Below are 115,343 nucleotides of genomic sequence, written 5' to 3' on the forward strand. Positions count from 1 at the left end.
AATGTGTATCCAACGTACAGGTGAAGAGTTCTCTGTTATCCACCACGAACTAGGCCATAATTTCTATCAACGCGCTTACAATCAGCAGCCTGTATATTACCAAGAAAGCGCCAACGATGGCTTCCACGAAGCTATCGGCGACACTATCGCGCTATCTGTAACACCTGGCTACTTAAAGCAAATTGGCTTGTTGGATAACGTACCGGATGAGTCAAAAGATATCGGGCTATTGATGAAGATGGCACTCGATAAAGTTGCATTCATTCCATTTGGTCTACTCGTCGACCAATGGCGCTGGAAAGTATTCTCTGGTGAGATTTCCCCAGCAGAGTACAACCAAGCGTGGTGGGAATTAAGAGAGAAGTATCAAGGTGTTAAAGCACCAGTTTCACGTACCGAAAGTGACTTTGATCCAGGTGCAAAATACCACGTACCAGGTAATGTACCTTACACTCGTTACTTCTTAGCGCATATTTTACAGTTCCAGTTCCACAAATCACTTTGTGAAATTGCTGGCAGCAAAGAAGCCATTCACCGCTGTTCTGTTTACAACTCGAAAGCGGCTGGTGAGCGTTTAAATGCGATGCTTGAAATGGGTAGCAGCAAACCTTGGCAACAAGCACTTAAAACGCTAACAGGTAAAGATGAAATGGATGCAACAGCAGTACTTGACTACTTTGCACCATTGCAAAAATACCTAGATGAGCAAAATAAAGGCCGTAATTGCGGCTGGTAATTGCTAGCAAATACAGACTAAGAAACGGGCACACTTAATCGTGCCCGTTTTTATTGGTTTAATTTTGTTACAGTTCAGTAACTTCCTTTTTTAGCGCCAATCATATACGCTCAAATCAAAGTCAGCCTACCGCTCTAGTAGTGAAAGTCTGTGTTGTCACTTGCAAGGATCCTTATGAATATAAAAAGAATTGGCTTAATAGCCATCTTTGAATTGCAACGCTTGTTTGCAACGAAGCGCGGATGGATAGCCATCGCCGCATTTGTTTTGGTTTGGTATGCCATTTTGCGCTACGCCATTGCAGAAGCGGTATCCATTGTCAGCGACCCCAACTTCAAAAATATGATCCAGAGTTTTTCCGGCGCCGTTGGTATGCATCGTATTGCCCAGTGGCCCGAAATGGAACTTGCATTGTACTTAGTTTGGTCAATCTTCTTGTTTCCTCTTTTTGTGATCTTTTCAAGTGCAGATCAAACCGTAGAAGATAGAACTCGCGGTACATTGAGATTTCTAACCCTGCGCACATCTCGGGCTGAAATTGTTGTTGGCCGCTTTGTTGGGCAGGTATTCAATACATTGTTGCTCATAGCCATTTCTGCTCTCGGCGCTTGGATATTGATGGTGGTGCGCGACCCAAGCTTATGGCTCATAGGGCTTACCCGAGCGACATTAATTGTTTTAGAGCTAACGCTTATTACTGCACCATTTATTGCCCTGATGTCTGTAGCTAATCACTTTGCTAACTCAAGCAAAATGAGCATGATTTACGCGATTTTGACCTACTTAACACTCGCCACTTTGGTCGCTTTTGCACTTGAGTACAGCCCTTACGCAGAATACCTTTTTTATCTATTTCCTGGGTTCCAAGGCTCAGAAACCATCGCACAGAATATCAACCTCACTCGCTTTGCCACACCGGTGCTGCATAGCTTCGTATTGATTGCAATTAGCTGTGAACTATTAAGAAGGCGTGCGCTATGAGTTGCATTATTGAAGTTAATAATTTAGTGAAAGAATATGGACGAAAGCGCGCACTAGACAATGTCTCTTTTATCCTAAACGCGGGTTCACCCATTGCGCTTGTCGGCCCAAATGGTGCGGGTAAAACCACTCTTTTTAGCACGCTTTGCGGGTATCTAAATGCCGATGCTGGCAGTGTTCAAATTTTAGGCCACAAGCCTGGCAGCGCTGCACTTTTTGGTCGCCTTGCCGCACTTCCACAGGATGCTCAGCTCGACCCAAGGTTTTCTGTCAGTAATCAGCTACGTTTATATGGACAGCTTCAAGGTTTAGATGCGAAAGCGGCCGAAAGTGAAACACACAGAGTGCTTGAGCTTGTCGACCTCAAAGACTGCTATCACGCCAAGCCTCATGAGTTATCTCATGGCATGCGAAAACGTATCTGTATTGCCCAAACGCTACTTTCACAACCTGAAATTGTACTGCTTGACGAAGCCACGGCTGGATTAGATCCCGTGAATGCTCGTGAGATCAGAAATCTCGTGAAAAGGCTTCAATCTGAAACGACCTTTATTTTGAGTTCACACGATTTAGTAGAACTCGATGATTTATGCGATCAGGTATTACATTTGCAGCATGGTAAATTAACCGCTGTTGACCGTATTCAAGAAGCAGAGCTTGCCACGCTGACTGTAAAACTTAAAGAGTCTGGCACCAGTAGTCATATAGCGCTTTTGAAAACCTTACAAGGTGTTGAAGAGGTGACAGTAAATGCCAGTGGCGCCCTGCTTATTGAGTATCGTAGCGGCCAACAGGTTGATATTGATGTGCTCCGACTTTGCCGTGAACAGGGTTGGCGTTACAAGTCGTTAGTTAACGGTAAAACACTAGAAGATGAACTGTTCGGCTAGCACACGGTTAGTTTAGTTAACCCGCCCTAGCATGTAGGTTGACACTTTTTGAGATTAAAGCGCTCGATGAATTTCATCGGGCGTTTTTTATTTTTGGGCCGAGTGTAGCCTTCGTTGATTATAGATATCGGTGGATTGTTTAGAGCCAAATCGCTCATCTCAAATCATCTCATGACAAATCGGCTCAAATCGCTGACACCCACCTCTAATTTGTGAAAGCGTTTGTATGGTTATAGATTACCCGTGGTGTCGACGGATGTGCGTAACTAAGCCCGCTTGATTAAACTCAAGTGATACAATATTAGTTTTACTATACTCAATAGTTTTATCTAAATGAACAGGTTTTACTTTACCTGATTCGGTCATTTTTACAAAGACGACATTAGCACCAACCATTATCTCATTTATTTCTATCGAACTATGGATGACTTTATCTTTTAGTTTATTAATCATATCCTCTCGGAGTTTAGATTTATCTTTATAAGTAAATTTAAATTTGACGTGTTCATCGATAAAGTCATCAGAAAGCAATGAGATATAGTTTTCTATCTCTTTAATTGTTGTATTAGGTTGTTGACGCGCGTTTTTTGCCGCTACAAATACTTTTGCTTTCTCAATTAGTTGCTCTGATGTGAAATTATCATTTGCACTACTAGAAAATGAAAAAAGAAAACAAAATAACACTAATATAAATTTATTCACGGTTTTTTCCTTCCTGCTATGCCTAGACATAATGAATCCTATACGATGCTAGCCTCCGCTTCTTCGTGAGTTAGCTTAAAGCCAGTACCATACTTGGCTTGTCCAATAACTAAACAGTATAGGCTAACATGAATGAACAAACATAACATACTTTTCATTAACCAAATCGCTGACACCCACCACTAATTTGCATCCTCTAAATATACCGCCTAAGCTCTAATTCTGCACTCAAAGGATTGAGGAAAACAAACTATGGCTACTGCCCGTAAAAAGCAAATCAGTTTAACCGACACCAAATATTATCACTGTATCTCCCGTTGTGTAAGGCGCGCGTTTCTGTGCGGTGAAGATAAATTTTCTGGAAAATCATACGAGCACCGCCGGGATTGGGTTGAAGAAAAGCTCTTGATGCTGGGCTCCGTGTTTTGTATTGATGTCTGTGCTTATGCCGTGATGAGTAATCACACCCACATTGTTTTATATGTTGATGATAAAAAGGCTAAGCGCCTGTCGGATAAAGCGATTGTGATGCGATGGCACAAGTTATTTAAAGGCAATTGGATAAGCCAAAAGTTTATTGAAGATGAGCCACTGAGTGAGTCGGAGCAATTGATACTAGATGAGCTGGTTGATAAGTACAGAGAAAGACTCGCTGATATTAGTTGGTTTATGCGGGTACTTAACGAAGACATCGCCCGCCGAGCAAATAAAGAAGATAATTGTACGGGCCGGTTTTGGGAAGGACGATTCAAATCCCAAGCACTATTGGATGAAGCTGCACTGGCTGCCTGCCTCGCTTACGTAGACCTAAACCCCATTAGTAACCAAATCGCTGACACCCACCACTAATTTGCATCCTCTAAATATACCGCCTAAGCTTTAATTCTGCACTCAAAGGATTGAGGAAAACAAACTATGGCAACTGCCCGTAAAAAGCAAATCAGTTTAACCGACACCAAATATTATCACTGTATCTCCCGCTGCGTAAGACGCGCGTTTCTGTGCGGTGAAGATAAATTTACGGGAAAATCATATGAACACCGCCGTGATTGGGTTGAAGAAAAGCTCTTGATGTTGGGGGATGTGTTTTGTATTGATGTCTGTGCTTATGCGGTGATGAGTAATCACACTCACATTGTTTTATATGTTGATGATAAAAAGGCTAAGCGTCTGTCGGATAAAGCAGTTGTGATACGGTGGTGCAAGTTGTTTAAAGGTAATTGGATAAGCCGTAAATTTACTGAAGGTGAGCCACTCAATGAGTCGGAGCAATTGATGCTAGATGAGCTGGTTGATAAGTACAGGGGAAGACTAGCGGATATTAGTTGGTTTATGCGAGTACTTAACGAAGACATCGCCCGCCGAGCAAATAAAGAAGATAATTGTACGGGCAGGTTTTGGGAAGGACGATTTAAATCCCAAGCATTGCTGGATGAAGCTGCACTGGCTGCCTGCCTCGCTTACGTAGACCTAAACCCAATTCGAGCCAAAATTGCCACAACGCCTGAAACCTCAGACTACACCAGCATCAAAAAACGCATCGACCATGCAAAACTGGGTAAACAACCAAAAAGCCTATTACGCTTTGCTGGCAGCCCACGAAAACACATGCCTAAAGGCCTGCCTTTTGAGCTCAAGTCTTATATCGAATTGGTTGAACTCACAGGCCAATATATTCGCGCCGACAAGCGAGGCTATATTTTTGAGTCACAACCCATACTCACTCGACTAAATATCGAACCGGAGAACTGGATAAAACTCACTACGCAATTTTCACGGGTATTCCACGGTGCAGTTGGTCGAGAGCGAACAATAACCGCTTACTGTGAAACACTGCAAAAACGACGACGGACAAACCTAACAAACTGCGAGCGCTTGCTGGCTTAGTAAAACGAACACTATCAATTCGAAAATCAATAACTGTTGTATTTACAGCGCTTTGCCATGCGCGATAACTCGGTTTTGATGTAGAGATACGCTTGGGCGCTAAAAATTGGTCTATAACTAAACGTTTTTGACCAAAATTATTGGAGTGTTTACATGCTTTTTTACTTCCCCAGCTTGAATATCAATAGTGATGGGTGTCGCTTATTTTGGCTTATTTTCGCCATTCTCATATTTCACAGTGCATATAGACATAATGACTCCCACACGGTGCTAGCCTCCGCATTTTCGTGGGTTAGCTTAAAGCCAGAGCCATAATTAGTTTGTCAAATAACTAAATAGCAGAGGCTAGCATGACTAAACATAACATACTTTTCATTGGCTTAGATACTCATAAAGAGTTCATTGAAGTTGCCTATATTGAAGACAGTCGAGGCGCACAACCCATTCATTTCGGTCGTATTTCTTCAGCTAAAGTCACTATTAAAAAGTTTATCAGGCAATTTGAATCTAAATACCCTAACACTACGCTCCATTTCGTTTATGAAGCTGGTCCCTGTGGTTACTGGATTTACCGCTTAATTACTTCTCTTGGACATTGCTGTTACGTAGTTGCCCCATCGCTTATTCCTAAAAAAACCTGGCGAGCGTATAAAAACTGACAAACGTGATGCACTTAAACTAGCTAAATTACTTAAGTCTGAAGACTTAACCCCTATTTATGTACCTGAGCCGGAAGATGAAGCTATTCGTGATTTATCTCATGCTCGAGAAGTTGCGATGAAAGATTTAAAAGATGCAAAGTACCAACTAAAAGCAATGTTTCTTCGCAACAACATTAATTATGCTGGCACAGCAAACTGGTCTCTCAAACACTTACGTTGGCTCACAGAGCTGGTATTGCCACATCCTGCACAACAAATCGTTTTACAAGAGTTTATTCAAACCATAAACGAGCGAACTGCACGATTGGAGCGACTCGACAATGAGCTCTCTCATCATGTTTATCAATGGCGTTACTACCCTGTAGTTAAAGCAATCCAAGCTATGCGCGGCGTTCGCTTACTCGTGGCCGCTGGTATTGTCTCTGAGCTTGGTGATTTAACCCGCTTCGACCATCCGCGAAAACTCATGAGTTATCTTGGGCTCGTTCCGAGTGAACACTCGAGTGGTGGTAAAAGGCATATTGGCGCAATTACTAAATGTGGCAATGGTCGTGCAAGGCGCTTATTAGTCGAAGGTGCTCACAGTTACCGTCATGCAGCCAACATATCGACTGAGTTACAAAAACGACAAGAAGGCTTACCAAAGCAACTTATTGATATTGCATGGAAAGCACAATTAAGGCTCTGTAAACGTTATAAAAAGCTTATAAATAAAGGCAAGCATTACAACCTCGTTGTCACCGCCATTGCCCGTGAAATGATTGCTTATATCTGGGCAATCGCAAAACAGGTTGTGCTCTCACCGGTAAATCCCAAATTAAGATTATCCAGAGTACCAGCTTAAAATGAACGAATTAGAGTTAATGTATTGGGTCAAGCATCGGGTGTGGCACAACCACCGACGGCGTTAGGATGGCAATGCAGCTAACGCAGCATTGAACCACGAACATAGACTGAAAACAGGTGCCACGTCGAGTTAAGTAAGGTCTGCTCTGCTCATGAAAATGAGTAACCAACGAATACCAGCAAGAAAACCGACGAAATTACTTGCTTCATCCTATGCATTAACTCTCTCTAATTCGAGTTAAGAAATTATGGCTTAAAGTTAGGCAAGGATCAGTGTGTTTAACTTGACAGTGGGAGTCCTACCAACGCCCTGTTAAGGTGTGAACAACGCAATACCGAAGCCGCCGCATATCACCTTAAACACTAAACGCAACGCATAGTAAAAATGCCACGCGTTGCGAATCACTCTTAAACAGTTTGTTATGCCGTTTGAGTTTCGTTGATCGCCTTTTGCAATGCACCAGAAAATTCTTTGATTTCATCAATGGCATGGGTGAAGTCTTGAGCACTTAGACTAATTGTACTGCCATCGATAGTTTTGCCATTCCTGTGAACAATATCGTGTCTTAACTTTGTTATTTTAACTACATTGCTAATATCTATATCTAGTTTACGATTTAAGACTTGCTCGTACATTTCCACGACGTTTGGGATGTTGTGATACAAAACATCACCAACATACTTTAATACTAAAGACCTTACATCTAGATCAGTATCAGCTAAATCTGTTAGTTTTACGCTTTTTAATATTTTAAATTTGCGAAGAGTATTTTTTAAGCACTGTTCATCTTGCGATACAAGCGACTTTAAGGTGTCGCCCAAAAACGTCTCAAGTAAAGTGACGGCATATGCATAAGACATTTTAACCACTATGTTTGTATGAAGTACAAAAGCTATATTTTGACGATTGTTGAAGTTACTATCCGCCATAACTTTCAATGCATCGAGCTCATTGATAAACGATTGATGTATATCGGATGAACCGTTTTCTTTTAGCCATTTCAGCTCTGCCTGCCACTCAGCTTCTTCCCGCAAATGTTCTTGGTAGTTAGAGTATTCCTCTGCTAATTCTTGGTATTCTTCCGAATCTTCACCAAGCGAATCATCACTCAATCTTTCCCTTATCCAATCGTCAATATATTTCTCTTGCATCTCGAACAAGTAATCTTTTATCGTGCTCATCTCAAATACCTTTGTAGCCACGTCTCTTCTGCGGCTTAACGCCGCATTAAGGTGTGAGCAACGCAACCACGAAACCTAAGCTTACCACCGTAAACACCAAACCCAACGATGGAAAAACAATGATGGGTGATGAGATGGACGCTCCCAAATCGGCGTCAATGCGCCAAACTGATAGTTGCAAACACAGTTATTAGGAGAGTCCATCATGAATAACGTTAGCACGCTTTCAATTGATCTAGCAAAAAATGTATTCCAACTTTTATCGTTTGATAAGCAAGGTAATAAATGTTTTTCCAGAAGGTTAGATAGAGCAAAGCTCTTGCAAACATTGACCCAATTACCTGCTTGTAATGTTGTTATGGAATCATGCTCAACGTCTCATTATTGGGGGCGCTGCTGCTTACAAGCTGGGCACCAAGTTCAGCTTATCCCTGCGCAACATGTTACCCCTTTTGTCCGTGGCAATAAAAACGATAAAAATGATTGTATGGCGATTTATGAAGCGAGCCTTCGACCTAACATTCGCTTTGTTCCTGTAAAAACAGAGCATCAACAAGCAATCCTAGCACTACATCGTTATCGGGAACGGCTCATACATAATCGAACTGCCTGCATCAACCAAACATGTGGTTTGTTACTTGAATTTGGCATCGTCATCAAGAAGAGCTTAAAGTCTTTTCGTGCAACCATTGCTGATCTGCTCAACCGTAATTTACATGGAGCTTTAAATCTACTCCTCAGAGACGTTTATGAAGAAATGCAAAAGTTAGACGCCAATATTAAAAATGTAGAGGCACAATTTAAGCAGTTTAATGAACAGAGCCAAGCTGCTCAAATTATCCAATCCATCCCCGGAATTGGGATTATCAACGCATCGGCATTGAGTGCCACAATAGATAAAGGGCAAGCATTTTCTAATAAAAAGGAGTTGGCTGTGTGGCTTGGGATCACACCACGTCAATATGCTTCGGGTGAAACCAAGAAGATGGGAGGGATCACCAAACGAGGTGATCGTTATCTAAGAAAACAACTCATTCATGGTGCCCGTACAGTGGTCAATCATGCGCACAAAAAGCAGGATGATTTAAACAAATGGATCAACGCATTGGTAGAACGTCGCGGTAAAAATAAAGCGGTGGTGGCCACGGCCCACCGATTGGCTCGCTTAATGTGGATATTGCTACAAAGAAATGAACCTTATAAAGCCCAATATACACAAAGTGAGGCGCAATCATGACTCAAATTATGGCTATTAAGGAGCCCGGTCGTGACAAGGGCCTCGAGCCCGAGTGGGTGTTTATGAGCCCTTGATAGCCATATTCTCATTGCTGTAAACATAACGATGAACAAAAGGTCAAACCTACCTAGTTAAACCCGTTATAGGCAAGGCATTCAATGCCGCGTGGGTGTATTCTACTTTTTGGGTGGCTAGGTTCGAAACTCATTAGGGGCGCTGAAAGTCAGTTAAGCCCGAATATATGTCAGAGCAGCACCTTATTTAGGGTGACTCAAAGTGACTGTTTATCAATACATACAAATAGTAAATGAGAGATAAATAAAAGAAGCAACAAGGCTGTTAAAACAACCTTGTTGGATGAGTATTACTTGACAGCAGCAGAGCGTCCATATATGTCATCAATGATTCACTTCATCAATGATTCACTTTGTTAGGGCTCTATTTTAAAGGTAGCTAAAACCTGTTTGAAACCACCATTAACTTTTCCAAGGTCTTCTTTAGCCACCTGATTAGTCAAATATGCAACTTTTTCATGCGAAGGAAAAGAGTAAGACTCTGACACATGAGGTACATCAATATTAACAACCGAGATATTAAATTCATATTTCAATCCATGAAACTCAGTTCCATTTATAGATGTCTTAACTTCTTTTATTTCATTATCACTATCTAGCTCCAATATACTGGGGATTTCTTTAATGAGAGCTTCAACATCCAGCTCAACGAACTCTTTAAGTTCGAATGACTGCTCTGTAGGATATACTTCAATTTTAATGATTGCGTCTCCAGGAGACTCAACAAAAACAAACCTAACATCTTCGCTCACAAAGTCTTCAGTGACCTCCCAATTTGCAGGGTAAGAAAATGAAAGCCCATCTTTTTCGTATTTTAATTGGTTGTTCATATCAGCAGGTTTTTCTGAACATGCTGATATAAAAAATAATAAAACTAGTATATTTAGATACTTCATAGTTGATTGAAACTTCTAGAGCCCTAACACTTTAGTATTTATGCGACACGCAGTTTGTGTTGCATAATCGCTTGTTGGACTGAGCTGCTACCTGCTCGGTGTGACAGAGTTGGTGTTGTTTATGCTATAGCTTACTTAGAAAAAATAGGCTTTTGGAGACTCTCACTTTCCTAGCTAGTGAATCAGTTTAGCTAGTGTTTGGTAAGCTTTCCCTGCATCGCTCAGCGCTTATTATGTCTTCATTACACCTAAATTTGGCTTAATAAGCAATTATATTTTTTACGCATTCAGAGGCCGCTAGCCTGAGCAATTAGATAGGTTAACTAATTGATTTTAATCAGCTATCGAGCTGCTAACTCGTTCGCTCTACTTTGGCCGTTGTTGCATCTAACTTGAATACGCCAATTAGCCGCAAGGTACCTGCCTTACAATGCTGACAAGGCCAATACGGTATCAGTGTCACGCTTTCTGTCTTTGGCCGCTTTGCTCTGTATGTGCATGACGCCTGCGACCTTATCAGCGCTAACTTTCGCTTGCGACATGCACTGGTTAAAAAACCATAATGCCGAATATGCATAAACCCCTTCGGTAGTAAATGCTGCAAATAACACCGTAAGAATTCTTAATCATAAAATGATGACACGCATAATTGTAGTTTTCTGCAATCATTAAAGCAGGACACTAACTATGAAAAAATCACGTTTTACCGAATCAGAGATCATTGAGGTGTTAATATAGGCTGTTTAACCTAATTTTATACTTGATACCAATCAACATATCTGTGCATCTATCCTGATATGCTATTACTAATTACTCACTGATGTGCAAATCACCCCGCTTCAAGGAAAAGGAATGAAAACCACCTACTCCATTAGTTATTTTTTACAAAAGAAAATGCTATGGCTACAAATTGTTGTGGCTTTGGTACTGGGTATTACCGTGGGTATTTTACTATCCCCCAAAGGGGTCGGGCTGGTTAGTGCTGAGCTATCACTACAAATAGCACAATGGGTTGCACTACCCGGCAATCTATTTTTAGCTTTGATCCAGATGGTTGTGATCCCTCTGGTACTTTCATCTATCATTCTTGGCATTGCAGGTAACAAGGACACCGCATTTTTGAAGCAAGTTGGACTTAGGATCTTCCCCTATTTCGTCATGACCACCTTTATTGCTGTTATCATTGGTTTGGTCGTTGCTTCCTACGTTGAGCCTGGGAAATACGTGGATAGTCAGCTGCTTGATAACCTCAATAGCCAACATACCACAACTGTTACAGCTACAGTTGAATTAAAAAGCATTCCTGAGCGCATGGTGGCAATTATTCCGTCAAATATTACTCAATCTACTCTAGATAAAGATATGTTTGCTATTGTGATGTATGCCATTTTTATTGGTATTGCTATCACCACACTTAGTCAAAAGCAAAAATCCCTGCTTCTTGAGCTCACCACAACAGCACAAACGCTATCTTTACAGATTGTTAATTGGGCTATGCTGCTGGCTCCGTTTGCGGTATTTGGATTACTTTGTGACATTACTATTCGAATTGGTGTTGATGCCCTGCTAGGTGTCTCAGCTTACGTTGCGACTGTGTTGCTAGGGTTATTACTGCTTATGTTTGTCTACCTGTTTTTAGCCAGCAGCGCTGGAAAGATCAGTCCTTGGCGCTTTTTATCGGCAATTAAAAGCGCACAATTATTAGCCTTTTCAACCTCTAGCTCAGCTGCAGTAATGCCCCTCTCAATGCGCACAGCTGAGCAGTCGCTATCCGTAAAAAAACCCATTGTCCAGTTTATTATTCCTCTAGGTGCCACTATCAACATGGACGGCACAGCGCTATATCAAGTGATTGCAGCACTATTTTTAACTCAAGTTTTTGGCATTACCCTCACCGATAGTCAAATCATGTTACTGATACTCACCACTGTTGGTGCATCCATTGGCTCCCCAAGTACCCCTGGTGTCGGTATTGTAATTTTGGCTTCAGTGTTAACTAGTTTTGGGATCCCCGCTGCAGGTATTGCGCTTATCTTAGGTGTAGATAGGATATTAGATATGTGTCGAACCGTACTTAATGTTACTGGAGACCTAACTGCATGTGTTGTAATGGAGCGTCTGATAAAACTCGATAAACCAGTTCAATGACAATATGAGAGCTTCGCTGTTGGCCTTGCCAGTAAACTTGATTGTAATTGTAGTAAGTAAATGAGCCAGATACTATTGATGAAGGTTTTATCGAATCTAGCAGCAATATGGCAAACTACGTACCACGTAACTCAATGTTTTGTTCGTCGATGTATTTCTGCGCTGATAGATGATAACCAGCTACCACCCACCAGCGCAGGAGTAAAAATTACGCGGAGTACTTTGATAGGTTCAGTTTAGACAATGCTTTGATGCTAAAACGCTCAACAGCATTGCCCAGTTGCAAACCAAACTTCTCAGCAACGCCTTTTTTAGTCTTATAAGCCACCTTATAAAGTTGGTGACTTTCATTTAGGGACATGAGTAAATCGTCACTGGTTGAGATTTCATCGACTAGTTTAAGCTCTAAGGCTTGTGTACCAAACCAATGTTCTCCAGTCGCTACTTTCTCAATATCAAGCTCGGTGCGATTATCAGAGACAAAGTGTTTGAACAGACCATGCGTTTCTTCAATCTCCTCCTTAAACTTTTCTCTTCCTTTATCCGTATTCTCACCAAACAGGGTGAGTGTACGCTTATACTCACCAGCGGTTACCATTTCAAAATCAACGTTATTCTTTTTTAATAAACGATTAAAGTTGGGGATCTGCGCAATTACGCCGATTGAACCAATAATTGCAAATGGTGCTGCAATAATCTTATCTGCGACACAGGCCATCATATATCCGCCACTTGCAGCAACCTTGTCCACACAGACCGTCAGTGGAATACCCGCTTGCTTGATGCGCGAAAGTTGCGATGCACCAAGTCCATAACCGTGTACGACACCACCGCCACTTTCAACTGAGACAATGACTTGATCCGTGGCCTTGTCAGCGATCATAAGAATGGCATTTATCTCTTCGCGTAGATCTGAGACTTCATGAGCATCCATACTGCCGTTGAATTCGATATAGAATACATTCTTGGTGTCTTCCTTGTTTTTACCTTTGCTTTTTTGCTCCTTAGACTGTGCTTTATTTCGTGCCTTTAACGCCTTTTTATCTAAGGTTTGTTCTAAAAACTGTTCTTTGGACTGCGCCAGACTGTCGCTTAAATCGGTAACTTCAATTTCGCCCTTTTTCGATTTTGGTTTTGAGCTTGCTCCCACCATCAAAATAATGACTACTGCGATACCAAAGATAATGGTTACTGTCTTGGCTAGAAATAACCCATATTCAAAAAAAAATGCCAAGTCGTTCTCCTCATTTAGCTCATAAAGGGGACCATTTTTTCAATATAAAATGGACATAAAAAAGGCCGCTAGCTGCGGCCTTTTATAGTCTCGAAAAATGTCTTAGTTTGCAACAACATCTGGGTTAGATACTTGTAAAACCAAGCCCTTTGACTTCAAGAAGCTTGCAACTTGTGTTTGCATTTCAATTGACGCCGCTGCGTGTCCTGCTGCTGTGCCACCGGCTTTTTCATCAAAGCCTGTCGTTAAGATTGAACTGTGATGGCCCTGAGAGAACTTCACCACATAACTTCCAGGTGTTCCGTCTTGACTCATTTGCGTTTCACTTGCTGGCATTAAGCCCATGAAACCAGCAAGTGGTAAGCTACCTGACAAGAAGCTACGCTCTGTTGTTGGAGGAATAACCAGGTCAGCTGCATTGCCACCAACACCACCCGTAACAACACTCATATATACTGGCGTTTGTAGCACTTTCACGGAAGCTGCATAGTTTAGTGGATCTGCACTATCTAATGCGGTTTGTGCTGCAAAACCGAATTGCGTCACCGTACCATCAATCAGTGCTAATGTCGCGGTGTCTCCAGCCGCTTCTAAATTCGCTCTAAACGTTCCATATGCACAAGAAATATATTTGCTTTGATCCGCAGCAAACGTACCACAGTCAGCAACTGCGCCTTCTTGCAGATAGGCATTAAACGCTTGCGATGCGAGATTACCTGCAGAACTCAACACGGAGCCTTGTACAAACGGACCAAATGATTTTGACTCAATCAAGAAGTTAGCAATGCCCGAACCACCACTTGCAAGTGCTGCTGACTCAACTTTAAAGAAGCCATCAATTGCTGGATTTAATGGCGCATTGGTTTGAGCGAGGAAGCTTGGGCCTACAACTGAACCAAGTGAGTGACCTAGGTAACTAACTTGCTGGGTATTGAAGTTAACTTGGCCACCAGATGCTTGATTAATAAAGTTTAAGCCTAAACGTAACCCCATTAAATCTGCAGCTGATTGCTTTAAGTTATCACGCGCAACTAACAACGATGTTAGATTCATGTAAGAAAGTACACTACCCGTCGACGCATTAAACTCGTCGTTGCCATCACCGTCAATATCAATGCCGCGCTCGCCGTGCATCGGGTGGTCGATTGCTACCGTCGCAAAGCCTGCTTGCGTAAGAGACAAGGTTAAGCCAAGCATATCTTCTTTCTTGCTGGTGATCCCATGTTGGAGAATAACCACTGGCCATCCGCTTTCTGGACGCGCCGCATCGTTAGCAGGAAATGTAATTTGCACAGGCACATTAGCAAGCCATTGCTGCTTAGGAATTGGGTTATATTGGGTAATAAAACGCTGTTTATCCACGCCAATACTTCTAAATTTCGGCACACCTTCAGGCACAGGGAAGCTCTCACAAAGCTTATCATCTCCTTCTGTTACTTGGGGTAATTGGCCACCTTGTGCAACATACCCACCCAGTGTAACTGGGCTGTCGCATAACGCTTGCCAGTAGGTATCTGCTAATGCTTCAATGCCACCTGTTTTTGGCTTCGCTAAATACTGAGGAAGTTGAATAACACCACGCATTAATTTAATTTGTTGGAAAGCAGGCAATAAAGCCGCTGGCACTTTACCTTCCAGTGCGTCAGCAACCGTCATCGGTGCCTGACCAGGAACTGCGATTACTGGTGGAGCGTTCTTTGCGAGTGATTGTGCAAGTAAAGCTTTAGTCGCAGCTAAACCAGCACCAGCTGATTGTGTAGTCATAGCTGCAGTGTAAATAATTTCGGTACCATCTACCCCAGCTTTGGTAACCGCTTCCTCATAACTTTGTATTACTGCTTGCAAGGATTTTTGCGCATCGGTCACCAGTGGTGCGTTTTGACGCAATAAGCTATACGTCGATGATGGGTCAACACTTTGTCCGCTGGAGTCCTTCAAAGTGCGGGTTAAAACAGTAATATAAGTCGTACTTGGTTTAAGCGGCTTGACAGGAACCACTACAATGCCATTTCCAGCTCCATTCGTCATCGCTACGAAATCGCCTTGGGGACCAAACTCCAATTCAGCAACAAATTTACATGCTATCCCTGACGGTAGCTGCGCACACTGTTCGTCAGTTTGTAATGGTCCACCCATTTCAACTTCAAAAATTCGTACGGCGCCGGGAGTCATGACGCTTTGCGCATCTAATGTCAACCCATTCGGTGTCGTCATGTCGATAACATAGGGCATTTGTGTTGACCAACCATCTAAGGCACCAACCACAATACTTGGGTTTGCATAGCTTGCACGTGTCACCAGAGGATTACCTTCACCATCCTTCATTCCTAACATTTCGTCAGGTAAGTTTAGAGTTCCGTCTTGAGTGCCGGATAAAAGGATATCGTTTGGAACTGAGATCACACCGCCTGATGGATCAAATTTAACAGAAATCGTTGGAGAAACGGGTGTAGTATCATTTTTTACATCTTCTAACGTTTCACCGCCTCCACAGCCAGCAAGAGCTGCTGATACTGCGAGTGAGAGTAGCATTTTTTTCATTTTATAGGCTCCGACATAATCTTATTATTATTGTGATAATTCTCGTTAAATCTATGTAATTGCATTTTTAATAAGACATTAGACCAGTTAAACTTAACTCAAACTTTGTTATTTCGCCAGCCATATTTACAATAAATTCGCTAACTTGCTACTGCATTGTGATAAAATGACCCAAACATCTTAATTGGAGTCCAGAATGCAGACTTATCAAGCTCCTGAAAACGCACTTGCGAATAAAACGATATTAGTAACAGGTGCTGGCGACGGCATCGGCCGTGTTGCGGCGATTAATTACGCCAAATATGGTGCAACGGTTATTTTATTGGGCAAAACCACCAGTAAACTAGAAGCCGTTTATGATGAAATTGTTAACGCCGGTTACCCACAGCCTGCAATTGTACCTTTAGATTTACGTGGTGCAACCAAACAACACTTCCGAGACTTGGCTGCCACTATCGAGCAGCAATTTGGTAAGCTTGACGGCTTGCTAAATAATGCGTCTATTTTAGGCTCTTTAGGTCCAATGGAACACTTTTGCGTTTCAACCTTCGAAAACATAATGAAGGTAAACGTAACAGCCCAAGCGGTGATCACTAAATCATTATTCCCAGTAATGAGAAAAGCACCTAACGCTTCTATCGTCTTTACTTCATCGGGTGTAGGACGTAAAGGTCGTGAGTTTTGGGGAGCGTATGCAATTTCTAAATTCGCAACCGAAGGTATGATGCAAACTTGGGCCGAAGAAGTGGGTAAAACCAATATTCGCATCAACTGCATTAATCCAGGTGCGACAAGAACAAGTATGCGTGCATCAGCATTCCCAGGTGAAGATAAAGATAAACTAAAAACACCTGAAGAATTAATGCCAACATACCTGTACTTGATGTCTGATGACTCAATCGGGGTTAATGGCCAATCTTTAGATGCCCAAACCTACTAACTAGTATTTTAAAGGCTGCAAATCCACAATTGCAGCCTTCTATATTACCTAAGTTTATCTCTCGGCAAGGTTTCAAACGCCAGCACTTGCTCTAATTTTTCATCCCACTTCGCTTTACTCGCGATAAATAGATGTGCAGTTGGCGTAAGACTCGGCGCATCATCTAAGCTACCAGCTGGTACCACTAAACCAACAGGCTGCTGGTTTGGTAATGCAGAGCCACAACGAGCACAAAAGGCTTTAACGTGCTTAGTATTCGGTAAAGTAAAGCGGGTTATTAACTTTTCGCCCGCAAGCCAAGTTAGCACTGCATTTTGAAAAAATAGATTCGCAGCATGTGCGGAACCAGTGTCTTTTTGACAATACTCACAATGACATAGATAAAAGCCCTGCGCGTTGCCCTCTACAAGATATTTAACCTGACCACACAGACAACTACCAGCAAACGTCTCTTTCATTTGAATTTCCTTATCAAATACAAAAACACCAGCTAGGCTGGTGTGGTGTTTTAGAAAAGCTTAAATTACTTTCTTCTCGGGGTTTTGACCCTTTGATTATGCTTTTTCACTGCTTTGCGGATCTTATTAATTTTCGCGCGCTTGTCTTTACGCTTTTCTGGCATGACCGACAACTTAGTTTGCTGCTCGGCTCTCATACTCACCGATTTGCGTAAGTAGTTAACATCTTCTAATTTTAATTCTTCCCATCCACCTTGTGGCAAACGCTTGTTAAGCTCTAATTTACCATAACGGATACGGATCAAGCGCGACACTTCAACACCTTGTGACTGCCAAAGACGCCTGACTTCACGATTACGCCCTTCCGTCAGTGTTACGTTGAACCACTTATTCAGACCTTCACCACCAAGTGGCTTAATCTTAAGGAATTTTGCGGGACCGTCTTCTAGCTCAACGCCTTTGGTTAATGTACGCAACGTTTGGTTTGTTACTTCACCAAATACCCGAGCAGAATATTCACGTTCGACTTCGTATTTTGGATGCATCAAGCGATTAGCTAGCTCACCATCATTGGTAAAAAGCAATAGGCCTGATGTATTGATATCTAATCGCCCAATTGCTATCCAACGGTCACCATCTAACTTAGGTAGCCTATCGAATACAGTGCGACGACCTTGAGGGTCGCGACGAGTACATAGCTCACCTTCAGGCTTATGGTACATAAGTACGCGACAGATGCGCTCTTCTTGCTGTTCTATTTTAACAATATGTCCATCTACACGGATCACCGAAGTCTCTTCCACTCGGTCTCCTAGCTTGGCAACTTTTCCATCTACACTTACGCGGTTAGACTCAATATACTTTTCCATTTCGCGTCTTGAGCCAACGCCAGCTCTTGCCAATACTTTTTGTAGTTTTTCACTCATTCAGATGGTTCTCTCACAGAAGGATCGTTTAATAACTGTTCTATTTTCTCATTATGTTGATCAGGTAACCGAGGTAATTCCCCAAGACCAGATAATGAGAAGTAATCTAAAAATTGTTTTGTCGTTGCATACAATGCTGGTTTGCCCGGTACCTCTTTATAACCCACCACTTTTATCCACTCGCGATCTATCAAGCTTTTGATAATATTAGAACTCACGGTGACCCCGCGCACTTGCTCTATTTCGCCTCGAGTGATTGGTTGTCGGTAAGCAATCAATGCCAAAGTCTCAAGTGTAGCACGTGAGTATTTTGGTGCTTTTTCCTGCCACAGTTTACTTAGCCAAGGGCTCAAGCTCGGGCAAGCTTGAAACCGGTATCCGGTACCAACTTCAACCAGCCTTACGCCGCGAGTTTGATAATGATTTACCAGTGTTTCCAGTGCCTGATCAATACGCGGTGATGACACACTGATATCTTCCAGCACGGTTTCTTTTAAGCGCTTTTTAGATAACGGCTTATCAGAAACGAAAATTGCTGCTTCAACCAATTCAACCAGTTGTTCATCGCTAACGCGTCTTTTCATATTTTATGCTTGAAGATAAAAATGCGGAGTATAGCAGAGGCTGCAGCCATCCCCTAGCCTTTTAAATGCAGGTAAATCGACGCTGCCGTTGCTGACTGAATATAGTCAACCAATTGCTCCTTAATGAGTTCGAGCATGGCAATAAAAGTAACCACCACACCACTGCGCCCTTCGTCCAAGGTAAAAAATCGCGCAAATTCTACCGGCTTATTCTGTTCTCGTAGCAATTGCAATATAAAGCTCATACGCTCTCGGGTTGAAAGTACTTCAGCGGATATATGATGGTGCTCAAAGGTCTTGGCTCGGGCCATCACTTCCGACAGCGCCAAAAGTAATTCCCTCAGTTCAATGTCTGGGAATTCTGGCTCAGAGTCGGTACTACTGTCTACCAATGCATGAGCGACAAAGATATCACGCTCAACACGAGGGATCTCATCTAAGTTTTCAGCGGCTTGCTTAAATTGCTCGTATTCCTGCAAGCGTCTCACCAGCTCAGCTCTGGGATCTTCCTCTTCCTCTAACTCTTCGTGTTTTGGTAGTAGCATTCTTGATTTTATTTGTGCCAGCAAAGCTGCCATCACCAAGTATTCACCCGCAAGTTCGAGCTGCATGTCCTTCATCATTTCAACGTACTGAACATACTGCTGAGTAATACTAAAAATCGGTAATTCTAGAATATCTAATTTATGTCTTTTAATAAGATAAAGCAGTAAGTCCAACGGGCCTTCAAAGGTCTCTAAGATAACTTCTAGGGCTTCGGGGGGAATATAAAGATCTTCCGGCTTTTCAATTACCGCTTCACCGTGTAAAAAAGCTAGCGGTAATTTCTGTTGGAGTGCTTCTGTCATCTCAACATGCGTTATTCAAAAGGCGACGTATCACCACAGCCACGACGCAAAATTTCAATGGTATCTTCAGACATATCAATAACGGTGGTTGCTTGCTCGATTAAATAGCCACCATGAATGATCAAGTCTACGTGCTTCTCAAGACGCATGCGGATATCATCGGGGTCAGACTCAGTAAACTGCTCTCCTGGCAAAATCAAAGAGCATGACATCAAAGGTTCACCTAGTGCTTCCAACAATGCGCAGGTAATTGGGTTATCAGTAACACGGATCCCGATGGTTTTTTTCTTCTCATTGAGCAAACGGCGAGGAACTTCTTTCGTCCCTTTAAAGATAAACGTGTACGGGCCGGGCGTATTATTTTTAATCATCCTAAACATTTGATTATCGACACGAGCATAGGTCGAAAGCTCCGACAAATCACGACATAAAAGAGTAAAGTTATGATGCTTTTCGATGCCGCGGATCCGCTCTATCCGCTCCTTAGCTTGCTTATTACCGAGGTTGCAACCAATGGCATAGCCGGAGTCGGTTGGAAACACCACCACGCCACCTTGCTCAATAATATCAGCCGCTTGGCGAATTAAACGCGTTTGCGGGTTATCTGGGTGAATATGAAAAAATTGACTCATAAGCTTATTCCTCTTTGCCTCCCCAATGACGCCAAACTCCTTGACAATCTTTAGGTAAATACAAGTTACGACCAAGGTCGACCCAAGGCATTGGGAAGTGGAAATCTGACCCTTGGCTTGCTAACAATTCAAACTCTTGACTTAGTCGCCCCAAAAATTGGCGCTCAGTAGGCGCTTGCTGTGGCTGTGCAACTTCCATTGCAGCTCCCCCAACCGCTTTAAATTCAGCAATTAACTTTCTTAGCCACTTATTCGACATTTTATACCGAGCAGGATGCGCCAACACACTTACACCACCCGCGGCATGAATAGCCGCAACCGCCGTGTGTATATCGCACCATTGACTTGGCACATACCCAGTCTTGCCACGTGCTAAAAATTTATTGAAAACGCTTTGTACACTTTTAGCCACACCTCGCTCAACCAGCACTTGAGCAAAATGCGCTCTGGTGATCTGCGCAGTTTGGGCAAGTGCAAGGGCATCTTCGTAGACATGCTCATAGCCCTTTTTGGCTAATCGCTCGCCGATCTCTTTTGCTCTGGCTTCTCGCTTTTGCTGCTGTTCGTGCAGCAACTTTGTTAATGCTTCATGCTCAGGATCAAAATTTAATCCAACGATATGGATCTCAAAGCTTTCCCACTTTGTGGAAATTTCAACGCCATTAATAAGTTCTAACGTGAGATTATTTTGGTTAATGTAGTCACGGGCAGGCTGGATCGCATCTATCGTGTCATGATCGGTAATTGCAAGAATATCAACGCCTTTTTCCGTTGCTCGCTCAAGCAATTCATCAACAGCTAAGCGGCCATCGGAAAAAGTAGTATGGCTGTGGAGGTCATATTTAATCAAAATGTATTAACTATCTCTATGAATTATCAACGTTTTGATTATATCACAAGTTAACTGATACGACCTTAGGTTATTTTCTGATATTTGTCCTTGACACTTGTAGCAAGAATAGGGTTTACTGTAGCTAATTTAGATTAAACAACGAAATATTCACAAATGAACAAACAAATTCAAAAAAACATTTGGTGGTGGCACTCGAACTAAGCGGGTGTGTTTCGTTATATCTACGATTTATCAACCCGCGCAATGTCGCGGGTTTTTTTATACTTTTTAGAGGCTTTTATGAACAACAATATCACAGTAAACACAATTTGGTGGTGGTGGATGCCCTAGCGGGACGGTATTGTTGTGTCTGAACAATAACCCCCGCAGAGCTCAGCTTTCGGGGGTTTTTTATTTTCTAAACAGAATATCTAGAAATTAAGAGGAATGAGGTTTGATTTTTAGTCATATAACGACCACACCAGGTGAGGTCACCAGTATAAGACAAAGGCGCGATTATATTGCCAGCCCACTGTCTTTATACGCAGGTTTAAACAAAACAAACTCGTTACTGCTCGAATCAGCAGAAATAGAGTCTAAAGACAATGTGAAAAGTATCGTGCTTGTGGATAGTGCGATTCGATTCGAATGTAACGGCGCCCAAGTCATTGCCAAAGCCTTGTCTAACAATGGTGCTCAGTTGCTACCGTACCTTGCGCAAAAGGTCACAAATTGTGACGTGATCCTCAATGATAATACTTTGACGCTCACGTACAACGCATTGGAAAGTAACATTGATGAGCATACAAAACTAAAAGCGGATAACGCCTTTAGTGCGCTCAGAACCTGTATCAATGAAATTAAACGTAACTCAGATACGCCGTTTTCCGTCTTTTTAGGTGGAGTATTCGCCTATGATATGGTGGCAAACTTTGAGCAACTTCCTGAAGTACCAGATGGAGACAACGACTGTCCTGACTATGTTTTCTATCTCGCTGAAACCTTAGTTGTGATCGATCATCAAGCACGAGCTACTGAGCTCATTGGTAATGTTTTCAATGGCCCTGAGGTTCACGCCAATTGTTTTGAAGTAGGCAAACAACTAGAAGAGCTAAACAGTCAATGTGACCAAATCACTGAATTTCAGTTTGAGCCACAAAGTGGCGGCGCAGACGTCAAAGTCAATGTGAGTGACGACGAATATTGTCAACACGTTGAAAAGTTGAAAACCAACATTATCAACGGTGACATTTTCCAAGTCGTTCCCTCTCGCACTTTTTCACTTCCTTGCCACAACTCACTCGCCGCCTATAAACAGCTTAAACTACAAAACCCTAGTCCTTACATGTTTTATATGAAGGATGAACGCTTTGTGTTATTTGGCGCATCTCCAGAGTCGGCACTCAAATATTGTGAGCAGAGTAACCAAGTTGAAGTCTATCCCATCGCGGGAACGAGACCACGAGGTAAGTTTGCTGATGGTAGTATCAATCCAGATTTAGATAGCCGTATTGAACTTGAGCTGCGCAACGATCAAAAAGAGCGTGCAGAGCACCTTATGCTTGTTGACCTCGCGCGTAACGATGTCGCACGGATCAGTATTGCAGGTACTCGACACGCAAAAGAATTATTGAAAGTGGACCGCTACTCACAAGTCATGCATTTAGTATCGCGCGTCGTAGGCCAATTAAAGCCGGATTTAGATGCCCTCCACGCCTATCAGGCTTGTATGAATATGGGCACTCTCGTCGGCGCACCAAAAGTTAAAGCCGCAGAACTTGTTCGCCATACAGAAAAGCAGCGTCGTGGTAGTTACGGCGGCGCGGTAGGTTATTTGATGGGCAATGGTGCGATGGACAGCTGCATCGTAATTCGCTCCGCGTTTGTAAAAGATAACGTTGCTTACGTGCAAGCGGGTGCAGGTGTCGTGTTTGATTCAAATCCACAAAGTGAAGCAAATGAAACCAAAGCTAAAGCCATGGCAGTGATTAAAGCAGTACAGTCCACGTATGAAGGAGCAAACCATGACTAAGGTATACTTTTTAGATAATTTTGATTCTTTCAGTTATAACCTTGTGGATGAGCTTAGCCTGCTAGGACTCGACTTGGTCGTTTATCGTAACAACATCTCTGCCGAAACCATTTTCAACAAAATGTGTGCAGAAGTTGATCCTGTGATCTTAGTTTTATCACCTGGACCTGGCGCGCCATCGGAAGCAGGCTGTTTGCTCGCGTTAATTGAGCTATGTAAAGGTAAATTCCCCATGCTTGGAATTTGCCTCGGTCAACAAGCCCTAACTCAGAGTTATGGTGGTGAAGTTGGTAAAGCAGGTGAGACGGTACATGGTAAATCTTCTATTATTGAAGCGGATGAGCATCCGGTATTTGCCGGACTTGGAACACAATTCCCCGTGGCGCGTTATCACTCTCTAATGGCAACAAGCGTACCACCAGCACTGCAAGTGATCGCGAGATATCAGGCCATTCCGATGGCTATCTATCACAGTGAACACAAAGTGATTGGCTATCAATTTCACCCAGAATCAATATTGACCCCCAATGGCGCTCAGCTATTACAACAAAGTATCGCGTACCTTAGCGCTTAGGAGATCACGATGGAAAAGTTACAACCTCTATTACAGCAACAAGATTTATCGTTTGACGCCGCCAAATCCTTGTTTAGCGATATTATGGCTGGACAACTGAGTGACATCGAACTTACCGCAGCGCTGCTTGCGCTAAAGTTTAAAGGTGAAACAGCGGCGGAAATAGCCGGAGCAGCTCAGGCTATGCGTGATCATGCCACCGCATTTGACAAGCAAGATCTACTCGCAGCAGACAGCTGTGGTACGGGTGGCGATGGCACAAATACCATCAACGTGAGTACCACCGCCGCCATTGTTGCCGCAGCATGTGGCATTAATATGGTCAAACACGGTAATCGCAGCGTAAGCAGTAAATCAGGTTCCGCGGATTTACTAAAAGCACTTGGGATCAACATTGATATGACTCCCGCACTTGCAGAAAAGTGCTTAGCAGAGACCGGCTTTACCTTTTTGTTTGCACCGCATTACCACGCAGGTGTAAAACATGCTATGCCAGTTCGCACACAACTAAAAACGCGCACGATATTTAATATTCTGGGGCCATTGGCAAACCCAGCCAAGCCAGAAGTACAATTACTCGGCGTTTACGACCCTGCCCTTGTTTTACCCATGGCAGAAACGCTAAACCACTTAGGTACGAAACGAGCGATGGTAGTTCACGGTAGTGGCACAGATGAAATTGCTCTACACGGCGAAACGCTAGTCGCAGAAGTAAAGCATGGTGAAGTGACGCAATACACCGTTACCCCAAACGATTTTGGACTAGAAAACTATTCACTTGAATCTATTGCTGGTGATACGCCAGAATATAACGCGAAAGCGAGCCTTGCGATTTTAAATGGTGAAGGCGAAGCTGCACACAATGCAGCTATCATTGCAAACGTTGCAGCTTTGCTGGTATTAACCGATAAGGCGTCAAATTTTAAAACCGCAAGCCAACAAGTACGCGAAGTGCTTGCAAGCAAGAAAGCCATGACAACCTTGGCTAACATTGTAGAGGTGAGTAATGGCTAATGTATTAGAAAAAATTGTTGCCGATAAAGTCGAAGAATTAAAAGCGCGTAAGGCGCAGCGTCCGTTAAGTGACTTTATCGACGAAGTAACCCCCACCACGCTTAACTTCACCGCTGCGTTGGCGCAAGCTGGGACACAATTTATTTTAGAGTGCAAAAAGGCGTCACCTTCAAAAGGCCTTATTCGCTCACATTTTGATTTGACTGAAATTACCAGTGTTTATCGTAAGTACGCGACATGTATTAGCGTGCTAACCGACGAAAAATACTTTCAAGGCAGTTATGAATACCTTGCCACGGTGAGAAAGCTGGTTGATCAGCCTCTGATCTGTAAAGACTTCTTTATTGATGAATACCAAGTTTACCTCGCCCGCTTACACGGTGGCGATGCCATTCTTTTGATGTTGTCTGTATTAAACGACGAAGAATATGTGGCACTAGCGAACGTGGCCAAATCACTTAATATGTCGATTTTAACGGAAGTAAGCACCGAAACAGAAGTGACACGAGCGCTTGCGTTAGATGCTGAGCTTATCGGTATTAACAATCGTGATCTCAGAGATTTATCAACGGATTTAGCAACTACAGAGAAACTAAGAAAGTTAATCCCCGAAGACAAAGTAGTGATTTCAGAGTCTGGTATTTACACACACCGTGATGTGAAACGCTTGTCACCAATTTGTGATGGCTTTTTGGTTGGTAGCTCATTGATGGCAGAGCAAGATTTAGAACTTGCTTGCAGACGCTTGATTTTGGGCGAAAACAAAGTGTGTGGTCTTACTCGAAGCCAAGATGCGCAAGCCGCTTATGAAGCGGGCGCGGTGTACGGTGGCCTTATCTTTTATCCAAAGTCTCCTCGCTATGTCGACATTGATTGTGCGAAGGCCGTCGCTGATAGTGCGCCGCTCAAGTACGTTGGTGTATTCGTTAACGCACCGCTTGAGCAAGTTACAGAGTATGCGCAAATTTTAAAGCTTAGTGCAGTGCAATTACATGGCAACGAAGATGAGCTGTACATCGATACGCTACGTAAACAACTACCTGTTACCTGTCAAATTTGGAAAGCACAGGGTGTGGACACAGCACTGCCAAGCCCCTTCGCTGGCGTAGACAAGCAATTGTACGATACCAAAACCGACACCGCATTTGGTGGCACGGGGCAAGTGTTTGATTGGCAGCTATTAAATCGTAGTTCAAGCAATTATATGTTGGCTGGCGGCCTAAACCCCGACAACATTCACGGTGCCGTCAATATAGGTGCCGATGGTTTTGACCTAAATTCAGGCGTTGAGCAATCGCCTGGTAAAAAATGCGCTCAAAAAATCGCTAACGCGTTTACACAAATTCGAAAATATTGAGGTGGACATGAGTAATTCAGCTTATTTTGGTGACTTCGGAGGCATGTTTGTGCCCGAGTTACTCGTACCTGCATTAAAGCAGTTAGAACAGGAATTTTATAAGTCACAAAAAGACCCAGAATTTCAACAGGAGTTTTATCAACTTTTGAATGAATTTGCAGGTCGCCCGACCCCGCTGACTAAGACACGCAACTTAGTTAAAAACCCTAAGGTCAAACTATACTTAAAGCGTGAAGATTTACTTCACGGTGGTGCACATAAGACCAACCAAGTGTTAGGTCAAGCGCTCTTAACTAAACGTATGGGTAAAAAAGAAGTCATTGCTGAAACCGGTGCTGGACAACATGGTGTTGCAACCGCCCTAGCCTGCTCCTTACTCGGCTTGAAGTGCCGGGTATACATGGGAGCTAAAGATGTTGAGCGTCAGCAACCAAACGTATTTAGAATGCGTTTGATGGGTGCCGAAGTTATCCCAGTTACTGCGGGCTCGGGCACATTAAAAGACGCGGTAAATGAAGCATTAAGAGACTGGTCTGCAAACTACAAAACGGCACATTATTTACTCGGAACGGCTGCAGGTCCTCACCCCTTCCCGACGATTGTCCGTGAGTTCCAAAAAATGATTGGCGAAGAGGCGAAACAGCAAGTACTAAAAGCGGAAGGTCGTTTGCCTGATGCGGTTATCGCTTGTGTGGGCGGCGGCTCAAATGCTATTGGTATGTTCGCAGACTTTATTGACGAAAAAGACGTGAAATTAATTGGTGTGGAACCGGCAGGTAAAGGCTTGGATACTGATGAGCACGGCGCGGCACTATGTAAAGGTACTAAGGGTATTTTACACGGCGCCTATACCTACATCATGCAGAACCAAGATGGCCAAATTGAAGAATCTTATTCTGTGTCAGCGGGCCTCGACTACCCAGCAGTTGGTCCTCAACACGCATTTTTACATGAAACAGGCAGAGCACAATACGTCGGTATTAGTGATACAGAAGCCTTAGCTGCTTTCCAAGCGCTAGCTAAACACGAAGGTATTATTCCAGCCTTAGAATCGAGCCATGCTCTGGCATACGCACTAAAATATGCAGAAGCGCAAACCGAAGAAACGGTGATTGTTGTTAACTTAAGTGGTCGCGGAGACAAAGACTTAGCTCACGTCCACCAGGTACTATCTGAGCGAGGTGAACTATGAGACGTTATGACGCGATGTTCGCGCACTTAAATGAAAAAAACCAAGGTGCATTTGTTCCTTTCGTGACGATTGGCGATCCCGATAAAACACTCAGTATTGAGATCATCAAAAGCCTGATTGACGGTGGTGCTGATGCATTGGAGCTAGGTATTCCATTTTCTGATCCCATCGCCGATGGCCCTGTTATCCAAGCAGCCAATATCCGTGCTCTAGAGCAAAATGTTAATACGCAAGACTGTCTTGAGATCATCGCTGAAATTCGTCGTTACAACAGTGATATTCCAATTGGTTTGTTGCTTTACTCAAACTTGATTTTTGCTCGTGGTATTGAGCGGTTTTATCAAGATGCCAAAACTGCGGGTGTGGATTCTATCTTAGTTGCTGATGTGCCACTGCACGAAGCCAAACCGTTTAGGCTCACTGCAATGGCAAATGACATCGCGCCTATTTTCATTGCCACACCGAATGCCTGCGATGATACGTTACGAGAATGCGCCACCCGTGGCCGTGGCTATACTTATTTACTTTCACGTGCAGGCGTGACTGGTACAGAAACGTCAGCACAAATGCCGGCAACAGAGATGATCACCAAACTTATCGAGTATCATGCTGCGCCGCCACTGCTAGGGTTTGGTATTTCTGAGCCGGAGCATGTAAAGCATGCAATTAAATCAGGTGCAGCAGGTGCAATTAGTGGCTCTGCGGTGGTGAAAATCATCGAAAAACACTTGGATGACCCTAGCACCATGTGCTTTGAGCTAAAAACCTTTGTTGAGCGAATGAAAGCTGCAACACAAAAGTAAACGCTAGCAAAAAAGGGAGTATAGTGTCGATATACTCCCTTTGGTTACATGAGATCCTTTAAAGCACCAGTTAAACCAACTACAACCCTCTCACTCTTTTAGCTTGAGCAGCCTTGGAATACTTCATTAGAACGCTCATTAAGTCTCGAGTTAGATACTCAGATAAGCCATTTTTCTTTGCGGTTTCAAGAGCCCGCTCCAATACAAGATGCTCACGCTGAAGGTCCTCAACTGGCAGGTGAAAAATGGCCTTCAAGTCACCGACTTCTGACACTTTACTAAATCGCTCTGCAATCAAGCGAATTAATTGCTCATCGATTTGATTAATGCCACTGCGAAGCTCTGCAAGTGCACTGGAATAATCACCATCATAACTATGCTTCATAGGAAGCTTAGTTCCACTTTCATATGAAATTGCCATGTTAATTTCCTTCTGAAGTCATATCGCTTACTTTGCCAACTAACTCTGGCGCGATTTCAGCCATGCAATACTCAGCTACTGCAGCAATGGTCCATGCAGGCGTGCAAGCGCCTGTACTGCCAGGGATCAATGAGCCATCAATGACATATAGTCCTTCAACCACATCACCGTTCGCGCTTTTAACTCTTCCATAATTATCACACGCTTTACCAATTACACAGCCCCCTAGCGGGTGTGGTGTCATACCATAGGCAACATCAAAATGTTCGTTTTCGGCTGAAGCGTTACTTGTTAATGTACGTTTAGTGTTAGTGCTGCAGCGCAGCGGTCCCTGGTACCCTTTGAACTGAGCAAGCTTGCGATCGAGTTGTGCTTTGTCACTACCCTCAATATTTACTTCTTTCCAAGCGGTAAGTGCATTAATAGCGGTATTGATCGAATCTCCCATTCCGCCTTCATATTTACCATTCATTTCTATCGTTTGAGGATAAGAGAGCTGATAAGAGCCGTCACTTTGCTTGACAAACTGACCAGGGGCAGTGTCTTGGCAAACTCCCATCATCAAAGTATTTTGAATAGAGACGCTTTCTTCATACCAAACGGGATACACAACCATCTTACTAAATGGAGACCCACTGTTATCATCTAGATATTGTTTTGGATCCTTACCAAAACGGAAATCACATTCAGCAGAGCCAGGACCACCATTGGCAGGGCGAACTGGCTCATTACAAAGCTGTGTCGCAAATAAGTCGCCATTTTGACCCCAGAATTTACCTACATAGGGGCTTAAACTAGGCAAGCCGGTAACGTTTAGATCGGTACAATTCGGTGAATTTGATGATTCGAGTAATAGCCTAGCGGTATGCATGGAACCCGCAGCCATAATGACATTGTCAGCCTCATATATTATTTGCTGACCGGCATTGACGTTAGTCTCATCAATTTTATTTACGATAACTCGATACACCGCCTTCTTATCTTTTGTCGGTGGTATTAAATTAATACTGATCACTTCGCTGAGACATTGAATATCAAGCTGTTCTGTTGCCTTTGCTTCTGCTAGGTAATTTCTATCTAAACTATTTTTTATGCCAAAGAGTGTTCTCTCTTCACCCTCTTCCACTTCTGAATAACTGTTCATGCCATACCACATTTCACCGATTGTCGCAGAAGGTAGCATGTTGCAAGATATCTCATTTGCTACCACTGACCAGTCAAGCGCTAAGGTACTAAACTTTTGCTCAATTGCCGTGATACCGTATTGTTCTGAAAATTTACATGGATCCGTTTTTAATGCTGACTGTAGTTTTTGCGCTTGGGATAAGAATACTCGTGTAGAAAGATAATCAGGTGATGCCGCTACTGATATCTGCGCTCGATTATGGTGTTCGGCAAGTTCAACAATCTCTTTTTTAGTAATAGAGTCACTGATCTCACAGCTTTTAACATTAAGGAACTGTAAAGTAGTATCCGTATTTTTACAATTATCCACCATGGTGGTCGGCTGCATGATCTTTTCGACTGTATTGTAGTGATCTACCAGCTGACAATAGTCTAACAGCCTAGTGTCGTGATGTTCAGGATCTCTAAAAGCCAAGTTAAAAGCATCTGCCGATGGCTTTTGGAAAATGGTGTTATATACCTGTGATGTCCCCCCAAGACCTGCGCCCACCCAAACCGTCATGTTTTCCGCTTCTATAGTCTCGACTAACCCCGGATATTTAGTGATCGGTCGCTTAGCAAATACACCATCATTAAAGTTTAACGGTTTGTCATTTAGACTCGGATCTCCAACAGGCGTTCCAAAAGGCTCCTCCATTGCCATCCAAGCAGAGCGCTCATCAGGCTGACGATAATTACAAAATGGTGGGGTTGGTGTTTGCACCGTCTTAGGTTGATCCTCGCGAGTTAAATTCCCCCACCAGTCTTTACCGCGCTCTAACAGCAGTACCGGTTTATCTTTCGTCGAAGTTTGTTTAAACTGCTCGCATAACCTCAATGCAGCAACACTTCCGCCAAAACCTGAACCGACAATGATGGTATTAAACTTGGTTTGTTTTTTTGCTAATTCTGAATTATTCATCATATTTTCCTTTTCATATCTAGGCGACATGGCCGCCAACTGAGTTTGAATGACAACAAAACTGCATGGTTTGTTTAATTGCTTGCCCTATAAATGGAATATCCTCTTGTTCACATACCACGGCGATGCGAACATATTGTTGAAGCGCCTCAACAGTCAAATCACTCACCGCCAAGTAATGTCCCGGCAAAACTTTTATAGCGAACTCTTGATACAAACGCTGACAGAATTTCTCGGCTGGACAACCAACATCAAGCCAAATATAAAACCCGCCCGCTGGCATCTGATAACAAGATAAATCACTAAACTGTTTTGAAAATTCGTCAAACTTACGACCGTAAACTTGTCGATTACTGAGGACATGTTGCTCGTCAGACCAAGCAGCTTGTGAACCTTTTAACTGAATAGACGAGAGTGAAACGCCATGATAATTTCGATACGATTGTAAGGACTTAATCAAGTGCGTATCGCCAGCAATAAAACCAGAACGTAACCCGGGTAATCCTGAGCGTTTAGACAGACTATGAATAGCAAGGCAATTTTCAAATTTGGAGTTGCCCATTTTTGCGCACGCTTCCAGTAACCCTGTCGGTGCAAATGGTTCACTATATATTTCGCTATAGCATTCATCTGCAACAAGTATGAATTGATACTCTTTTGCCAATTCAATTAATCGAGTCCACTGCAAAAGTGAAAGCACTTCTCCCGTCGGGTTGCTTGGCGAACAGACAAACATGAGATCTATTTCAGCCCAGCAGGCATAAACGTCTAACTCACTAGTAGTTAACTCGCTTAACTGTGTTTGCGAAATAGTCTGTACTTTTGCGCCAACATTCTCAGCACTCGCAAGATATATCGGATAGCCTGGATCTGGCATAGCCACTGTAATTGGTTGACCATGTTGTAGTTGATGGTTGAACAAAGCAATAGGAAGCATAAAGATCCCTTCTCTACTACCTGCCAATATCGTAATTTGGTCTTTGGCTGAAAAGCATTGGAGATCAAGTTTATATCGTCTACTCAGCCATCTAGCTATCGTCTCTTGTAGCTCGAATTGCAAAGCAGGTTTAGGGTACTGGGTCAGTGCTTCAAAACCATCGGGGATCTGTGATAAAACATCTTGCGCAAGGGGAACATTTGGCTCCCCAATGCTCAAATCAATGACATTCCCCTCTGTTTCAATGCCATTGAGTAGCATCCCAAGCCTTGCTTGCGGATATAAACGTTCGGAAAAATGCATCTGCGGTCTCCCTACATCACAATCGTTTTATGTGCACTAACAAGCTCAGCAATCTCGTGTTTCGCGTCCAAAATCAGAGGTTGTTGACTCAGTACGATGTCACACATTCTCTGTGCTACTCTTTCACACTCATGCTCAGTGAAGCCCAGTCTTGTGATTTCAGCAGTCCCCACCCGCATAAATCCGTCACAAAATATGCCATGCTCTTTGAGTTTGTCTCTGTGTTTTACGCCAGATGCTTTATCCAATAGAGGCAAGACTTGATGACAGTAGGTCGAATGGTTAAAGTTGGGGTTACATTCACCCCTCAATGTAAACCCTCTCTTTTTAAATATATCTGCGAAGGTGCGTGCATTCGCCACAACTTGAGCCGCATATTGTTGCCATGGCACCTCATCCAAAGTGAGTCCTAAGGCCGCAATCCTTGCTAGGTGAGGATTGCAGATCATAGTCGGTCCATTCAAGGGCGTGAAGTTAGAGACAATTTCTATCCGTCTATGTAACGGTTCAGAATTGGTGACAATCATTCCCCCTTGTGGACCTGGGAAAGTCTTATGTGTTGAGCCAAATAAAATATCAGCTCCTTCTTTAAGCGGATCTTGATATTGGCCACCTGCTATCAATCCTAAGCTGTGTGAGCCATCGTAAGCCACAATGCCACCATAGCTATGGACTATCTCACTAAGCTCTCGTACTGGCATCGGCACCATAAAAATGGATGCGCCCAACACAACGAGTTTAGGCTGTTCTTTTAGAAGTAATTCAATACATGCTGATTTATCAAGTTGCCACTGCGCATCATCAAATACCAAAGGTAATGAATGTCTGTGAAACACTTCATATTGGAAAGGGTATCCACCACCGGGAAAAAACGGTGGTACACGTGCCACCTTATCCCCAGGCTCCGTAAGTGCAAATATCACAGCCATGAGACTATTACTTCCTGAAGTTGGAGAAATATTTGCGTATTGTGCAGAAAAAACAGATTTGGTTTTTTCTATTGCGAGTTGCGTTATCTCTTGTGAGATATCCGTCCCAGCATAAAAAGGAGCCGCGTAACGTGATGCTAAATCATTTGACAATAATTTTGCGACCGGTTCAGACAAACGATTTTCACTTACAATCAAGTTGATAGCTTGGCGGCGGCATTGCTGATGAGCCTCAGCTAGTTCAATAATGGTATTCATCCTCATTCCCATTTTAGCCTATAGAATGAGTTACATGATAGTTACCATGTGCACCAAAAGTTAATTACAGGTAATTACAAGGTATTACACAAAGAGGCTTTTGTTGATAAGAATACAATTATTTAGTTTTGATACATTCGTCCCGAAGATAAAAATTGACGATTACACAAAATGATGAGAACAAGAGGTGGTTGTATATTTTTGCAGAAACTACACTGTTGCAGCGGTTCAACTCGCTGCAACAAGCTGGGATCGATTTACAATAATTTATCTTTAAGTGCTTTAGCAGGCTTAAACAATACCTTGTTTTGTCCCTCAATGGTGATGGTCTCACCTGTTTGAGGATTACGCCCTTGCTTTGGAGGATGATAACTTAACGCGAATGTCCCAAGTCCATTGATTTGCATCTGATCACCTTCTGACAAGCGCTTTTTAGTGGCCTGTAAAATGACATTTAACACCGCCTGTGAATCTTTCTTCGTTAATCCACTAATTTCCGCCATTTTTGTAACTAAATCGCTCTTATTCATGCAAATACCTCTGAACCATTGAATGAGCGCTGCAGGCTATGGGTTTCATCAAAGAAAGTCAATGTTGATGTTCTCTCCGTATCTTGGTAAAACCCTTACAACCAACTTTGTTAGGATAAAAAATGTCATTTTTAATTGAGTACTTACCGCTCATCTTATTTTTTGCGGTTTATAAGTTTGTCGATATTTTTTGGGCAACGGGAGTGCTAATCATCGCCTCTCTTATACAGGTCGCACACCAATATATCACTAAGCGCGAAGTCGCAAAACGTCATTGGATTTTTCTCGCGATTGCATTGATCCTTGGTGGGATGACGATTTTCTTCCATGATGAGCAGTTTATAAAATGGAAAGCCACTATTATTTATGCCATTTTAGGTGCGGCACTACTCATATCTAGGTACCTGTTTAATAAAAACTTAGTAAAAGATGCACTCGAAGGCGTGTTAAAGTCAGTTGCTGAGAAGGAAAAAAGCGAGATTGATATTGATTTACCAGCCAAAGACTGTGACCAATTAAATCTATTTTGGGCGGTATTACTTTTCTTCATCGCTGGCCTAAACCTTTACGTTGCGTACCACTTCTCTCTTGATTTTTGGGTGAACTTTAAAGTCTTTGGTCTAATTGGGATCACCTTCGTTGCACTGCTCTTTACCATGTTTAAAATTCAAAAATATTTACCTGAAGAGTAACCATTCAAGGTTCATCTGCAGCTGCTATAGTTAACGAGTGAGAGCTAACTATAGCGGCTAGTAGCCATCAAATATTTTGGGGAACCAACCTTGAACGCAAGCCAATACCGGTGGTGTGAACTCGTATTTGTATTCTTTATCCTGCCCATTATCGCTTATCAATTCCGTGATCACCTCAACAATTGGCTTTTTCCAGCACTGATCATTTTAATGGCAGTCTGTACCCATTTATTACTAACCGATCCCCATTTCAAACGCTTCAGGTTAACCAGCTTGGGAGAGTTTTCGTCAGTCAAAAAACGGTTATTTACTACCTTTTTCGCGGGCGCGATGTTTTCAGCTATGCTCTATGGTTTGGTTAGTCAAGGAAATTGGTTTTCCCTGCCGCTCAATTCGCCCAGCGACTGGTTATTATTATTAATTGCTTACCCTATTCTTTCCGTATTACCACAAGAGTTAATTTTTAGGAGCTACTTCTTTCATCGCTATAAAAGGATTTTACCGAATAAAAATAACCGAGTTTTGCTAAGTGCATTGGTGTTTGCACTCGCTCACTGCGTGTATGACAACTGGATAGCCGTAGCGTTATCTTTTGTTGGAGGACTACTATTTTCTTATACCTACGCGCACAGCCGCTCACTTGCGGTATGTGTGTTAGAGCATAGCCTATGGGGACTTTGGATGTTTACAATAGGAATTGGGCAGTACTTAGACTCCGGCGTAAAATTTTAGTGGCTTAGTAAAGAATAACATCGGCGTACAATACGCCGATGCCTTCATTTTCAGGATGAGCCCCCCTTAGCTAGAAGCCAAAGATACTAAATGCAAAATATTTGGTTGCAACCGTGTTGATGAAAATAGCTAACAAGATCACAGGGATGAACGTAGATAGAGAGAAGTTGATATATTTCTCGGTAAAGCTGCCTATATATCCCTCTGAGCCTTGCGCAAGCTCCTCATTCAAACCAGATTTTTTCCAGCGATAAGTAACGAATAGGCACAGCAACAGGCCGTTCAGCGGTAAAATCGTATCGTAAAACACGTCGTAGATTAGGTCAAAGAAGCTCTTCTGTGCATCGCCATAGTTTATGAAGCTTGTAAGCCAGTCCACCATTCCAAAAGACATAGTAGATAGCACAGTTAGAATACCTGTAGTTAGTGCCAAAATGATCAATGCTTTCTTACGTGAAATACGCTTTTCTTCCATCAAAGTCGCGGTAGGCACTTCGACAATAGAAACGAGCGACGTTATCGCAGCAAAGAAAACTAGTAAAAAGAATATTCCTGCAACGATTGAAGCACCAACATAGCCAATATCATCTTGTAACGCCAATAACAATTTAGGTAAGTAGTCAAAAATCATAGATACTGAAGAGTCAGATAACTTACTTGGATCTGTATTTGGGTTAAAACTAAAAATAGCTGGCAGTACCATCAGACCTGCGATGAATGCTACTAATGAGTCCGTGATTGCGACCATTTTAGAGCTGCCAACAATATCGTCTTTTTTAGAAATATAGGAAGCATAAGTAATCAATATACCCATACCCAAAGATAGCGAAAAGAAAGCCTGTGACAATGCGCCATTCAACACACTCGCACTCATCTTTTCGAAGTCAGGAACGATATAATAACGAACACCTGCCATCGCATTATCAAGGGTAAGTACATATACGACAAGACCAATCAACATGACGAATAACGCAGGCATGAGCAACTTAGCCGCTTTTTCAATGCCTTCTTTCACCCCCCCAACCAATATAAGATTAACGATGACACCCACTATCAACATATAGATAAATACATTGGTATCGTTGATAAAAGTACCAAAGTACTTCGGGGAGGCGAGTACATCTAAGTTACCTAAAGCTGTTTGCGCTAAAAAGCCAAAAATCCAAACGGTAATAACCATATAGAAGACGGCAATCATAAATGGCGTGAGTACCGCCAAGAACCCTGCTATCGACCACTTTTTATCATGATTAGATAACAGTTTATATGCGCCAAACGGGTCTTTTTGGGCTTTCCTACCCATCGCCATCTCGGCCATCATGACAGGTAAGCAGATAAACACCACAAATAGTGCATAGATTAGTAAAAAAGCCCCACCACCATTTTTTGCGGCAGAAACAGGAAAGCCGACGAGGTTACCGATACCAACAGCAGAGCCTGCTGCGGCAAGGATAAAACCTAATCGGGAGCTAAAATGCTCACGGTTTGCACTCATTGCAATCAACCTTATTATTATTTTCTACAAATATCGAAGGACTCTACCAGTCAAGTTGAGTGTTTTTCAAGTTTAAATGACTAATCACTGAAAAACACTGCGTACATTTACTTTTGCATTAAGGCCGTTTTATCATAGTATTGTTAAACGGCCCTGAAAAGCTGACAAAATACGTAAAGATAAATAATAATAACCTAGAAACTAATCCGGAACTAATACTTATGCTTTATATGATCTATTCAACCGACGCTGAAAATTCACTACAAAAACGCTTAGCTGCGCGCCCAGCGCACTTAGCCCGTTTGGAAGAGTTGAAACAACAGGGTCGGTTGTTTGCAGCAGGACCATTACCGGCGATTGACTCGGAAAATCCTGGTGAAGCGGGTTTTACCGGTTCTTTGGTTATTGCTGAATTTGAGAGCTTAGAAAGCGCTCAGCAATGGGCTAGCATAGATCCATACATCGACGCAGGCGTCTATACTGCAAGTATTGTCAAACCATACAAACGAGTTCTGCCATAAAAGTTTGCTAAACGTTAAGTTCAGCAAAGGTTAATTACAAAAGCACTAAATTTGTTTGAGATTTATGAAGTTTAGACACTTAGTATCTATGAAACTGTGGAGCTTAAAATGCGATTGCAACTCACTCTCTTAGCGTTAATTTTGGCGTTCGCTTCGAGTGTAGCAGACGCCAATAGCCGCAATGATAAGAATATAAAAACAATTACAAAAAAAGAAGCTGTTTCTCTAGCACTTGATAAGTACGCGGGGAAAACGCTTAAGATTTCTGAAGAAAATCAGTTTTTTGTGGTAAGAATTCTCCAACCAGACGGTCGAATTGTTGACTTAAAAGTGAACAAAAAGACAGGTGAAGTAAATAAGGACTAAGAATGCGTATTTTAGTTATCGAAGACGATATTCAGCTAGCAGAAAACCTGCGAAATGCATTAGAGAAAGAAAAATATAGCGTTGATTTGTGTCATGATGGTGAGTCTGGATTATTTCACCTAGAAGAATACCCGTTAGATATGGCGGTTGTCGATCTTGGCTTGCCAAAGCTTGATGGTATCGAAATCATTCGTCGCGCTCGTGCAAACGGTATAAAGATCCCTATTTTGATTTTAACCGCTCGTGACCGCTGGCAAGACAAGGTAGAAGGTCTTGATGCAGGAGCTGATGATTACCTTACTAAGCCGTTTCATGTTGAAGAGTTGATTGCGCGCTGTAATGCACTTATTAGACGTAGTGCGGGACAAGCAAACCCTGAGATTTGTATTGGTCCTATTAAAATCCATACTCGTTCGCAACAAGTTTGGGTTAACGACACCGAGCTATCACTAACAGCCTACGAATATAAAGTTTTAGAATACTTAATGGTTAATCCTCAAAAAGTCATTTCTAAATCTGAGCTCACCGAGCATATTTATGATCAGGACTTTGACTTAGACTCTAATGTCATTGAAGTGTTTGTTTTAAGGCTTCGTAAGAAGCTTGACCCTGATGGCACTCTGAACCCTGTTGAAACCCTTAGAGGACGTGGATATAGGTTCAAAAATCAGTGGTAAACAGCTCTCAAATTTCGCTTAAAATAAGACAAGGATTTATCCTTGTCTTTGTGCTTATAATTGCGCTTCCTGCGCTCTTTTTCTCTGTGGGCAGGGCTTACTATTCTTCGTTAGTCGATGCGACCGAAAAAACATTAGAAGCTCACCTCTACTCACTTATCTCAGAAGTCGAATTTGTTTCAAACGGCCTTGAAATGCCCCGAAGCATTTTAGCCCCTGAATTAAATAGACTTAACTCTGATACTTATGCGCTGGTTTACCAAGATAGTTCTTTAGTTTGGTACTCTGAATCTGCAGTGAACTTGTCAATTTCACCTGATTTTTCAGGAAACCAAGCAGGCGCATCCGAGTTTGAACGAGTTGAATATAATGGCGTACTATTCTGGCAACTCAGTCTTACCGTCATTCTCGGTAATGCGGAGCAATCTCAACAAGCTCGCTTTGTTCTTTTAAAGAAAAATGATGCGCTGATGGAGTTGATGTCTGGGTTTAGAAATACCCTAGTCAATTGGATGCTGGTCATGGGTGTAGTGATAGCCGGCTTGATGGCATTTGGCTTTGTCTGGAATGCCCGACCACTGCAACGATTGGATAAAGAAATCAAAGAGATAGAAGCAGGTGAGCGCGATAAGATCACAGGCCTTTACCCAGTCGAGCTATTGACGATTAAATCCGACTTAAACTTACTTTTGGAATCTCAAAAGCGCCAGAAAGAGAGGTACAGAGCCTCACTTAGCGACCTTGCACATGCGTTGAAAACCCCTCTCGCGGTGATTAAATCAAGTCCGCTTGCAAAAGATGCTGATGCACAGGAACAGTTAGACAGAATTAATGTGATGATCGAACATCAATTGAAACGTGCTGCTACTGGAGCGTCCGATACTTGGAAGAAACAAACATCTGTAAAACCTGTACTAGACTCTATATTAAATGCCATGACTAAGGTATATCACGATAAACACATTCAATTTTCGTCAGAATGTGCAGAGGAAGTTGCATTTTTAGGTGATAAAACAGATTTAATGGAAATTCTTGGCAATATTATAGATAACGCTTGTAAAGCCTGTAATTCCTTGGTCGATATAAATGTAAGTGCACCTAAAAAACGCCTACTTATAATCGAAGTAGAGGATGATGGTCCTGGCATTCCTGAACATCGCCGATCAGAGCTATTAACTCGAGGTACTAGATTAGACACTTATGAGGCTGGTCACGGTGTGGGAATGGCAATCGTTTCTGATTTAGTGAAGTCTTATCATGGCTTAATGCAGATTGGGACTTCCAAACACGGCGGTGCGAAATTTACGATAGAGTTTAACCATGAAAAAAATAATTAGCATCTTGTTGGTATTAGGACTACCTTTTTCTTCTTTTGCAGAGGAAGACTTCGAGCTAAAGGACTGTAAAAAACATGAATCAAGTCATCCAGAAAAAGCAAAGAAATTCTTGATGTGTCTTGATAGCAATATCAACCTACTTGAACGCCATCGTCAAACTTGGATCACTAAGCTCTTGCTCGACACCAAGAAGTATCAATCTGACACTGGCAATACCCAGATATTGCCAATTATGGAGCGTGCTCTTCGCAACCAGGAAGAATATATGGAGGACAGTTGTCGGTGGCGATATCTACTGGATATGCCAAACGCAACGCGTTCTGCTACTGCTTATAAAAATTGTAAAATTGCATTTCTAAAAGCACACATCATCGAACTTAAAAGCAGTAAAGTATTGAAAGAAGATTTAAATATCTAACGACATTGTTGATCAAAACAGTACTAGGCTACCTTAGCATCCTGAACTTCGGTTAATTGCAGCCAAAATCCTGTTAGTCAAAAATAGCAACATTCTCGGAAAAGGAGCTGTTTGTAGCTCCTTTTTTCTTTTCCAAGCCTCAGTGTTATTAAGATGTTTTATTAACTGGCTGTTCTGAACCGAGAAGGATTGCCAACCACTTGCCCTCTTCGCTCGTTTCAAGAGCGATTTTCACAACCATGGTAAGCGGCACGGAAAGCAGCATTCCTGCGGTTCCGAGTAACCATCCCCAAAAGATTAACGAGAGAAACACGACTAAAGTGGATAAACCTAATCCACGACCCATAAACCTCGGCTCAATAATATTACCCATCAAGGTATTAATACAAATATATCCAACAGCGACAATACCACTCACCAACGGTCCATGTGTCACTAAAGCCAGTAAAACAGGTGGTACCGCTGCGATGATTGAACCTATATTTGGGATATAGTTGAGTAAAAACGCAACAACCCCCCAAAGCACGAAGTAATCAACATCTAATGCCCATAAAAAAACTGCTGCTACAACACCAGTAGCTAATGAAACAAGTGTTTTAATCGCCAAATAACTATTAATAGAATCTAAAAACCTATCTATTTGCTGCATTTTCATTTCTGGGTCGTCTAGTGCGAGGTGTACTTTGTGACTCAAAGAAGGTGCCTCAAAAAGCATAAACACGACGATAAGCAAAATTAAAAAGCTGTTAGCCATCACACCGCCAAAGCCAGTCAACATATTGGTGGCTAAATCGATTAGCTTATTTGGGTCTAGCATGCTAATGAGTTGTTGTTTATCCAATAAGATATTATAGTCTGCCGCCGTGCTGACTAACCAAACGAACTTTTCTTGTAAATCTTCTTTATACGTAGGTAGTTGTTTGGAGAAATCATTGACAGACTGCCCGACAAGCCCACCGATACTCGCACCAATTAAGAGCACTAGTGCGATTACAATCAAAATAGCCAAACCTTTTGGTATCTTAAAGCGGGCCAAAAACTTGAGCATGGGATTACAGATAATCGCAATGAATGCAGCTAATATAAATGGAACGACAATCTCAGTTGCAAGCTTGATACCTCCTAACACTAAAAATAGCGAGGCCAAAACTACCAGCGTTTTATTAATTCCAGTCAGTGAAGACACAGTTCACTCCTTTTGCTTTTTTACCATTTTAAAACAAACCACCTATAATGAAAACGAGTGATCTAACTCCTTGCTAAAACGTAAGTTTATTTGATTACAATAAAGAGTATACAGAATGAATATATTCATAACAGGTGCAACGGGTTTAATTGGTAAAAAGCTGTGTCAGTTTTTAATACACAAACACAATCTCACGGCTCTAACTCGTTCCCCCTCCAAGTCCGCAACACTATTGCCCAACGGAGTTAACTGTGTCACAAATACCGATGATATTGACTTTAATAAGCTTGATGCGGTCATCAATCTTGCGGGTGAACCAATAGCCGATGGTCGATGGAGTAATAAAAAAAAGCAAGAAATTTACAATAGCCGGATAAAAATCACAGAGCAAATTGTCGCTGCGATAAACACAGCGACATCACCGCCAAAAGTGTTTATTTCAGGTAGTGCCATTGGTTTTTATGGACGTCAGCCAGATGATTTAGCTATCACTGAAGATTTTAAGGATTGTCACGATGAATTTTCGCATAGACTGTGTCGAGATTGGGAAAATACGGCTTTTAGAGCCGAATCTTCCCAAACTCGAGTCTGTATATTAAGAACTGGTATCGTACTTTCAAAGTCAGGAGGGGCTCTGGCAAAGATGTTACCACCCTTCCGACTTGGATTTGGCGGACCTATTGGTTCAGGAGATCAAGTGATGTCTTGGATCCATATCGATGATATGATTCAGTCCATACTCTATATTCTTAAACATGATGAAATCTATGGTGCTATTAACGCAACAGCACCTAACCCAGTCTCAAATAAGCAGCTTTCTCAAGCCTTGGCACGTTCTATCTCGCGCCCTTGTCTATTTACAGTGCCACCATTTGCCCTCAAATTGGCTTATGGTGAAATGTCTGAATTGCTGTTGTATGGACAACGCGTAGTACCAAAAAAGCTACTCGATACCGGTTATCGATTCCGCCACGACGATATTGAAGATGCCTTGAACGCACTTAACTTATAATGTAAGTGCAACCCCCTCTTCTGTCGTGATATAGAGCTTTTCTCGTGTTAAGACTTTATCCAGATAATGCTTGGTTTCATCGTAAGGTAAACCCTTTTCTAGCGCTGCTAGAACGTTATCTGGCGATAGTGAATTAATCACCTTTGCTGCTTTCGTGATTGACCTCGAGTCATCAGCGTTAAACACGCGAGCAACGTTGCCAGCTCCCGTATTATAAGCCGCAATCATGCAATATTTACGACTTAGTGGGTTCTGTATTTTACTCAAATAGCGTTTATCGAGGATATTAAGGTAAGCCGTACCCGCTTCAATATTATTATCCGTCACATATAAATAAGGGGCTGACATTGGTTCATCACGATTATAAAGCATGCGGTTTACATCAACACCGGCACTCGTTGGTACTATTTGCATCAAACCAAACGCAGGAATGTGTGATTTTGCCATAGGGTTAAAGTGGCTTTCGGTATGCATAACCGCAAAAATTAGGCTTGGCTCAATGTCAAAGCGCTTCGCTTGTGAGTTCACTTGGCTCGCATAACGTTCCGCTCGATGTTTAGAAAATTCAGCCTGTTTGGGTAATTTAATAGCGATTTCAGATACTACAGTAGGTTCTTTTTTTTCGGTATTACTTGCAGTTTCTAATAACTTTTTCAGGCGCTTTTGTTTTAGTAATTCAAGCTTCTTTTGTTGTTCTTGCTGTTTAGCCTCTGCTAATTTTGTGTCTTCGCCGTCAATGATGGCCTCATCCGTCTGGCGTTCTATGTAACGTTGCTGTTGCTCAAATTGACTATCTATTTGTTTTTTCGCAGCAATCAATGCTTTTGCACGAGCAGCGTTATCAATTTCGCGTTTCTTTGTTTCACTTTGGTCTATTGCAAGCGTATCAGGGTTAAATACATCAATTACTGCTCGGTCTTTCGCAATAAATTCCTTATAGAGAGCTAGAAGTTGAGCCTGAGATACTGGTTCATCTGCTGCATGCCGAACGCTGACCACCAGTTCGTTGGCTTCAAAGTCGACAACCATTCTGGATGATAAATCATCACTGTAGGTGACAAATGCAGCTTGATCAGAAACCGTTATATCTCCCCACTGTTGGATGACGTTATCACGAAAGGCATCGTACTCATCAAAATGCTCTTCGACATAATCAGCAAACTCACTTAATTGCTGGCGTTTATATTGCTCAAACTCGCTCAGTTCTTCGTCACTAGGCTCTGACGCTTGCCAACGTGACATTTTCGCAGACAGCTCTTCAAAAAGCTGGGCTTGACTTGCCATTGCTCCTGGGAGCGCACTTAACGCCATGACTATAAATGAGTATACTGATTTACGCATAAAGCATTCCTTTTAAAATTAAAGCGTGAAATTCACACTTTAATTAGTTAGCCTTGCTATTTCCTTCTCAAGATCCTTTTCCGCTTTGTAAGCTTTAAACTCTTGATATAAGAACTTTTCATCCTGAGGATTTATACTGCGCTTACTTTCTTTGATCAAATCTTTGAAAAGCTCTTTGGTCTGTTCAGGTGATAGCGTCGTCAACGCACAAAAATAATCTTCGCCAGAAATATCAATAACATCTGCTTTAACAATACGAGAACCATTTAATGTTTGTTTGGTCAATTGTTTGGACACAGAACTAAAAGTTGCACCTACGGTGGTATCCCCATTTACATCGCTACGATTCGAAAACGTCTTGTCGAGGCCTTCAACGCGAGTTTCAATTTGCTGGGCTAGCGCAAGACGTGCATTTGCAACCGCCATTTTTTGATCGATTGAAATGTTGCCCGAGTATTTCACACAATCAGCTGCCGCTATTCCGTCTTCGATTGTTGGATTGAGAACCCATTCTGGAATATTAACTCTTGGGCTCGAAGCCGCATCGTCTTTACTTGAACTACAAGCCGATAGCATCCCTATAACGGCCACTGATATGAGTAGTTGTTTTGCTTTCATGTTGGGTTCCTTAATTGCCCTATTTACGGAATAAAATCTATCAAAAAAGTAATTGATTAACAGTAATAAATTGTAAAAACGATTTTTAACAATTTAGTACTTTCAATTCAATTTTTTACTATTTAGCTTATTAGTATATGATTGAACATAAACAACACTGCCACTATAAGAACAAGTATGCAAGGAATGCGATTCCAACTTTATTCACATAAACCAATGTTAAAGCTCTTAATTTTTACAGGTTGCTTGATTCTAAGCGGCTGCAATCTTACGCCAAAAGCCAACAAGCAGGCCATAGAATATGCAGCACAAGGAGATTTTATTGCGGCTCAACAACGCATTGATTATGCCTATAAAAACTCATCTCGTGACGAGCTATTATATTACCTTGAATCGGGCATGTTAGCTCATTTACAACACCATTATGAATTAAGTAATCAACACCTCTCCCACGCAAAAGAAATCATAGAAGCTGCTTACACTGTAAGCATCAGCGACCAACTTTTTTCTGCTTTTACTGGCGCGAGTTACAAAAAATACACTGGCCGCACTTTTCATAAGCCCATGATCCACACGTTAATGGCACTTAATTATGTGTCGCTGGCAAACGCATCTGCTGTAAATCGTGTTGCTTTATATGACTCTGCACTTATAGAGATGCGACAGCTTGACCTATACCTTGCTCAATTACAGCAACGAACAGGTGGTTACATCGACCAACAAAAAACTGGAAATGAAATTGAACAAGTTTTTAAAGCCATTTTTAAGCAACCATTTATAAGCGGTGAACTCGAGTATAAAGACGATGCATTTGCACAGTATTTAAGCGGGATTTTATATGAGCAACAAGGCGAGTTAGATAGTGCTCGGATCCAATATGAGCGAGCAGCAAGCGCGTACCAAAATGGCTTCAGCAAACAGTATAAATTAGGTCAATATGCCAGCCAACAAGCTCAAAAAGATCTGCATAGAATGGTTGCTGATGAAGAAGAAAACTACTTTACATTAGTGCAAAGTCTCGGTGTATCGCCTCAACGTAAAGAATTTAATCTTTACCTAAGTACGGATGAAAAAGCAAAAGCTATTGTCATCACTCCGATCTACTGGGGTACACGAGAGGAACGTCAAGCGCAATTTGCTTGGTTTAATTTAATGTTTGCTGATACCAGTTTATTTGATCTCATCCAAAACTACGCAACTGGAGACTTTAGTGATGTGATATTAGGCTCGGTCACTAAACGCCTACCTCTCGGTGATAAATTATGGCAAAAAGCCGTTGAGGAAGGAGTCATTGATGCACTCAAGTATGGCAGTAGAATATCGGTTACCTATTTACAACCTCATAAGAACAATATCCAACATGTTGCGCTTTTCGCTAACGGACAAAAACTTACAGAATTACACCCCTTTTATTCGGTAAACTTACTCACACTGTATGACGCGCTAGGTAATGCCAATATGGAAATTTACACCGCTATTTCTCGAGAAGTGTTAAAAGCAGTCACAGCAAGTCAGGCTATAAAGCAAGTTGGCATCCAGCAGAACACGCTTTTGGCAGGGCTTGCTCAATTGACAACTTCTGTCACCAATGCCATTACAGCAGCGGCAGATACTAGACAATGGCAATCACTGCCGCGAGAGATTCGAATTGCGCGGGTGAAATTACCTAAAGATACCAGTCATCTTCAATTACAAACCCAATTGAGAACTGGTAGAGTGATCATGCAAGATATTCCGCTGGGTCGAAGTGCGCCTTTGATCAGCCACATTCGTACTTTCACCAGTGTAGCTGAACCGGAAAAACAACATTATTTATCATCTTTAACTAACATGGACTGAATACATGAAGCCTAAATTTGCAGTTAAATTAGTTGTCCCGATGCTCATCGTGTCTAGCGCAGCGATGACAGGTTGTTCCTCAACAACCAAAGTGAGTCGTGTGGACACCAATGAAGAAATAGCGCTTTCAGATAAATGGAATGCCAAAGACTCTCAGTTAGTTGCTGAAGCAATGATAAGCGATATGCTCGGTTTCCCTTGGGTACGTGAACACCGTGCCAAAGAAGGCACTCGACCCGCTATCATTATTCAATCTGTTCGTAACAAGTCGCATCAGCATATTGCAGTTGACACCTTTTTGAATGACCTCAAGCGCGCCATATTGCGAAGCGGGCAAGCTGACTTCGTCGCAAACCGCTATGTACGGGATGAAATTCGTGAGGAAAGACGAGACCAAGAGCTCAATTCAAGCCTAGAAACTCGTAATGAGATCGGTCAAGAACAAGGTGCTGATTATGCACTATCCGGCACAATTAACTCATTTGTTGATGAACAAGGTGGCAGTCGAGTCACTTTCTATCAAGTAGACCTTCGACTAATAGACATGACGACTAACCGAGAGGTGTGGAATGGACAGAAGAAAATTCAAAAACTTCAAGAGCGCAGCGGGTATGGTTTCTAAGCGCCTAGCGTTATCTTTGTGTATTCTACTTGGCTTATCTGCTTGTCAGTCTACAAAGCAGGCTATTGCAAAGGAAGATAGCTTACCCAATTGGACCATACAGCAGCCGAGTTCCGATTACCTTGTTTATGGCGTTGGTTCAGCGAGTCATATTGTAGATAGGACAGAAGCCAAGCTTGCTGCCCAAGAGGCAGCAAGATTGGCGATTGCCAAACAGTTAAATGTAGAAATAGAAGGAACGACACAAGTTGCTCAAAGCCAGGCTAATGGCGATTTTTCGTATCGAGTGGATGAGATTTTATATTCTCGAGTCCCAAGCATACAATTACAGGGGATCAATATTGAGCAGGAGTTTTACTCCTCAGAGCAAAAAACGGCCTATGCCCTTGCCTCGTTTAACAAGGTTGAGTCAAGAATGCACGCTGAGCTTGATATTAGACAGCTTGATGAAGAGATCAGTAACGCGACGATTTCGGCACTGACCAATTCAGAAAAATTAAAAGAAGCGATGGCAATTAAACGACTAATTGCCAAAAGGCGTAAAGCAAACGAATATCACAGGCAATTAGGCGGCGGCAGTATTGTCATACCAACTTCTGTGAGTGACAAAAACAAAATGCTGAATGATTTTATTCAGTCATTAACTTTTAGTATTTCATCAAAGCTTTGGGGGCAGGAGTCTATCCGCAACCAGTTAGCCGAAAGCTTGACTAAGCAAGGTCTTACTGTTGTGGGTGAAAAACAAAGTGCAGACTTTCAAATTGACTTTAGCGTAGATTTCGAAGACGTAAAGAAAAACAGCACTTATTATGTTTTTGCCAACTCGAACTTAACACTCATGGAAAACGATAAAGAAAAGGCGCATGTATCTGCACAAATAAAAGCAGCGTCTAGTTTTGAAAACATGGCTAAGTCCAATGCTGAAGCAAAGTCAGCGAAAATGCTAAGCAAAAAGCTGGCAATGTTAATTATTGATAGCAAAATCTAAAGAAAGGCCCTTTTAAAGGGCCTTTCTTCTCTTTCTAAAATGATTTCACCACTTTAACGCTGCCATCTGCGGCTCCTGAAGATACAAAGCCAATTAAATTAGGGTTACTCGCAACGAGTTTAAGTACCTCAGCATCATCCGCAGCTTCTTTTGGCGGTGTCCCTTTTCCAGTAAATACTAATTTTGACCAATAAGCTTTAAGCTGACTCGATGACTTGTTAAGCACCTTTTCATTAAACTCATCTGTTACCGCCGAGCCATCAGCCTGCGTTATCGGAAGTGCTTTAGAGCCATCGGAGAATGACTTTGATTTACCGATAAAAATTTGCTTAATTTCGTTTTCATCAAGTGTAGAAGTATTGGCTGGATTGACAATGACATCCACGGCGAGGCAACTAAACGAGCTGCAAAGTAGAGTAAGTAAAAATAATTTTTTCATGCTTCTCTCCTTAAAATACCATGTCGATGCCAATTGTAATGGCTTTACTATCACCCGCGACCGCTAGACCAACGGAGTTATCCTCCACCTCATCGTACTGAATCTTAAAAGCGGCGGAGGAATGGAAATCCCAACGTACTCCAAACGAAGTGGTTTCATGGCTTTCAGCATCCTCGCCCTCCCCTTCAAAATCTGCGTAGGATACGAATGGCGTGATATTGTCAAAGCGGTAACCCAATGTCAGCATCTTAGTGTCTAGATCGCCATCCAAATCCAACCGATTTAGCTCTGATAAAATAAAGAAATTTCCCCAGTCTGCATTTACTGCCAAACCGTAAAACTTACCATCTCGTTCATCACTCCCCTCCCATAAGACGGGCTCTCCTGAACGATATCTCTGGTTGGTATAACGCATGTGAGTTAAACGCACTTCAAGCCAATCATTACTGGTTTGAATTACACCACCTAAGATGTCTTTCCAGATTTCTCTAGTTGGCTCTTGAAAGAAAAACTCACTCAACAGCTTATTGTCATCATCGTCTTCTTTACCAGCGTATATATTCCCGCTTAATGACCAGTCGCCTACACTGCCGCTGTAGAGCATATTGATGCCATTGTAATTAAAGATTTGCCAGGTGTAATTGTCCGCGGGTGCACGCATCCAGATATAGGCGTAACCCACATCATAAAAGTCGGAATAGTAAAATAGCGGTAAGCGCTTTTTACCTGCTTGAAAAGTCCAATTCTCATTAATCTCATAGGACAAATAAGCCCATTCAAACTTTGCATCAAAATCATCTGCGCCGCGCGCAACAATCTGGCCAGTAACGCTTAAGCCTTCGGTTAGATCAGCACTAAATTGAAGACCCATCAGTGTTTCAGGTTCAAATGAGATATCCTCGTCGTAAACACTGACGATAGGATAATCGGCAAGAAATATTGGATCGTTTATTCCGAATTGTGGAACACCGCTTCCACTCAGCACCTTACCTGCATTGATACTTGCGAATCCGGAAAAGTTAACCTCTGCATGCCCTGAAAAACAGGCAAGGCAAAGGGTACAACCTAAAGCTAGTTTCATCTTCATTATGATTCATCCCAATTGCTTGTTCTACAAGTACTACATTGCAAGTATAGTTAAATTTAAAAAAATGCTAGCAAAAGCAGCAAATTGATAAAAATATTTGCAGAAAAAGGGATGAAATGGGAACAAAAAAGCAGCTTTCGCTGCTTTTTATAAACTAAGATTCGTCATTATTATAATAACGTTCAATTTGGTCCTTCAAGTTAGGCGGCACACCTTTAATCGTGAGCGTATCGCTCGTAGCGTCATAAATAACCCGCTCCCCCAAATGCTTACGCTCAAAGCCAACGCTTACTCCACCGCCAAGCCCGGAGAATTTCACCATACTCGTTACCGTCTTTTTATCGACAGGAAAACTTTCTTCTAGCTCGTAGCCCTGCTCTTTATAAAAATCTTCAAACTTTACGTCTGAAGACTTAGAAAGCGTCTCAGACAGTGTATTGACATCCGCGTCCTCGCCGCTTGAAACACAGTCGTTACAGTAATCAAAAATCTCCTTGCGAATGTCGTCCTTTTCAGACTTTTCATATTGCTGTGTAGACAAATAATCCTCAACCGCGTGTAACATAGTTTGCGATTGCTGTTTAGGGTCTATCCCCTCTTCACAACCAAGAAAATCTAAAAAGAAATCAGCAACTTTTCGACCCGCGCGCCCTTTAATGAAGGAAATATAACGGTTTTCTTCTGCGGCCGTATCCCATGCATCTAAATCGATTCTCGCAGCCAATTGCATACGTGAAATATCTAAGTGTTTTGCTGCGGATAAGTCTAAGTCTGAGGTAATTGTATAATGTTCTTTAATATTAATCAGTGCAATCATAATAAAATTGCTGGCAACATACTGATAATGACAAAACACTAAATACCCAGTTTCATGAAATGCATATTTATTAAGCTCTTCTTTAAGCACATTGGTTGCTTCTTGGGTTAAATTCCAAAAGTTAAGCTCATTATTTCTATAACTCTGCATCGCAGACGCGACCACACTGCTTTTTTCGCCGCTAAAAGCACAGAACCCTTTACCCGGTTTGCCATTGTAGGCATGATGCAATTGTTCAATGAAAACATTAACTTTGTCATTGATTTGCATTTCATCATCACGTAGATGTATTTCGGTATCTTCGTCTTGTTTGTCTACATAGTGAACAACTAGTTTTTTTACCTCAACGCTCATCTTTGTTTTTCACGCCTCTAATGTTAAAATGTAAAAATTATTGCTTTTATAAATTGAACCAACTGATGCCTATCCAATCAAAGTATTCCAATAAACAAGTAGAAGAAATTGTTGACCAATTAGTTAATGTATTAAGCTCGCAAAACGCACCAGTTGATCTCAGCTTAATGTGTTTGGGTAATTCTATCACGCACATTCTAAAAGAACATGTTCCAGAGAGTAAGAGACAATCTGTTGCCGAAAATTTTGCCAAAGCACTTACACAATCAGTAAAGTAACGGAATGAATCTTACACCGCACAGCCCTTTTTCATCAAAAGCAAGTCAATTACTCAGCTGGGGACACTGGTTTACCTTTGCCAACATTGGCTTGGTTTTATTGATTAGCTCAGTTTATTTGTTCGCCGACAAAGCGCCAAGTACCTTTGTCGGTTGGTTTTATATGCTGATCACGTGGATAAGCCATACCAGCTTTATCACTTTTTGTGCGTTTGTATTAACTATCTTTCCGCTTAGTTTAATATTCCCTTACCCGCGACATATTCGCGGGATGGCTGCAATTATTGCCTCGGTTGGTATTGTTGTACTAACAGTAGATGCCTTTGTTTACCTACAACTTGGCTACCATATAAACCCAGCTTCGCTTTCCGATATTTTTGTTTTATTGTGGGAAACCTTAGTCGGATCATCCCTAGTTAATCTCATCATTACCATTGCAATACTTGGACTGGTGCTCACTTTTGAACTACTCGCAGGCAATTATGCTTGGCGTCATTTGGCTGAGCTTAAGTCCTATAAATTTCCTCGTTATGCAACGGGCACCATTGTAACCTGCTTTGCGCTAAGCCACAGCCTGCACATTTGGGCTGATGCGAATGCCTTTTTCGATATCACTAAGCAAGATAATGTATTACCCCTCTCTTATCCTACAACCGCAAAGAGCTTACTCGCCAGACACGATTTACTTGATATCGAGCAGTATGAGGAAGCGCACTCACTAAGCATTGGTGATACGCATTCAAAATACAAAGCCCCTGTAATTTCGGCGGTATGCAAAGAAAAGAAAGATACTGGTGAGCAACCTATCTATATTTATGCGTATACAGATCAGGCACTGTTCCAAAAAACAGCAACAGCACTTCAGAGCAACGGTAAAAATAACGTGTTCCGAATGGATTCTGTTTTACGTGCAGGAAATAGCAGCGATGCGCTATTCAGCCTGATATACGGTCTACCGAGTTATTATAAAGAGTCTGTCATGCTGCAGCAGCAAGTTCCGATATGGTCAATTAATAATGACTTAATGAGTGTTAATGCTAGCGGCGAGTTCTCTTTTGTTCCTTCTCATCAAGCAAGTAAATTAACAATCGTTGAAGTAAGCGACGAAATTGACATTGATAGTTCAAAGCCGTTCGTAGTAATTGATATTAGTGCACAGCAAGCGACGGTATTAACCAGTTCTGCGGTAACGAATATTGAACTGTTTGCTCAGGCTTCTGGTCTTGTGCAGCCCAATGACATCACCTACACCCTGTTAAGCTCTTATCTAGGCTGCGACTCCCTTGCTCAACAAAGTATGCTGGCATCGAACATTAAAACTCGCTCTCATGCAGAAGGCGTTAACTTTACGCAGGGTGTCTTAGTTGCCTTCAAAAAAGACAAAATCACCTTAGTCAATCAAGATGGTAGCTTCAAGCAGATGTCAGCGAAGGAGGGCTTTGTTTTGAACGGTAATTTAGATATTCCATTTTTAATCCAAAGTATTAAGACATTAAAAAAATTCACGGCTCCTGAAGCACAGTAACCTTGAACAAAGCTAGATCTCATCTATGTTTAACTAGATATTGACTGTTACTGCAAGGATGCCAGATGCAATTGTATCTTAAATTACTTACACTGATTTTTATCTGCTCACCTAGTTTCGCAACAACAACGGTGCACTACTACAAATGTACCACCGACAGAGGCATCGTTTTTAGCCAATTCCCCTGCTCGGCTAATGCGGCCCAGCATACGATAACCACATCCGATCCTAAAGCCTCGGCTCCCTCAGAACAGCATTATAAAACGCTAAATAATTTGGAACGTAACCAAATTGCAAAAAGAACAAAGCGTGCACTTAGAGCCAAGCACCATGAAAAAGCCATGCTCAACCGTAAAAGAGATACCGCGGTTAGAGAGCAACAAGATAAGTTAACTAAGCTGATGAACGAAGACAGGCGCAAAAAGGTCGTCAGGCAAGTTAAAAAAGAAATAAAAGCCATTAATAAGGCACATGCTAAAGCGATAAAGAGCCTAGAAAAAGAGATTTCAAAATTAGAAAAGCAGCTAAAAGCATACGAGTAATATCACCACATTGATTGCTTTGGAGGATCACGCTTTATCAATAAGTACGCCAAGTTTGATAATAAGAATTAAGCGAATTGGTAGAACTGGTATTACCAGATGACTTTTTCTACATTACCTTGTAAAGTGAAACCACTCAGCGTGGATAATTTATGAGGGATGTAGATGCAAGCACAGCAATTGGCGGAGCGAATTTTATCAGGTTTCCAAAACCACTATCACGCATTTGTGGAAATTACCAAATTGGCACCTATCGCTTTTGCTTCGCAAAATTGGGGAGAGATAGAAAGAATAAGTAAAGCGAGGATCAGCCAATACGACAGTAAAGTTGATGAGACCGCACAGAAGTTGATACAACTCTATGGCTCGACGCAACTGAATGAATCGCTATGGTATCAAGTAAAACAGGCTTACCTTGAACGCCTCACCTTTCACCCTCAACCAGAGCTTGCTGAAACTTTCTATAATTCAGTTTTTTGTCGTCTTTTTCATCGCCGATATTACAATAGTGACTTCATTTTTGTTGAAACCCAACTTGCTAACGCCACATCGCTCCCTGTAGAAGCTGAGTATCGAAGTTATTTCCCAGTCGTCAATGGTCTGAAGCCAACCATCAAAAAAATCATCGAACACATTGACTTTCATTGTGAATTTGAAGATTTAGATAGAGATATTCGACTACTCGTTAAGGCGTTTCTTAAACAAGCACCTAACACGCATCATCAGGCGCACTTAATGCGCTTCGATATCCTCAGCGCACCTTTCTATCGTAATAAAGGTGCCTATATTGTCGGCCGAGTGGTATCTAAATCTGGTGTACAGCCGTTTATCATCTCGGTATTACACGCACAAACAGGGGGCTTACTGATCGATGCGCTACTTACCAACAGCTCACAAATGCGGGTGATTTTTGGTTTTGCGCGTGCTTACTTTTTAGTAGAGACCCATGCCCCATCTGCGTTAGTTAAGTTTTTAAATCAACTCATGCCAAATAAAACAAAGGCTGAGCTTTATAATGCCATCGGCTTTCATAAACAGGGAAAAACCGAATTTTATCGTGAGTTTTTACACCACTTAGCGAATTCTGAAGAACAGTTTGAAGTCGCACCAGGTACACCCGGTATGGTGATGATGGTATTCACTCTGCCAAGTTTTCCCTATGTTTTTAAAGTGATCCGTGACCAATTTCCAGAAAGTAAGCCATTTACAAAAGCAACCGTTTTAGAGCGCTACCAACTCGTAAAACGCCACGATCGTGTAGGTAGAATGGCAGATACGATTGAATATTCCGATGTGGTGATCCCACTTGCACGTATTTCTCCAGCTCTTTATCAGCTATTACTAGACTCTATCTCTCAAAGTATACGTATTGAGGGGGACAATATGGTGATAAAACACTTGTATATTGAGCGCCGTATGACACCGCTCAACCTCTTTGTACAGCAAGCCGATGAAGAAACGTGCGAGCAAGTTATTAGAGATTACGGCTATGCGCTTAAAGAAATGCTCGCTGTAAACATTTTTCCAGGTGACATGCTGTTAAAAAATTTTGGCGTGAGCAAACATCATAGAGTTATTTTCTATGACTATGATGAAGTACAATATCTCACGGAAATGAACTTTAGAGCACTGCCAAAACAAGGGCTTGATAATATGTATGACTCTGCGGATATTTCCAGCGCGCCACAAGACGTCTTTCCTGAACAGTTGTGTACATTTGTTCTGACAAATCCTACACTAAAGGAAATGTTTCTGCGCCATCATGCTGATTTGGCTGAGGTGTTGTTTTGGCAGCAAGCACAACGAGATATTCGTGAGAGAGTCGTAAGACATATTTACCCTTATCCACGTGAAAATCGTTTTCTCCAAGATGCCAAAAAAGAAGAATAATATAAAGGAAAACTGAGTGAACATTAGTAAAATTGACCTTAACCTGCTGGTTTACCTCGATACCTTGCTTCGAGAATGCAACGTAACACGTGCCGCAAATCAATTAAGTATTACCCAGCCAGCAATGAGTAATGGTCTTAAGCGCCTCAGAAACCTCTTTAATGACCCTATTTTAGTACGTACCAGCGAAGGCATGGTGCCGACAGAGCGCGCACTTGAGCTGCAGCCTGTGATCCGTGGCATACTTATGACTTTAGAGGAAACCTTAGCCCCTAACAGAGAGTTTGAGGCAGCGAGTAGTAATCGAGTATTTCGAATTATGGCCAGTGACTATGCCGCGAGTACACTTGCACCGAAACTCCTGAATAAACTCCATGAAGAAGCCCCAGATACGACCCTTGATATTCTCACGCCGAGTGATGTTACATTCCATGATGTGGAAAATGGCAAGGTAGACATGGCAATTAACCGCTTCGAAAACTTACCGCAATCGTTCCACCACAAACGAATTTGGAAGGATAGTTTTTGCTGCCTCGTAAAATCCGACAACCCAGTTATTACCAACTTTACGCTTGATGCCTATTTAAAGTCTCGCCATATTTGGGTAAGCAAAACAGGATTTGGTGTTGGGGTCGGAATGGATCCCGCAGATGTACAGAAGCTTGGCTGGGTTGACGAGGCGCTTGCACACTTTGGAAAACACCGAAACATCGCGACTTTTACGCGTAATTATCACGTTGCAATTCACTTAGCAAAAGAGCAGAACTTAATTGCAACATTGCCATCGAAAGCCGCGAATATCTATCGTGATGATCCGACTTTAGCCGTGCTAGAGCCACCTTTCCCAATTCCACCGTTTGAGTTAGATATGATTTGGAGCCCGTTATTACACCGTGATGCAAGTCATATTTGGTTGAGACAAAAAATTGCAGAGGTAGCTGAAGAGCTTACATAACGACATAACAGGCCTCGGATTCGGACAAATAATGAGCCGCTTTAGCTCAGTGCGCTTTTTGAAATTGGTATCGCCAGCTAATTGAACTATCCTTTTATTTATAAGCATAAAGGGTGCAATAGAGCATGGCGAAATTCTCTTATAGAGCAACAGTTGATAGTAAAGAGAAACTTATCCACGCAGCCGCATACGGGGAATGCGTGGAAGCCAATATCATCGAGATGTATAAAAACTTAGGACTTGCACTTAAGTCGAATCAGCTAAAGGGTCTGGTTATCGACGTATCTCAATTACATATCACTTACGACTACCCAAGCGTACTAAGCGTTTTACAAAAGCTCAATCAATTTGTTGATGGGATCACCCTAGCCCGAGTTATTTCTCCCTCAGACACCAAAAGTGGATTAATTGAAGCATTTGCTGACAAGCACGGCTTAGCGATTAAGAACTTCGAGAACTACAACGATGCGGTGGCTTGGGTACTTACCATGAATGCAAAAAATAGTTGAGCAAGCATTCAGAGTCAGGTCATGAAAGCAGTGATATTATCTGATGTTGGCCTATAACAAATGGCCTACCATAAGTAATACCAATTGAATTAATTCTCTAATCAATTTGAAGGGTGAAATAGCATATTAGCTTCGTTAAAAATTCTCATTTAGAACAACTAAATAGCAAAATTTTGCCTTGCTACTAAAGCTATTTCCCCGCTTCAAGATAGATCATTTACTTAATACAACTGGTATAATTTGTGAACAACCTTTATTTCATAATAGGAAACTATGGAACAATATATCTCAACGTTCATTTTTTTCTTTGCGGTCATCGACCCCATTGGCACCATTCCGGTATTTATCGCAACCACTACTGGCTTTGATATTGCTACAAAACGAAAAATAGCGGTTAAGGCAACACTGGTTGCTGCCATTGTGTTACTGTTTTTTATTATTGCTGGCGAAATTATTTTAAATGCCATTGGTATTCCTTTACCTGCATTTGCGATTGCTGGCGGCATCGTACTTTTCATCTTTGCCATGACAATGATTTTTGGCGAGGGTAAGCCAAGTGAAGAGATTAAGTTAGACAGTAAAGCATCAGACACCGCTATTTTCCCTTTAGCAATGCCTTCGATCGCAAGCCCAGGGGCAATGTTGGCTGCCGTTTTGCTTACTAAAAACAGCGAAAACAATGTATTTGAACAACTCCAAACATCGCTTATTATGCTCAGCGTATTGGCTATCGTGTTGCTATTTTTACTGGTTGCGACAAAAATTCACCAATGGATTGGTGATAGTGGCGCAAGTATCGTCAGCCGAGTAATGGGACTTATTTTAGCTTCCGTTGCGGTATCTAGCGTATTGGCGGGTATTAAAGAATATTTTATGTTGTAATAGAGAGTAACGAGAGAGCTAGCCCTCTCTTCAACGCCAGCTATCTTTCAAAGTCACTGTTTCAAAATAAATTTCTTCACCGCTTTATTGTGCTCAGACAATGTTTTCGAAAAGTGGTGCCCACCATCTCCTGACGCAACAAAATAAAAATAATCGGTTGTTGCGGGATTAAGTGCCGCATGGATAGCAGCACGAGACGGCATTGCAATGGGGGTCGGTGGTAAGCCATCAATCCGATAGGTATTATATGGCGTCTTTTTACGGATATCTTCACGTTTAATGTCACCATCAAAGTGCTCACCAATACCATAAATAATGGTTGGATCTGTCTGTAAACGCATGCCCTTACGTAAGCGATTGATAAAAACGGAGGCTACTTTATCTCTTTCTGCGACTACGCCCGTTTCTTTCTCAATAATCGAAGCCAAGATCAAGGCTTCATAAGGCGTGTTTAAAGGAAGATCTGGCATCCTGTTTTGCCACTCCTGCTCAAGCACACTCTGCATTTTGGTATGGGCGCGTTTAAGTAAGCGCAGCGCTGAGTCATTTCCATGGTAATGGTAGGTGTCGGGGTACAACCACCCTTCAGCTGAACTTTGCGCTATATTCAGTTGTGCTGCCAGCTTATCAATGTCTTGCGTTAAGTAAGGGGCACTAAGGAGCTTGTTTTTGACTTCCCAAATGGGCATCCCTTCAATGATTGTAAAGCTAAAGTTGTGTTGCTCTCCACGACTAATTTTGCTGATGGCATCCAGCACAGTTAGCCCTTTAAGATCGTAAAAGCCCGCTTGTAACGCGAATAACTTAGGCTCTAACTTACTATAAAGTTGATAAGGAAAGCAGTTAGATAATGCCCCGCTACGCTGCCATAGCTGACAGAGCTGATTAAATGTTTGCCCAGCCTTTATCTCAACTAATGACTCAGAGATATTAAGTGGTTCAAATTTAACCTTATTTATTTGCTGAGATAACCACCAGGACGCTGCTGCTATCAAAAATGCGACTATGATAAACAGTTTTTTCATTTATATTACTTCCCTAAAAATCGCCTTTTCAATTCATGTAAGTAGGCGATATCGAAATGTTTATTCTCAATTCTTACTACAGGTACCAACTGCATTAAACTATTACAAATAAATACGCCATCAGCTGCTTTTAACTCGTCAAAAGCAATTTTTTTGACCCTAATATCATGCCTACTTTCAAGTGCGGTTAAGAATACGCCTTTAATGCCTGAGCCACTAAGATCTGGTGTATACAGCTTGTTTTCTTTAATCATGATGATATTTGCCGCTGACGCTTCAATCACCATATCATTGATATCCATCACAATAACATCGTCGCAAACCAATGTCTGTGCATCTTGTTTAATAAGTACTTGTTCTAACCGATTCAGTGTCTTTAATCCAGCTAGTAATGGCTGAATACCCAGTTTAACTCGGCTTAATGCGACCTCAATCCCATTTTGCTGCCATGTTTTATAGTGTGAAGGAAAAGGTAAGACCTGAATACTCACACTTGGCTGAGGCGTCTCAGGAGCTTGGTAACCGCGGCCCCCGCACCCTCGAGTGATAAGGATCTTTAGCACCGCTTCCGCTTTATCTTTAACTTGCTCTTGAGCTAAAGACTCAATTTTATCTAATCGTAACTCGGGAAAGTCCAAGCGCTGCTGACACAATGTCAATCGCGCCTTGTGAAGTGGCCACAAGTCAATATTTCCATCACGGACTAACGCAGTGGTAAAAAAACCGTCTCCATAGGCCAATCCTCTGTCAGTGTTAGAAAAAAGCTGCTGATTATCCACATCGCTTTCCTTTTAAGGGTATTCACAACATAAAAAAGCTCGGCATTGCCGAGCTTTTTTATCATAACCTACTTTGCTATTAGATTACTAAGGCTGATCTACACCTTTTTAAATAGCAATGAACCGTTTGTTCCACCGAAGCCAAAAGAATTACACAAAGTGTACTCTAGCTTGGCATCACGGGCAGTATGAGGCACGTAGTCTAAATCACAACCTTCATCTGGGTTATCTAAGTTAATGGTCGGCGTTACTTTTTGGTCTTGCAGTGCAAGAATCGAAATAATTGATTCAACTGAGCCCGCAGCACCAAGTAAGTGGCCCATCATTGATTTAGACGAGCTCACCATTACATCTTTTGCCGCAGAACCAAATACCGACTTTACAGCATGCGTCTCTGCAACGTCACCCGCCGGAGTGGAAGTACCGTGTGCATTGATATAGCCAACCTGCTCTGCATTGATCCCTGCGTCATTCAATGCATTAACCATGGCTTGTGCAGCGCCAGCACCATCTTCTGGTGGCGACGTCATATGATATGCATCGCCACTCATACCAAAGCCAACCAGTTCAGCGTAAATCTTCGCACCACGAGCTTTCGCATGCTCATACTCTTCCAGTACGATCACACCGGCTCCATCAGCTAGCACAAAACCATCACGGTCTTTATCCCAAGGGCGAGAAGCCGCTTGCGGATCATCGTTACGCGTAGAAAGCGCACGAGCTGCACTAAAACCGCCCATACCAATTGGGGTTGACGCTTTTTCAGCACCGCCAGCTACCATCGCATCCGCATCGCCATATGCAATCATACGGGCCGCATGGCCGATATTATGAAGGCCAGTTGTACATGCAGTAACAATCGAAATATTTGGACCTCTTAAGCCATGCATGATAGACAAGTGGCCAGAAATCATATTGATAATGGTAGAAGGTACGTAAAACGGAGAAAGCTTGCGTGGGCCACTATTTAATAGTTTAACGTGGTTTTCTTCAATTAGCGTCAAACCACCTATACCAGAGCCAATGGCTACACCAACTCTTGCGGCATTCTCTTCGTTAACTTCAAGACCTGAGTCTTTTATAGCCTGTACACCTGCAGCGATACCATACTGGATGAAAACATCCATTTTTTTAGCATCTTTAGGGGAAATATACTCAGTGACATCAAAGTCGTTAACTAAACCAGCAAACTTAGTTCCGAAACCTTCTGTGTCAAAATGCGTGATATTGCGAATGCCACTACGGCCTTCTAATAAGCCCTGCCAGGTAGATGCAACATCATTACCCAGCGGCGTCAACATACCTAAGCCAGTTACTACGACTCGACGTTTAGCCACGGTGTCCTCCAAAAAGGGATTATTATAATAATTGGGGGGTCTAGAAAGAGTTAGGGCAGCGAGTGCTGCCCTAATAGAAAAGCTAGTTACTCAGCGTGAGCAGTAACGTAGTCGATAGCTGCCTGAACAGTAGTGATTTTCTCAGCTTCTTCATCAGGGATCTCTGTATCGAACTCTTCTTCTAGCGCCATTACAAGCTCAACAGTGTCTAGAGAATCAGCACCTAAATCATCAACGAAAGACGCTTCTGATTTAACTTCTTCTTCTTTAACACCTAGTTGTTCAACAATAATTTTCTTTACGCGTTCTTGGATGTCGCTCATTCTTCTTTCCTTTATTTAAACGCTACTGCGTTAATTTTCAGATTGCGGCGCAGTTTACGACGCATCATTCTGGGATTCAAGGATTGACCCGTACTTTTTTTTCTGGTCAAACCTGTTACAAAGCTTTGAATCTTTTTATCGCCTATTTTCGCGACGATTTCAAGTACGTTGTCGACAAGATCACAAAAATTTCAATTGATTTGTGATCTTAGCGGGTTAAACCATGTACATCGCACCATTTACGTGCAAAGTTTCGCCAGAAACATAAGCTGCCGCATCTGACGCTAAATAAACCACAGCTGCAGCGATTTCTTCTGGTTGGCCTAAACGACCTGCTGGTACATTCGCCAAAGTCGCTGCTTTTTGCTCATCAGTTAGCTCATCCGTCATATCTGTCTGAATGAAGCCCGGTGCTACAGTATTTACCGTAATACCACGAGATGCAACCTCACGCGCCAATGATTTTGTAAAACCAATTACACCCGCTTTTGCAGCAGCATAGTTAGCTTGACCCGCATTACCCATAGTGCCCACTACCGAGCCAATGTTAATGATACGGCCATTTTTCTTCTTCATCATTGGACGAAGTACGGCTTTTGATAAGCGGAAAATAGATGATAAATTAGTATCGATGATGTCATCCCATTCTTGATCTTTCATGCGCATCAGCAAGTTATCGCGAGTGATACCAGCGTTGTTTACCAACACATCGATATCACCTAATTCTGCTTTGATTGCATCTAAAGTTGCTGCGATTGAGTCGACATCTGTCACGTTTAGCGCATAACCTTTACCATTTTCGCCTAGATACTCAGAGATACGCTCTGCACCAGACTCACTCGTTGCAGTGCCTGCAACTTTTGCGCCTTGCGCAACCAAAGCGTTAGCAATTGATTTACCAATGCCACGGCTAGCACCTGTTACTAGTACTACCTTACCTTCTAAAGAAAATAAATTACTCATATAACTCTCATTATTATTCTGCTGCTGCAATGGCAGCTAAATCATTTACTGACACGCACGACACTGAGCGGTCGATACGTTTGACAAGACCCGAAATCACTTTACCAGGGCCGAACTCAAAAGTTGTTGTAACACCTTCTTTCGCAACCGCTTGTACGGTTTCAGTCCATCTCACAGGACTGTAAAGCTGACGAATAAGCGCATCTTTTATTGCTGCTGCATCTTTAGCAACAGTAACATCAACATTGTTGATCACATCAAACTTTGGCTCTGAAAATACAAGTGCTTCAAGGTCTTTGGCTAATTTATCAGCGGCAGGTTTCATTAATGCGCAATGAGATGGAACGCTGACAGCAAGCGGTAATGCACGCTTAGCTCCTGCTTCTTTACACGCTTGAGAAGCTCTATTTACTGCTTCAACGTGACCCGCAATGACTACTTGACCAGGTGAATTATAGTTTACCGGGGAAACAACGTCACCCTGTGCAGATTCGGCACAAACTTTAGCAATTACCTCATCATCTAAACCTATAATTGCTGCCATAGAACCCGTACCAGCGGGAACGGCTTCTTGCATGTATAAACCACGTTTTTCAACTAACTTAACCGCATCTGCAAGTGTTAATACTTCTGCACATACTAATGCAGAGTATTCACCTAAACTATGGCCTGCTAGTGTCAATTCAGCTTCAACACCTTTCTCTTGCCATGCTCTAAAGATAGCAACACTTGCGGTTAATAATGCCGGCTGAGTACGGTGCGTTTGGTTTAATTCTTCTTCAGGACCGTTTAGCACAAGTTCGGCTAGATCGTAGCCTAATGCTTCTGACGCTTCAGCGAAAGTCGCTTTAACGATATCAGAAGATGCTAATAATTCAGATAACATGCCCACGCTTTGTGAGCCCTGTCCTGGGAAAAATAATGCGATTTTTTGTGACATATTGTGCTCTTATTTTCTCTGTTGTCGCCACGTCCTCATGTCACTTAGCAGTGTTAGGGATGCGGACCTGACGGTTGTTTTTCTGTGTCGACCTGAGCAAACACCGCTTGGATCTTTTCAGGGATCTTACGTTGTACTTCTTGCGCAGCTTCTTCAATCGCGGCTAAAAATGCCTTCGTTGTGGCATTTCCGTGACTTTTCACAACAATACCGCGCAATCCTACCAGACTTGCGCCGTTATACTGGTCGGGGTTCACCCTTCTATACAATTTTTTTATAACGGGTCGAAGTAAAAAGGCCAACGCTTTATAAAAAAAGTGCTTTTTTAACGCTTTGCTAAACTTATGCATGATGAGTTTGGCAATCCCTTCACAGGTTTTCAAGGCGACGTTGCCGACAAACCCCTCACACACTATCACATCGGCTTTGCCAGAGAACATATCGCTCCCCTCACAATAGCCTTGATAATTAATAACAGATGAGGATTTCATTAATTTTGCAGCTTGCTTGATACCATCATGGCCTTTGATTTCTTCAGAGCCAATATTTAGCAAACACACTTTAGGTGAAGGAATATTTAATGCTTCTCCCGCAACGATTGAGCCCATAATACCAAACTGATAGAGGGTTTCAGGATCACAATGCACATTCGCACCAAGATCAAGCAAATAAACGGGTTGTTTTTTCTCTGTTGGAACGGCTGAAATTAATGCGGGGCGCTTAATACCAGGCAACATTTTTAACACATAGTGGGCCATAAAAAAGAGCGCACCTGTATTTCCTGAGCTAACACAAGCCTGCGCTTCACCAGATTTCACCAAATCAAGCGCAACACGCATTGAAGACTGTTTTTTATTTCTCAGTGCTGAGGCAGGTTCACAGCTGTTAGTGACGACCTCTTTACAGTGTTTAATTTTGAGTCTTGGATGGTCTAGCATACTCGCTTTAGTTAAAGCGCTTTCGATAACTTGCTGATTACCACACAGAATTAGATTTAGATTTGGGTGCTTAAGCACGGCAGCGATAGCTGCGGGGATAGATGAACGGGGGCCGTAATCGCCCCCCATCATATCTAACGCGATGGTTAGATCGGTTAGCATAAAGTAATCTCTTACTTAGAAATTACTTTAACGCCTTTGTAGTAACCGTCAGCAGTCACGTGGTGACGACGATGAGTCTCGCCAGAAACCTGATCTACAGTTAGAGCTGGTCCACTGATCGCATCGTGTGAACGACGCATACCACGACGTGCGCGTGACTTCTTGCTTTTTTGTACCGCCATTAGCCTTCTCCTAAGAATCTTTCTTAAGTTGTTTCAAAATTTCAAATGGATTTGGTTTGCTATCTTCTGCTTCAATTTCACCAAAGCTCTTTGGCTTATCAGAATAAGAACACAGTGCTTCATCATGCGTCGGGACTATCGGAATCGCGAGTAATAGCTCATCTTCGACGATTTGTCTTAGATTAACTTCACCCTCATCATCCAGTTCCAACACATCATAACGCTCGGGAAGATCATCCGACTCTGCACCTAATCCGACTGGCGAATACGCAAAGTCTTGTTCCAAATCCAACCCTAATTCATCATTACAACGCTGACATACAACAGTTAGATGGGCTCGGACTTTGCCTTGCACAACAACCAAACCTTGTTCGTCGATGTTGAAATGAATATCTACCGCTATTTCACTATTTTGATCACGCACAACTTGCTGCAATCGAGAAAGTTCTTCAAGCATTACAACACCGTCATAGGATGCTCGACGTTGCGCTGCTCTGCATGGATCAATAGTGATGGGAATTTTCACCTTTTGCATAGGGGCTGCATCATATAGATAGTTACTGTGTTAGTCAAAGTAAAAATACACTTTCCCTTTGTTTTTCGCGTTATTGCGCATTATCCTATTGGCAATGTTGTCACAAAGATAAAAATCTCATGAAAACGCCTCTTATTCTAGCCTCAAGTTCACCATTTAGGCAGTCAATTTTGAAAAAATTAATGCTTCCTTTTGCATCTTTTTCACCGGACGTAGACGAGCAAGCACTCGAAGGTGAATCAGCACAGCAACTTGTAGCGAGATTGAGCGAATTAAAAGCCAAAGCAGCAATAGCAAAATATCAAAAAGGTGTGGTAATTGGCTCAGACCAAGTTGCACTATTCAACGGTGAGGTCCTAGGAAAGCCGCATAATAAAGAAAACGCGATTAAACAACTAAGTCTATTTAGCAATAATCGCGTGACTTTTTTGACTGGTTTAACCGTTTTCGACATTGAAAGCGGCAAAACGGTCACTGAAGTGGTGCCGTTCCACGTTTATTTTCGCCGACTTACCCAAACACAGATCAGTAACTATTGTGATGCGGAAACACCTTATAACTGTGCTGGAAGCTTTAAAAGCGAGGGATTAGGGATCTGTCTGTTTGATAAGCTTGAAGGAGAAGACCCCAATACTTTAATTGGTCTTCCCCTTATTCAACTCACTAAAACATTACTCGAGTTTGGTATTGATGTACTCGCTGAGCAATCAGACTAACAAAAGGTCAGATAAGTCTTGATAGTTATCGCAAATATGCGCAGCCGATGTTTGCGATAACTCGTCTCTAGAAGCCACTCCTAAAGTGACGCCGATCGCATCAACGCCCGCATTGCTTGCCAGGTCCATATCAATAATAGAGTCGCCTACCATCACAGTATCTTCTGCATCGACGCCAAGTTCTGTCAATATTTGTAATAACATATCTGGATGTGGTTTAGACTCGGCTTCGCAAGCCGTGCGTGTCGTAACAAAATAATCGGTAAGTCCATTTTGAGCCATTAATCGGTTCAAACCCGTGCGACTTTTTCCTGTAGCGACTGCAATTTTTATCCCTCTGTCACGAAGCTTGCCAAGTAATGGTTCCACGCCCTCAAATATAGGTGATGGCGTATCATCTTCATTTGAGTAAATATATTTATATGCACTGGCCAATGATTCTGCTTTATCCTCATGGTGAGGAAATAACACCCGCATCGCTACAGGCAACGATAAACCAATAATACTTTTCGCTTCACTATCACTTACTGGCGTCATATTGCATGACTTTGCAGCCAAGTGAATGGTATTTACTATTTTGGGCACAGAGTCCATGACGGTGCCATCCCAGTCGAAAATTACACACTTATACCGCATGTTACTTCCTTAATTTAGTTAAACACGCTTCCAAAGCCCCATCCAATGGTGCCTCTACATGGTGTGTAGTTTCTGTTTTTGGATGCATAAATCTGAGTTCTTTGGCATGTAAAAACAGCCTGTTTAATCCTACTCCACGCATTTTGGCATCAAACACCTGATCGCCATATTTATCATCGCATGCAATTGGATGCCCTTTACATTGAGTATGCACTCGGATCTGATGTGTTCTGCCCGTAACCGGTGATGCCTGCACTAAAGTTGCTGACTCAAAACGCTCGACAACTCTAAAACGAGTATGAGAAGGCTTACCTTGCTCATGATCCACTCGTACCACTCGCTCACCAGACTTCAAGGTATTTTTACGCAGCGGCTCTGTGACATTTTTATGTTTAGCATCCCATTGCCCAGAAACCAGCGCAAGGTAATTCTTCTCCATGGTCTTTTCTCTTAGCTGCTCATGAAGTCCTTTAAGTACTGCGCGGCGCTTTGAAATCAACAAACAACCCGATGTATCGCGGTCCAAACGGTGAACTAGCTCCAAACTTTGCTCTTGAGGGCGTAATGCTCTTAATGCTTCAATTAAGCCATAGCTTAAGCCGCTGCCACCATGTACCGCCATACCGGCTGGCTTATTTATAACTATCAGATACTTATCTTCATAAAGAATTGCATCTTCTAGATTTGCGACTTTGTCTAGGTTTTTAGGCACAAACTCGGTTTTCTCCGCAACACGCACAGGTGGGATACGGATTTCATCATTGATTTGTAGCTTATATACAGGCTTCACCCGCTTTTTGTTTACACGCACTTCCCCTTTACGAAGAATTTTATATACGGCGCTTTTTGGCACCCCTTTCAAATGCGTAACTAAAAAGTTATCGATCCTTTGACCTTCTTGGTCTTCCGTCACGGTAACAAAGCTAACTTGTAATGCGGGTTTTTCTGACATTGCCTAATCACTGATTTGAGTAATAATTTAGTTGCTATCTCGACATTATTAGTGGGATAATCAGGCCGCAAATTTTTGCGAGGTGCTTTTTATCGCAAAAACAATATCGTGATGCACATCTTGGATGGCAGATCATACAGATTAGAGCTAATATTTCCAAAGCTTTTATCATGCATCTAAGATAAACACGTGCGAACAGTCAGTGCGAAGCGCGTAATATTTCGTTTAATGACTGGACACGATGAATAAACTAAAAAGCAATAAATTAAAATTTGTCTGATACGTTTACCACAGTTGCAGTAATACCCGTGCATAGCAGGCCGCAACTCGTGAATAACCACAGAGTAATCAAGTCGAAAGATGGTGATAGCCAAGCTTGGCAAACCAAGCTCAAACCTACCCCGTGCATGGCTGCTTTGTGAAACGAATAAACGTGCAAAAAGCGAACGATGGATCAGTGATTTTACCCTGATTTTAAGCGGAAACTGTGAATATGTTCCCTTTCCCCCAGTCGTGAGACTGCATCATTTAATAGGAACATCCAAGGTGTAGCACGCTGTCGCTGGCAAGACGTATCAGGCGCTGTAAATAAATTAAGTAGAGAATTACAATATGAAACGTATGCTGATCAATGCAACGCAGCAAGAAGAAATGCGCGTGGCACTGGTTGACGGCCAGCGTCTATACGATCTAGACATAGAAAGCCCAGGTCACGAACAGAAAAAAGCCAATATCTATAAGGGTAAAATTACCCGTATCGAACCATCCCTAGAAGCCGCATTTGTTGATTATGGCGCTGAGCGTCACGGATTCCTTCCTTTAAAAGAAATCGCTAAAACGTATTTCCCTGATGGCTATACATTCAATGGTCGCCCTAATATAAAAGACGTGATCAAAGAAGGTCAAGAAGTCATCGTTCAGGTTGATAAAGAAGAACGTGGTCAAAAAGGCGCGGCACTCACAACCTTTATTAGTGTTGCTGGTAGCTACTTGGTATTAATGCCTAATAACCCAAGAGCTGGCGGTATTTCACGCCGTATCGAAGGTGATGAGCGCATAGAGCTAAAAGAAGCATTGAGTCGCTTAAACGTACCTAAAGGTATGGGTCTTATCGTACGTACGGCAGGCGTAGGCAAGTCTTTCGAAGAACTGGAGTATGACCTTAAGGCGCTGCTCGTTCACTGGGACGCAATCCAAAACGCGGCAAATAGCGGGAAAGCACCTTTCTTAATTCACCAAGAAAGTAACGTGATCTTCCGTGCAATTCGCGATTATTTACGTCGTGATATCGGTGAAATCCTAATTGATAAGCCTCGGGTTTTTGAAGAAGCGAAGGCACATATTGAGCGTTTCCGTCCAGACTTCATCAATCGTGTGAAGCTTTATCAAAATGACGTGCCATTATTTACCCATTATCAGATTGAGAGCCAGATTGAGTCAGCTTTCCAGCGTGAAGTACGTTTGCCTTCAGGTGGCTCTATCGTGATTGATCCAACAGAAGCACTTACGTCTATCGATATCAACTCGTCAAAAGCGACGAAAGGTGGTGATATCGAAGAGACGGCGCTGAACACTAACCTAGAAGCCGCTGACGAGATTGCACGCCAGTTACGTTTGCGTGATTTAGGTGGCCTAATCGTTATCGACTTTATCGATATGACTCCACCACGCCACCAACGTGAAGTAGAAAACCGCTTGAAAGAAGCTGTTCGTACCGACCGTGCTCGCGTGCAAATAGGTAAAATTTCTCGTTTCGGCCTATTAGAAATGTCGCGTCAACGTTTGCGTCCGTCTTTAGGTGAAGCAAGCCAGCATACGTGTCCACGCTGTGACGGCCAAGGCACTATTCGCTCAAACGAATCCATTGCTTTGTCTATCTTGCGTCTAATCGAAGAAGAAGCGATCAAAGATAATACCGCTCAGGTCAACGCCCAAGTGCCTGTCGCTGTTGGTGCTTATCTATTAAATGAAAAGCGTCGTTCTGTGCAACGCATCGAAAAGCGCCACGAGTGCCATGTTGTTATCATTCCTAACCAACATCTAGAAACACCGCACTATGAAGTGGTTAGATTGCGTAAAGATGAGACAACTGAAGCTGCAAGCTATGAGCAGATCACTACACCAGAGCCTGAAATAGTTGAAATTGCTCGAGCTCAAGCGATTGTGAAAGAGGAACCTGTGCTAAAAGGTGTCGTCATGCCTGAAGCACCGGCACCAGCGCCGGCAGCGACTCCAGCTCAAACGGCAAAATCACAGGCGCATAAACCACAAGCACAACCGGCGCAAAACAGCACCAGCCTGTTTGCCAAGATTGGGCAATGGTTCAAGAGCTTGTTTGCGGGTGATAGCGACGTTCAGGAAGAAAACAAATCTGCTGCGGAGAAGCCAGCACGCGATAACAACCGTGATAATCGCCGCCGCAACAATAACAATCGCCGTCGTAATAATAACCGCCGTCGTAACGATCAACAAAAAGAAACAGCAGTTGAAACGAAAGACGAAAACAATAATAGCGAGCAACGCAGTGATAACCGCAAACGCCGTCGTCCAAATAACAGAAAACGCCAAGATCAGGACAAAACAAACCGTCCAGCTAAGGGATCTGTAAACGATAATGTTGAAGCGGTCGAGGCTAACGACACGCCTGTTAAAGAAGCGAAAGTAAAACCGCGTAGACAAAGACGTAATCTTCGTAAGAAGGTACGTGTGGAAGAAACCAACGTACAGGACGCTAACACTTCAGAGCAAACTAGTGTTGAAGAGGTGAAAGTAGAAGCAAAGCCACTTGAGCAACCAGCGAAAACGGCTTCTGAATCTAAAGCTGAACATAAGCCAAGACAGAGAAAAGCAAAGCCTGTCGCTGATAAATCAGAAAAAGAGTCAGTAACGAATGAAGAAGTAGCTTCACATTCTGATCAGGCTGAAGCACACGCACAAGTTAAGCCGCAAGAAACTACTCACGTTGAGCGCCAAGAGCGAAATGATGTTGCCGAGAGTGTTTCTGCAGAGCTTTCAGAGTCACAAATTGATGACGAAAATAAAGAAGGCCGTACACGCTCTAGACGTTCTCCGCGTCATCTGAGAGCAGCTGGTCAACGTCGCCGTCGTCAGGATGCGCCTGAAAAAGGCCAAGCTGCTGCATTTGTACCCGTAGCAGATCAAGCCGCTGCAGAATACGAAGCTGAGCTCAAAGCGAAATCTTCTGACAGTGAAACTCAAGCGGAAGTGCAGCAAGAAGCAAGTACAGTTGAGACTCAATTGTCACCTGAAACGGTAGCTGAAGATACTGCACCAGCGGCAGAAGCGACAGTTTCTGAGACGCACACTGATGCAGAGCAAGATGTCGCAGCTAAGCCAGCTGAAGTGCATGCTGACGAAAATGCAGCGCAACAAGTGGAGCCTGCAAAGGAAGTTGATGCAACTACTGCTGAAGCACCATTGCAACAAGCTGCACAGCCCGAAACATCCGCAAGTGCTGACGAAGTAGTCGCAGAAGAAGTAGAAGCTACACAGCCAGAAGCAGCAAAAGAGGTTAACGCTGAGCCAATCGCTGACACAGTAGATACTGAGCAAGTTGAAACGGCAGAGGCTAAGGCTGAGACTACAGTTGCAGAAGAAGCCCAGGCTTCTGAAACTGATGCAACGCCAGAAGCTCAGGAGTCAGTAGTCGAAGCACCAGCAGTTGAAGTAGTTGCTGAACCTTCGTCTGGAGAAACGCCAGCCGCTGGCAATATTGAAGCAGCTGCTCAACCGGTAGTAAATGGCAATTCGGCACAAAGCCGTGTACGCTTCAACCAAACAGCTGCAGCGCCAATGACCAAAGCGAAAAGTGTGATTGAAGATGTCGTGTTAGAAACACCATCTGCAATGCCACATGATTCACGCCAGACCGTGACTAATAGCGGGTTAGGTGTTGGTTCTAAGTCACCAACAGGCAGAGCCAGTGCCGACATGGCCTCTCCTGCTCAGGTTGACTAAGCAGTAATTGAAAAGCCAGTCTTTTTAGACTGGCTTTTTTGTGTCCGAATTTTACTGAGCAGACAAATGGTAATACCAGTCCTTCGTAGCACTCCGTGTTATTTATCAGTAGAATGCCGTCAATTCTTTGATCGTTAAAGTCAAAAGTATGCTCACACTTAAGAGATTTAAAAACGCCTCTTTAAAAGGTGACCTATTCGGTGGTGTAACCACTGCAATTATTTCTTTACCACTCGCACTCGCTTTTGGTGTTGCCTCTGGTGCCGGCGCAGAAGCTGGGATGTGGGGCGCAATTTTGGTTGGCTTATTTGCCGCGCTGTTCGGTGGTTCGACTTCTCTCATTTCTGAACCAACCGGCCCCATGACTGTTATCATGACAGCAGTACTCACCGCCATGATGAGCAAGTACCCCGAAAATGGTCTTGCGATGGGCTTTACTGTTGTCATGATGGCAGGTGCATTTCAGGTTTTACTTGGTACGCTTAAGTTAGGTAAATACGTTACCTTGATGCCCTACAGTGTTATCTCCGGATTCATGTCTGGTATCGGTGTTATCCTCATTATTTTACAGCTTGCTCCTTTACTTGGACATCAAGCACCCGCAGGCGGCGTTGTTGGCACCTTATCTCACATACCCGACTTACTGATGGACTTACATTTTTCTGAGTTGTTCCTTGGGGCGATCACACTGGCAATATTATTTAAAATGCCAAGTAAGTGGCGCCAATACGTCCCCGCTCAGTTGGTCGCACTCGTCGCCGTTACACTGCTTTCAATCATTATTTTTGACACAGATAGTATCCGTCGTATCGGTGAAATTCCAAGTAGTTTACCGAGTATTGTGTTTCCAGTATTGTCACCAGAGCTATTCGTTGAAATGCTTATCGACGCACTGGTACTGGGCACTTTGGGTTGTATAGATACGTTGCTAACAGCAGTAATAGCCGACAGTTTAACGCGAACCGAGCATGATTCTGATAAAGAACTCAGAGGCCAAGGTATTGCCAATATAATAGCTGGCCTTTTTGGTGCATTGCCAGGTGCTGGTGCAACGATGGGAACTGTGGTCAATATTCAAGTAGGTGCTCGCTCGCCAATTGCAGGCATATTCAGGGCACTAATTTTAATGGCCGTAGTCTTTATCGCGGGCAGTTTGACCGAGCCAATTCCAATGGCAGTGCTTGCTGGTATTGCAGTGTATGTTGGTTTTAATATTCTGGATTGGAGCTTTATCCAACGTGCCCATAAGCTTAGTGTCAGTCAAATGGCGATTATGTATGGCGTAATGCTCCTTACCGTTTTTGTTGACCTGATTGTTGCCGTAGGCCTTGGCGTATTTATCTCTAATGTAATGATCATAGAGAGATTAAGCCGAGTACAAGCTAATCACGTTAAAGCAATTAGCGACAGTGATAGCGATGAAGATGTGCCTCTTACGAAAAAAGAAAGCGAGCTGTTAGATAAAGCCAACGGTAAACTATTATTCTTTTATCTTTCCGGGCCAATGATCTTTAGCGTCTCTAAAGCCATTGCAAGACAACACCGAAAAATTGGTGAATACAAAGCCATGGTATTAGATCTAAGCGACGTAGCTATGATTGATGTCACCGTGGGCTTAGCCATTGAAAATGCGATTACAGATGCACTCGATGCTGACTGTAGTGTTTTTATCTATTCACCGAATTTAGAGACCACAGATAAATTAAAGCGCTTAAATATACACGAGCGTTTGGGTGATAGCGCGTTTTGCATTAGTCGCGAGATAGCGCTCAGTCAAGCAATTGATACTATGGCTAAACCTGATTAAAGTGCGCACTCAAGTGATCCAGTAATAATCGTAAGCTGGTGGCGACAAATTGTCTGGGTGGATACAGCGCCCAGACACCCTCTTCTTCAGGCCTAAAGTTGATTAGTACCTCTGTTAACTCGCCTCTCTCTAACGCCTCTTGCACGTAATAATGCGGTAACTGCACCAAGCCTAAGCCTTGCTTTGCTGCTTCCAAAAGCCCCCAACCACTGTTGCAACGCAGTGGCCCCGCCACTTTAATTTGTCGCGCTTTACCGTGCTCAACAAAGCGCCATTCGCTACTGTTGCCAATTAAACATTTATGATTGCTAAGCTCAGCGAGTGTATGCGGTTGGCCAAATTGATTTAAATAGATATTTGCACCACACACCATGGTTTTACGTGTGGTTAGCCGTTTGGCGCGCAGTGATGAATCCTGTAACTTACCGAGTCGAATTGCCAAGTCAAAGCCCTTATCGAGCAAGTCGACTTGGTTGTTCGTCAAATGCATTTCTACCTCAACTTTGGGATACAAACGCATAAAGTCAACCACGGCAGGCATGACATAAGATTCGCCGTACATTACCGGTGCGGTAAGTTTAAGTTTGCCTGTTGGCTGTCTATCACGTTGACGGATTGCAGCAGTGGCGTCATCTAATCCATGCTGCAAATGCTTTGCGTGAGATAAGAATACTTCACCTTCTTGAGTCAGCGCTAATTTTCGGGTAGTGCGCGTCAAAAGTTGAATGTTAAGGCGCTCCTCTAACATTTTCACTCGGCGACTAATTTGCGCAACCGAAGTATTTAACTGAGTTGCAGCCCCGCTAAATGAGCCATTACTCGCGACCGCAACAAACTCATCAATGCCAATCCATCTATCCATTATTACATATACGTAAAAGTCTTTATAATTTTTATAGATTATCAAAAATCATAATATAGTTATACTGCTATCAACTTTTAAGAAAGGAACAAACCATGTCTGAATTTATTAAATCTAAAGCAGCAATCGCTTGGGGCCCAGGTCAACCGCTTAGTATTGAAGAAGTTGATGTTATGCCACCGCAAAAAGGCGAAGTCTTAGTTAAAATCACCGCAACGGGCGTATGTCATACCGATGCGTTCACCTTGTCTGGCGACGATCCTGAGGGCGTATTCCCAGCAATCTTAGGTCATGAAGGTGCAGGTATTGTTGAAGCAATTGGTGAAGGCGTTACCAGCGTTGCCGTTGGCGACCACGTGATCCCATTGTACACACCAGAGTGTGGCGAATGTAAGTTTTGTAAGTCTGGTAAAACGAACCTTTGTCAGCAGATCCGTGAAACCCAAGGTAAAGGCTTGATGCCAGATGGCACAACCCGCTTTTATAAAGATGGCCAACCAATTTATCACTACATGGGCACGTCAACGTTCTCTGAGTACACTGTGCTGCCAGAAATTTCCTTGGCTAAGGTAAACAAAGAAGCACCTCTTGAGGAGATATGCTTGCTTGGCTGTGGCGTTACAACAGGAATGGGCGCAGTAATGAATACCGCTAAAGTGCAAAAAGGCGATACCGTCGCTATTTTTGGCCTCGGTGGGATCGGCTTGTCCGCTATCATTGGCGCGGCAATGGCTGGCGCGAGTCGGATCATCGGTATCGACATCAATGAAGATAAGTTTGAGCTTGCGACAAAGCTTGGGGCAACCGATCTTATCAACCCGAAAAACTTCGACAAACCTATTCAAGAAGTGATCGTTGAAATGACCGATGGCGGTGTGGATTTCTCGTTCGAATGTATCGGTAACGTAGATGTCATGAGAAGTGCCCTTGAGTGCTGTCACAAAGGCTGGGGTGAGTCGGTGATCATCGGTGTTGCGGGCGCTGGACAAGAAATTTCAACACGCCCATTCCAATTGGTTACTGGTCGCGTATGGCGCGGTAGTGCTTTTGGTGGCGTAAAAGGTCGCTCTGAGCTTCCTGAGATTGTTGAACGCTATATGGCTGGTGAATTCAAGCTCAATGACTTTATCACTCATACCATGAAGCTCGAAGATATTAATGAAGCCTTTGATTTAATGCATGAAGGCAAGAGTATCCGCTCTGTGATCCATTACTAGTACCCGCTCAAGGACGCACAGGTTGCGTCCTATTTCACTTAATTAAGGAGCACTTGATGGAACTGATTTCCAGCAACAAAGTATCCGGCGGTTGGCATAAGCGCTACAAACATACCAGCCAGTCGACGCAGTGTGAAATGACCTTCGCCATTTTTTTACCTAAAATCGTCAATGAGGGACAACAAGTCCCGGTTTTATATTGGCTCTCAGGCTTAACTTGCAGCGATGAAAACTTCATGCAAAAAGCAGGCGCGTTTAAAAAAGCCAACGAGCTTGGCATCGCTATCGTCGCGCCAGATACAAGCCCGCGTGGAGAAGGCGTTGCAGATGACGAAAATGGCGCTTATGACTTTGGTCTAGGTGCGGGGTTTTACGTCAATGCAACACAGGCGCCATATAGTCAACATTATCAAATGTATGACTACGTGACAGAAGAGCTGCCTCAGTTAATCGAAGCGCACTTCCCGGTTAGCCCGCAAAAAGCCATTAGTGGTCACTCGATGGGTGGACATGGTGCGTTAATAATTGGGCTTAGAAACCCGGATGCCTATACGAGTATCTCAGCGTTTAGCCCAATCGTTAACCCAAGTAACTGCCCCTGGGGTCAAAAAGCGCTAACAGGATATTTAGGGGACGACAAACAGCGTTGGCAACAATATGACGCGACCGAACTATTGTCGCACTATGTTAGCCCAACAAAACGTCCGATACTCATTGAGCAAGGTTCAAGTGACCAGTTCTTAGACGAGCAGCTAAAGCCCTGGTTATTCGAACAAGCTGCGGAAAAAGTAGGCTACCCTATCACGCTAAACATGCATGAAGGTTACGATCATAGCTATTTCTTTATCTCGAGCTTTATTGAAAATCATCTTGAGTTTCATGCTAACTATATGAGATAACCCCATAGGCGGTTATCCGCCTTTTTTCAACGACATTGCTTACAAGTTCACAGGAGTTTTTATACATATGCTTGACGATAAAAAGGAATTATCGGCACTATCTCGCACCAATCCCTATTTAAATCCATACATAGATGGCCCAAATAAAGATCTGAATCATGCAATTAAAAACCAAAGCAAGAAAACAGTCACAATAATCAATGGACTTACCCAGTCTTCGCAACAATCAACAGAAACCGAACGCCAAGCAATCATAATACAGCTTTTCTCTTTCGCTACCTCACTTACGCCGAAGGTGAAAAATCGTGACCGATTGCTCACTGCGATCGCTGATTTATTCTTCAAATTCAGTAAGGCACAAAGCGGCGCCACGTTTATTATGTCTGAGTGGCTCAATCGTATGTTAAGTCTCGACTTTGAGCATCGCGATGATATACAAATTGCTTCTCAGTGGCTGTGCTTACTCACAAAGCGTACAAATTATGCCACATTGCCGACTTCTCTCATTAACGCGTTTGAACAAATGCTGCCTCAGCTTGATACGCTAAAACAGAAGTTTGATACACTGCTAGATGAAGATAACGTTTTTGAAGATTCTCGAGGTTGTCATCATGGTACGGCACTAATGACTCAATTTATAGAGTTATACTACCGCAATCTCAATTATTGCCCTGCAAATATAGAAACCTCAATCATCGAATATGTTGATAGATATCCCCTATTTGGAAATATATTTTTACTTTCTCTACTTAAGCGCTCGGCAAATCATGCCAAAGTGGCGGCCGATTTAATCAATGGGTACATCCTTACTTTGGATGAGCCACACTACCAAGGGATAGCTCATTATTTATTTAATGAACTATTTGATGTCGATGATTATTCGCCTCACTTACAGCAAAATATTATTACTTATCTGACTCCGATGATTTCAAATTGGACAAGCGCACAAAAATCGCTCGCTATTCATTACTTTTTTGACCTAGATGACACAACCAAAATGGCAAAATTACTTAAACGGTCTAAAGGAGCACGCCAAATAGGATCTTTATTAGTAATAAATAACCCCACCACGAATTCTGAGGCCTTAAATACACTGTTGCACAACAACAATACTGCAACCTATCAATTGCCTACGGGTGGTGAATCTCAGTTTGACGATTTCAATCTCAAATTACTCGTTATTAACGAATTGATGTATGTCCAAGAAACGTTAACACCTAAGTTTATATTAAGAGATTTTGTCCAAGAATATGACCATCGAGAAATATCTCTTTCCCGAGTTTATGACATTATCCCTGAAGCAGCTAACTATATGAAAGGGATATATATCCCGCCAACACTTCTAGAAACAATTACGGAATTAACCTATGACGGCGCAAACGAGATATACGAGCACCTTATCCCATATTGGGATTGGGATGGTGAAGACGATGTCTTTGAGGTAAATTCATTAGCCGATCTCGATAAACTAATTCACCTTAACAAATTACAGGGAATTGACCAGGCTCTTACAGATGACGTTTGTGACTACCTCACAAAGCGGTGTATTGAAGTGGAAGATATATGGTGACAACTCGATTAGATAAAAGGCGTTGACCGCCTTCTATCATTCGCTTTTTAATTCATGATCAATGTGGAGGCATACAAATTTCATTACGACCCGAATAACAATTATCTCCTGTCATACAGCCTAAATAAATTGCAGTATCACAACCAAAAGAACAGTTACCCCATGTATCAACCTGCCCACCTGCAACCAAAGGTGTTGCCTGTTGCCCTTTAAACTCTGCCTGTTGAGACAAATTTTTTATTTTTTTCTTATTAAGTGTTATTTTCATTTTTCTATCCTTAAATAAAGTTGAGAACAATTTCTCACCTTCAAACTACCACCTGAAGTACATATTTAAAACAAAAAACACACTTAGTCACAAACAAAGTTAACAATAACACCTAAATAGCTGCTTTTTAGCTACAATCATAGCCACCATACGCACAAACGGCTTTTTATTAAACGGCACAAAAAAGGCGTACTCCCTGTACGCCTTGCTTGCTTAACATTATTCTTGGTATCAAATCATCAGATTAAATCGCCGTATGGATTCGTTGGACAAAGCTGTATGCTTTGCTCGAACCCAGGAATGGCTAACTCTTGCTGGCTTAAATTCAATTCAGACTCGTCAATCATGCCATTGCCAAAACGATAAATGAGCTCGTATTGGCCATAATCGGCCGCTTGCTGATATGCAACTTGTCTTTGTGTTGTAATGGCAAGTTGTTGCTCGTAACTTGCAAACTCAGCTTGGCTATAACGCTTGCTTAGTAGCTGCTTCGTAAGCTTCGGAGAAAATACCGTTGCCGTTGCATTGTTACCACCAAAGCCCTTGGAGTTTATAAAGGCGATATCCATTGGCTCGCACTCATAGTGCTCGGTACGAATATCTAAATGCTCGGCGTGAACATCTTCTGCTACTGCATTGATTGTAGTGATCCCTGGCATAATATTGTATTCGAACACCCCAAGTGCCATCGCAAGCTGATCGCCAGACGCCGGCGCGATGGTATGACCAACATAGGCTTTTGGCGCCGCCACTTTCCAACCATTAATCGCAAAGGTTTCTGCAATTCTGTGGTAGATAAACGACTCTGTAACCCGGTTTTGTGGTGTACTTGAACCATGTGCCAAAATAAAGCTGCGTTTTGTTAATGCCTCAGTACCTGCGATTTGCTGAGCTAGCGCGACCGATTTTGCCATGGTAATGTAGTTGCCAGGTCCAGGTGCCGTAATCGACTTTTTCACGCCGTCTGCATTGACATATACGTCGGCCACAGAGCCCATGATCTGCGCGCCAAGCTCGAGTGCCAAGGCGTCATCCATCAAAATCGCCACTTGTGCGCCTTCGCCAATGGTAAAACCACAGTTTTCACCAAACGGACGGCTGGTTTTGCGATAATCTACATGCTCAGTGTTATCTAGTTTGCGCAAGCCTTCTTCGTTTGCAAGTGCGCCCATATTGCCAAAGCCTTCGATGATCTCTGGTGTAATAGCACATTCAACACTGGCTACAATCGCCACTCGAGTACGGCCAGCCTGAATATCATTCACTGCAGCGCGAAGGTTATATAGAAACGTAGCGCAGGCACCTGATGTCGTAAACGTAGTGCCAACGCTTCCGGTCACATAGGCGTTGATAAAGTCGGTGGACATAGTGTTTAAGCCTAGTGCTAACTGTTTGGTGCTTACTCTGTCGCCACGTAAACGACTACGCACTAAACCACCTAAGCCTTCATCATTCATTTGCCCTACAACCGAGGCTGAGTAAGTTCCGATCTGATCTGGGCGCACACTATTCATCACTTTATCCCACTCAAGACCCGTTGAGCGGATAGCGTCGGTGGCAGCAAAAATGGTCGCCTGTAATCCACGAGGCTGGTAGCGACTGTTATACATCAAAGATGGCTCAAAACCGGTTGGTAATTGGCCCGCAGCCTTGATGGGGTTATCTCTGTGACTATCATGCTTAACTTCAATCTGGTCCGCAATCGTTACTTCAACCGTTTTTGGATCAAGCTCAATCACTTGCCAAGCTGCAGGAACAGGCTCTGGTAAGTCACGTTTACGACAATTAAATACTATCTTGCTGTCATCATTTGCTTTCATTGTGAGCTTTTGCTGCCAAGGAGTCGCATCTACATCAAAATGGTTTTTTTCGATTTTACGGATCAACGTTCCCGCTAAGATCTGCTCACCAAAACGCAACTCAACCTCCCCCTCTTGAACGACTTGGTCGTTTTGGTCAATCAGGTGGCCATCTTCATAACGCACTAAGTTCATTAAACTCGCAAGGCCCAAATAAGTCTCTTGTCGGTCTTTAGCATTAAGTTTATCAAGTACAATACGTTTGTAGCCTTGATGGAAAGAGGTGCGCCCCGCGGCGTTAATCCCCCCCATTCCTACAATAATTGGCAATGCTGTCATGTCGTTCCTACTTCTGAACTAAGATAATGACTTGATTTTAATTGCATTCTAATTTAAGTTTTTACAAAATACGCCACATATAAATCATTTTTCGCCAAACCAAAGAGGTCGGAGCAGATGAAATCTTGTACAAAGATCGCCATTGTGCTTTACAAGCATATGCTCGTTACCAGTGTCACCCTGCCGCTAGAAATGCTCAAAGCCGGGCAAGCCTTTGCTAAAGTGCATCTAAAAGAGGCTTATGTTCCTTTAGAAGTTATACTTTGCAGCAGCCAAGGCGAGGCAGTCAACGCCGATAATTACATGACACTTGAAGCACAAAGTGACTTTAGTTCATTGCCTTTATATGACTACATTATTGTGCCAAGCATATGGCGAAATCCACGACCAATTGTAAGACAAAACCAAGCGCTGAGTGAGTCACTTGCGGATGCATGGGGGGCAGGAAGCACATTGATAGGTGTTGGCACGGGTGTTTGCTTTTTAGCAAGTTCGGGCCTGATTGACGGGCATTCAGCAACGACCCATTGGCATTTTGCTAAACAGTTTTCCCATCTATATCCCAATGTTGAATTAAAACCGGATTACTTTATCACTCAATCAGAGCGGATCTACACTGTAGCCAGCTTAAATGCACTGGCCGATGTGATTGTTCATATAATTGAATTACTTTACGGAATAGATGCGGCTCACCATGTTCAACAAAACTTTTCCCATGAAATTCGTAAACCTTACGAAGAACAGCGCTACTTAGAAGGTGCTGTAGACCGTCATGCCGACGAGCAAATTGCTGCAATTCAATTTTGGCTTAAAAATAATGCCGCATCAGAAATCTCTTTACCCGCGGTCGCGGCGCAATTTGATTTGAGTTATCGCACCTTTAACCGCCGCTTTAAACAAGCGACAGGACAAACTGCCGTTGCCTACTTACAACAGGTGCGTATTGAAATGTCCAAAGAGCTGCTCGCGAGCAGTAACCTCTCCATTCAAGATATTGCCCTCGCTTCTGGATTTAATTCACAAGGGCAATTAAGCAGAGTGTTTAGGCAATTAATGGGAAAATCACCAAGCACATATCGGGCAATAGTAAGAAAGAAATTGTTCTCGTAAACAGGCCCTAGGTTAAACCACTCTACAGTATTTGCATCACGGTTAACGTTTGCTGTTGGCCGTTGAAGAAAAATGAAATATCTTCGTCTACCGCTAACCCTTTTAGGCGCTTGCCAAGGGGCGCATCAAACGTTAACACCAACACTGGTGTTTCTTTATATTGGATTTTTAGCCCGCCTTCGCAAGGCGCAAAATAGAACCAATGACAATCGCCCTGCTCGTCTTCAATTTCAACTAGTGCATTATGTGTAATTGTATTGCCCACAGCTAGAATCAATTGATTTAATATCGTTTGTTTTGCCAAATGCATGGCATCAACGCGTTCACTTTGTCCTTCGGCTAAATAGCCATACTCGATACTCAACGAGTCGTATTGTGTTTCGGCTGCACTTTGTTCATGGGTAGCGTCAGCACGTGCACTGTTTGCCGCTTCAGTGGCTTCAATCAGCTTTTGTTCAAGTGCAAATTTGAGATATTCGATAAAAACAGATTTATTCATTGGTAGTTTACAGCTATTGGGTGACTGGTAGTAACAGACTGGCCGTTAACGGTTAGCGCTAAACGTAAAATCCAACGCATAGATTTATCCGTGCATACACCGACCATGGTTTTTGCTATCAGTGTATTTTTGTCAAAGAAAACCGGGATTCTCCCCATATTCATATTTTCTCCCTCAAGCCAAGCGGAAACGACCTCTACTTTAGTCGCACTTTTTAGCCCAATGGTAAACTCTGTTTCAGGTTGAACCAGCTCTGAGCCCAGATAAATCTGCACTTGTGGAGTCAAATCACAGGGCGCTGAAAAATTACAGACATTTCTTGTTACTGAACTTTCACTTTTTTCTGAACTTTCATGTATAATGATAGTCGGGTCTGAACAGGCCACGAGGAAAACACCTAGCAACCCGATTGTTAATTGCTTTGCAATCATGAGGGATTTACCGTCACTTCTGAATCCTGCGCAGTGTACGCAAGTTTCAGGGCAAATGCTAGGTTGCTTAAGAAGCGAACAAAAAGCGCGTGAAAACTTGATTGATGTCATAATTTTAGGCGTTTTAGGTATCTTTTCATAAGCAAAAAAATTATTATTTCCTCGCAAAAATAAAGGTTTCTCGGGCTGGTTAGGTTTTCACTCTTCTTTTGAGTTAAAACATGACGGGCTTGAAGAAATATAACTAGGGCCTGTAATTCAGGTAATTCATTTCTAATCGCAATAAATTGCAGCGGAATCCAGAAAATGAGCCAAACAGTAGCATCACAAACTGAGTACAATTATAAAGTTGTACGCCAATTCGCTATCATGACAGTGATTTGGGGCATTGTTGGCATGGGTGTAGGTGTATTTATCGCAGCGCAACTTGCGTGGCCTGCGTTAAACTTCGACATTCCATGGTTAACTTACTCTAGACTTCGTCCGTTACACACGAACGCAGTAATCTTTGCATTTGGTACAAGTGCACTATTTGCAACCTCTTACTATGTTGTTCAGCGCACGTGTCAAACGCGCCTGTTCTCTGACAAACTTGCCACATTCACCTTCTGGGGTTGGCAAGCCATTATCGTAGCAGCGGCTATCACGCTTCCTCTAGGCATGACTTCTTCAAAAGAGTACGCTGAACTAGAGTGGCCGATTGATATCGCAATTGCGGTAGTATGGGTTACTTATGCTGTTGTATTCTTTGGTACTCTTATCAAGCGTAAAGTGTCACACATCTATGTAGCAAACTGGTTCTACGCTGGTTTCATTATCACTGTTGCAGTGCTTCACATTGTAAACAGTATGGCTATCCCTGTATCACTTACTAAATCTTATTCAATCTACGCAGGTGCAGTAGATGCGATGGTTCAGTGGTGGTATGGTCACAACGCAGTAGGTTTCCTACTTACAGCGGGTTTCCTTGGTATGATGTACTACTTCGTACCTAAGCAAGCTGGTCGTCCGGTTTACTCTTACCGTCTATCGGTTGTTCACTTCTGGGCACTTGTTTCTCTATATATTTGGGCAGGCCCTCACCACCTTCACTACACAGCATTACCTGACTGGACACAGTCTCTAGGTATGGTGATGTCAGTTATCCTATTCGTTCCTTCTTGGGGCGGTATGATCAACGGTATCATGACGCTGTCTGGCGCTTGGCATAAATTACGTACTGACCCAGTACTTCGTTTCCTAGTTGTGTCACTATCGTTTTACGGTATGTCTACGTTTGAAGGCCCGATGATGGCTATCAAATCTGTAAATGCCCTTTCACACTATACAGACTGGACTGTAGGTCACGTTCACTCTGGTGCACTAGGCTGGGTTGCGATGATTTCTATCGGTGCAATTTATCACCTAATCCCTGCCCTATTTGGTCACGGTAATATGTACAGCATCAAGCTAGTTAACACACATTTCTGGCTACACACAGTAGGTGTTGTACTTTATATCGTTGCAATGTGGATCTCTGGTGTAATGCAAGGTCTGATGTGGCGTGCAGTAAACGCTGACGGTACATTAATGTACAGCTTTGTTCAGTCACTAGAAGCTTCTAAGCCTTTCTATATCATGCGATTCCTAGGCGGTGTATTCATCGTAGTCGGTATGCTGGTAATGGCTTACAACGTGTTCCGTACGGTTACTGCAAAAAGTGGTCAACTTACCACTGATGCAAACCCGCAAGTGGCTTAAGGGGTATTGAGTATGAGCAACAACAACTCAACAAACAAACACGAAATCGTTGAAAAGAACGTTGGCCTGATGGCTATCTTAACGGTATTCGCGATTAGCTTCGGTGCACTAGTTGAAATTACTCCACTAATGTTCCAAAAAGATACCACTCAACCAGTAGAAGGCTTGCGCCCACTAACTGCACTTGAAATGGAAGGCCGCGACATTTATGTCCGTGAGGGTTGTTACAACTGTCACTCACAAATGGTTCGTCCATTCCGTGATGAAGTTGAACGCTATGGCCACTACTCTGTAGCGGGTGAATCAGTATGGGATCACCCATTCCAGTGGGGTTCTAAGCGTACGGGTCCTGATTTGGCACGTGTTGGTCAGCGTTATTCTGACGACTGGCACTACGCACACTTAATGGATCCTCGCTCTGTGGTACCTGAGTCAAACATGCCAGGCTATCCTTGGCTTGATAGCACGAAAGTAGATACCACTTATACTCTGAAAAAATTACAAGTGTTCCGTGATGCATTTGGTATTGATAAGTCGTCAGACCGCTACAATGGCAAAGGCTACGGTGATGATGCTGAGCTACAAGCGCAAGTGGATGAAATCCATGCAATGAACGATGGCGAAGGTGCAACAGAAATGCAAGCACTTATCGCTTACTTACAGCAACTTGGCACACATTTGAAGTAATTGTTATGGATTACGGCACATACAGAGGCATTTTAACTCTGGTAATTTTGGTACTGTTTTTAGTGATTGTTGTGTGGGCATATAGCAAGCGGTCTAAGCGCCGTTTCGACGACGCTGCTAATGCCATTTTTGAAGACGAGAAAAAACACAACAACACTATCTCTAACGAGGAAAAGGAGTCTGAAAAATGACTAGCTTTTGGAGTATTTGGGTTATTGTACTAACCCTAGCATGTCTAGCTCTGATTTTCGGCCTGCTGATTTGGAACCTGAAAAACTATGTGGGTGTCAAAGAAGGCGAAAGCTGTGGTCACGAGTTCGACGGAATTGAGGAACTAAACAATCCACTGCCTAAGTGGTGGACTTACATGTTCTTCGCAACGTTTGTTTGGTCAGTATACTATCTGGCTGCTTATCCAGGTCTTGGTAACTTCGCTGGTTTCTTAAACTGGACGAGCTCTAACCAAGGTGTTACTACCTTAGCTGAGTCTAAAAATGCGATAGCTGAAGCACATGAAAGTGGTCAGTGGGTACAGCTTGATAAAGAAGTTGAAGCAGCTGAAGCTCGTTTTGGTCCTATCTTCCAAGAGTTTGCAAAGCAGGATGTACTAACGCTTGCAAAAAATGAAGAAGCACTTGAAATCGGTCAGCGTTTATTCTCGCAAAACTGTGCACAATGCCACGGCTCAGATGCTCGTGGTGGTGCTGGCTTCCCTAACCTAACTGACAAAGACTGGTTATATGGTGGCACACCTGACAAAATCAAAGAAACACTACTTAAAGGTCGTGTTGCTGCGATGCCACCTTGGCAAGATGCGCTTGGTGATCAAGGTATTAAAGAGATGACCGCCTATGTGCTAAGCCTTTCCGGCCGTACGGTTAACCAGAAAGACGCTGATGCAGGTAAAGCTAAATTTGCAATGTGTGCCGCATGTCACGGTATGGATGGCAAAGGCTCTGTTGCACATAATCTGCCATTTGGTGCACCAAACTTAACCGACAATATCTGGCTATATGGTGGTTCTCAACGTGCAGTTGAAGACACACTTCGCCACGGCCGTGCAGGTGTAATGCCAGCGTGGAAAGATATCTTAGGTGAAGATAAAGTACATCTTCTAACAGCTTATGTTTATAGCCTATCACAAGACCAATAAGCTTAGCTTTTAGTATATTATTTGAGATCAAAAAAGCCTCCATTTGGAGGCTTTTTTTTAGGTATTTACTGTAACTTACGTTAGAATATGGGCAAGTTTTATAGCCATGTGAGCAACTATGAACCCTACCCCTTGGTATAAGAATTTTTGGCCTTGGTTTTTAATTTTCTTCCCACTCGTTACTGTTGTTGCCTGTATTTTCCTCATCACATTTGCAGTCGGTAATGGTCCTGATATGGTCGTTGATGACTACTACAAAAAAGGTAAAGCAATCAATCTCGAGCTGAGTAAATTTGATAAAGCAAAGGCACTCTATTTACATGGTGATCTGAAAGTAGCTGAGCAGAAAGTCACCTTTAAATTTACAAAAGGTGATGCTTCTAAAGTACATGCTTTAAAACTCTCCTTTTACCACCGCACCATTGAGAAATACGACTTTTCTGTCACTCTAACCAAAAACGCCAGTGGCGAATTTACGGGTTTATTTGATGAGCCACATAGCGGGGCATTTACCGTATTTATTGAACCTATGGATAGTAGTTGGAAAATGAAAGAGAAAATTCAACTGCCACATGATGGTATTATCGCGGTCACTCCACAGTATAAGTAAGCTGCCATGGCAAATTCGTGTTTTCATTGTTTGGAGCCTATTCCTAAGGGGTTTGTAGGCTCGGTTACCTTTGAGGGTAACGCACAACCGGTTTGCTGTATTGGCTGCCAGGCCGTTGCTGAAACCATAATTTCTCAAGGTATGAGTGACTACTACACTTACCGCACAGAAAGTGCAGGTAAAGTTGAAGAGCTCGTACCTGAGCAACTAAAAATGCTACTCAGCTATGATAATGACGAGATCCAAGAGGACTTCGTCGAAATTAGCGGTGAGCATAAAGAGGTACTTCTCAGTGTTGAAGGGATAAGCTGCGCCGCTTGTGCTTGGCTTATCGAAAAGCAACTGCTAGCGCTTGGCGGTATCATCCGTGTTGATGTTAATACCTCTACCCATCGCGCCATGATTGTATGGCAAGATAAGCACGTTAAGCTAAGCGATATCATCAAATCCTTAATGGAAATAGGCTATAAGGCATACCCGTTTCAAGCCGATGAAGAAGCCGCACAGAAACAAGCCGTAGCAAAAGCATATATTCGTCGTTTAGGTGTTGCTGGCCTTATGACTATGCAAGTGATGATGTTTGCATTTGCCATGTACTTTGGCATGTTTTCAGGTATGGAAGAGGACTTTGAACAGTACTTTCGTTGGATAAGCCTCGTGCTTGCCTCCCCTGTTATTCTATATTCAGCAATGCCATTTTTAACCAATGCAGTTAAAGGTCTGAAAGCTAAACAACTGAATATGGATTTGCCTGTTTCACTTGCTATATTCGGGGCCTACGGCGCCAGCACTTACGCTACTTTTATGGAAGTCGGCGAAGTCTATTTTGAATCCATCTGTATGTTTACCTTCTTGCTGTTGTTAGGTAAATATCTTGAGTTCAGAGCCAGACTCAAAGCCAGTGAGTTTACAGCGAATCTACAAAAGCTGCTGCCATTAACCGCCAGAAAGGTTGATGAGAATAACAACGAACAACATATTGCCGCCAAGAAGCTAAAACTGAACGAGCTGATATTAGTTAAGGCTGGAGAAACTATTCCTGCGGATGGCTTAGTGATTAAAGGCCATACCACCGTTGATGAGTCGATGATGACAGGCGAACATTTGCCAGTTAAAAAATATCAAGGCCATCAAGTGTATGCAGGAACCGTGAATCATGACGGTGTAATTACGTTAGAGATCAATAAAATTGGGCAAAATACCCTGCTCAACCAAATTATTCGACTACAGCACAATGCACTCACCAAACGCCCTAAGTTGGTGGAAATCACCGATAAAGTTGCGCAATGGTTTGTTGCCTGTCTATTAGTTTTTGCCTCAATTACCGCCATCGGCTGGTACCCTATTTCACCAGATAAGGCGTTTTGGGTCACGATTTCGGTGTTAGTGGCAACTTGCCCTTGCGCATTGAGCCTAGCTATACCAACCGCACTTACCTGCGCCGTTGCATCACTTACGAAAAAAGGAATTTTGATTAAAGAGGCTCATGTCTTAGAAACGGCCACCAAACTGACTCGTGTTGCTTTTGACAAAACAGGTACCCTTACCGAAGGGCGTTTCTCAATTAAACACATTGAGTTACTGCAAACGGAATATAACGAGCAACAAGTCTTAGATTTCGCAGCAGCGTTAGAGCGCTTTTCTGAACACCCAATCGCTCGTGCATTTGCGCATATCACCCCAACCGAAAATCTAGTTCAAGACGTCGAAGTGGTGGCAGGCTCAGGTATTCGTGGTCACTGGCAAGGTGTCAATATTGCCCTTGGGAAGAGCCATTGGTTTGATAACCACGCGTCATTTGCTCAAGCTACCTTGTTCATTAACAACAACGCAGTTGCAGATTTTTACTTCAATGACAAAGTAAAAAACAATGCAGAAACAGTGGTTGAACAGTTACAACAAGCGGGTCTTACATGCCACATGCTAACTGGGGATAGCTCTAATGCGGGCAAAGAGTTATCGCAGCAGTTAGCCTTAAATAGCTACCAAAGTGCTTGCACACCAGAGATTAAGCAACAAGCAGTCGAAGCTTGGTCCAAACAAGGCGAGATTGTCGCTATGGTTGGTGATGGTATTAACGACAGCCCAGTATTCAATAGCGCTCACTTGTCAGTTGCGATGGATACCGGTGCTGATATCTCAAAAAATACCGCTGATGTGGTGCTGTTAAATAGCGATTTAAATGCCATTTTGGCCCTCCAACAGGTTGCTAAACAAACGCGCAGAATAGTAAAGCAAAACCTCACTATATCACTTTTATATAACGGCTCAATTTTGCCTCTCGCTGCACTCGGCCTCATTCCACCTTGGATTGCAGTCATAGGTATGTCAGCCAGCTCGATCATCGTGATCGGTAATTCATTAAGGTTATTAAAGCTATGAGTATCATCTACGTATTAATACCTATCGCCATTTTATTCGTCATTATTGCTATTGGTATTTTCTTTTGGGCAGTAAAAAGTGAACAATTTTCAGATTTGAATAAACAGGGCCACAGTATCTTATTCGATGACGATAAAACACAAACAAGTGATCAACCGTCAAAACCATCAGCAGACAAGAGCAACAACGACAACTACCATGAATGAAATAAGCTTGCTAAGCGCATTTATAATGGGACTTGCAGGAAGTGGCCACTGCTTGGTGATGTGTGGCGGTATTGCCAGCTCGCTACAGCTGGCGAGCAAGCAGCTTTCTGCGGTTGTTGTTACTCTGTTTTACAATATCGGACGCGTCTCAAGCTATGCACTTGCAGGCAGCCTTGTCGCCCTACTCGGGGCAAGTCTCGCCAAGCAAAACACATCACTCGCCATTATATTACAATTGATGAGTGGTATTTTTATGGTGCTTGTCGCTATCTATGTAATGCGCTTAGCCAGCACCTTGAAATGGCTAGAGTCGTTTGCTAAAAGCTTAATTTGGCGCCATATTGTTAAGCTCAATCGCTACTTAGTTCCTGTCAATACAAAAACTAAAGCGTTTTGCTACGGAGCCTTATGGGGGTGGCTACCTTGCGGTCTAGTATATTCAGCTTTAACATGGACATTACAAGCCCAATCACCTTTCGAAGGAGCACTTATTATGCTCGCTTTTGGAGCGGGTACAATGCCTGCGCTTATCGCAATTGGACAATCAGCTCAACTGCTACAAAATTTTATAAATCATGTAGCTACTCGTATCATTATGGGTAATTTATTGATTTGGTATGGTGTTTACCTAATTATCATTGCAACTGATAAGTTAGTACATTAACCTATCCCTATCTGAGCAAACTCATCATTTAAGATTATTGGTTAACATTTTGAGATTAGGAGCTCCAATTGATAATCACATTTTCTTTCGCGTGTCATATGAGTTTGTAGCGCTCTGGAACACCAAAGTCAGTATGCTTTGATGTTCAGGTGCCTTAACGTGCGTCATAGACTTATGGAAATTTTATGGACTTAAGTAATCAAAACCGCTCAAAGAGCCAATGCACAATCAGCTGCAATAATTGCAGTATCAGTCAACTTTGTCTCCCGTTTTCGCTTAATGGCAGCGAAATGGACAAATTAGATGAAATCATTGAACGTAAGAAACCACTGCATAAAGGGGATTTCCTTTTTGAGTCAGGCACGCCATTAAATGCCATCTTTGCTGTTCGTTCTGGTTCATTTAAAAGCTACACATTGTCCGAACAAGGTGATGAGCAAATCACAGGATTTCACCTTGCAGGCGATCTCGTAGGCTTTGACGCCATCAATAAAATGCAGCATCAGAGCTTTGCGCAAGCTTTAGAAACTTCCATGGTATGCGAAATCCCTTTTGACACCCTTGATGAATTAGCGGGTAAGCTGCCTAAGTTACGTCAACAGATCATGCGGTTAATGAGTAGTGAAATCAATTACGACCAAGAGATGTTATTATTATTGAATAAAAAAACTGCTGAAGAGCGCTTAGCAACTTTTATCTATAACCTTTCCAATCGCTTTGGCGAACGTGGTTTTTCCCGTAAAGAGTTCCGCTTTACGATGACGCGCGGTGAAATTGGTAACTACTTGGGTCTTACAGTAGAAACGATTAGTCGTTTACTCAGCCGCTTCCAAAAAGCAGGAACAATAAAGGTAGAAGGCAAGTTTATTACCATTATTGATGCTGCAGCCCTAGCTGAAACAGCCGCGATTACATCTTGATTTAGAACAAACTATTTACCGTTAAGACTTTATCCTTAGATAGGATCGGTTACACTCAATAAGGTCAGAGGTGAAAAAGCTTCTGATCTTATTTGTATACCGTTTTAAGGAGATAGTCGTGGATAAAATCAAAAGTATACTCACAGTAATAGATCCAACCAAAGAGCGCCAAAATAGCTTAGAACGCGCTATCAATCTTGCCAAACGTACCGGCGCAACCATCACTGCATTCATGTCTATTTATGACTTCTCCTATGAAATGACCACAATGTTGTCTAAAGACGAGCGTGAAGCAATGCGTGAAGCGGTAATTAAAGACAGAGAAGCATGGCTCGCCGACATGATTAAGGGATTTTCCGATGTGAGTATCCAAACTAAGGTACTGTGGCATAACCGCCCCTACGAAGCAATTATCAAAACCGTGCTCACGCATGATTATGATTTGGTCATTAAATCGACGCATCAACACGATACGCTAAAGTCAGTTATCTTCACCCCGACCGACTGGCATTTAATTCGTAAATGCCCTGCACCACTATTGCTGGTTAAGGATCATGCTTGGCCAGATCAAGGAAACATTATTGCAGCTGTAAACTCTGTCAGCGATAACGAGCAACATCAACAACTCAATAAACGTATCATTACAGACGCCCAGTTTTTGTGTGAGTTGGCCAACGCCAAATTGAGCCTTGTAAATACCTACCCGGCAACACCAGTCAATATAGCGATTGAAATCCCCGAGTTTAACCCATCGCAATACAATGAAGCCGTTAAAAAGCACCATGAAGACGAAACGTTTGCACTCGCAGAAACTTATTCAATAGATAGAAGCGACTGTATCATCAAAGAAGGTCTACCAGAGGACGTTATTCCCTACGTTGCCAAAGATAAAGATGCTGAGCTGGTTGTCATTGGCACTGTCGGTCGCACTGGGCTGAGTGCAGCGCTTGTTGGCAATACTGCTGAGCATGTTATTGATAGCTTAGACTGTGATGTCTTAGCACTAAAGCCAGACGGCTATAAATCCCCATTAGAAGACTGAGCCAGCGCGCAAGTTAATTGAATGTGCGGCTATAATACATAGTCGCACATTCACTTTATGTATACCTGGCAAGCCAGAAATAAAAGTAAAATGCTGATAAGCAAAATATCGGCAATGTCGCCAGCTGTGCACTCGTTATACTTTTAGACTTAGTGCGCTTGTATGTCATCATCACACCGGTAAACGACAGTCCGGTTAATGCGAAGCCAAACACAAACCATATAAGCTTAGAAGTGATCCCCGCAAAATAACCAAAGTGTAATGGATCTGCATACTCGTTAAGATAGTTTCCCCACGCCATATTTTTAGGTTGCTGTATTGCTAAAACCTCTAACGTTGTTGCGTTTATATAAACCTTGTGCGCTCTATCTCGAAGTAAAGGGTTTGTACTCATTCCTTGAAAGCGCAGTACCACATTATCTGCTCTTGGCAATTGTATCGTTGTTATCGTCCAATTAGGAATGGCATGCTCCGCCTTCTCAAAAGCGCTTTCAAATCTCTTTGCAGAGAGCATGTTAATGTTTTCTAGCGCTGTAATATGCTCAACTTTTGGAGCCGGAGGCTCCAAACTCGCACCCGCTACCCGTGCAGAAAACTCATATAGATACCAAATACCCGTGATTATTATAAGCGCAGTAAACCACAATCCCCATAAGCCAAAAACCTTATGCAGGTCACTCAAAAATACTCTTGTACCTTGTACCACTCTCAAACGCCAAAGCGCAACTTTCCAATTTCGTGTGGTTTTCAGTCCAGTGTAGACAGAGATCAGTAAAATGAATGCAAAAGCGGTAACAATTGGTAGTCCGGGCATTGCCGGCATAAATAGGTAGCGATGCAAGTCTCTAAAAAAGCGCTGTATTGTGAGTAATGGAATATCACCTGTTACTTCATGGGTCCATCGGTCGACGTGAACATACCTATCACTTTTAGCCTCGAAAGTTACCCTTGCACGATAGGTAAAGTAGTCACTTCCCATTGTGCCCAATGTAATAATTCGGCCTTCAGGATAGCGCTCAGCTATCGACGCATACATGTTTCTCCACGATGCCGCCGTTTGCTCTTTTATCTCTTCGGGCTTTTGACTCGCACGCATTTCGTCAAAAATAAGCCAATCTAATTCATTTGAAATGGTTGCAATTGTGCCCGTTGCGAGGATCACAAACATGACCGCCGCTAATTGAAAGCCTACCCAGGCATGTAAATCATATAGCTTGCGTAGCCGCTTTCTTTGTCTAGCTTTGTCTGCCATCTTGATCCTCTTAAAGGTCGACTTTCATTCCCATAAGCTCGGATAACTTACCGAGCCTCAGGTCAACTTAAGCATTACCAGTTGTAGGTAAACTCCAAGAAAGCATTTCGTGGCTCACCAGGAAAGTGTCCTGTGCGCTCTAAAAAACCCGACTCTGCATATTCTTTATCGAATACGTTTTCAACTCGGAATAGCACACTGTAGTTATCTAGTTCCCAAATAATGGAGGTGTCAGCGACGAAATAGGAATTTAGAGTTTGACCAGATAAACTAAGTTGCTCATCCACGTAGTTACCGCCAACTGCGAAAGCCAAATTCCACTCAGGGATCTGATATCGAGTCCACACCCCAAACTGATTTTCAGGGGCGTTGGCAAATTTATCGCCAACACTATTGCGGATCCCACCAGCGCCATTGTCAGCGGTGATAGTCGCATCATTATAAGCATAGGCTAGGCTTACTACCCAGTCAGGAGTCACGTCGGTGATCAACTCGATTTCTAGACCTTTACTCGTGATTTCCCCAATTGGCGCTAAATTATCAACCCCATCTTGCTCAGGATCTGTACCTGTATTTTGTAGCAAGTTTTGCCTTGTTATCTGATAACCAGCCACTTTTAGCAATGTACTTCCGTTAAATAACTCTGCGTTAAGCCCAACTTCAATGATATCACCTGTCGTTGGCTCAAATGGACCACCCGCTTTTTCATCCTGGCTGGACACGCCTTGAGGTTCGTAAGAATCAGCCCACTGTGAATACAACGAGATATCATCAGATAGCTTGTAGATACCACCAATTCTGAAGCTGACATTGGTATCATCAAACTTACTGCCATTGGCATCGTCTTCAAACTGGTCATAACGAACGCCTGCTACAAACGTTACTTTCTCCCAGGCGAGCTCGTTGAGTACATACGTGCCATTACGCTTTTGTTTTGTTGTACTTTCTGGCGCAAACTTCACATTGTATTGATTTGCCTGCGTTTCTCCATAATTAGGATTGTAGAGAGACAAAGGCAAAATATCCGAGTCTAACGAGGTACCATTTAGGTAACGTGTGACAAAGTCATTAGAGGCTGACGCTCGACCCAACAACGCATCTTCTTGCCCTGAATATATATCTAGTCCAAATGCGGTACGCTGCTCAGCACCAAACATCTGTGTTTCATAAACAAAGTTAGCAGCAAAAGATAGCTGAGACTGGGCTCTTAGTTGATCTCGGAACTCACGTGCGACCAAATCGATTTGACCATCTTTATTGCTATCGATGAGTGCTCTTGGTTCATGATAATTTTGTTCTTGTTCATTATCTATATAGCGGAGCGCAACGTTGTAGCTTAGTGATGGACTTAAATCCCCAACAACACTCGCTTGCAATACATCTGAAGTTAGATTTAAAAAGTCTGTAGGCTCATTATGGTTCCACGATGGTGTAGTTAAAAACTCACCGTCATCGCCAGCGGGGACACCGCGTAAGCGATTCGCGTCCAAGTCCTGCTTGTAATGCGTGTATTGCAAAATCAAACGAGCATCATCAAAATCATAAGCGTAACCTGCGTCTACAATTGCCACTTCGCTGGCACTATTATCACGGTAGGTATCTTGTTGCTCGTAAAAGGCTCCAAGACGAATGCTTTGCGCTTGTGCTACTTCACCTGTCACTTCACCAGAAGCACCATAGCGGCTATCTGTGCCCACAATGATACGGGTGTTTGCACTAAACTCAGATTGCGGCTTTTTAGTTATATAGTTGAATAATCCACCAGGTGCCCCGGGTCCATAAAGCATACCGGCGGGACCTTTTAAAAAGTCGACACGCTCGACATTAAATAACTGCGGGACATTAAACCCCACATATGGGTCGCCTCTTAGACCATCAAAATAAATTTCTTCTTGACGAAAGCCACGTGCAGTTACCCCTGCGTAACTAAATTGGCTTACCCCCGCGATATTACGATAGAGATCTTTGGCATCTCTTGCTGCTAGGTCACGGATCAGATTTGCATTGAGAGAGGTCACCATTTGGGTCGAGTTAAGTGGGTCAACCGCAAGCTTTCCTGTTGCAGATTCACCATTACGATATAAATTTAATGTACGGCTAACGACGGTTATTTTTTCGATATCTTGGTCTTTAAGCTTATCTTCTGACACTAGCTGCTGAGCTGACGCATGCAAAGACGGATACATAATCGCCAAAGCGATAAGGGATAGTTTTGATATTGTTTTCATTTAGAGCCACAACTTGGTTATTATTAAAGCGCAAGCAAATGATAACAATTATTAATTACACTTAAAATAACTTAGATGCATTTAATTGCGTTTTTTGCAAAATTAAGAGCAAGATATCTCATACTGAGATCGTTTCTCCGGCCGTATCTATAAATTAGGTGCGTAGAGTTAACAGGTAATTTAAAGTGAAAAGTTTTTAATCTGTTGGAGAGCAAAAGTAGTTAAGTTGTAGAATACCAATTATTGACTTTTAGACTAGGCCTATCAGACCTAGTCTGGGAAATCATTGTTGAAAATTAAATATTGGTTACATCAATAAACAATGATTCGTCAATGTTTGTCGAGGAAACCACCGCTTCATTAAAGTCATAGGCCTCACGCTCACCGTCTCTATCTAGAGGCAAACTTTCGAAGTCAAAGAGTTCCGTGTCAGCCAGTTGGCTTGGGCTAACATTCTGAATTGATTTGAAAATATTCTCTACTCGACCCGGTGTTTTCTTATCCCACTCCACCAACATAGATTTAATGTTTTGACGTTGCAGGTTTTCTTGTGAACCACATAAGTTGCACGGAATAATAGGAAAATCCTTATGTTCAGCATATTGAATAAGATCTTTTTCACGCGCATAAGTGAGCGGGCGGATCACCACATTACGACCGTCATCAGAGCGTAGCTTTGGTGGCATCGCTTTCATTCTTGCACCGTAGAACATGTTTAAAAACAGCGTTTCAACAATATCATCTAAATGGTGGCCTAGTGCGATTTTCGTCGCGCCAATTTTTTCCGCAAATGAGTACAAAGTACCACGACGTAATCGTGAACAAAGGCCACAAGTCGTTTTACCCTCTGGTACCTTTTCTTTTACGACTGAGTAGGTATCTTTATCGATGATGTAATAAGGGATATCTAACGTTTCAAAGTACTCTGGTAAAATATGCTCTGGGAACCCCGGCTGCTTTTGATCCAGATTAACCGCTACCACATCAAAGTGAATTGGTGCCGCCTTTTTTAGGCTAAGTAAAATATCTAGCATGGCGAATGAATCCTTACCACCGCTGATACAAGCCATCACCACATCGCCTTCTTCGATCATATTATAATCTTTGATGGCGTTGCCGACATTACGGCGCAGACGCTTTTGCAGCTTATTAAACTCTAAAACTTCTTTGCGATTATCTTGCTCTGTCATGGTGTTAGGTGCCGTATTCATACTTACTCAACTGTGTACTGTGGGCGTTATCGCGCTAGTACATTACTACATCAATTATGGGGCGCCGATTATACGTGAAATTGAGATGAGGTAAAATACAAAAATGGCGCCGTCCTGAGCGCCATTGTTGGGAGCTAATAAATTAGAGGCCGAATACCACTTTTTCACTTTTTAGCATGCGACTGCTCAGGTAAGTGAAAATTGCAAACAGCCCCAGCGTGACCGCGCTCGACAATAATAGTTGCGGTACTGGTATTGCATTGCCTTTAATGATTTCAATCATGGCGTTTTGCTGCGCTGCGATCGGCATCCATTGCATAATGTCGGTAGCAATATCATAGGTCGTAGCCATGCTCATCATTACCGGAATGAACAACGCCATCGCCACATAAGATTGCGCTTCTTTAAATGATTTAGCCAAGAAAGAGATAAATATCAATAAACTGGCAGACATTAACGCAATAGGCAGGCCAATTATAATTGCTGAAATAATAAATTTAGGACCTATGACCACCGTAAAGCCCATCACCTCCCAAGGCACCATATTATATGCAAACTTAGATATTATGGTGGTTAACACTAGGGCAATAATAGAGAAACCTGCGATTGCCCCCACTTTAGCTAACACAATATGCATGGTACTGATCGGGTGGCTAAGTAAAAGCTGTAAAGAGTTGCGCTCTCGCTCCCCTGCGCTACTGTCAATTGCCATACCCATCGCCGCATAAAATAGTGAAATAATAATAGATAATGTTGCGATACCTAATACGAAGCCCCCTTTAGAAGTTGGTGTCGCTTGGTCATGAGTTTGGACATCAATCGCACGAGCAATTGTCGGATCGATACCACGCGCAACTAACCGCAATGAAGCAACTTCACTGTTATATAACATGAGGTTACGCTCTAGTCGGTTAATTGATGAGCGTAGCTTTTGCTCCGATTTATCAGCGATGATAAATACCGTCGCGCTCTTTCCTTGCATCATATTTTCTTGGTAATCTTCGCTGATCTCCAAGGTAATGGCTTTAACCTCTTCGCCTTCACCATGTTCAATTTCTTTACTCGCTAAAAATTGTACTAAGTTAGGCGCATTCTCTGCGTTATTAATGGTGATTTTGAGTGCATCAGGCGAAGCCATTTGCTTAAACATGACGGTAAATAATACACACATTAGAATAGGTGCACCGATGCAATAGTAGAGGCCAGCCATCACCGAACGTTTGTCACGGCTTGCGTCTAACACTTCTTTTTTAAATAAAACTGAGATTAATTTCATCATGCTGCAATTCCTTCATCTGTACCTATCAGGGTAATGAAAGCTTCCTCAAGCGACGCTTTACCTGTTTGTTCACATAGGGCCTCTGGAGAACCTTCCGCGACTACTTTGCCTTTCGCCATGACCACCACATGATCACAAAGTGCTGCAACTTCTTGCATCACATGGCTAGAAAATAAGACACAGTGACCTTGCGCCTTAAGCATCAACAACAAATCTCGTAATACTCTCGTACTCATTACATCTAAACCGCGTGTTGGCTCATCAAGTACAATGTTTGTTGGTTTATGCACGATTGCCTGCGCCAACGCCGTTTTCATTCTTTGACCTTGTGAAAAGCCTTTACAGCGTCTGTCCGCGATATCCAACATTTGTAGCTTCTCTAACACTTCTTGCGTCGCGGCAGCGGCCGATTTTGCGTCCATGCCACTTAGTTCAGCATAAAACTGGGTATATTCACGCGGTGTCATGCGCTCGTAGAGTCCACACGGGTCTGGGAACAATCCTAATTGTTGTTTTGCTCTGGTTGGCTCTTTAGCAACATCAATACTATCGATAGACGCAATACCTTGATCAGCTTGGAGCAGACCAAATACGGTCCGTAAACAAGTTGTTTTACCTGCTCCATTTGGTCCCAATAGTCCCGTAATTTGACCATCACGAGCGGTAAATGATAGCCCGTCTAGCGCGTTCACTTCACCAATCTTTTTATATAAGTTATCTACTTGGATCATGAGTTACTCCTTATCAGCGGTTGCTGGGCCGTTTATGTTCATAAAGAATTGTTTGCGTGTGTCTTCTTCAAGACAGTTAGTATCAAAGTCTCCCACTGTTTTTTCATCGTAAAACTTAGCAATGAGTTTATTAGCACAGCTTTGCCCTGCGACAATATGCGTAGCCGTTGGCGCAACTAAGTGCGTAGCATTGCTTAATTTTTCCATCGCAACTTCTGCCCACTTAGCAGGCGTTGCTGGATCTAACCCGCCAGAAAGCAGTAAGGTTGGAATATCGGACGCAACGGGTTCATAGTAACTACTTGGCACCGGACTCACATTCCAAATTGGGCACGTCGCATCCAGTCCTGTGATCATCATCTTACCCATATAGTTTTCACTATATTTGGCTTTGTCCGCAGCCGTTAATCGTGGCCAATCTTCCCCACATACAATCGCCTGATGCATCCCCATAGCCAATCCAAGACCGTCCTCACTTGGTGCCATCATGCCGACGAGTGGAGCCAGGTTACCTTTAGCCGCTTCACTAATAGCAAGCGGCACCAATGCACGGAAGGAATGAGAGTAAAGCGCCATCCTAATCGCACTATATAACTTCATTTTAGTCATCGTCATCGCAAGCGGTTTGCTGGTTCTTGGGTGAAGTACAGACGCCTCTATTGGCGTTTGCTCTACTTGATTAAGCAAGCTCTGCCATTGCTGCTTTAGATTCGGATAACTATTTGCACACTTTTTATCGGCTTCACATTGTGCAAAGAGAGCGTTCAATGAGTCTTCTATCGCGCCGCCAATCGCCATTAAACTTTGGTTATTGGGTGCAAGACCATCTAACACGGCCGATGCAACACTATCGGGGAACTGTCTCATATACTCAAGTGCGATGCGTGTTCCATATGAGCCACCATATAAGTGTAATTTGCTATAGCCAAGCGCGTCTCGTACCGCATCAAAGTCTTTTGCTGCTGCAACCGTCGTATAATCGGAAAGATCTGTGTTTAGCTTTTCTTTACACTTAAGGGCATCTTCTTTGTAAAAATCGAGACCCAACAAAGTATCATTAAGCGCAAATTGTTGCTCAAGATCATCCATATCGCATTGCAAAAGATTGGATTTTCCAGTTCCTCTTTGATCAACAAGTATAATGTCTCTATTTTCTCTCGCGTATTTCAGAATTCTTTCAAAGTTTGCTGCAATTTCGGTGGCTGACTGCCCAGGCCCCCCTGCAAACGCAATAATCGCTTCTTGTGGGTAAAGCGGCTTGATTGCTGGAATAACCATAAAATGAATATCAATTTTTTGTTCCGTTTTGCTTTCACTTAATGGTTGCGAGATTTTTCCGCATTGCGCTCTATCGCTGAGGCCTTTTGCATAACAAGCGGATAATTCTGCAGTTGATGTAGCCGCTTGTGCTGGCAATGCAGCTCCTAAAATGAGAGGAAGCAGCGCTAGCTTTACTAAGCTTTTCTTAAACTTAAATGGCTTTTTCATAGTTATTTCCTTGTTGACTCACGGTCAGTATGCTAACTTTAAGTGAGTGTATCAGTGTATTATTGTATTAATACAGTAGAATTAGAGTAATGCTAGATCTTATTCATGTCAACCCCAACAGCGCAGAGCCAATTTATAAGCAGCTATTTGATCAGATAGTGCGTTTGATTGTGTCTGGTAAAGCGCAAGCCGGAGAAGAGCTACCTTCTGTAAGAAAGCTAGCTGAGCACTTCTCGGTAAATCCGATGACCGTCTCCCGGGCTATCGGGCAACTTGTTGATCAAGGTTGGCTTGAACGAAGACGCGGCCAGCCGACACGCGTTGCACCGCAGCAAACTACACAACAGACCGATAATCTACTCCATAAAAACCTAGATATTTTAATTAGTGATGCGAAACAGCTTGGGATCAGTAAGACTGAATTAATATCATTGATTGATAAAAATTGGGGACAAGAATAATGACAAGCCCACTACTACAATTCACTAAAATCCATAAAAAATTTGCCGACAAGTCGGTTCTAGAAGACATAAACCTTATTATTGAGCCGGGCATGGTTATGGGTTTACTAGGACGAAACGGAGCCGGTAAAACGACACTTCTGCGGATTGCACTTGGGTTAATCGCACAAAATAGTGGTGAGGTTAGCTGCCTCAACAGCAGCAACCTAGAGCTGAGCCCTACATGCAAGAGCCAAATTGGCTATGTGCCACAACAGCCCTGTGGCTATCAAGGCTTTAAAGTCAAAGACGCCCTCGCACTGCATCGCAGCTTTTATCCAGATTGGGATATTACGCTTGAGCAGGAATGGTTTTCTCGCTTCGAGTTAGACGAAAACAAGCTAGTAAGTAACCTTTCAGTTGGCCAACAACAAAGCTTAGCGCTGATAATGGCGATGTCATATCGGCCTAAGTTACTGATCCTTGACGAGCCAGTGTCAAGCCTCGACCCCATTGCACGCCGGGAGTTTATGTCGGACTTATTCGAGTTAGCGCTAGAGTCCGGCTCTGGTGTACTTTTCTCCTCGCATATTACATCTGACGTTGAGCGTGTCGCGAGTCATATTGCTATTATTAAAAATGGAAAGGTCTTGGTTACTGGTGAATTAGATACACTGAAGGAACAAATTAGGCTTGTTCCGCATCACCTTACAAGCAAACTGCCATCCGGAAACGTACTTCACCAATCTGAACGGTTTAGCATTTATCAAGCTCAAGACAGTGCAAACTGGTCAGCGGACTTACAGCAAAGCCATAGCAACCTTGAGCAGCTCTTTGTGGAGCTACACGCATGAGTACATTAACTCAGCGCAATTGGTGGACAGGGTTTTCCGGATTTTGGTTGCGAGAGTGCGGCTCAGCAAACTTTTTCATTCCTGGGATCTTAGCGTCTATCGCTTCACCTTTTTTAACCTTGATAGAAGGTCAAAATATACAAGCATTTAGTTTGGTTTTCTCGATCAGTGCTTTATGGATGGCCTTTTGTTGGCAGTTAGTGAAATTACAAGCACAGGAAAGCGCCTTACTATTCCCTGCAATTAAACATCACGTTTACTTGCAAGGTGCGATAATTCTAGTCATTGGTTACCTACTCAATGCGCTTGCTCTTATCAACCGCCCCGCGTCAGAAGTTGCTTATGCCATGCTGTTTGCAACGAGTTTTGGTGGTAATTTCTTTTTACTATGTATTCGAAATAGCGTGTATTTCAAACATAATAGTTACGTTTTTATGCTCGCACTCGTGCTTGCTATGTTTTTTGGTAATAACCCCCAAATTTTAGCACTGCTTGCCGTCCCCCTTATATTAATGGGAACATACCTGTTAGTGAGGCGGACTCATCACTGCCAATGGCATCATTTGGCATATCAAACCTACTTAAATAATATTCAAACTGGGTGGCTCCCGAGCAATACCTTCGTACCAGACTTCCTCACTCGGGGGATTAGACAATTTTTTATGCCAATGAGCTATTTCGCAGGTAATCTGTTGATACAGACCTGTCAGATATTGCTTGTCTCTGGGCTATTAGCCATTGTGGCAAGTGGCTTATTTGGTGTCACACTCGATTTTGTTATTGGCTTTACCGATATGCTTGTTCTGATGTTCGCTATTTTTGTCAGTTGGTCCAAGCTACAAACTAAAATGACATGGGATCAACTATACCTACTCCCTATCTATTCAAGCCTTAAAACGATACAGCAGGCTTACCACATCTCTGCGGTTAAACTTGGTTTTTGCCTATCCTTGTTTCAACTTCTAGTATTACTAGCTTGTAGCGCCCTTTCCACATTCGAGGCTGTGGCTTTCTACTTAGTGATATTTACGGGCTCTGTAGTCGGGTTTGTTCTTTGCATTGCGCTAGGGAGTATAATTAAAAGCGCCCTTACGTTGTCGCTTTCATGCATGTTCGTAGTCATTTTACACAGTGCATTTAAATCTTACCTGTTAAATCACGAACAATCAGCAACCACCCTATATCTATTATTAGGTTACGTTGTGATAGCCATGTCACTGCTTTTTTACAGTAATAAGAAGCTTGATTAAGAAAGGTGTAATTCGCATCGGAAAGGCGTAGCGCAAAAGCGCTTAAACAACTAAAGACAGCGTTATTAAGAATAACAGAGTGATAGTGAGCATAAGTCGATTATCACTCATTTCTAACAGCTATATTTAATGGGAGTGGGTTCGACTATTAATAAAGTCGGTGACCGAAAACAACACTCCAGAGATCACGAACGTAATGTGTATGCCCACTTTCCAAGCTAGCTGCTCACTGGTTAAATCTTGAGAATGGATAAAAACCTTGAGCAGCTCTACGGCAGATATCGCTACTATGGCGCTGATCAGCTTAATTTTGAGCCCTGAGAAGCCAACTTTCCCCATCCAAGTCGGTTTATCTTCTTGTGGTTCGACATTAAGCTTAGAAACAAAATTCTCGTAGCCACTAAAAATAATGATGATCAATAACCCGGCCAGTAAAGCCGTATCAACCAATGTTAAGATGCCAATGAGTAACTCTTGATTTGTCGCTGTAAGCGCACTGATGGTCATCACATAAAGCTGTTTAAAAAACTTAAGTAATAGCAACACAATCGCGAGTAGTAGGCCAACAAAAAAAGGCGCTAGCAGCCATCGTCCTTTAAATAAGGTTCTTTCTAGTAGATATTCATAACGATTAAATTGCTCATTCGCAGACTTAGTTTCTTGCTCCATGTTTTTGATTTTCACCATGTTTAATAAGTTTGATTGAACCCATAAATGTAGCATCAACGCTTACATTTCTCACTATTTATTGACGTAAATTTGAATCAATTTTCTGCTCTTTAAGAGAAAATTAATTCGTTTTCCTTATTTTAAATTTTGCTTTAAAACATGCTTGTTCTTTCAACTAACAGGTAACACGAATGAAAACCTTAGTTTCATCATTAATCGCTCTATCTCTTTTTGCTTGTGTACAAGTACAAGCCGATGAAGAGTTACCAGTCGCGCCTGCAGATTTGGTTCAAGAGTTAACTCAAATGTGCCTTGATTGGGCAAAAGATGATGATGTGCAAGCATCTGAGATGAAAAAATATGTTTTGAATTGCGTTAACGACGAGCTAGAAGCTACTGGCTATCAACAAGTCAAAGACGTGGACATTAAGTAATACCAGTTCGCTTAATTAAGTGATGGTATTCATGATGAAAAGGCCGCTCAACACGTTGAGCGGCCTTTTATTTTCAATAACATTTTAGGCAAAACATCCAATACACCTAAAGACACTTATCGATATTTAGCTAGCCGTTACGCTTTCTTTTTCCTGGTAGTTTTCTCTTCTTCTACCCATTTACCATTGCTATACGTCGCTTTCCAACCCGTCGCTTTACCATCCACTTCTGTCATCACATATTGTGTCTTGGTTTTTCTAGAGTAACGAACAATCGCTGGATTTCCATCCGAGTCTTGCTCAGGCGCATCAGCCAGATAATAGAATTTAGGCGAAATTCTATCTCTAAAGCGTTTTAGCTCTGATACTTTCGGAGCTCTTGTCTCACGTGATTTCGGGAATGTGTGCGCCGCTAAAAAAATACCTGAAGCACCGTCTCTAAGCACGAAGTGCGCGTCAGATTTTTCGCATTCTAGTTCCGGAAGCGGAACTGGGTCTTCTTTCGGTGGTGCAGCTTCACCATTTTTCAATAACTTACGTGTATTTTTACAGTCTTCATTTGTACAACCAAAATACTTACCAAAACGGCCTGATTTAAGCTGCATATCCGAGCCACACTTGTCACACTCAATCAGTGGACCATCGTAGCCTTTTATTTTAAATGAACCTGTTTCAATGACATAGCCCTTACATGCGGGGTTATTACCGCATACATGAAGCTTTTTCGTCTCATCAATAAGGTATGAGTCCATTGCCGTTTCACAAATTGGACAACGTTTCATATGGCGGAGTGATTCAGCTTCCGCCTCTTCATCCGCATCTGCGGCAACCGCCTCATCACCTGACACTAAATTAATTGTGGTGGTACAACGCTCTTTTGGCGGCAAGTTATAGCCTGTACAGCCAAGGAATACACCAGTAGAAGCAGTACGAATACCCATCTTACGTGAACATGTGGGGCAATCTATGTCTGTTTCGACCATCACATTTTGTCGCATACCGCCTTCACTTTCATCGCCAGCTGCAATTTCTAGCTGGTTGGAAAAGTCAGCGTAAAACTTATCAAGTACCTGCGTCCATAAACGCTCGCCTTCTGCGATATCATCAAGGCGGCCCTCCATTTTTGCAGTAAAGTCAAAGTCCATTAAATCATTGAAATTCTCAACGAGTCTATCAGTAACAATTTCACCCATTTTTTCAGCGTAAAAACGGCGGTTTTCAACTCTGACATAACCACGATCCTGAATCGTTGAAATAATTGCTGCATAGGTAGACGGGCGACCAATACCACGTTTTTCTAATTCCTTAACTAAGCTTGCTTCACTGAAACGTGCTGGTGGTTTAGTAAAGTGTTGTTTAGGATCAAGCGCGATAAGATCGAGCTTATCGCCAACTGAAACACTTGGAAGCGCCTGCTCTTCTTCATTCTTTTTACGAACGGCTGGTTGTACACGTGTCCAACCATCGAAGCGTAGCACGCGGCCTTTCGCTTTTAACGTGTAATCTTCTGCTGCAACAGTCAGTGTTGTAAGGTCATATTCTGCCGGCGTCATCTGACACGCCACAAACTGGCGCCAAATAAGCTCATAGAGCTTTTTAGCATCTGCCTCTACGCCCTCTAAATGACCTGATAAGATCGCAACATCAGAAGGACGAATTGCTTCGTGCGCTTCTTGGGCGTTGCCTTTTGCGGAATAACGCAGTGGTGCTTCTGGTAGATACTTACTACCAAATTCACTATCAATATAGCCACGACACATTTCTAACGCGTCGTTTGATAAATTCGTCGAGTCCGTACGCATATAGGTGATGTAACCCGCTTCGTATAGACGCTGCGCTAACATCATGGTTTTCTTTACGCCATAGCCTAAACGAGTACTTGCCGCTTGCTGCATTGTCGAGGTAATAAATGGCGCACTTGGCTTACTCTTACTTGGCTTTTCTTCGACCTTAACGACTTCATAAGCACTGCTTTCAAGCACTTGTACGGCAGTATCAGCCTGTGCTTTATTTACTGGCTTAAATGCTTCGCCTTTGTACTTAGTAACCGCTAGACGAATGTCATCTTTTGTTGCTTTAACATCAGCGTGAATGTCCCAAAACTCTTCAGGAATAAATGCTTTGATCTCACGTTCTCGCTCAACAAGCAACCTCACCGCAACGGATTGTACGCGACCTGCCGATAACCCTCTTGCTACTTTTTGCCAAAGCAACGGGGACACCATAAAGCCAACAACACGGTCAAGGAATCGTCTTGCCTGCTGTGCGTACACCATGTCAGTATTAAGATGGCCAGGTGTTTCAAACGCTTGGGTTATCGCATTTTTGGTGATCTCGTTAAAGACCACACGCTTATATTTGCTCTCATCGCCACCAATAATCTGCTCAAGGTGCCAAGCAATGGCTTCCCCTTCTCTATCCAAATCGGTTGCGAGATAGATATGGTCAGCATCTTCAGCGAGTTTTTGCAGTTCTTGAACTACTTTTTCTTTACCTGGCAAAATCTCGTAATGTGGTTCCCAACCCTTCTCAGGATCAATCCCCATCCTCGCAACTAAATTTGCATAATCTTTTTGCTTTTTATATTGCGCTTTTTCTTCAGGTGACATTTTACGCACTTCAGCTGGCGACTTAGTTGCCAAACCTTTCGTTTTACCTGCGCCTGAGGTAGGAAGATCTCGAACATGACCAACACTGGATTTAACAATGTAATCCTTGCCGAGGTATTTATTGATTGTTTTTGCCTTCGCGGGAGACTCTACAATTACTAGCGATTTGCCCATAGCTGCCTATTTTTGACCGATTCTGTCTGATGTTTGCCCTTACTTGGGCGCTAAATTACTTATAGGTATATCTACAAACACCTATTGTTACAAGCTAAAAATACTAACTTTTCCCTGATCACCGAATTATTATCCAATTTATGTACAATATTCAGCCAATTTAGGGACACGTTCATATATATAAGGTTAAGGCACGGGAATATAAAGGAATAGAAACAAAAATGCCAACCCGAAAGTTGGCATTTTTCATTTTATCCAGCGTCCAGTACGGTAATTTTAGGCCCCAAGGTTATCACCTTTGAATCGCTATCACCTAACTCCGGAAAGGTAAGTCGCACACTTACTTGTCCTGATCTAGATTCATTTGGACTAGTTTCCGGTTTTATTGTAAAGCTAAAAGCGTACGGCTTATCACTATTAGAATTTAGTACTGTCGCAGATACACTCCCGCCATCAATTTCACCATTAGTGGTAGAAACCGCAACCTCTGTTCCTGCAGGAGGATGATTACCGAACTCATCAGAAAGATATACATACACAGTTACAGGTGTTCTATTCTCAGCCAAATTAAAATCTACAGTAGAAATGTCGCAAAGCCCTGATTGGCCTGAAGTCTCTAGCACCAATGCTGACGTACTTGTACAATCATTTGAGGCAACCGCAAAGCGAACAAATGTGTCATCGCCAGACATAACTAGCTCCATTTGCCTAAATACGTTTACAAGTTCTCTAGAGCATTCTCCTTTTTCTAATGCAGCTTCAGAACAAAGCAATCCATTATATAAACCGTCACCTTCGTAGCTGCCATCACCGTCGGTATCAAAGTCGAATAGACCATTATTATTGCTATCAATCCAGACGTCATCATGTCCACCTGTCGCACTCCCCAGAGGCGAACATGGATCCGGTTCCGCGTTGCTGTCGCAGTCTTTCTTATCAAAGCGACCATTTTCGTTTGTATCAATGAAAGCTTCTGTTAAGTCAAATTCAGGACGGTATTCACCAACATCAAATTGGCCATTTCTACGAGCAGTAACGACGTTACCATCTCCATCTAAAATTGACTCTTCATCTCTAAAGCTTTCCTGCCCTTTCACATAAGCTAAAATACTCACTCGACCACCCATTACCACTCGCCTTAGCGCTTCTGCAGAGCTATCAGCAGCTGAGGCATTTTTTTGTCTAAACATGCCACCAATGCAAGGGGCAGGGTTGCCAAAGTAGGGATCACAGTTCCAATTGGTATTGGATCGTCTTGCAGCTTCAGTCGTCAAGGACTCTCTTAAACGCGGAGCGACTCCTTCATGAGTCGCAGGATTTCCATCTATATCACCAATCCGGTTTCCCCATTCATAACCATAAAATGGCCTATCTCCTTGACTCCTCCATACAACTGTACAACTCGCATTATCTGTTCGGCATTCATATGTATCAGTTGAATCTATACTTCCAATTGTACCTGCCTCAGATAGAATCGTCGCAGCAACACCATCGGCGCTGAATTGATTAAATTGGTCGCCAAACCTCAATGTTAAATTAGAAGTTACACCATCGTAATTTAACGCGTTGGGGTTTAAGACATCTGCCGATAAACTAAAGCTGTCTTGATCAGTAACACCTGAACTCAAGATCAATTGAGAAGAAACACTGTAAACCTGCTCACTAAGAGGAATCACAAAAAATTCTTCATTATCTTTTGGACAACGATCATCAGAATTTGGATTAGTTTGACATTGAGAAGCTAGTTCAGGCCAACAAGTTACATATTCTCCATGCTCATCGATAGTTGCCTGAGGTATCAAGCAGGCAGTTACAACCAACGGCCCAGGCACAACACCGGATTTGACTGTTGTTCTTACGATACCATTTGAGTTCGTGTTACCTGAAACTTGTGTTAACCCTGCAACGCCTTGATCATCCGAAAGCTTAAAGTCGACCCTAGCGCCGGCTATAGAACGGTTATCTTCATCAAGAAGTTTGAAACTTAGCACTGACTGAGTAGCGATACCTCCTTCTCCTGGAGGAAGCGCAATAAATCTCTCAAATCCATTTTCTTCAGGTAAAAATTGGATCGCTTGAGCCTCTGCACTTTCAACTACAATATCTTTTGTCTGTGTAATAGTTTGACTACCGTTAACAATCACGACAGATATGGTGTCTTTCCCCGCACAGCCTTTTGCAGTGTAAGTAGACTTTGCAATACCGTTTGACGTAGAAACTAATTCATCCAGTTCTGCCAATGCTGGAGTTTGACTACTACAAGATGAGCTAAACTCAACATCAATAGAACTAGTAACAGGGTTCCCTTCTTGATCAGTTAGTGTAACGACAATGACGGTACTTCCTCCTGCTTTTAATGGGAAGGAACCGGTTTGAGGGTTGCCTGGTTCTATCTCTAAGCCATTTTTAATATCTACAGATAACTCCGCTACACCAATCGCAAAATTGAAGGAGTCTTGGACATCATTATGATCCAGTGAAGTTACCGTTACTTTACCAGCTCCACCTTGGGTTCCTGGCTGAAGCTTCAATAAGGCGATACCAAAGCTATCAGTGATTGCCGTACCAGTGGCTGGTAATACCTGTCCAAGAGTTGATTCAGCTTTCACTAGGGACGCCTTGATTCCATCAGTTGACTGATCGGACGTTACCTTAACAAAAATGTCCGCACTTTCATTCGAACTAACCTGATTAACAACACGACATCCCCCTGCAACAGGATCCAACTGGGCTTGCTCTCGAGAAGATTCCCAGCCCTCATCGCAATCGACAATTAGACTCGATTCAACTTTTATTTTATTGTTTGCATTATCGCCGGAAGATGAAAAGTTAAGCACTTGAGCAACACTCTCGTCACCTTCAGAAAAGCGCGCGATTAATTGGCCTGCACCCGCTGAAGAAGTGACTTGCATGGTTATTTCTGCTACCCCTTGGGCATTAGTAAGAACCCGACCAGATGAAGGAATAAGTGTCGCAAAATCATCAGATTCAAAAGTGATAATTTTATTTGCTAACGCAACATTATCTTTGGTCAGCTTAGCGCTTACAACTAATGGAGAACCAGCGGATAACTCTCGACTTTCTTGACCTTGCTCAGTCTTAGCACTCAATATAATAGCTAATTCAGAGGTTGCTCCCTCAGATATAAAGTTAAAGTACTGATTTGCTGCATCTTGGCCCTCTTCATAAGTTACTGTAATGCGGCCAGCACCAACCAATTCACTTGCTGTAAGTGTTACTCGAGCTTTGCCTTGTTGGTCAGTCAATAAAAAACCTGATTCTGGTTCAATAACTCCAAAATCATCAACTTGAAATTGCAATCGTTCATTAACCAATGGTGCTCCCTCAAAGGTCAACTCGGCTGTCACCAATAACGGAGAGTTTTTACCTAAGACATTGCTTACATCACCATCTAAATTAACTGCCGATATGGTAACTTGGTACGGATTAGAAGAATCTCCGCCCCCATCGCCGACAGAGGTAAAGTTGAACTCCGTAGTTTTAACGATACCGTTAGACTCATATGTTGCACTAAGTTGACCTGCTCCAGCAATACTCGTTGCAATCAAGGTAACACTAGCAATACCTTCGTCGTTAGTAAGTACAGCTCCTGACTCTGGCAGCATAGTTGCAACCTGATCGACCTGAAAGACAACTCTTGCACCTTCTACAGTATTACCGTTTTCTTTAACTATAATATCGACTTTTAATGGCACGGCTCTCGATAGCCTATTGTTTTCAGACTGTGTCGAATTAATTTCCAGTTCTATCAAACCCTCAGAAACAAAAGCCAACTCTTTTGACAGGGTAGCATCTCCCTGATTATAACTTGCAGTTAAAACTCCTTGACCTTCGGCTGCTGTTGCTTGAAGAGTCACTTGAGCGTTCCCATCTGCATCCGTTGTCATCTTTACCGATGAGGAAGAGTCGATCAGCGAAAAAGCATCCGTTTCAAAAGTGACTACTGCCCCAGAAATAGGCTCTCCATTATTGGTTAACGTTGCAATGGCTATTAGCTCATTTGAAGGTGATAAACTGTTCGTCTCACCTTTAAAGTCTAGGGTTAAAGAAAAGCCACCTCCAGTATTGTCATCACCGTTATTTGTGTCTTTTTGGATACTGCCACCGCCACCGCATGCGGTCAGTAAGATTGCTAGCATTATCATGCTAAAATAGCGCATTAAGGGCATTCACCTATCTCCCTAGCTAAGTTAATTTTATTATTGCTCAATAGTAACTCAATTTTAGCGATAAAATCACAATTTTTTATTAGATTAGATAGATTTTCTATCGCGAAATGCTGTTCATCTGCGTCAAGCCTGTTAAGCTTTAGCAGTTTTGAGATATATAGTGTTAGGACAATGTCAGAAAATCAAAAAATGGGCCTAACGGCGCGCATTATGATTGGTATGGTGCTAGGCGTCGCTTTAGGCCTTGCACTCCAAGCCATCTTAGGTAAAAACAAAGAAATACTTATTCCTTTAGGTCTGTTTGACCTGCCCATTAAAGGCTTTTTTGTTGACGGCCTGTTCCATATCGGCGGACAAATCTTCATTGCAAGTTTAAAAATGCTTGTCGTCCCTTTGGTCTTTATTTCTCTTGTATGCGGTACATGCAGTTTGAGTGACCCAAAAAAATTGGGCCGCTTAGGTGGAAAATCTATCGGGTTGTATCTTATCACTACGGCCGTTGCAATTACGGTAGCGATTACACTCGCACTGCTTATTGCACCAGGCGGTGGCGTTGAAATTCCAAGTAGCGCATCATTCGATGCAAAGCAAGCACCAACACTTGTGCAAGTCATAATCAACATGTTCCCGACCAACCCGATTGATGCTATGGCCAACGGCAATATGCTTCAAATAATTGTTTTTGCGTTACTCTTTGGTATTGCTATGGCGCTAAGCGGTGACGCAGGTGCTCGTCTTGCCGCTGTCTTTGAAGACCTAAATACTGTAGTACTTAAGCTTGTGACATTATTGATGAACGTCGCCCCATATGGCGTATTTTGTTTGATGGCTAAGTTGTTTACAACTATCGACATGGGGCTGATTGCCGAGCTCGGCAAATATTTTATGGTGGTGCTAGCCGCCCTGCTGATCCATGCATTTATTAACTACTCGATTTTATTTAAGCTGTTAACAGGTTTGAGCCCAGTTGTTTTCCTGAAGAAGATGAAAGACGCATGTATGTTTGCCTTCAGCACTTCAAGTTCAAGCGCAACAATGCCTGTTACACTTGAGACTGCAACTAAAAAGTTGGGTGCACATAACTCTGTTGCGTCTTTCACAATCCCTCTAGGTGCAACTATTAATATGGATGGTACCGCAATCATGCAAGGTGTTGCGACGGTTTTCATCGCTCAAGTATTCGCCGTAGACTTGACCATCAATGACTATCTTATGGTTATCTTGACCGCTACTCTTGCCTCTGTTGGGACGGCAGGCGTACCTGGTGTTGGTTTGATCATGCTTGCAATGGTGCTTAATCAAGTAGGGTTACCTGTTGAGGGTATCGCACTTATCATCGGTGTCGATAGACTGCTAGACATGACAAGGACAGCGGTTAACATCACCGGTGATTGTATGGTGACTTGTGTAGTTGCTAAGTCTGAAAATGAATTTGATGTTGACGTATTCAACGACCCAGATGCGGCAAAAGAGCTAGAAGAAACCACTTCGAAAGTAGCATATAAAAGCTAGTGCTCTTTGGTTAAAGAGCAGCCACGATGTAGTGGTTGCTCTTTAACGTGTGAGTCCACTTAATTAATTGAACCAATTTCACTAAAGTTGGAGTCATGCCAGGCTAAGCTCTAAACTCAATTCAAGCAACCTAACCATACTCTCTTTAGCTCTCCAACCTTAATAACTTTCTTTTACAGTGTACTCAAAGTACGTTTTACAAAAGGTGCTTTGGCCTTACCATATTCATCTTGAGAAGCTAACCCTTGGGCTATTACTTGTCGTTTTTGAGCTTCGTATTCTAACCGTGCTTCAGGGTTTTCCAGCATATAAACTTTAAACTTTTTCTGCTTAACATGCTCGTCGCTACCTTGTTCAATCACATGTGCGTGAACTTGAAACATTTCACCTTGGTACATTACTGCAATATCTTTTCTCGGGCGGGTGTCAGGAAAAGGATTATCACTGTGCTGGTTGACAAACCCAAACTGTGTTAGATGCGTCACAGCTTGAGCTAGTTTTCCGGGTTTATACAACACAGAGATATCGATTATCCCTTTACCCGCAACCATAAACGAGCTAGAACCGAAATGTAAAAGCTCAAGTTCAGGGTGCGCTAGTACTCCCATTATTTCGTCAGCAACTTCGAGGAATACCTTGCGCCATGGGTTAAAGCTTGCTGGAACTAATTGATAAGAGACGAATTCGATTTTTGACATACCTGTCCTTATTAACTTTCTGATAAGAATTATATTTGGAGCCAGTGTTTTGCGTGACTAATTATTGTACTACACAATATATCAGTGTCTCCTGAGTGCATCTAAATAATCTGCTTCATTGAGCTAATGACTGAATAGCAGACATTGCACGCTTAGCATCATTTAATGGCACAAAAATATGATCATGATAGAAGCCAGCAATTACATTCGCGCTAATATCAACATTTTTCAGTGCATTAGAAAATGCAGCAGTTAACCCCACAGCTTCCAAGCTCGAATGCACTTGCAAAGTAATTTTATTCATCACACAGCTGTAATCCAATCCGTGCTCGTCTGCCATTTGCTTGGTGACTACCAACGTTAACCCCTCGCGCTCCATAAAGGTCGCAATTGGTTCAAAAATCATGCACTCAGCAAGGCTTTTTTGCACTGTACAAAATATATAAGGTGTTTCATCAAGTGTCGGCGAAATGTCTTTTAATAATTGAGATAAATCACTAATGCCCGTCATAAGTTTCCTTTCAATGTTTTCAATAAATCGCGGCTAGGTTCAAATGCATCGTAACGAGGAAGCGGCGCATCTAAGTCATCCCAATTGGCTTTTGAGGAGACAAAATTATGTGATATTGGCCGCTCTTTGATATCCGAGTCCAAAATGCCAAGCCTCAATCTCACCCGCTTTGGATCGTTTTCGTTCGAACTAAAAATTGGACTTGCACAATGTTTGCAAAAATGGCGCTTTCTTCCAGGTTTAAACTCGAAGATATTTAGTGCCTCCTCGCCACTTAGGATCACAAAATCACTCCACAGCACAAAACCATTGGTCGCATAAGCCGTGCCTGTAGACTTACGACACAAAGAGCAATGACAATGAATGATATCGCTGATAGGCCCACGGATCTCAACCTGAACCGCTTTACACAAACAACTTGCCTTGTAAGCCATACCTACCCCTTTGTGTTTCTGGTGATCCAAGTATCCAATTGATTGGCGAAATTTTGCTTATCAGCTTGAGACAAAGGCGGTGGTCCTTGAGTTTGTACGCCGCTGGCACGCATCGTGTCCATAAAGTCACGAATATTTAAGCGAGATTTTATGTTTTCTTTCGTCAGCAGTTCACCACGCGTGTTGAGTGCGGTGCACTTTTTCTCAATGACTTCGTCTGCAAGTGGAATATCGCCGGTAATAACCAAATCACCTTCAGTAACGCGCTTCACGATTTCGTTATCCGCAATATCAAACCCCTTTGGGACTTGAAGCTTTTGAATAAAAGGAGACGGGGGCGTTTTTAGATATTGATTTGCAACCAACGTAACCGTGGTAGAAGTGCGCACAGCTGCGCGAAAGAGCATTTCTTTTATCACCACGGGACAGGCATCAGCATCAACCCATATTTGTTTTGCCATAACAACTCTTTTAAATTTAAATTGCCTAGAGAATACTAAATTTAGGGATTAGGTTCACGCCTAAAATGAAACTCATGCTCATCGTCATCAAACTGCACAAATCCCAACTTTTCGTATAAACGCTTCGCGGGATTCGCTTTAAGCACGGTCAATATCCAAGGCAATGTTGAGTGGGTTTCTATCAAGCTTTTAATGACTTGAGCACCGAGACCCTTTCCTTGTTGCTGGGGCTCTATTTGCAGCTGAAAGAGGTAATAGTCTTGTTCGCGTTGCTTAAACTTAGCCAAGCCAACACGCTTTTCATTCACGTATATCAAATGTGAACTCGAGTATTCGTATAATACTCGAGCTTTATGTTCAGCCTCAGTCAAAAATAGTCCTGCATTTTCTAAATGCGGCACCATGGTCGCTTTACGCAGCGCCACTAAATAATCAAAGTCACTTTCTTTTGCCTGTATGAAGTAAATTTTATTCGTCATCAATTTCGAATATCCCTTTTGCGTAAAGTACACCAAACCCAGACACGATGACATTCGTATCAGTCACTTCACAAAATAGCTCACCGCCACGCTTTGAAGCCTGATGTGCAAGAAGCTTCTGCTTGTTTAGCATTTTAGCCCAGTACGGCGCTAACCCAGCATGGATTGAACCGGTAACCGGATCTTCATCGCCCCCATTGGCGGGCCAAAAGTAGCGCGACACAAAATCAACGTCATCGCCTTTTGCTGTCACCACAACATCAAAAGGCGCAAGAATTTTCAGTTTGTCGCTGTCGTACTCACAACTACGAACTTGCTGCTCAGTCTCAACAATCACAAAGTATGCTTGACGATTTTTAAGTACCTGCGCCGGTGTTACGTTAAGCCCTTCTAATAGAACGTCGGGAGCTTCAGCTAACTCAGGGGCTAAGCTCGGAAATTCCATCACGATGCGACCATCAGCCTCCTGCTTAACAGTGAGTGTCCCGACTTCTTGGGTTTGAAATTTTATCTCACCTGATTTTCCCTTGTGATTGAAAAGTACATACGCAGCGGCGAGCGTTGCATGACCACAAAAGTCAATTTCAGTTATTGGAGAAAACCACCGGATCTCATAATGATTGTTACCAATTGGCTTCAAAAAGGCGGTTTCGGAAAGGTTATTTTCGATGGCTATCTGCTGCATTAGAGCGTCGCTAAGCCAATTTTCAACTTCAACGATTGCAGCGTTATTGCCACCAAAACGTTTACGCGTGAATGCGTCAACCACAAAATACTCAACTTGCATCTTTTACTCCTTTCAGAAACACCTAAAAACACAGTATAATTTACTGTAATTAGAAGCGAATACAACTTAAATAAACGTGTATTGAGGTTGATCTGTGTGACCATGATGCACGTAGTTAAAATGAGTGGAACCAAGTCGAGGCTTATATGTTTACAGATGCTACCTTATCAATCTTATGTTTATATTCACTAGCAATGTTTGTCACCAGCCTGCTAATGATAGCAACTGCCCCAAAAACTGATGATGAGAAACGCAAACAAACCATCACTGAGTACACAATGTTTGCACTTGCATCTGTTGCCGTATTTTTTGTATCGTTTTACACCTTATAAATACCAGCAGGGTCATCTTGATTGATGACCCATGACAATATCCTTGAAGACCTATTTCCCACTTTCAATCATCGTTTTTATCTTTAGCGCCTTTTCGAAGTGGTCTAGTTCGTGAGTTTGTATCCACCAAGTCGCCGCTTCCATAAGTAGTGTAGGGTCCGTGTTTTTATTGGCAAAAAAAGCGTAAAATGATACGCCAACGTTATCTCCTTTTTGTGCGATTTTTTTATCACATACTTCTATTATCTTACTTCTTAGTGCCGCGCGCATTTTTGGTCAAATCCATACATAATGTTCTGCGGTTAGTGTACCACCAACATCACTGCTATTCACCACATCACACAGCTCAACAAATGGTTTATGCTAAGCCCTGTAGGGTTGATTAGCAATTCATCGATGCACTAGATTAACCTTCTTCACAAGCTTCTCTCTCCCTTACATCTAGTTCGGTGAAACTATTTCTAAACGTAAAGGCATAAGCCGAATCTCCAAAACGACGCAGGTAATCGAGTCTTTCTTTTGCCTCATCTAACGTCGGAATATGGCCCTCTTCAACCCACCACAACACGTAGGTTTCCTGTTCAGCGCGGTGAAACCATTCTTTTTTGCGAGCCAAAAATTCTTTATGCGCGGTTTTAAACATAAAACCTTTGAGCGCTTGCTCCGACTGCCACACAGACATATTCACGATTATATTTGGATCATCAAACGCCTTAATCTCTGTTGCATTACCTGTTTCATCTTTTAAGCGCCAAATAAAGCCTGGGCTTTGCTCTGCGAGTAAATTAATGCGGTCTAAACTTTCTACAAAGTATTGAATTTCTGGCGCATCCATTTGGTATTTAGCGGTGGCTA

110 protein-coding genes and 3 pseudogenes (2 of these 113 running past the window's edge) are annotated in these 115,343 nt (G+C 42.6%); 56 read left to right on the plus strand and 57 right to left on the minus strand.

Annotated features, from left to right (window positions below; translation table 11 throughout):
- The 3 genes from CWC29_RS08305 to CWC29_RS08315 all read left to right on the plus strand — a co-directional run.
- Positions 1-736: the final stretch of a M2 family metallopeptidase gene (locus CWC29_RS08305; RefSeq protein WP_138523104.1), read on the plus strand. The gene continues 1,085 nt to the left of window position 1, outside the view; only the last 736 of its 1,821 coding nucleotides appear in the window; the start codon falls outside the window, past its left edge; the stop codon is at positions 734-736.
- A gap of 174 nt (positions 737-910) precedes the next feature.
- A complete protein-coding gene (locus tag CWC29_RS08310) occupies positions 911-1,717 on the plus strand; it encodes an ABC transporter permease subunit (protein WP_138523106.1) in 807 nt (268 codons plus the stop codon).
- Entirely contained in the window at positions 1,714-2,607 is an 894-nt protein-coding gene (locus tag CWC29_RS08315; protein WP_138523108.1) for an ABC transporter ATP-binding protein, read from the plus strand. The genes CWC29_RS08310 and CWC29_RS08315 overlap by 4 nt, the downstream gene beginning before the upstream one ends.
- A gap of 237 nt (positions 2,608-2,844) precedes the next feature.
- Here CWC29_RS08315 and CWC29_RS08320 read toward each other — a convergent pair whose 3' ends face one another.
- Positions 2,845-3,309 carry a nuclear transport factor 2 family protein gene (locus CWC29_RS08320; RefSeq protein WP_138523110.1) on the minus strand — a complete coding sequence of 155 codons (465 nt, stop codon included), beginning with the start codon at positions 3,307-3,309 and terminating at the stop codon, positions 2,845-2,847.
- Between the two features lie 252 nt (positions 3,310-3,561).
- Between CWC29_RS08320 and CWC29_RS08325 the strand changes: the two are divergent.
- From CWC29_RS08325 to CWC29_RS08335, 3 genes and pseudogenes are all read left to right on the plus strand, one after another.
- Positions 3,562-4,149, plus strand: a pseudogene (locus CWC29_RS08325) (transposase); the annotation flags it as partial.
- 75 nt (positions 4,150-4,224) lie between these two features.
- Entirely contained in the window at positions 4,225-5,196 is a 972-nt protein-coding gene (locus tag CWC29_RS08330; protein WP_138523112.1) for a transposase, read from the plus strand.
- 350 nt (positions 5,197-5,546) lie between these two features.
- Positions 5,547-6,702 (plus strand): annotated as a pseudogene (locus CWC29_RS08335) (IS110 family RNA-guided transposase).
- 422 nt (positions 6,703-7,124) lie between these two features.
- Here the strand turns inward: CWC29_RS08335 and CWC29_RS08345 are convergent.
- On the minus strand, positions 7,125-7,886 hold the full coding sequence (locus CWC29_RS08345) for a hypothetical protein (protein ID WP_138525040.1): 762 nt from the start codon (positions 7,884-7,886) through the stop codon (positions 7,125-7,127).
- A gap of 205 nt (positions 7,887-8,091) precedes the next feature.
- Between CWC29_RS08345 and CWC29_RS08350 the strand changes: the two genes are divergently transcribed.
- On the plus strand, positions 8,092-9,123 hold the full coding sequence (locus tag CWC29_RS08350) for an IS110 family RNA-guided transposase (protein ID WP_138524990.1): 1,032 nt from the start codon (positions 8,092-8,094) through the stop codon (positions 9,121-9,123).
- Positions 9,124-9,553: 430 nt separating this feature from the next.
- Here the strand turns inward: CWC29_RS08350 and CWC29_RS08355 are convergent, their stop codons facing one another.
- Together CWC29_RS08355 and CWC29_RS08360 are read right to left on the minus strand one after the other, a co-directional pair.
- Positions 9,554-10,093: a hypothetical protein gene (locus CWC29_RS08355; RefSeq protein ID WP_138523945.1), complete on the minus strand. Its 540-nt coding sequence runs from the start codon at positions 10,091-10,093 to the stop codon at positions 9,554-9,556.
- A gap of 352 nt (positions 10,094-10,445) precedes the next feature.
- Positions 10,446-10,715, minus strand: a pseudogene (locus CWC29_RS08360) (transposase); the annotation flags it as partial.
- A gap of 230 nt (positions 10,716-10,945) precedes the next feature.
- On the opposite strand from CWC29_RS08360, the gene CWC29_RS08365 reads away from it, so the two are divergent.
- On the plus strand, positions 10,946-12,241 hold the full coding sequence (locus tag CWC29_RS08365) for a dicarboxylate/amino acid:cation symporter (RefSeq protein WP_138523941.1): 1,296 nt from the start codon (positions 10,946-10,948) through the stop codon (positions 12,239-12,241).
- Between the two features lie 208 nt (positions 12,242-12,449).
- Here CWC29_RS08365 and sohB read toward each other — a convergent pair whose 3' ends face one another.
- Both sohB and CWC29_RS08375 read right to left on the minus strand, forming a co-directional pair.
- Complete coding sequence (sohB, locus tag CWC29_RS08370) at positions 12,450-13,475, minus strand: protease SohB (RefSeq protein ID WP_128726399.1); 1,026 nt, start codon at positions 13,473-13,475, stop codon at positions 12,450-12,452.
- A gap of 102 nt (positions 13,476-13,577) precedes the next feature.
- Entirely contained in the window at positions 13,578-16,016 is a 2,439-nt protein-coding gene (locus CWC29_RS08375; RefSeq protein ID WP_138523939.1) for a VolA/Pla-1 family phospholipase, read from the minus strand.
- 196 nt (positions 16,017-16,212) lie between these two features.
- Between CWC29_RS08375 and CWC29_RS08380 the strand changes: the two genes are divergently transcribed.
- The gene (locus CWC29_RS08380; RefSeq protein ID WP_010604961.1) at positions 16,213-16,956 is read left to right on the plus strand and encodes a YciK family oxidoreductase; all 744 of its coding nucleotides are present in this window, start codon (positions 16,213-16,215) and stop codon (positions 16,954-16,956) included.
- A 44-nt stretch (positions 16,957-17,000) separates the two neighbouring features.
- On the opposite strand, the gene CWC29_RS08385 is transcribed toward CWC29_RS08380, so the two are convergent.
- The 6 genes from CWC29_RS08385 to rnm form a co-directional block, all read right to left on the minus strand.
- A complete protein-coding gene (locus CWC29_RS08385; protein WP_128726397.1) occupies positions 17,001-17,414 on the minus strand; it encodes a GFA family protein in 414 nt (137 codons plus the stop codon).
- 65 nt (positions 17,415-17,479) lie between these two features.
- Complete coding sequence (gene rluB, locus CWC29_RS08390; RefSeq protein WP_128726396.1) at positions 17,480-18,340, minus strand: 23S rRNA pseudouridine(2605) synthase RluB; 861 nt, start codon at positions 18,338-18,340, stop codon at positions 17,480-17,482.
- Positions 18,337-18,924: an SMC-Scp complex subunit ScpB gene (gene scpB, locus CWC29_RS08395; protein ID WP_128726395.1), complete on the minus strand. Its 588-nt coding sequence runs from the start codon at positions 18,922-18,924 to the stop codon at positions 18,337-18,339. The genes rluB and scpB overlap by 4 nt, the downstream gene beginning before the upstream one ends.
- Positions 18,925-18,977: 53 nt before the next feature.
- Positions 18,978-19,772: a segregation and condensation protein A gene (locus CWC29_RS08400; RefSeq protein WP_128726394.1), complete on the minus strand. Its 795-nt coding sequence runs from the start codon at positions 19,770-19,772 to the stop codon at positions 18,978-18,980.
- Between the two features lie 11 nt (positions 19,773-19,783).
- Entirely contained in the window at positions 19,784-20,404 is a 621-nt protein-coding gene (locus CWC29_RS08405) for an L-threonylcarbamoyladenylate synthase (RefSeq protein ID WP_010378577.1), read from the minus strand.
- Positions 20,405-20,408: 4 nt separating this feature from the next.
- Positions 20,409-21,254 (minus strand): RNase RNM, encoded by an 846-nt coding sequence (gene rnm / locus CWC29_RS08410; RefSeq protein WP_138523937.1) that lies wholly within the window; start codon positions 21,252-21,254, stop codon positions 20,409-20,411.
- 436 nt (positions 21,255-21,690) lie between these two features.
- On the opposite strand from rnm, the gene CWC29_RS08415 reads away from it, so the two are divergent.
- The 6 genes from CWC29_RS08415 to trpA are packed head-to-tail and all read left to right on the plus strand — an operon-like array spanning position 21,691 to position 28,208.
- Positions 21,691-23,268, plus strand: coding sequence for an anthranilate synthase component 1 (locus CWC29_RS08415; RefSeq protein ID WP_128726392.1), 1,578 nt, complete (start codon positions 21,691-21,693; stop codon positions 23,266-23,268).
- Positions 23,261-23,842 (plus strand): aminodeoxychorismate/anthranilate synthase component II, encoded by a 582-nt coding sequence (locus tag CWC29_RS08420; RefSeq protein ID WP_010378569.1) that lies wholly within the window; start codon positions 23,261-23,263, stop codon positions 23,840-23,842. The genes CWC29_RS08415 and CWC29_RS08420 overlap by 8 nt, the downstream gene beginning before the upstream one ends.
- A 9-nt stretch (positions 23,843-23,851) precedes the next feature.
- Positions 23,852-24,856 carry an anthranilate phosphoribosyltransferase gene (gene trpD, locus CWC29_RS08425; protein ID WP_138523935.1) on the plus strand — a complete coding sequence of 335 codons (1,005 nt, stop codon included), beginning with the start codon at positions 23,852-23,854 and terminating at the stop codon, positions 24,854-24,856.
- Entirely contained in the window at positions 24,849-26,213 is a 1,365-nt protein-coding gene (gene trpCF / locus CWC29_RS08430; RefSeq protein ID WP_138523933.1) for a bifunctional indole-3-glycerol-phosphate synthase TrpC/phosphoribosylanthranilate isomerase TrpF, read from the plus strand. Before trpD ends, trpCF begins: the two co-directional genes overlap by 8 nt.
- A gap of 7 nt (positions 26,214-26,220) precedes the next feature.
- The gene (gene trpB / locus CWC29_RS08435; RefSeq protein ID WP_128726389.1) at positions 26,221-27,405 is read left to right on the plus strand and encodes a tryptophan synthase subunit beta; all 1,185 of its coding nucleotides are present in this window, start codon (positions 26,221-26,223) and stop codon (positions 27,403-27,405) included.
- Complete coding sequence (trpA, locus tag CWC29_RS08440) at positions 27,402-28,208, plus strand: tryptophan synthase subunit alpha (protein WP_138523931.1); 807 nt, start codon at positions 27,402-27,404, stop codon at positions 28,206-28,208. Before trpB ends, trpA begins: the two co-directional genes overlap by 4 nt.
- 79 nt (positions 28,209-28,287) lie before the next feature.
- Here the strand turns inward: trpA and CWC29_RS08445 are convergent, their stop codons facing one another.
- The 5 genes from CWC29_RS08445 to CWC29_RS08465 form a co-directional block, all read right to left on the minus strand.
- The gene (locus CWC29_RS08445) at positions 28,288-28,629 is read right to left on the minus strand and encodes a chorismate mutase (RefSeq protein ID WP_138523929.1); all 342 of its coding nucleotides are present in this window, start codon (positions 28,627-28,629) and stop codon (positions 28,288-28,290) included.
- A 1-nt stretch (position 28,630) separates the two neighbouring features.
- Positions 28,631-30,718 carry a GMC oxidoreductase gene (locus CWC29_RS08450; protein WP_209319042.1) on the minus strand — a complete coding sequence of 696 codons (2,088 nt, stop codon included), beginning with the start codon at positions 30,716-30,718 and terminating at the stop codon, positions 28,631-28,633.
- A 16-nt stretch (positions 30,719-30,734) separates the two neighbouring features.
- On the minus strand, positions 30,735-31,955 hold the full coding sequence (locus CWC29_RS08455) for an aminotransferase class I/II-fold pyridoxal phosphate-dependent enzyme (RefSeq protein ID WP_128726386.1): 1,221 nt from the start codon (positions 31,953-31,955) through the stop codon (positions 30,735-30,737).
- A gap of 11 nt (positions 31,956-31,966) precedes the next feature.
- A complete protein-coding gene (locus tag CWC29_RS08460; RefSeq protein ID WP_161568677.1) occupies positions 31,967-33,142 on the minus strand; it encodes a DegT/DnrJ/EryC1/StrS family aminotransferase in 1,176 nt (391 codons plus the stop codon).
- A 257-nt stretch (positions 33,143-33,399) separates the two neighbouring features.
- A complete protein-coding gene (locus CWC29_RS08465) occupies positions 33,400-33,672 on the minus strand; it encodes an HU family DNA-binding protein (protein WP_138523927.1) in 273 nt (90 codons plus the stop codon).
- 122 nt (positions 33,673-33,794) lie between these two features.
- On the opposite strand from CWC29_RS08465, the gene CWC29_RS08470 reads away from it, so the two are divergent.
- Entirely contained in the window at positions 33,795-34,364 is a 570-nt protein-coding gene (locus CWC29_RS08470) for an inner membrane-spanning protein YciB (protein WP_138523925.1), read from the plus strand.
- Positions 34,365-34,454: 90 nt separating this feature from the next.
- On the plus strand, positions 34,455-35,096 hold the full coding sequence (locus tag CWC29_RS08475; protein ID WP_138523923.1) for a CPBP family intramembrane glutamic endopeptidase: 642 nt from the start codon (positions 34,455-34,457) through the stop codon (positions 35,094-35,096).
- A gap of 70 nt (positions 35,097-35,166) precedes the next feature.
- Here CWC29_RS08475 and CWC29_RS08480 read toward each other — a convergent pair whose 3' ends face one another.
- Positions 35,167-36,591 (minus strand): sodium-dependent transporter, encoded by a 1,425-nt coding sequence (locus CWC29_RS08480; protein ID WP_128726381.1) that lies wholly within the window; start codon positions 36,589-36,591, stop codon positions 35,167-35,169.
- 221 nt (positions 36,592-36,812) lie between these two features.
- Between CWC29_RS08480 and CWC29_RS08485 the strand changes: the two genes are divergently transcribed.
- From CWC29_RS08485 to CWC29_RS08505, 5 genes are all read left to right on the plus strand, one after another.
- Positions 36,813-37,112, plus strand: a complete 300-nt coding sequence (locus tag CWC29_RS08485) for a YciI family protein (protein ID WP_128726380.1) — start codon at positions 36,813-36,815, stop codon at positions 37,110-37,112.
- A gap of 108 nt (positions 37,113-37,220) precedes the next feature.
- Positions 37,221-37,478: a PepSY domain-containing protein gene (locus tag CWC29_RS08490; protein WP_128726379.1), complete on the plus strand. Its 258-nt coding sequence runs from the start codon at positions 37,221-37,223 to the stop codon at positions 37,476-37,478.
- A gap of 2 nt (positions 37,479-37,480) precedes the next feature.
- A complete protein-coding gene (locus CWC29_RS08495; RefSeq protein WP_128726378.1) occupies positions 37,481-38,155 on the plus strand; it encodes a response regulator transcription factor in 675 nt (224 codons plus the stop codon).
- Positions 38,149-39,492: an ATP-binding protein gene (locus CWC29_RS08500; RefSeq protein WP_128726377.1), complete on the plus strand. Its 1,344-nt coding sequence runs from the start codon at positions 38,149-38,151 to the stop codon at positions 39,490-39,492. Before CWC29_RS08495 ends, CWC29_RS08500 begins: the two co-directional genes overlap by 7 nt.
- The gene (locus CWC29_RS08505) at positions 39,476-39,910 is read left to right on the plus strand and encodes a hypothetical protein (RefSeq protein WP_128726376.1); all 435 of its coding nucleotides are present in this window, start codon (positions 39,476-39,478) and stop codon (positions 39,908-39,910) included. Before CWC29_RS08500 ends, CWC29_RS08505 begins: the two co-directional genes overlap by 17 nt.
- Positions 39,911-40,058: 148 nt before the next feature.
- Here the strand turns inward: CWC29_RS08505 and CWC29_RS08510 are convergent, their stop codons facing one another.
- Positions 40,059-41,096, minus strand: a complete 1,038-nt coding sequence (locus tag CWC29_RS08510; RefSeq protein WP_128726375.1) for an AI-2E family transporter — start codon at positions 41,094-41,096, stop codon at positions 40,059-40,061.
- Positions 41,097-41,211: 115 nt separating this feature from the next.
- On the opposite strand from CWC29_RS08510, the gene CWC29_RS08515 reads away from it, so the two are divergent.
- A complete protein-coding gene (locus CWC29_RS08515; RefSeq protein WP_128726374.1) occupies positions 41,212-42,108 on the plus strand; it encodes a TIGR01777 family oxidoreductase in 897 nt (298 codons plus the stop codon).
- Here the strand turns inward: CWC29_RS08515 and CWC29_RS08520 are convergent.
- Both CWC29_RS08520 and CWC29_RS08525 read right to left on the minus strand, forming a co-directional pair.
- Entirely contained in the window at positions 42,103-43,449 is a 1,347-nt protein-coding gene (locus CWC29_RS08520) for a transglycosylase SLT domain-containing protein (protein ID WP_128726373.1), read from the minus strand. The genes CWC29_RS08515 and CWC29_RS08520 overlap by 6 nt on opposite strands.
- Positions 43,450-43,488: 39 nt before the next feature.
- On the minus strand, positions 43,489-44,067 hold the full coding sequence (locus tag CWC29_RS08525; protein WP_128726372.1) for an LPP20 family lipoprotein: 579 nt from the start codon (positions 44,065-44,067) through the stop codon (positions 43,489-43,491).
- 177 nt (positions 44,068-44,244) lie between these two features.
- On the opposite strand from CWC29_RS08525, the gene CWC29_RS08530 reads away from it, so the two are divergent.
- The 3 genes from CWC29_RS08530 to CWC29_RS08540 are packed head-to-tail and all read left to right on the plus strand — an operon-like array spanning position 44,245 to position 47,516.
- The gene (locus CWC29_RS08530) at positions 44,245-45,906 is read left to right on the plus strand and encodes a hypothetical protein (RefSeq protein ID WP_128726371.1); all 1,662 of its coding nucleotides are present in this window, start codon (positions 44,245-44,247) and stop codon (positions 45,904-45,906) included.
- A gap of 4 nt (positions 45,907-45,910) precedes the next feature.
- Positions 45,911-46,528 carry a penicillin-binding protein activator LpoB gene (locus CWC29_RS08535; RefSeq protein WP_138523921.1) on the plus strand — a complete coding sequence of 206 codons (618 nt, stop codon included), beginning with the start codon at positions 45,911-45,913 and terminating at the stop codon, positions 46,526-46,528.
- Complete coding sequence (locus CWC29_RS08540) at positions 46,476-47,516, plus strand: hypothetical protein (RefSeq protein ID WP_235956548.1); 1,041 nt, start codon at positions 46,476-46,478, stop codon at positions 47,514-47,516. The genes CWC29_RS08535 and CWC29_RS08540 overlap by 53 nt, the downstream gene beginning before the upstream one ends.
- A 34-nt stretch (positions 47,517-47,550) precedes the next feature.
- On the opposite strand, the gene CWC29_RS08545 is transcribed toward CWC29_RS08540, so the two are convergent.
- From CWC29_RS08545 to yejK, 3 genes are all read right to left on the minus strand, one after another.
- Positions 47,551-47,955, minus strand: a complete 405-nt coding sequence (locus CWC29_RS08545; protein ID WP_128726370.1) for a type 2 periplasmic-binding domain-containing protein — start codon at positions 47,953-47,955, stop codon at positions 47,551-47,553.
- A gap of 10 nt (positions 47,956-47,965) precedes the next feature.
- Positions 47,966-49,042, minus strand: coding sequence for a porin (locus CWC29_RS08550; protein WP_128726369.1), 1,077 nt, complete (start codon positions 49,040-49,042; stop codon positions 47,966-47,968).
- A 154-nt stretch (positions 49,043-49,196) separates the two neighbouring features.
- Entirely contained in the window at positions 49,197-50,213 is a 1,017-nt protein-coding gene (gene yejK, locus CWC29_RS08555; protein ID WP_128726368.1) for a nucleoid-associated protein YejK, read from the minus strand.
- Between the two features lie 65 nt (positions 50,214-50,278).
- Between yejK and CWC29_RS08560 the strand changes: the two genes are divergently transcribed.
- From CWC29_RS08560 to CWC29_RS08590, 7 genes are all read left to right on the plus strand, one after another.
- Entirely contained in the window at positions 50,279-50,491 is a 213-nt protein-coding gene (locus CWC29_RS08560; RefSeq protein WP_010374035.1) for a YejL family protein, read from the plus strand.
- 4 nt (positions 50,492-50,495) lie between these two features.
- Positions 50,496-52,016 (plus strand): DUF3413 domain-containing protein, encoded by a 1,521-nt coding sequence (locus CWC29_RS08565; protein ID WP_128726367.1) that lies wholly within the window; start codon positions 50,496-50,498, stop codon positions 52,014-52,016.
- A 65-nt stretch (positions 52,017-52,081) separates the two neighbouring features.
- Positions 52,082-52,558 carry a DUF4094 domain-containing protein gene (locus CWC29_RS08570; RefSeq protein ID WP_128726366.1) on the plus strand — a complete coding sequence of 159 codons (477 nt, stop codon included), beginning with the start codon at positions 52,082-52,084 and terminating at the stop codon, positions 52,556-52,558.
- A 165-nt stretch (positions 52,559-52,723) separates the two neighbouring features.
- On the plus strand, positions 52,724-54,448 hold the full coding sequence (gene aceK / locus CWC29_RS08575) for a bifunctional isocitrate dehydrogenase kinase/phosphatase (protein WP_128726365.1): 1,725 nt from the start codon (positions 52,724-52,726) through the stop codon (positions 54,446-54,448).
- A gap of 16 nt (positions 54,449-54,464) precedes the next feature.
- A complete protein-coding gene (locus tag CWC29_RS08580) occupies positions 54,465-55,403 on the plus strand; it encodes a LysR family transcriptional regulator (RefSeq protein ID WP_128726364.1) in 939 nt (312 codons plus the stop codon).
- 125 nt (positions 55,404-55,528) lie between these two features.
- On the plus strand, positions 55,529-55,912 hold the full coding sequence (locus CWC29_RS08585; protein WP_128726363.1) for a hypothetical protein: 384 nt from the start codon (positions 55,529-55,531) through the stop codon (positions 55,910-55,912).
- A gap of 273 nt (positions 55,913-56,185) precedes the next feature.
- Positions 56,186-56,794 carry a MarC family protein gene (locus CWC29_RS08590; RefSeq protein WP_128726362.1) on the plus strand — a complete coding sequence of 203 codons (609 nt, stop codon included), beginning with the start codon at positions 56,186-56,188 and terminating at the stop codon, positions 56,792-56,794.
- 53 nt (positions 56,795-56,847) lie between these two features.
- Here the strand turns inward: CWC29_RS08590 and mltG are convergent, their stop codons facing one another.
- From mltG to yceD, 9 genes are all read right to left on the minus strand, one after another.
- Positions 56,848-57,819, minus strand: coding sequence for an endolytic transglycosylase MltG (gene mltG / locus CWC29_RS08595; RefSeq protein WP_128726361.1), 972 nt, complete (start codon positions 57,817-57,819; stop codon positions 56,848-56,850).
- A gap of 5 nt (positions 57,820-57,824) precedes the next feature.
- Positions 57,825-58,598, minus strand: coding sequence for an aminodeoxychorismate lyase (gene pabC, locus CWC29_RS08600; protein ID WP_162847784.1), 774 nt, complete (start codon positions 58,596-58,598; stop codon positions 57,825-57,827).
- A gap of 98 nt (positions 58,599-58,696) precedes the next feature.
- Positions 58,697-59,935, minus strand: a complete 1,239-nt coding sequence (gene fabF, locus CWC29_RS08605) for a beta-ketoacyl-ACP synthase II (protein WP_128726360.1) — start codon at positions 59,933-59,935, stop codon at positions 58,697-58,699.
- 86 nt (positions 59,936-60,021) lie between these two features.
- The gene (acpP, locus tag CWC29_RS08610; protein WP_010374019.1) at positions 60,022-60,258 is read right to left on the minus strand and encodes an acyl carrier protein; all 237 of its coding nucleotides are present in this window, start codon (positions 60,256-60,258) and stop codon (positions 60,022-60,024) included.
- Between the two features lie 216 nt (positions 60,259-60,474).
- Entirely contained in the window at positions 60,475-61,221 is a 747-nt protein-coding gene (gene fabG, locus CWC29_RS08615) for a 3-oxoacyl-ACP reductase FabG (RefSeq protein WP_128726359.1), read from the minus strand.
- Between the two features lie 13 nt (positions 61,222-61,234).
- Positions 61,235-62,161 carry an ACP S-malonyltransferase gene (gene fabD, locus CWC29_RS08620; RefSeq protein WP_128726358.1) on the minus strand — a complete coding sequence of 309 codons (927 nt, stop codon included), beginning with the start codon at positions 62,159-62,161 and terminating at the stop codon, positions 61,235-61,237.
- Positions 62,162-62,214: 53 nt separating this feature from the next.
- On the minus strand, positions 62,215-63,261 hold the full coding sequence (gene plsX, locus CWC29_RS08625) for a phosphate acyltransferase PlsX (RefSeq protein WP_128726357.1): 1,047 nt from the start codon (positions 63,259-63,261) through the stop codon (positions 62,215-62,217).
- Positions 63,262-63,272: 11 nt separating this feature from the next.
- Positions 63,273-63,443 (minus strand): 50S ribosomal protein L32, encoded by a 171-nt coding sequence (gene rpmF, locus CWC29_RS08630; RefSeq protein WP_010374010.1) that lies wholly within the window; start codon positions 63,441-63,443, stop codon positions 63,273-63,275.
- Positions 63,444-63,453: 10 nt separating this feature from the next.
- A complete protein-coding gene (gene yceD, locus CWC29_RS08635; RefSeq protein WP_128726356.1) occupies positions 63,454-63,978 on the minus strand; it encodes a 23S rRNA accumulation protein YceD in 525 nt (174 codons plus the stop codon).
- A gap of 119 nt (positions 63,979-64,097) precedes the next feature.
- Here yceD and CWC29_RS08640 point away from each other — a divergent pair, with 119 nt between their 5' ends.
- A complete protein-coding gene (locus tag CWC29_RS08640; protein WP_128726355.1) occupies positions 64,098-64,694 on the plus strand; it encodes a Maf family protein in 597 nt (198 codons plus the stop codon).
- Here CWC29_RS08640 and CWC29_RS08645 read toward each other — a convergent pair.
- Together CWC29_RS08645 and rluC are read right to left on the minus strand one after the other, a co-directional pair.
- A complete protein-coding gene (locus CWC29_RS08645) occupies positions 64,686-65,330 on the minus strand; it encodes an HAD family hydrolase (RefSeq protein WP_128726354.1) in 645 nt (214 codons plus the stop codon). The genes CWC29_RS08640 and CWC29_RS08645 overlap by 9 nt on opposite strands.
- A 1-nt stretch (position 65,331) precedes the next feature.
- A complete protein-coding gene (gene rluC, locus CWC29_RS08650; RefSeq protein ID WP_128726353.1) occupies positions 65,332-66,282 on the minus strand; it encodes a 23S rRNA pseudouridine(955/2504/2580) synthase RluC in 951 nt (316 codons plus the stop codon).
- 612 nt (positions 66,283-66,894) lie between these two features.
- Between rluC and rne the strand changes: the two genes are divergently transcribed.
- Both rne and CWC29_RS08660 read left to right on the plus strand, forming a co-directional pair.
- Entirely contained in the window at positions 66,895-70,260 is a 3,366-nt protein-coding gene (gene rne, locus CWC29_RS08655; RefSeq protein WP_138521553.1) for a ribonuclease E, read from the plus strand.
- A gap of 148 nt (positions 70,261-70,408) precedes the next feature.
- Positions 70,409-72,067, plus strand: coding sequence for a SulP family inorganic anion transporter (locus CWC29_RS08660; protein ID WP_128726351.1), 1,659 nt, complete (start codon positions 70,409-70,411; stop codon positions 72,065-72,067).
- Here CWC29_RS08660 and CWC29_RS08665 read toward each other — a convergent pair.
- Positions 72,054-72,929: a LysR substrate-binding domain-containing protein gene (locus CWC29_RS08665; protein ID WP_138521551.1), complete on the minus strand. Its 876-nt coding sequence runs from the start codon at positions 72,927-72,929 to the stop codon at positions 72,054-72,056. The genes CWC29_RS08660 and CWC29_RS08665 overlap by 14 nt on opposite strands.
- Before the next feature lie 95 nt (positions 72,930-73,024).
- Here CWC29_RS08665 and CWC29_RS08670 point away from each other — a divergent pair, with 95 nt between their 5' ends.
- The 3 genes from CWC29_RS08670 (at position 73,025) to CWC29_RS08680 (ending at position 76,615) form a co-directional block, all read left to right on the plus strand.
- Complete coding sequence (locus tag CWC29_RS08670) at positions 73,025-74,146, plus strand: S-(hydroxymethyl)glutathione dehydrogenase/class III alcohol dehydrogenase (RefSeq protein WP_128726349.1); 1,122 nt, start codon at positions 73,025-73,027, stop codon at positions 74,144-74,146.
- Between the two features lie 56 nt (positions 74,147-74,202).
- On the plus strand, positions 74,203-75,045 hold the full coding sequence (gene fghA / locus CWC29_RS08675; protein WP_128726348.1) for an S-formylglutathione hydrolase: 843 nt from the start codon (positions 74,203-74,205) through the stop codon (positions 75,043-75,045).
- Between the two features lie 67 nt (positions 75,046-75,112).
- Positions 75,113-76,615 (plus strand): DUF6892 domain-containing protein, encoded by a 1,503-nt coding sequence (locus CWC29_RS08680; RefSeq protein WP_138521549.1) that lies wholly within the window; start codon positions 75,113-75,115, stop codon positions 76,613-76,615.
- A 58-nt stretch (positions 76,616-76,673) separates the two neighbouring features.
- Here the strand turns inward: CWC29_RS08680 and CWC29_RS08685 are convergent, their stop codons facing one another.
- Together CWC29_RS08685 and CWC29_RS08690 are read right to left on the minus strand one after the other, a co-directional pair.
- On the minus strand, positions 76,674-76,883 hold the full coding sequence (locus CWC29_RS08685) for a hypothetical protein (RefSeq protein ID WP_128726346.1): 210 nt from the start codon (positions 76,881-76,883) through the stop codon (positions 76,674-76,676).
- A 239-nt stretch (positions 76,884-77,122) separates the two neighbouring features.
- Positions 77,123-79,021: a beta-ketoacyl synthase gene (locus CWC29_RS08690; RefSeq protein ID WP_138521547.1), complete on the minus strand. Its 1,899-nt coding sequence runs from the start codon at positions 79,019-79,021 to the stop codon at positions 77,123-77,125.
- A 117-nt stretch (positions 79,022-79,138) separates the two neighbouring features.
- On the opposite strand from CWC29_RS08690, the gene CWC29_RS08695 reads away from it, so the two are divergent.
- Positions 79,139-80,131 (plus strand): GlxA family transcriptional regulator, encoded by a 993-nt coding sequence (locus tag CWC29_RS08695; protein WP_138521545.1) that lies wholly within the window; start codon positions 79,139-79,141, stop codon positions 80,129-80,131.
- Positions 80,132-80,153: 22 nt separating this feature from the next.
- On the opposite strand, the gene CWC29_RS08700 is transcribed toward CWC29_RS08695, so the two are convergent.
- Positions 80,154-80,630 carry a transcription elongation factor GreAB gene (locus CWC29_RS08700; RefSeq protein WP_138521543.1) on the minus strand — a complete coding sequence of 159 codons (477 nt, stop codon included), beginning with the start codon at positions 80,628-80,630 and terminating at the stop codon, positions 80,154-80,156.
- Positions 80,627-81,061, minus strand: coding sequence for a hypothetical protein (locus CWC29_RS08705; RefSeq protein ID WP_128726342.1), 435 nt, complete (start codon positions 81,059-81,061; stop codon positions 80,627-80,629). Before CWC29_RS08705 ends, CWC29_RS08700 begins: the two co-directional genes overlap by 4 nt.
- Positions 81,062-81,367: 306 nt before the next feature.
- On the opposite strand from CWC29_RS08705, the gene ccoN reads away from it, so the two are divergent.
- The 10 genes from ccoN (at position 81,368) to uspE (ending at position 90,465) form a co-directional block, all read left to right on the plus strand.
- A complete protein-coding gene (gene ccoN, locus CWC29_RS08710; protein WP_128726341.1) occupies positions 81,368-82,801 on the plus strand; it encodes a cytochrome-c oxidase, cbb3-type subunit I in 1,434 nt (477 codons plus the stop codon).
- Positions 82,802-82,813: 12 nt separating this feature from the next.
- Positions 82,814-83,488: a cytochrome-c oxidase, cbb3-type subunit II gene (ccoO, locus tag CWC29_RS08715; RefSeq protein ID WP_128726340.1), complete on the plus strand. Its 675-nt coding sequence runs from the start codon at positions 82,814-82,816 to the stop codon at positions 83,486-83,488.
- Between the two features lie 5 nt (positions 83,489-83,493).
- Positions 83,494-83,679, plus strand: coding sequence for a cbb3-type cytochrome oxidase subunit 3 (locus CWC29_RS08720; protein WP_099028747.1), 186 nt, complete (start codon positions 83,494-83,496; stop codon positions 83,677-83,679).
- Positions 83,676-84,641 (plus strand): cytochrome-c oxidase, cbb3-type subunit III, encoded by a 966-nt coding sequence (gene ccoP, locus CWC29_RS08725; protein WP_128726339.1) that lies wholly within the window; start codon positions 83,676-83,678, stop codon positions 84,639-84,641. Before CWC29_RS08720 ends, ccoP begins: the two co-directional genes overlap by 4 nt.
- Positions 84,642-84,759: 118 nt before the next feature.
- Positions 84,760-85,251, plus strand: coding sequence for a FixH family protein (locus CWC29_RS08730; protein WP_128726338.1), 492 nt, complete (start codon positions 84,760-84,762; stop codon positions 85,249-85,251).
- A 6-nt stretch (positions 85,252-85,257) separates the two neighbouring features.
- Positions 85,258-87,633 (plus strand): heavy metal translocating P-type ATPase, encoded by a 2,376-nt coding sequence (locus CWC29_RS08735; RefSeq protein ID WP_128726337.1) that lies wholly within the window; start codon positions 85,258-85,260, stop codon positions 87,631-87,633.
- Positions 87,630-87,839 (plus strand): cbb3-type cytochrome oxidase assembly protein CcoS, encoded by a 210-nt coding sequence (gene ccoS, locus CWC29_RS08740; protein WP_128726336.1) that lies wholly within the window; start codon positions 87,630-87,632, stop codon positions 87,837-87,839. The genes CWC29_RS08735 and ccoS overlap by 4 nt, the downstream gene beginning before the upstream one ends.
- Positions 87,832-88,503, plus strand: a complete 672-nt coding sequence (locus tag CWC29_RS08745) for a sulfite exporter TauE/SafE family protein (RefSeq protein WP_128726335.1) — start codon at positions 87,832-87,834, stop codon at positions 88,501-88,503. Before ccoS ends, CWC29_RS08745 begins: the two co-directional genes overlap by 8 nt.
- Positions 88,504-88,688: 185 nt before the next feature.
- Positions 88,689-89,423 carry an FNR family transcription factor gene (locus tag CWC29_RS08750; protein ID WP_138521541.1) on the plus strand — a complete coding sequence of 245 codons (735 nt, stop codon included), beginning with the start codon at positions 88,689-88,691 and terminating at the stop codon, positions 89,421-89,423.
- Between the two features lie 118 nt (positions 89,424-89,541).
- Positions 89,542-90,465 (plus strand): universal stress protein UspE, encoded by a 924-nt coding sequence (gene uspE / locus CWC29_RS08755; RefSeq protein WP_128726333.1) that lies wholly within the window; start codon positions 89,542-89,544, stop codon positions 90,463-90,465.
- 55 nt (positions 90,466-90,520) lie between these two features.
- Here the strand turns inward: uspE and CWC29_RS08760 are convergent, their stop codons facing one another.
- The 6 genes from CWC29_RS08760 to CWC29_RS08785 form a co-directional block, all read right to left on the minus strand.
- The gene (locus CWC29_RS08760) at positions 90,521-91,717 is read right to left on the minus strand and encodes a PepSY-associated TM helix domain-containing protein (RefSeq protein WP_138521539.1); all 1,197 of its coding nucleotides are present in this window, start codon (positions 91,715-91,717) and stop codon (positions 90,521-90,523) included.
- 74 nt (positions 91,718-91,791) lie between these two features.
- Positions 91,792-93,945, minus strand: coding sequence for a TonB-dependent siderophore receptor (locus CWC29_RS08765; protein ID WP_138521537.1), 2,154 nt, complete (start codon positions 93,943-93,945; stop codon positions 91,792-91,794).
- A 296-nt stretch (positions 93,946-94,241) separates the two neighbouring features.
- The gene (gene ttcA / locus CWC29_RS08770) at positions 94,242-95,135 is read right to left on the minus strand and encodes a tRNA 2-thiocytidine(32) synthetase TtcA (RefSeq protein ID WP_010373971.1); all 894 of its coding nucleotides are present in this window, start codon (positions 95,133-95,135) and stop codon (positions 94,242-94,244) included.
- Positions 95,136-95,298: 163 nt separating this feature from the next.
- Positions 95,299-96,435 carry an ABC transporter permease gene (locus CWC29_RS08775; protein WP_138521535.1) on the minus strand — a complete coding sequence of 379 codons (1,137 nt, stop codon included), beginning with the start codon at positions 96,433-96,435 and terminating at the stop codon, positions 95,299-95,301.
- Positions 96,432-97,166: an ABC transporter ATP-binding protein gene (locus CWC29_RS08780; RefSeq protein ID WP_128726329.1), complete on the minus strand. Its 735-nt coding sequence runs from the start codon at positions 97,164-97,166 to the stop codon at positions 96,432-96,434. The genes CWC29_RS08775 and CWC29_RS08780 overlap by 4 nt, the downstream gene beginning before the upstream one ends.
- 3 nt (positions 97,167-97,169) lie before the next feature.
- Positions 97,170-98,654 (minus strand): alpha/beta fold hydrolase, encoded by a 1,485-nt coding sequence (locus tag CWC29_RS08785; RefSeq protein WP_138521533.1) that lies wholly within the window; start codon positions 98,652-98,654, stop codon positions 97,170-97,172.
- Between the two features lie 89 nt (positions 98,655-98,743).
- On the opposite strand from CWC29_RS08785, the gene CWC29_RS08790 reads away from it, so the two are divergent.
- Genes CWC29_RS08790 through CWC29_RS08800 form a run of 3 tightly spaced genes read left to right on the plus strand, consistent with a single transcriptional unit; the run spans position 98,744 to position 101,198 of the window.
- Positions 98,744-99,115 carry a GntR family transcriptional regulator gene (locus tag CWC29_RS08790; RefSeq protein WP_128726327.1) on the plus strand — a complete coding sequence of 124 codons (372 nt, stop codon included), beginning with the start codon at positions 98,744-98,746 and terminating at the stop codon, positions 99,113-99,115.
- On the plus strand, positions 99,115-99,948 hold the full coding sequence (locus CWC29_RS08795) for an ABC transporter ATP-binding protein (RefSeq protein ID WP_138521531.1): 834 nt from the start codon (positions 99,115-99,117) through the stop codon (positions 99,946-99,948). The genes CWC29_RS08790 and CWC29_RS08795 overlap by 1 nt, the downstream gene beginning before the upstream one ends.
- Complete coding sequence (locus tag CWC29_RS08800; protein ID WP_138521529.1) at positions 99,945-101,198, plus strand: hypothetical protein; 1,254 nt, start codon at positions 99,945-99,947, stop codon at positions 101,196-101,198. Before CWC29_RS08795 ends, CWC29_RS08800 begins: the two co-directional genes overlap by 4 nt.
- A 126-nt stretch (positions 101,199-101,324) precedes the next feature.
- Here CWC29_RS08800 and CWC29_RS08805 read toward each other — a convergent pair whose 3' ends face one another.
- Complete coding sequence (locus CWC29_RS08805; RefSeq protein ID WP_010605024.1) at positions 101,325-101,885, minus strand: TIGR00645 family protein; 561 nt, start codon at positions 101,883-101,885, stop codon at positions 101,325-101,327.
- A 173-nt stretch (positions 101,886-102,058) separates the two neighbouring features.
- Between CWC29_RS08805 and CWC29_RS08810 the strand changes: the two genes are divergently transcribed.
- Positions 102,059-102,301: a hypothetical protein gene (locus tag CWC29_RS08810; protein WP_128726324.1), complete on the plus strand. Its 243-nt coding sequence runs from the start codon at positions 102,059-102,061 to the stop codon at positions 102,299-102,301.
- A 137-nt stretch (positions 102,302-102,438) separates the two neighbouring features.
- Here CWC29_RS08810 and topA read toward each other — a convergent pair whose 3' ends face one another.
- On the minus strand, positions 102,439-105,084 hold the full coding sequence (topA, locus tag CWC29_RS08815; RefSeq protein WP_128726323.1) for a type I DNA topoisomerase: 2,646 nt from the start codon (positions 105,082-105,084) through the stop codon (positions 102,439-102,441).
- A 251-nt stretch (positions 105,085-105,335) separates the two neighbouring features.
- A complete protein-coding gene (locus CWC29_RS08820) occupies positions 105,336-109,274 on the minus strand; it encodes a hypothetical protein (RefSeq protein WP_138521527.1) in 3,939 nt (1,312 codons plus the stop codon).
- Between the two features lie 171 nt (positions 109,275-109,445).
- Between CWC29_RS08820 and CWC29_RS08825 the strand changes: the two genes are divergently transcribed.
- Complete coding sequence (locus tag CWC29_RS08825) at positions 109,446-110,786, plus strand: dicarboxylate/amino acid:cation symporter (protein WP_128726321.1); 1,341 nt, start codon at positions 109,446-109,448, stop codon at positions 110,784-110,786.
- A 173-nt stretch (positions 110,787-110,959) separates the two neighbouring features.
- On the opposite strand, the gene CWC29_RS08830 is transcribed toward CWC29_RS08825, so the two are convergent.
- The 6 genes from CWC29_RS08830 to CWC29_RS08855 all read right to left on the minus strand — a co-directional run bounded on the left by CWC29_RS08830 (position 110,960) and on the right by CWC29_RS08855 (position 114,156).
- Positions 110,960-111,484, minus strand: coding sequence for a GrpB family protein (locus tag CWC29_RS08830; protein WP_128726320.1), 525 nt, complete (start codon positions 111,482-111,484; stop codon positions 110,960-110,962).
- 115 nt (positions 111,485-111,599) lie between these two features.
- Positions 111,600-111,995 carry an ACT domain-containing protein gene (locus CWC29_RS08835; RefSeq protein WP_128726319.1) on the minus strand — a complete coding sequence of 132 codons (396 nt, stop codon included), beginning with the start codon at positions 111,993-111,995 and terminating at the stop codon, positions 111,600-111,602.
- Positions 111,992-112,429 (minus strand): GFA family protein, encoded by a 438-nt coding sequence (locus tag CWC29_RS08840; protein ID WP_128726318.1) that lies wholly within the window; start codon positions 112,427-112,429, stop codon positions 111,992-111,994. Before CWC29_RS08840 ends, CWC29_RS08835 begins: the two co-directional genes overlap by 4 nt.
- A 2-nt stretch (positions 112,430-112,431) precedes the next feature.
- Positions 112,432-112,890: a YaiI/YqxD family protein gene (locus CWC29_RS08845; protein ID WP_128726317.1), complete on the minus strand. Its 459-nt coding sequence runs from the start codon at positions 112,888-112,890 to the stop codon at positions 112,432-112,434.
- Positions 112,891-112,931: 41 nt separating this feature from the next.
- Positions 112,932-113,369, minus strand: a complete 438-nt coding sequence (locus CWC29_RS08850) for a GNAT family N-acetyltransferase (protein ID WP_235956549.1) — start codon at positions 113,367-113,369, stop codon at positions 112,932-112,934.
- Positions 113,359-114,156 carry a PhzF family phenazine biosynthesis protein gene (locus tag CWC29_RS08855; protein WP_128726315.1) on the minus strand — a complete coding sequence of 266 codons (798 nt, stop codon included), beginning with the start codon at positions 114,154-114,156 and terminating at the stop codon, positions 113,359-113,361. Before CWC29_RS08855 ends, CWC29_RS08850 begins: the two co-directional genes overlap by 11 nt.
- A 146-nt stretch (positions 114,157-114,302) precedes the next feature.
- Here CWC29_RS08855 and CWC29_RS08860 point away from each other — a divergent pair, with 146 nt between their 5' ends.
- Positions 114,303-114,488: a hypothetical protein gene (locus CWC29_RS08860; protein WP_010604566.1), complete on the plus strand. Its 186-nt coding sequence runs from the start codon at positions 114,303-114,305 to the stop codon at positions 114,486-114,488.
- 51 nt (positions 114,489-114,539) lie between these two features.
- Here CWC29_RS08860 and CWC29_RS08865 read toward each other — a convergent pair whose 3' ends face one another.
- Positions 114,540-114,758: a DUF6500 family protein gene (locus CWC29_RS08865; protein WP_128726314.1), complete on the minus strand. Its 219-nt coding sequence runs from the start codon at positions 114,756-114,758 to the stop codon at positions 114,540-114,542.
- A 136-nt stretch (positions 114,759-114,894) separates the two neighbouring features.
- Positions 114,895-115,343, minus strand: partial view of a DUF3291 domain-containing protein gene (locus CWC29_RS08870; protein ID WP_138521525.1) — the 3' portion only. It continues 22 nt past the right edge of the window; only the last 449 of its 471 coding nucleotides appear in the window; its start codon lies off the right edge, out of view — the gene reads right to left on this strand; the stop codon is at positions 114,895-114,897.

It is taken from the genome of Pseudoalteromonas galatheae (assembly GCF_005886105.2).
Classification (GTDB): domain Bacteria; phylum Pseudomonadota; class Gammaproteobacteria; order Enterobacterales; family Alteromonadaceae; genus Pseudoalteromonas; species Pseudoalteromonas galatheae.

Bases quoted from the DNA above. Each gene is read 5' to 3' on its own strand.
- CWC29_RS08860 (WP_010604566.1), top strand. From the start codon at position 114,303: ATGTTTACAGATGCTACCTTATCAATCTTATGTTTATATTCACTAGCA.
- CWC29_RS08705 (WP_128726342.1), bottom strand. From the start codon at position 81,061: ATGATTGCAAAGCAATTAACAATCGGGTTGCTAGGTGTTTTCCTCGTG.
- CWC29_RS08695 (WP_138521545.1), top strand. From the start codon at position 79,139: ATGAAATCTTGTACAAAGATCGCCATTGTGCTTTACAAGCATATGCTC.
- fabD (WP_128726358.1), bottom strand. From the start codon at position 62,161: ATGTCACAAAAAATCGCATTATTTTTCCCAGGACAGGGCTCACAAAGC.
- CWC29_RS08590 (WP_128726362.1), top strand. From the start codon at position 56,186: ATGGAACAATATATCTCAACGTTCATTTTTTTCTTTGCGGTCATCGAC.
- trpA (WP_138523931.1), top strand. From the start codon at position 27,402: ATGAGACGTTATGACGCGATGTTCGCGCACTTAAATGAAAAAAACCAA.
- CWC29_RS08365 (WP_138523941.1), top strand. From the start codon at position 10,946: ATGAAAACCACCTACTCCATTAGTTATTTTTTACAAAAGAAAATGCTA.
- CWC29_RS08470 (WP_138523925.1), top strand. From the start codon at position 33,795: ATGTCATTTTTAATTGAGTACTTACCGCTCATCTTATTTTTTGCGGTT.
- rluB (WP_128726396.1), bottom strand. From the start codon at position 18,340: ATGAGTGAAAAACTACAAAAAGTATTGGCAAGAGCTGGCGTTGGCTCA.
- CWC29_RS08445 (WP_138523929.1), bottom strand. From the start codon at position 28,629: ATGGCAATTTCATATGAAAGTGGAACTAAGCTTCCTATGAAGCATAGT.
- CWC29_RS08490 (WP_128726379.1), top strand. From the start codon at position 37,221: ATGCGATTGCAACTCACTCTCTTAGCGTTAATTTTGGCGTTCGCTTCG.
- scpB (WP_128726395.1), bottom strand. From the start codon at position 18,924: ATGAAAAGACGCGTTAGCGATGAACAACTGGTTGAATTGGTTGAAGCA.
- CWC29_RS08750 (WP_138521541.1), top strand. From the start codon at position 88,689: ATGGACTTAAGTAATCAAAACCGCTCAAAGAGCCAATGCACAATCAGC.
- CWC29_RS08505 (WP_128726376.1), top strand. From the start codon at position 39,476: ATGAAAAAAATAATTAGCATCTTGTTGGTATTAGGACTACCTTTTTCT.
- CWC29_RS08525 (WP_128726372.1), bottom strand. From the start codon at position 44,067: ATGAAAGCAAAACAACTACTCATATCAGTGGCCGTTATAGGGATGCTA.
- CWC29_RS08835 (WP_128726319.1), bottom strand. From the start codon at position 111,995: ATGACGGGCATTAGTGATTTATCTCAATTATTAAAAGACATTTCGCCG.
- CWC29_RS08790 (WP_128726327.1), top strand. From the start codon at position 98,744: ATGCTAGATCTTATTCATGTCAACCCCAACAGCGCAGAGCCAATTTAT.
- CWC29_RS08330 (WP_138523112.1), top strand. From the start codon at position 4,225: ATGGCAACTGCCCGTAAAAAGCAAATCAGTTTAACCGACACCAAATAT.
- yceD (WP_128726356.1), bottom strand. From the start codon at position 63,978: ATGCAAAAGGTGAAAATTCCCATCACTATTGATCCATGCAGAGCAGCG.
- CWC29_RS08765 (WP_138521537.1), bottom strand. From the start codon at position 93,945: ATGAAAACAATATCAAAACTATCCCTTATCGCTTTGGCGATTATGTAT.
- ttcA (WP_010373971.1), bottom strand. From the start codon at position 95,135: ATGACAGAGCAAGATAATCGCAAAGAAGTTTTAGAGTTTAATAAGCTG.
- CWC29_RS08730 (WP_128726338.1), top strand. From the start codon at position 84,760: ATGAACCCTACCCCTTGGTATAAGAATTTTTGGCCTTGGTTTTTAATT.
- CWC29_RS08745 (WP_128726335.1), top strand. From the start codon at position 87,832: ATGAATGAAATAAGCTTGCTAAGCGCATTTATAATGGGACTTGCAGGA.
- CWC29_RS08640 (WP_128726355.1), top strand. From the start codon at position 64,098: ATGAAAACGCCTCTTATTCTAGCCTCAAGTTCACCATTTAGGCAGTCA.
- CWC29_RS08375 (WP_138523939.1), bottom strand. From the start codon at position 16,016: ATGAAAAAAATGCTACTCTCACTCGCAGTATCAGCAGCTCTTGCTGGC.
- CWC29_RS08700 (WP_138521543.1), bottom strand. From the start codon at position 80,630: ATGAATAAATCTGTTTTTATCGAATATCTCAAATTTGCACTTGAACAA.
- CWC29_RS08660 (WP_128726351.1), top strand. From the start codon at position 70,409: ATGCTCACACTTAAGAGATTTAAAAACGCCTCTTTAAAAGGTGACCTA.
- CWC29_RS08820 (WP_138521527.1), bottom strand. From the start codon at position 109,274: ATGCCCTTAATGCGCTATTTTAGCATGATAATGCTAGCAATCTTACTG.
- CWC29_RS08645 (WP_128726354.1), bottom strand. From the start codon at position 65,330: ATGCGGTATAAGTGTGTAATTTTCGACTGGGATGGCACCGTCATGGAC.
- rpmF (WP_010374010.1), bottom strand. From the start codon at position 63,443: ATGGCGGTACAAAAAAGCAAGAAGTCACGCGCACGTCGTGGTATGCGT.
- CWC29_RS08480 (WP_128726381.1), bottom strand. From the start codon at position 36,591: ATGAGTGCAAACCGTGAGCATTTTAGCTCCCGATTAGGTTTTATCCTT.
- ccoN (WP_128726341.1), top strand. From the start codon at position 81,368: ATGAGCCAAACAGTAGCATCACAAACTGAGTACAATTATAAAGTTGTA.
- topA (WP_128726323.1), bottom strand. From the start codon at position 105,084: ATGGGCAAATCGCTAGTAATTGTAGAGTCTCCCGCGAAGGCAAAAACA.
- CWC29_RS08345 (WP_138525040.1), bottom strand. From the start codon at position 7,886: ATGAGCACGATAAAAGATTACTTGTTCGAGATGCAAGAGAAATATATT.
- CWC29_RS08400 (WP_128726394.1), bottom strand. From the start codon at position 19,772: ATGACAGAAGCACTCCAACAGAAATTACCGCTAGCTTTTTTACACGGT.
- CWC29_RS08495 (WP_128726378.1), top strand. From the start codon at position 37,481: ATGCGTATTTTAGTTATCGAAGACGATATTCAGCTAGCAGAAAACCTG.
- plsX (WP_128726357.1), bottom strand. From the start codon at position 63,261: ATGCTAACCGATCTAACCATCGCGTTAGATATGATGGGGGGCGATTAC.
- CWC29_RS08545 (WP_128726370.1), bottom strand. From the start codon at position 47,955: ATGAAAAAATTATTTTTACTTACTCTACTTTGCAGCTCGTTTAGTTGC.
- CWC29_RS08670 (WP_128726349.1), top strand. From the start codon at position 73,025: ATGTCTGAATTTATTAAATCTAAAGCAGCAATCGCTTGGGGCCCAGGT.
- CWC29_RS08310 (WP_138523106.1), top strand. From the start codon at position 911: ATGAATATAAAAAGAATTGGCTTAATAGCCATCTTTGAATTGCAACGC.
- CWC29_RS08530 (WP_128726371.1), top strand. From the start codon at position 44,245: ATGCAAGGAATGCGATTCCAACTTTATTCACATAAACCAATGTTAAAG.
- trpCF (WP_138523933.1), top strand. From the start codon at position 24,849: ATGGCTAATGTATTAGAAAAAATTGTTGCCGATAAAGTCGAAGAATTA.
- CWC29_RS08850 (WP_235956549.1), bottom strand. From the start codon at position 113,369: ATGACGAATAAAATTTACTTCATACAGGCAAAAGAAAGTGACTTTGAT.
- CWC29_RS08385 (WP_128726397.1), bottom strand. From the start codon at position 17,414: ATGAAAGAGACGTTTGCTGGTAGTTGTCTGTGTGGTCAGGTTAAATAT.
- CWC29_RS08520 (WP_128726373.1), bottom strand. From the start codon at position 43,449: ATGCGTAAATCAGTATACTCATTTATAGTCATGGCGTTAAGTGCGCTC.
- CWC29_RS08845 (WP_128726317.1), bottom strand. From the start codon at position 112,890: ATGGCAAAACAAATATGGGTTGATGCTGATGCCTGTCCCGTGGTGATA.
- CWC29_RS08665 (WP_138521551.1), bottom strand. From the start codon at position 72,929: ATGGATAGATGGATTGGCATTGATGAGTTTGTTGCGGTCGCGAGTAAT.
- CWC29_RS08405 (WP_010378577.1), bottom strand. From the start codon at position 20,404: ATGAGTCAATTTTTTCATATTCACCCAGATAACCCGCAAACGCGTTTA.
- CWC29_RS08720 (WP_099028747.1), top strand. From the start codon at position 83,494: ATGGATTACGGCACATACAGAGGCATTTTAACTCTGGTAATTTTGGTA.
- CWC29_RS08315 (WP_138523108.1), top strand. From the start codon at position 1,714: ATGAGTTGCATTATTGAAGTTAATAATTTAGTGAAAGAATATGGACGA.
- CWC29_RS08515 (WP_128726374.1), top strand. From the start codon at position 41,212: ATGAATATATTCATAACAGGTGCAACGGGTTTAATTGGTAAAAAGCTG.
- CWC29_RS08535 (WP_138523921.1), top strand. From the start codon at position 45,911: ATGAAGCCTAAATTTGCAGTTAAATTAGTTGTCCCGATGCTCATCGTG.
- CWC29_RS08825 (WP_128726321.1), top strand. From the start codon at position 109,446: ATGTCAGAAAATCAAAAAATGGGCCTAACGGCGCGCATTATGATTGGT.
- CWC29_RS08455 (WP_128726386.1), bottom strand. From the start codon at position 31,955: ATGCATTTTTCCGAACGTTTATATCCGCAAGCAAGGCTTGGGATGCTA.
- CWC29_RS08865 (WP_128726314.1), bottom strand. From the start codon at position 114,758: ATGCGCGCGGCACTAAGAAGTAAGATAATAGAAGTATGTGATAAAAAA.
- CWC29_RS08840 (WP_128726318.1), bottom strand. From the start codon at position 112,429: ATGGCTTACAAGGCAAGTTGTTTGTGTAAAGCGGTTCAGGTTGAGATC.
- CWC29_RS08690 (WP_138521547.1), bottom strand. From the start codon at position 79,021: ATGACAGCATTGCCAATTATTGTAGGAATGGGGGGGATTAACGCCGCG.
- rne (WP_138521553.1), top strand. From the start codon at position 66,895: ATGAAACGTATGCTGATCAATGCAACGCAGCAAGAAGAAATGCGCGTG.
- mltG (WP_128726361.1), bottom strand. From the start codon at position 57,819: ATGAAAAAACTGTTTATCATAGTCGCATTTTTGATAGCAGCAGCGTCC.
- CWC29_RS08465 (WP_138523927.1), bottom strand. From the start codon at position 33,672: ATGAATAAGAGCGATTTAGTTACAAAAATGGCGGAAATTAGTGGATTA.
- CWC29_RS08565 (WP_128726367.1), top strand. From the start codon at position 50,496: ATGAATCTTACACCGCACAGCCCTTTTTCATCAAAAGCAAGTCAATTA.
- CWC29_RS08560 (WP_010374035.1), top strand. From the start codon at position 50,279: ATGCCTATCCAATCAAAGTATTCCAATAAACAAGTAGAAGAAATTGTT.
- CWC29_RS08760 (WP_138521539.1), bottom strand. From the start codon at position 91,717: ATGGCAGACAAAGCTAGACAAAGAAAGCGGCTACGCAAGCTATATGAT.
- trpB (WP_128726389.1), top strand. From the start codon at position 26,221: ATGAGTAATTCAGCTTATTTTGGTGACTTCGGAGGCATGTTTGTGCCC.
- CWC29_RS08685 (WP_128726346.1), bottom strand. From the start codon at position 76,883: ATGAAAATAACACTTAATAAGAAAAAAATAAAAAATTTGTCTCAACAG.
- CWC29_RS08380 (WP_010604961.1), top strand. From the start codon at position 16,213: ATGCAGACTTATCAAGCTCCTGAAAACGCACTTGCGAATAAAACGATA.
- aceK (WP_128726365.1), top strand. From the start codon at position 52,724: ATGCAAGCACAGCAATTGGCGGAGCGAATTTTATCAGGTTTCCAAAAC.
- CWC29_RS08450 (WP_209319042.1), bottom strand. From the start codon at position 30,718: ATGATGAATAATTCAGAATTAGCAAAAAAACAAACCAAGTTTAATACC.
- ccoS (WP_128726336.1), top strand. From the start codon at position 87,630: ATGAGTATCATCTACGTATTAATACCTATCGCCATTTTATTCGTCATT.
- CWC29_RS08795 (WP_138521531.1), top strand. From the start codon at position 99,115: ATGACAAGCCCACTACTACAATTCACTAAAATCCATAAAAAATTTGCC.
- CWC29_RS08810 (WP_128726324.1), top strand. From the start codon at position 102,059: ATGAAAACCTTAGTTTCATCATTAATCGCTCTATCTCTTTTTGCTTGT.
- CWC29_RS08570 (WP_128726366.1), top strand. From the start codon at position 52,082: ATGCAATTGTATCTTAAATTACTTACACTGATTTTTATCTGCTCACCT.
- acpP (WP_010374019.1), bottom strand. From the start codon at position 60,258: ATGAGCGACATCCAAGAACGCGTAAAGAAAATTATTGTTGAACAACTA.
- CWC29_RS08830 (WP_128726320.1), bottom strand. From the start codon at position 111,484: ATGTCAAAAATCGAATTCGTCTCTTATCAATTAGTTCCAGCAAGCTTT.
- yejK (WP_128726368.1), bottom strand. From the start codon at position 50,213: ATGAGCGTTGAGGTAAAAAAACTAGTTGTTCACTATGTAGACAAACAA.
- CWC29_RS08775 (WP_138521535.1), bottom strand. From the start codon at position 96,435: ATGATGAAATTAATCTCAGTTTTATTTAAAAAAGAAGTGTTAGACGCA.
- rluC (WP_128726353.1), bottom strand. From the start codon at position 66,282: ATGTCAGAAAAACCCGCATTACAAGTTAGCTTTGTTACCGTGACGGAA.
- ccoO (WP_128726340.1), top strand. From the start codon at position 82,814: ATGAGCAACAACAACTCAACAAACAAACACGAAATCGTTGAAAAGAAC.
- CWC29_RS08460 (WP_161568677.1), bottom strand. From the start codon at position 33,142: ATGAATACCATTATTGAACTAGCTGAGGCTCATCAGCAATGCCGCCGC.
- CWC29_RS08485 (WP_128726380.1), top strand. From the start codon at position 36,813: ATGCTTTATATGATCTATTCAACCGACGCTGAAAATTCACTACAAAAA.
- CWC29_RS08785 (WP_138521533.1), bottom strand. From the start codon at position 98,654: ATGAAAAAGCCATTTAAGTTTAAGAAAAGCTTAGTAAAGCTAGCGCTG.
- CWC29_RS08355 (WP_138523945.1), bottom strand. From the start codon at position 10,093: ATGAAGTATCTAAATATACTAGTTTTATTATTTTTTATATCAGCATGT.
- ccoP (WP_128726339.1), top strand. From the start codon at position 83,676: ATGACTAGCTTTTGGAGTATTTGGGTTATTGTACTAACCCTAGCATGT.
- CWC29_RS08550 (WP_128726369.1), bottom strand. From the start codon at position 49,042: ATGAAGATGAAACTAGCTTTAGGTTGTACCCTTTGCCTTGCCTGTTTT.
- CWC29_RS08735 (WP_128726337.1), top strand. From the start codon at position 85,258: ATGGCAAATTCGTGTTTTCATTGTTTGGAGCCTATTCCTAAGGGGTTT.
- fabG (WP_128726359.1), bottom strand. From the start codon at position 61,221: ATGAGTAATTTATTTTCTTTAGAAGGTAAGGTAGTACTAGTAACAGGT.
- CWC29_RS08800 (WP_138521529.1), top strand. From the start codon at position 99,945: ATGAGTACATTAACTCAGCGCAATTGGTGGACAGGGTTTTCCGGATTT.
- CWC29_RS08780 (WP_128726329.1), bottom strand. From the start codon at position 97,166: ATGATCCAAGTAGATAACTTATATAAAAAGATTGGTGAAGTGAACGCG.
- trpD (WP_138523935.1), top strand. From the start codon at position 23,852: ATGGAAAAGTTACAACCTCTATTACAGCAACAAGATTTATCGTTTGAC.
- CWC29_RS08855 (WP_128726315.1), bottom strand. From the start codon at position 114,156: ATGCAAGTTGAGTATTTTGTGGTTGACGCATTCACGCGTAAACGTTTT.
- CWC29_RS08585 (WP_128726363.1), top strand. From the start codon at position 55,529: ATGGCGAAATTCTCTTATAGAGCAACAGTTGATAGTAAAGAGAAACTT.
- fghA (WP_128726348.1), top strand. From the start codon at position 74,203: ATGGAACTGATTTCCAGCAACAAAGTATCCGGCGGTTGGCATAAGCGC.
- CWC29_RS08805 (WP_010605024.1), bottom strand. From the start codon at position 101,885: ATGGTGAAAATCAAAAACATGGAGCAAGAAACTAAGTCTGCGAATGAG.
- CWC29_RS08420 (WP_010378569.1), top strand. From the start codon at position 23,261: ATGACTAAGGTATACTTTTTAGATAATTTTGATTCTTTCAGTTATAAC.
- CWC29_RS08680 (WP_138521549.1), top strand. From the start codon at position 75,113: ATGCTTGACGATAAAAAGGAATTATCGGCACTATCTCGCACCAATCCC.
- CWC29_RS08540 (WP_235956548.1), top strand. From the start codon at position 46,476: ATGGACAGAAGAAAATTCAAAAACTTCAAGAGCGCAGCGGGTATGGTT.
- CWC29_RS08350 (WP_138524990.1), top strand. From the start codon at position 8,092: ATGAATAACGTTAGCACGCTTTCAATTGATCTAGCAAAAAATGTATTC.